Origin of the sequence: Paucihalobacter ruber (assembly GCF_006494535.1) — a bacterium.
Classification (GTDB): Bacteria; Bacteroidota; Bacteroidia; order Flavobacteriales; family Flavobacteriaceae; genus Paucihalobacter; species Paucihalobacter ruber.
Window position 1 is genome coordinate 246,407 of record NZ_VHIQ01000001.1, and the last position, 115,343, is coordinate 361,749.

Genomic DNA, 115,343 nt, shown 5'->3' on the forward strand with positions numbered 1-115,343 from the left:
TCTACTTTTTTACGGCCTAAACCTTCAAAAATGTGAAGTTCCTTTATTTTGGATTTGGTTATTTTTCCATCGCGCTTTACCAAAGAAATATTCATCCCCGATTTTAAAATACCGCGTTGTAGTCTGCCAATGGCAATTCGGCCTGTAAAAGATGAGTAATCTAATGAAGTAATTAACATTTGCGTGCTGCCTTCTTCTATTTTAGGCGAAGGAATATGTGCTACCACCATGTCTAAAAGTGGCTCAATATTAGTGGTTTCGTTTCTCCAGTCGTCGCTCATCCAGTTATTTTTAGCCGAACCATAAACCGTTGGAAAATCTAACTGCCATTCTTCCGCACCCAGTTCAAACATTAAATCAAAAACTGCCTCATGAACTTCTTCAGGTGTACAGTTTTCTTTGTCAACTTTATTGATTACCACGCAAGGTTTTAAACCCAAATCAATGGCTTTTTGCAGTACAAAACGGGTTTGAGGCATAGGACCTTCAAAAGCATCTACCAACAGCAACACCCCATCGGCCATATTAAGAACACGCTCTACTTCACCTCCAAAGTCTGCGTGACCAGGCGTGTCAATAATATTAATTTTTGTATCTTTATAAACAACAGAAACGTTTTTAGAAGTAATGGTAATACCGCGTTCGCGTTCCAGATCGTTGTTATCAAGAATTAAATCGCCTGTGTTTTGATTGTCTCTAAACAACTGGCAATGGTACATGATTTTATCCACCAAAGTAGTTTTACCATGGTCTACGTGTGCAATAATTGCGATGTTTTTTATATTGGTCATAATGCCCGATTTTAAGCGCGCAAAGGTACGCTATTATTTGTCATTTGGTTAATTAAATGTTATAATTTAATACTACGGTAATTTTGGCTTTTTTATTACGTTAATAATTTGATTAATAGTAAATACCATTTAACCAGCCACACTTGGCAGTTTCCAGCTGTTTTTACAAAATAACCTAAGTTTAACTTTTAAATTTTTACAGCTAATGAATACGTTATTTAAGTATGCAAAATTTATTCCATATCTATATTTTATTACCATTGTGGCATTTTGGTTTACTGACGTTAACCAAAACGAAGGCATTGTGGCCTACCCCATTTTACTTCTTGGGATTCCGTTTTTATGGCAACTTATAAAGCCCAATGAAAAGCTCAACCTAACATTAGGGTTGGTTTTTGTTTGTTTATCGTCTTACATGATTATTGCTTATCTTTCGAAGATTTTTGGTTTTATAAATATTAATAATGGCATTTTATCGTTTTTGTTTTACGGCGGAATGTTTGTAATTGGTAACTTTCTTATGGCTTTGTGGATTGTAAAAAACAGTCTGCATCGAAACATTTAATCTGTATCTTTGTGCTTTAAATTTTGAATAGTTTACCATGAATTTTGAAGCACTTCCGAAGATAAAACACACCAATGCCAACAACTTTTTCCTATTAGCAGGACCATGTGCCATTGAAGGCGAAGACATGGCATTGCGTATAGCCGAAAAAGTAGTGAGCATTACCGATAAGCTACAAATTCCATATGTATTTAAAGGAAGCTTTAAGAAAGCTAACCGCAGTCGTGTAGATAGTTTTACAGGTATTGGTGATGAAAAAGCATTGAAAATACTTCAAAAAGTATCGCAAACTTTTGATATCCCAACCGTAACCGATATCCATGAAATTTCTGATGCTGCTATGGCAGCCGAATATGTGGATGTCTTGCAAATTCCGGCCTTTTTGGTTCGCCAAACAGATCTTGTAGTGGCAGCAGCCAAAACCGGTAAGGTGGTGAATCTTAAAAAAGGACAATTTATGAGTCCGGAAGCCATGAAACACGCCGTTACCAAAGTGCACGACTCGGGCAATCCATATGCATGGATCACCGACCGCGGTACCATGTTTGGCTATCAGGACATGATTGTTGATTTTAGAGGCATCCCAACCATGCGTCAATATGCACCAACGGTTTTAGACGTTACACATTCGTTACAACAACCCAACCAAAGTAGTGGTGTTACCGGCGGACGACCCGACATGATTGAAACCATAGCCCGTGCCGGCGTAGTTAATAATGTGGATGGTTTATTTATAGAAACCCACTTCGATCCTAAAAATGCCAAGAGTGATGGCGCCAATATGTTACATCTCGATTATTTAGAAAAATTACTGAGCAATTTGGTGGCTATTAGGAAAACTGTGAATGGGTTTTAAAAATCCCATTCACTACCCGCACTTTGAATGTCCGCAACTTTTACATTTTAAACAACCTTCTTCAAATACCAGGCCTTCAGGATCGGAACAATTGGGGCATTTTTTGTCTTTGACCTGTGTTCCTTCAGGAATAAAGCGTTTGAGTGCTCTTGCTACGCCGTTTTTCCAGGTGTTGATATGCTCATCGTATAAATTGAGATTATGAATCAAATCAACCACGTAAGGTATGGGCATGCCATGGCGTAATACGCCCGAAATAAGCTTGGCATAATTCCAGAATTCCTTATCAAATGAGCGGGACAAACCTTCAATAGTTACTTTATAACCTTCGGCATCAATGTATTGAAAATCGTAACGTGAGGTGCCGTCTTCGTTGCGGTTTTTGATCACCCAACCTTTGGATACCCATTGCGGCAGGTTAAAGGCGTCTTTCATTTTACCGGTGAAAATTTCATAAGGTTTGCCTTCAACCAAACCAATAACAGCCAGCCATTTTTCTGATTCGTTGTGGAAACGCACCACTTCAGCTTCAATTTTATAAGGGCGTTTGGCCACAAATGTTTCGGTGATGTATTTATTTTCAGGCTCTTTTTCCTTTTTATCATCCGATGAAATTAAAATACCACTTCTAGAGCCGTCGCGATACACGGTTATACCTTTAAGTCCTTTTTTCCAGGAATCAATGTAGATATCGCCCACCAAGTCTACGGTTACTTCATTGGATAAATTAATGGTTGAACTAATAGAGTGTGTGGTATATTTTTGAACCAGCGCTTGCATTTCAACGCGTTTTTTCCAGTCAATTTCAGGTGCGGTGGCACCGGCATACGGACTCTTACTAATATCGGACTTTCCTGTAACCTGCATCCAGTTTTCCAGTTTTTTATGGTAAACGGTGAATTCCTGAAACGCATCGCCCATATCATCTACAAAGTCTACTTTAGCGTTCTCATCGGCATTGTTTACTTTTCGGCGTCTCACGTACGACAACATAAACACAGGCTCAATACCCGAAGATACCTGAGCCAGCATGCTCAATGAGCCGGTTGGCGCAACGGTACTAATAGAAATGTTTCTTCGGCCATTTTCCATCATTCGTTCGTAAACATCGGGAAACTCATGGCCGAGCATTTGCACAAATTCTGAAGTATCTTCAATATTTCTATTAAACCCTTGAAACTGTCCGCGCGTAATAGCCATATCAATACTGCTGTTAAACTCGGCTGTCATTTTGGTTTTCATAATATCATCAATCACCTTGAGCGCCGCATCGGTATCAAATTTGATGTTTAAGGCTGCTACGGCGTCGGCTAATGCTGTAAAACCAAGCCCTGTTCTTCTACCCTTTCGGCCGGTGTCGTAAAGTAATTTCCAGGTTTCGAGTTCCACCTGCTTGATGAAATCGGGTTCTGGATCGGCTTCAATTTTGGTAATAATTTTTTCAACGGCTTCCAACTCCAAATCCACTAAATCGTCCATAAGGCGTTGGGTTTCGTATACTACTTCATAAAACTTTTTAAGGTTGAATTTTGCTTTTTTGGTAAACGGTTCCTCTACAAAACTGAACAAGTTAACCGCAATCAATCTACAGCTATCGCCACCTTGCATGGCAATTTCTGAACACGGATTGGTAGAACTGTTTTTAAATTCGGGATACACCGATGAGGTGGAATAATGATGCTGACGGTCCCAAAAAATTAATCCCGGCTCGGCAGTGTTATGGGCGCAAGTAATGACTTTTTGCCATAGATCGCGTGCATCAACTTGTTTAGAATATTTAGGTGTTTTGCTATCAATGGGCCATTGTAAGGTAAATGGTTGATTATTTATCACGGCTTGCATAAATTCATCACTCAGCCTCACCGAAATATTGGCACCGGTTACTTTGGTTAAATCTTGTTTAATGGTAATAAAATCTTCAATATCGGGATGTTTGATGTCCATGGTAAGCATCAAGGCGCCGCGACGCCCGTTTTGCGCCACTTCTCTGGTGGTATTTGAAAAGCGATTCATAAACGAAACCGCTCCTGTTGTAGTGCCGGCGGCGTTAGACACCTGAGCGTTTTTAGGTCTAAGTTCAGACAAATCAACACCAACACCACAGCGTCTTTTAAACAATTGTGCCAGTTGCTGATCTGTATAAAAAATACCTCCGTAAGAATCTAGTACCGATGGTACCACAATACAATTAGACAAGGAAGCGATGACCTCCTTGTTTCCCAAACCAAACATGACACTCCCTTGCGGAATCACATATTTAAAATCTTTAAAATGCTGGTAGATTTTGTCGGTGGTCAGTGGCTTTCTGGTTTGACCGTAGGTTGATAAGTTTTCCGTGATTTTTTCTTTAGCATCGTATTTGGCTTCAATTCGGCCAAATTCCACTGCCATGCGTTGGTGCATCTCATCGGGCGTTAGCTCCAGAAAATTGCCCGATTTATCCTTTAAGCAGTATTTATTAATCCATGTAGTAGCCGCCAATTCGTCGTTGCTAAAGTATTTTAAAGATGCATTTAAAACTTCTTGATAATCATAAATTTGACGAGTAGTTGCTGATGGATTCATTGGTTTGTAATGTTTAAAATTAGGTTTGGAAAAACACAAAATTAGGTAGCAGCCAGCCCTAAAACATGATAAATATCATGTTGTTGATAAGTGTTGGAGAATGTTGATTAATCTAAAAACCTTAGCTAACCATTAGTAGTTGGTAGATTTATTAGAACGAATAAGTTTAAACGGATTCCTATTAATTTCCAACTGTTTTTGAATCCCGTAAACTACCACATCGTCATTAATATCATCAACAGACTTGTATCTTAATGAGCGAACAGATTTCCTGTTGGTATCTACAAAATAGTTGGTGTATTGGTCCATTTTTTCAAAATGCCAAAAGCCCAAATCTACGTAATCTTTAGACTGATTTAAAAAGCACAGAGGAATGTTGTTACAATAATAAAACGGAATGCGCCATTTAAATAAGAGTTGATTGTTTGGAGCTACGGCTTCGATGATGCTTTGCAGTTGCAGCAAGATAGACCGGTATGGTTCCTTTCGATTTAAAATGTAGGCTTCGGCGGGTTTCATATGGAATCAAGTTTTTATACCAATAAAACATTATTTTCCATCCACAAAATCCTGTAAATAGGCAAATCGCGGTGTTAATTGACCATTTTCGGTGATCTTAGCGCGTTGTAACACACCATCTTTGTCATTGTTAAAAAAAGCAGGCAGTACACTTTTTAAGAAGACTTCTCCGAATCCTTCGCTGGCATCTTTGGGTAATTCGCAGGGTAAATTATCAACAGCCATAACGGTGATGGCTCCGTCGGCATTAAAAGCCACTTCTTGCTCGCTTTGCGGATCATAACCATAAAAGGGTTCGGCAATGGTTGAAGGGCGAATGGTACTAGCCACCGGACCATCAATATCGCAAGAAATGTCGGCCACTAAATTAATTTTAAAATCCGGCGACTTTGCGTCTTCGCGAGAGAATAAAAACGGTGCATTATTACCGTAAAAATGTCCGGCAATAAACATATCTGTTTGTTTGGCGAATGGCATAAAATTACTTTCGTAACCACTTGGATCTGCGTAAAACTCATATTTATCACCTACCTTACCATCTTTGCGTTTGTTGTACTCCATCACATCAATCATGGTATAAACAGGTTCAGTAAAGGCCATGGTTAGGTATTGTGCGTGCGATACTTCTTTGATGTTTAAATGATCTAAAATCTCCTTGGCACCAAAAGCCACTTTACCACTACCTGTAAGTAAGATTTTGATATTTGGTATTGAAATTTGATCTAATTGTGCTTTTACAGCCTCTAAATCTGCCAAGGTTTCAACCTTAGGTAAACTGAACAATTGATCACGTAAGCCTAATGCTCTGAATCCGTTATAAGCACCCACGAGTCCGGCGTACCTGCCAAAGCCTATCAAGCGATTGCTGCGCTCATCCACCAAGGTTTCATGGTCGTAAAGTGTGATATTTTTCTCTAAAATGGCGCGAAGCAAATTTCGGTTATAGGGTTGTTTTTTAATGGTATGACTAAAAAAGAAATACGATTTATTTGGGATAAGTGATGAAATGGGCACTTCCTTTACGCCAATCATGACATCGGCGCCAGACACATCGTCTAAAACTTCAAAACCCAGTTTTTGATAAGCTTCATCCGGGAAAATTCTAATGCCGGAACGTTCAACCATAAATTCTGCTTCAGGGAATTGCTGTTTGGCTTTTAATAAGGTTTCGGGTGAAAAGACCACACGGCGGTCGGGTGGATTTTTACGTTCGGTGATGATGGCAAATTTCATGATGACATTAGGTTTAATAACTGACAAAAGTGCTGAGAAATTAATTTGGAATAGTTTTTGAACAAAAGTAAGAGATTTAAAAGGTTGCGCAAGTTTTTTTGTAATTTCGCAACCCGCTTTTCAACCATAGCAGGCTGATGAGTAAAAAAAAGTTCTTTTAAGGGGTCGACCGGTTTTGACAGCGAGATTAATAATCTGGTAAGCACGTCGTGTAATGACTTTGAAACACGTAAAAGGCTAGGTCAACATTTTAAACGGCGAAGATAACTACGCTTTAGCTGCTTAATCCGAATCACAGTAGGATGAGCCTTGTCACGCCAGGCGTGAAAGCTAAATGTCTCTGGAAAGCCTTGGTTGGTGGCGTTCCGCCAAGAGGCATCGTAAAAATTAACTAAGATTGGGTAGTGCTTTGATGCCCTTTCGAGATTAAGAAGCTAAGTTGTAGGTAGAGTGTTTTTAATCAGCTTACAATCAAAAACCAAGAAAAAACTAAGCGTGTAGAAAGCTACTTTGTTACTTGTTTGGACGAGGGTTCGAATCCCTCCGACTCCACATGAAGCGCAGACAGATTGCGGATTAAAATAAGAATACCTGCCAATTGAACTTGAGCAGGTATTTTTGTTTTAATGATTTATAATCACTTTTCTAAATATTTAAAAATTAGGTTAGCTTATTTTAAAACAACTACCTTCTGTAAAGAAAACTGATTGACTATCAAATGCTCTTTAACTCATCGAGTAGATTCTTACTATACCTAGCTAAAATTTTAACGTTGATATGTTATTACTTTATAAACACCCGGTGTAGTAAAAACTTTGTTCGTGGCAGGGGAATAGGCGTCTGGTTCTCCTTCTTTTTTGTTTGCTTCAACAATTTTTTCTTGTGTTTCAAAAGTTCTTCCAAATACCCTCAATCTAGAATTATGAAAGGTTTCATCTCCATTCAACATACGTGTTGTTACCCATTTTTCTTTTTCGAATCGACCCTCAAGTACTTGACCAATGTAGCCGATGGTGTCCCTCTTTTCAGATGTGAAGTAAACCGTTAAGTTCATACCAATTACAATAAACTCGTTATTATCAGTATGGATTATAATCCCAAAGGATGGTTCTTTAGGTTTTTCATACATCACTTTAACTTTATAGTCGCCAAAATACAAATCTTTATATGTTTCATCTCCTTCTTGGAGTACAGCTCTCATTTTACCAGTTCCTTGATATTCTTTAATTAAGGGCTGTACTTCATTCAAGACTTTGTAAGACTGTGTAAATAAAAAATCATTTGCAGCATCTTCTACACCAAATGGCGAGTAACAAATTGCGTCGTGGTCACCAAAGGCATAAAATGCTCTTCCTACTTCAGATGTAGATTCAGGAATCAATAAAGGATTATCTTCTCTATGATACATTGCCACTATTTCTTTAAAATTAGGCAAATAAATATCCGGAGATTGAATATCAATATCTGGTGCAGCTGCTTTCCAGATATCAATCACACGAGAAACAGGACCACCGTTCGGATAAACACCGGGAAGATCATCGGGCTTTTGAACTATCCAGGCATTAACCATCATCGGCAAATTGTATGCATCTCTTCCGGCCTTAGCCACATAATTGATATATTGAGCATAATACCAGGTCGTGAAAAATGTTTTTGCTTCTGGAGTATTTCCAAATACTTCAATCCAAGTACCACTTTTTTTAAAATTGGTTTTACTCCAAGCATTTTTAATATAATCATCTAGCTTATTACGATGGGTTTTTAAGTAGGTCATTAAACTTTCAGGTACTTCTTTTTCGAATAGTTCCAATGATAATTTATTATAATCTATGTCTTGAAACATACCAACCTCGTTTTGAGGTTGCATTAAAATAACTGTTTGGTTTTTATCATACTCCCTGACATGTTTCATCAACGCTTTAAACGCTTTTGCATCTGCCAACTTCGTAGCCTCACAAAATGGCGATAAGGTTTCAATTTCTAAACCGTCTTTAGTTTTAACTCTAAAAAATCGCTTGGTGTCTTTTTTAACCCACAGTGGTGCATAACTCGATTCACCATTTTTCCAACTGGCAAACCATAAAAGGCAAACCTTTAAATTATTTTTCTCAGCATTCTCAATAATTGAATTGACTAATGTAAAATCATAGACACCTTCCTGTGGCTCAAACTGTTCCCAAGCTAAAGTGACAAATACAGCATTTAAATTCATTCTTTTAAGCTTTGGAAACAAAGGTTCCATATATTCAACTGTAGATGCTGACGAGTTGTGGACTTCTCCGGCTATCATTAAAAAAGGCTGGTTGTCGACGATTAATTGCGTTGCCGAACCCTTCTTAGCAAGGTGAGGTATATTTTGTGCTAATGATTGCATCATCACGAAGACAAAAAAGAAAATTACTTGAATTAGCTTCATTTTAATAGTTATAAATAGATGAATAATTTTAAAAGTAAAGCCCATTATAGAACAATGAGCTTTACCCAATTCCAGGATTACAAAAGATTAATAAAAAATTAGCTTTTTACCCATAACGCTGTTATCATTTACAGCTTTTATAATATAGATACCTTTTTGCTTTAAGTTTTTAATGGTGTTTTTACCATTGATAGTTTCGCTTATCAATAATCGACCATTGATATCAAAAACATAAACCTGAGTATTATACTGCTCTTTATCAAATGTAATTCTACCATCACTATCAATATAGACGAATTGGTCTATTATGTCTAGTGAATCTACACTTAAAGCAGATTGGTTAGCGAAGTAAATATTATCTATGTAGACCCCAATGGATGTGCCTTCTGCGGGATAGAGAATTATTTGTGTTAATTCGTTACCAGCAATACCATCCAGATTAATACTATACTCAACCCAACCTGTTAAAGAGGCTGACTCATAAGTTACGTTGCCACCAAAAAAGGCACCAGAATTAAATTGTATTTGTGCACCCGGAGCATTATTAGGATTGTATACAGAAAAAAACAGCTTATCTCCTGTTTCCGGTGTAAAAGCCGGGCTAGGAAAATACTGAATCTCTAACCACGGAAAAGGATTCTCTGTTCCAGAAAATGCACAATTTGCACTGGAATTGACATCATCAACTATAGGATTTGCAACTTCTCCACCATTTGGAGATTCAAAAAACATTCCAGATGACACTTCCTCATTATAAACATAAGTTGGGCCTGATGATGGTGGTGACAAAACCGATTGATCGTTGAAATAAATATTATCTATGTAAACCCCAATGGAAGTGCCTTCTGCGGGAAAAAGAATAATTTGTGTTAATTCGTTACCAGCAATACCATCCAGATTAATACTATACTCAACCCAACCTGTTAAAGAGGCTGACTCATAAGTTACGTTGCCACCAAAGAAGGCACCTGAATTGAATTGAATTTGTGCGCCTGGAGCATTATTAGGATTGTATACAGAAAAAAACAGCTTATCTCCTGTTTCCGCTGTAAAAGCCGGGCTAGGAAAATACTGAATCTCTAACCACGGAAAGGGATTCTCTGTTCCAGAAAATGCACAGTTTGCACTGGAATTGACATCATCAACTATAGGATTTGCAACTTCTCCACCATTTGGAGATTCAAAAAACATTCCAGATGACACTTCCTCATTATAAACATAAGTTGGGCCTGATGATGGTGGTGACAAAACCGATTGATCGTTGAAATAAATATTATCTATGTAAACCCCAATGGAAGTGCCTTCTGCGGGAAAAAGAATAATTTGTGTTAATTCGTTACCAGCAATACCATCCAGATTAATACTATACTCAACCCAACCTGTTAAAGAGGCTGACTCATAAGTTACGTTGCCACCAAAGAAGGCGCCAGAATTAAATTGTATTTGTGCACCTGGAGCATTATTAGGATTGTATACAGAAAAAAACAGCTTGTCTCCTGTTGCCGGTGTAAAAGCCGGGCTGGGAAAATACTGAATCTCTAACCATGGAAAAGGATTTTCTGTTCCCGAGAATGCACAAGTTTCACTCGCATTAACATCATCTTGAAGTGGATTGGTAACAATTTCGCCATTTGGGGATTCAAAAAATATACCTGACGAAACAGATTCGTTAAAGACAAAAGTTTGTGAATTGACAAAACGTGGTATTAACGATACTAAAATAAAGAGATAAAATGTAATTTTTGTTTTCATTTTGATTGGATTTAAAGTGTTAAACAACTATTTAACTAATTTGTAATGCTATAAATGATAAATTATTAATCAATTTCTTTTAATGATATTTCGTCTAAGTATATCGTACCAGTGCCTGGTTGAATAAATTTAAATTGCGTCCATGCATTGTTAGCTGTACCTTCGGAATAGACATTGGTTAAATCACCAGTTTGAAATGTTATTGTTTTAAAGGACCATTCACTTCCAACTTCTGGAATAGGACTGTACCAAGCAAAATTATACCAACTTTGCAAGTCACTTTCATTAGAGATTTCGGCAGCGGTGATTGTGTTAAAATCGTCACTTTTAACCCAAAAGCTGAATTCATAAGTTTTGAAACTTTGAAGAACTGCATTCGGAAACCCCTGAACCCCTTTGGTAAATAGCTGTGACTCTATACCAGCCGCATTGATTTCAATTTTAGCATACCCATTCGTTTCGTTGGCACCTGCACCGGGAATATTTTCAATACTAAAAACCATGGCATCTGTTCCATTTGAGACCCAGTTTTGCCAAATTTCTGATGCATAATCTGTGTCCTCAAAACTAAATACAGACCTAGGATATTTTTCATTTCCAATCTGTATTGCAATTTCTTGTGTGTCAACTATACCATTTAAAAATGTAACCTCTAAAGTACAGGTAATAGGCCCTTCTTGTGAAAAAGTAACATTTACTTCTGCCTCTTGTGATGTAGCTGGCGAACCACCCGGGAAACTCCAAACTCTTGATTGTACACTACTAGAATTGTCTGTAAAGGTTATGGTCTGCCCTGCATCTGCCTGAACTGCGCTCACATCATAGTTTATTAAACCACTACCAACCTGGACAAAAATATTTTTTGTTTCAGTAATGCCGTCTATAAAGGTATTTTCAATGGTACAGTTAATGAGTCCTACTTCGGAAAACTGCACGCTAACTTCTCTTTCTGTTGAGGTGCTCGGGTTTCCACCTGGGAATGTCCAAACCCGAGATTTAACGCCGGTTGAATAATCTGTAAAAACAACGCTTTCTCCTAAATTAGTTGAATTAGTACTTACATCCGGATCAAAGAATATTTCTACCGATGAGTCATCATTTTTATTACAACTGGAAACAGCCAAAACAATTATAAAAATTGAGAAAGTAAATCTTAGTTTCATGATTTTTAATTTTATATGTTTTAAAATGATTCTATTAAATTTTGTAAACTTTCAGTTACATTATCATCACTCATGTAATATTGGGCAATACTATTTTGTTGGTATTGGTCAATAGCCATAGCAATACAACCAATGTTAATGTCGTAAGGATTCCAGTTTGGCGCTGGAACATTGAGACCATTTGGTAAATCTTCCAGTCTAATGTTATCAGGAAACCCCAAAAGAGGATGATAATATCCTAACGAAGCATAATTCCTTAAAGATTGAATGGCTTCTGTGGGGATAAATGGTATAGCTAAAGCTGCCCCATAGGGTGCAGGTGAAATCTGAATGACTTCATTTGAATTAGCCCCTGAAACTGATGAACCCTGGTTGCCAATGTATCTATCCCAGTTTATAAACCCACTACTTTCAATTGTAGAAATCGTACCACAGGCAGTTAGTCCTATATATGATTTTCCAAAACGGCCAGCTGAAGTAGATGCATCGCTTAAATATGCCAGCGTACTATTGGTTCGATATGGCTCTATGGCACCTGTCCATAATTGCAACCAATTATATGTAAAGCCGGAGCCAAACCAACTTGGGTAAAACCCATTTATTTGTGCTCTAAAAATTCGGTTTAAATCCAAATTATCAACCTGCCCTGAGGCTAAAGCTTCTAGGTAAATTAATTCGGTTTCTTCTGAAAAAGCATCACCCCATACTTGTCCATTTTTATTACCACTCGATGAAAACCCCTTTGTAATTCTCCCAAACTTATAGTTATCATTTGGATTATTGTGAATTGCATTGGCCCATTGAGGTCGATTAAGTAATGTATTACAAATATTTACAATTTCGGCATCTGCTGCATATCTCTGTTTTACAGTTCTTATTCCGGCAGCACACATTGCCCAATCAATTGTGCTTACTGCTTCAGGACTATGATTGTATAAACCACTTCCGTTAGCATCAAAATAATGATAAGGAAAACCAAATACACCTTCTGTACCGTCATACCAATTTTGGGCTTCTTGCCACTTTAGCATTGATAAAATTCTTGTTTTCGCATCGAATGGTGTGATAAGATTTTCTTGTTCTGCTAAAATATAATTAGCATATGAGTAGCCTATCCCTGACAAGGATACTTTATTGGTATCATAGGACGATTCCATTACCACTCCTTTACCTCCTCCTAAATCTTTATAATTCCATAGAAAATAATTGATACTTGTGGTTTTAATCCAATTTAAAAATTCATTATCATCCATAGATGGTACAAATGGCGTGGTTGTGGTGTTTGTAATATAGACATCATCAATACCAATGGCGCCATTTTTAAAAGTTGTTAAATCTTGATTTTCTCCATTGATTTTAAAAGCTAAAGAATGTAGTTCTTGACTGGTTAACGGGAATGTATAAGATAGCATGTCTTCTTCATCAATTTCGAAGGTTTTAGCGTCAATTAAAGTGCCCCCAATATTATAAGCCTCTACAGTTAGATTAATAGGTGTATGATAGCTAACTGCTCTAAAACTAATACCGGTGAGACCGTTTAGAAACACTTCTGGAACTGGAGTTCTATTTACCAGTTTGCCGTGAATCGCCATTACAAACTCTACATAATCCGAATTGTTTTCAATCCTATTGAAGGAGATTTTATGCAAGGCATTGTATCCATTTCTCAATATTTCTGAGGAAACACTAACATTTTGACTTTTTCTAATTACCCATTCAGAGTTCACCTCTGTGCTTCTACTTTTAGCCATATCTGCTGTGTAGATGGCAATACCGGGAAAATGTATAGGCTTATCTAAATTTGGTAATACATATACCGCGTTTGCCGGATCATTATTGTTTGATGAGTCATTATTATTGTCTGGTTGCGATTCCTCTACAGAATCCTCACATCCTAGGCAACCAATTAAAAACATAGAACACAAGACAAGTGAACTGACTTGATTTAGAATGCGATATAGTTTTCTGATTGTCATTACGAAATGTATTAGTAGCCAGGATTTTGCTGTAGATTACTTTTTAAAATTTCTTCTATAGGAATTGGCCACAGATAATGGCTTTGCGGGAAGCTTCTATTTCCCGTGCCACCTTCAAAATAAAAATACCTGTAAGATCTTGTACCTGTAGACGGATTGTTTATGGGTTCTACAGCAATAATATCTTTGGCAAAATCAACCTCTGCATCAAGCCAACGACGAGCATCGTACCAACGATTACTTTCAAATGCAAGTTCAATTTTTCTCTCGTGCTTAATTTTTTGTAATAAATCCCCAGAACTATTTATAGGAGGCATATTCACTCCAGGTCTTTGTCTTATTTGGTTAATGTAAGTCACTGCAGTGGAGTAATTACCTAAATGATATTGTGCTTCAGCATAGGTTAGATAGAACTCAGATAGTCTCATATATATCCAAGGTTGGCCACCACTTACACCATCGTTTAAATTCCAACTTTCATCCAATGATTTTCTAATACCATATCCTAACCTATGTCCATTCCACCAAAAGTCTACATTAGGATCTCTACTGTCTTTACCACCAGTCCACATTTCTAAATTTCTGCCTTTAAATTCTGTATTATCGTAAAGCACAGAATATCTTAACCGAGGGTCTCTATTTTGATACGGATTATTAGGGTTATAATCGTTAGCATTAGGATTAATAATTGGTTGTAAATTATTGGGAGCACCTGTATATCCTAAAACCGGAATGTGACCCGATACAGTTTCGTATTGATCAATAAATTCTTGACGTGGGTTCTCGCTTATCCAGCCTCCGTCACCATTAGGAAAACGCCACTCGTTGATATTGTGGCCTCCTCTGTAATGAAAATAGAAATCTGAAGGCTCATCAACTAACTCAAAACCAAATTGGTCTAAGAATTGCTTGAAGAATATAACTTCTGAGTCCATAGGATTCAAAAATAATCCTTGATAGTCCGAAGAAAGTGTATACTGACTTAGATTAAATAACTCTTCGCAAGCATCTGCAACTTGCTGCCATTTTGAAATATCGTTGGCAACATTAAAAAGCGGACTTGCATTAAACATTAAAGCCCTTATTTTAAGCCCAATAGCTGCGCCCTTAGTTATTCTTCCAAAGGAAGCTCCAATGGCATCACCTCGATTTGGTAAATCGACTATTGCTTCATCTAATTCATTTACAATGAATTCTACACAATCATCAAATGAGGCTCGCGGGACATCAAAATTAGAATTTACGTTAAATGTGGTTGTAATTAGTGGTACACCGCCATATCTTGATATGAGCTCTGTATAAAAATAAGCTCTTAGAAACCTAATTTCGGCTGTAAGTTGCCTAACACGATCCTCCTCACCGGTATTGGGTTCATACCGGTCTATATTCTCCAAAAATATATTTTGATTTCGAATGGCTTTATAGGCATCTAACCAAAATCCATTAAAATAGTACATATTAAGTGATCCAGAAGTCAAACCGCCTTGGGTATATTTATCTAAAAATCGAGCTTCGTGCATGTGGTAGCTCTCATCAGTTATACCGGTCATGCGTAAACCACCTGCCCACTGTGGAAAACCATGGGGTAATTCGTTATAACGGTCATTCACATAAAGCTCAATTAAGTTTAGGTCCTCCCAAACATTGGCTTCTGAAATTGAATCTAAAGGTTTAAGATCTAAAAAATCGTCTTCACAGCTACTTACAGGAAGTAAGATTAAAATAAGAATAGCGAAACGTATATTTTTCATAATTTACAATACATATTAAAAGGTTACATTAAAACCTGCCGTTAACAATAATTGTTGAGGATAGAACCATCCTGTTGATGACACACTTTCCGGGTCGTTAATTTTTACATTATCAAATAATATCAATAAGTTGTGACCTGAAACAAAAAACCTAAAACTATCAAGACCTAATGGTTCTAGCCATTTTTTGTTTAGTGAATAGGATATATCAACATTTTTTAACCTTAAAAAGGAATTATTTCTAATCCATACTGTAGACACTTCTCTAAAACTACTGCTCGCCGTGTCGAATGCTCCGGGAAAAGTGGCATTTGGTGTTCTAATTTCTGAGCGCCAGCGTTCTTCATAAAACTGAGATTGCTGATTGATATCGAAGGGTCTATAAATGGTTTGAGCAAGCGCTTGACCTTGGAAAAGAACATTTAGAGACAAATTTTTCCAGTCTAACCCCATTGTAAATCCATAAACAATTTTAGGTGTTGGCGAGTTTTCCAAAATAATTTGATCCTGCTCATTAAGAACACCATCTCCATTTTGGTCTACGATTCTTACGTCACCAGGCTGGGCATCAGGAAAACTAACAGAATTGTCAATTTCTTCTTGATTATTGTAGATTCCATTGGCCTCGTAGATCAAAATAAAGTCCACAGGTCTTCCTGTTCTTCTTTGCCAATCTGGCACATTAGGTGGTTCGTCTATAAAAATAATTCGACTTTCAGCAAAGGTAAATTGACCTCCAAAATTATAACTAAAGTCATTTATTGTATTTTGATGGTTGAGTTGAATCTCAACACCCCTATTTGACACTTTACCAATGTTTTCGTCGGGCAATGTTAATCCGGCATATACAGGAATTGAAGCATTTCTAGGTGCTAAAATATCTGATCTCCTCTCATAAAATACATCAACACTACCCTCAAGTAAACGATTTCTCAATCTGAAATCCACGCCAAAATTTAATTTTTGAGATGTCTCCCATGTGATGTTTGGGTTAGGAGTTGTGCCCGGTGATAGTCCATTATAGCGTTGTGGGTCTTCACCAAAAATATAAGAGTTTCCAATATTGTAAATCTGGAGAAATTGGAAATTGTTAACACGGTCATTTCCTAACAAACCCCATGAAGTTCTTATTTTTAATTCAGTAATCAGTTCACTATTAAAAAAGTCCTCTTCAGAAACTCTCCAACCTAAGGATGCCGCCGGGAAAAATCCAAATCGGTTTCCTTTAGCGAAATTTGATGAACCATCATAACGCATGGTAACATCTACAAGATACTTGTCGTCAAAATTATAATTTATCTTCCCGAAAAAGTTCTGCCTCGCCGATTGATAACCACGCCCCCCATTGTTTTGATTTTCATCTGCACCACTGAATAAAAAAGGTATATCTTCTGAGATTAAATTTTGTCTCGACGCAAATATAAACTCACCTTCTTGTTTAAACTGTTCATAAGCAACAAAGGAACTTATACTATGTTTTCCGTAACTTTTATCATATCCAATCTTAAAATGAAATAATTGATTGAGCTCTTCACTGTATTGTTGAAATAAATTGATAGTACCGGTCTGAAACTTCAGATTAATGTACTCGCCACTTTCTTCATCAAATTCATATTGATCAAATGGTTTTGACAAATCCTTTCTAGTTGTTGTATAAAAATCTACCGTTGCATAGGTGTCTAGGTACAACCCTTGAGTAATAAAAGGCAATTCCCAACGTAGTGCAAACTTAGAATCAAATTTTTTAGTTTGAGTTCGCTTACTTCCGCTGTCGCCATTCACCAAACTAATTGGGTTTCCGGCAGATGTTTTCCTAATAAGGCCATTTTCAAAATAGGGAAACTCAAAAGGAGGCTGAACAAACACCTGTCTTACCAACCCATCAGTATTAAGTGTAGGCCTATTATTATCACCAATTCGCGCGGCTAGATCAAGACCCATTTTTATGTTTTTTCCTAGACGTGTATCGATATTAGATCGAATATTATATTGCTTATATCCGTATGCATCGCCTACGTATATTGCATCTTGGTTTAAATATTGTCCTGATATATAATACTGCGTGTTTTCACTACCTCCACTTACGTTAATAGCATGTTGAACCTGTGGTGTCCAATTATCCGTTACAACATCCCACCAGTCTGTATCACCCCATTTAGTCCTATCTATGCTTCCATCCCTATACTGCCTAATGATATCTTGAAATTCTTGAGGTCGATTATTTCTTTCATTAATTTCGTCAACCCAAGTTAAATATTGATAGGCGTTCATAAGGTGCGGTCGTCTTGTGGGTTGGGCTAACGAGTAATGCATGTTATAATTAAATACGGGTTCACCTGTTTTCCCCCTTTTAGTAGTTACTAGAATAACCCCATTGGCCGCCTGAGCTCCATAAATGGCTGCCGACGCATCTTTTAATACTGAAATGCTTTCTATGTCATCTGGATTTAATCGTTCAAAACTGCCACGGCTAGGAACACCATCAATTACATAAAGTGGCTGTGTGTTACCTGTTGTTCCAATACCACGTATTCTCACATCAATTTGATCACTTCCAGGTTCACCTCCTCTTGCATTAATAACCAAACCAGGAATTCTCCCTGTAAGATTGTTTGCTAGATTTGCTGTTTTACTCTCCTTTATTTCCTCCGTTCTAATATCAGATACAGCTCCTGTTAAGGTTACTTTCTTTTGCCTGCCATAACCTACAACAACGACTTCTTCAAGGCTAGCCCGACTTTCTTCTAAAACAATATTGAAGTTAGTATTTTCATTTACAACAATTTCCTTGGTTAAATAACCAATGTATGAAACTACCAAAGTTGAACTGTTATCTTTAACGGTTAAGTTGAATTGACCATCAATATCCGTTTGAGTTCCATTAGTAGTTCCCTTTTCTAATATATTTGCCCCTGGTAAAGGTTGACCGTTTTGCTCAACAACAACTCCTGAAACCAATAGTTTCTGTGGGGTATTGTTAACTGTTGTCTGCTGCTCACTTTTCTCTATAATTATGGTATTATTTTCTGATAATTTGAATTTTATATCTTTCCCTGAAAAGCACTTTTCTAAGAGACTTGATATTTCAATAGTACCCTTTTTCAAAGCTACTTTTGGACTATTTATAAATAAATCTTGCGGATATAAAAAACGATATACTGTCTGATCTTGAATCAAATTGAACACCTCATCAATTGATATTACCATATCCGCCTCTATCGTTACTTTTTCTTGAGAAAAAGAATCTGTAGGATTCAAGCTGAAAACAGTCGTACACAGTAAAAAAACAATAGCTCTCATAGAAGTATGTAATAGCGAGCTTATTATAAAGCTGCGCGACTTAATTAATTTAATTTTCATAAATTCGTCTTGTGATAATTAGACTTTGTCTTAGTTATTGCCTTTTAGAGGAACGAAGTTGATTCACCGCAAAATGTTTGACTTCGATTCCTCTTTTTTACAATTTATTTCAATATAATATGCTTATCTTCTATGTCATAATCATTGATAACACCAAAATTCTTTATTGTTTTCAAAATCTCTTCAATATTTTGATCTTTCCCTAAAACCCCATTGAAACCTGCCTTTTTGATACTATCATTGGCAAAATATATCTCGACATCATACCAACGAGACAGTACTTTCATTATGTCAGCCAATGGCTTTCTGCGAAAACTTAAAACACCATCTTTCCAAGAAACTTCGTTATATACGTTAACCTCAGAAATCGTCATTGAATTTGCTTCAAGATTAAAATTAGTTTGCTGACTAGGTTTTAATATTTGATTGGAAATGGGCGTGTTCACAGAAACCTTTCCTTCCACAAGTGTGGTGTAAATATTTGTTTCGTCTCGGTAAGCCTTAATGTTAAATTCTGTGCCTAATACTTCTATTTCTTGAGATTGGTTATAGACTATAAATTTAGTCCCATTATGTGCTGAACTAGGAGATACATCAAAATAAGCTTCGCCATATACAAGTTCAACTTTACGCGTTTCATTTTCTTTAAAGTTTATAGGATATTTTAATTTTGACTCTGAATTTAACCAAACTTGAGTACCGTCGGATAATTTTATAAAAAACTGACCACCTCTTGGGATTGTTAAATAATTATATATAACTTCTTTCGTGTTTTTTTCTCCAGTTTGATAAATAATACCCTCTCCATCACTGCTAGCGTTTTGCAATTGAAAAGACACTCCTTTTTCTAATGTCACTTGCGTACCATCTTCCAATGTAAGAGTAGCCTTATCTGTACCAGGTTCGATTGAATTTACAACAGCTGGTTCTACAAGTTGAGTATTAGCCTCTCTTTGAAAAAAGACAGTTAGTGTTATAACTAATAAAATTGAAGCGGCGGCGGCATATTTTATTATACTTCTAAACTTATTGATACGAACAACTTTTTTGTCCTTATCAATTAATGCTAGTAATTGTTTTTTTGAATTCTTCGAATCGAATTTTTGAAGGTTAAAGTTTATAGCATAATTGGTTTTTACATAATAATAAAACTCCTTTTGATGAGCAGACTCTTCAAGCCACAATCCTAATTCATCCAATTCTGAATTAGATGCCTGATTTGATAAATATTTTGATATTATAGTTTTAATTTTATCCGATAACATTACCTTACATTATTTACATTAATAACGACACAAATTTGCATAACCCTAACTTTTATTGTGGTTTTTTTTTATTTTCGCAACAAATCACACCAAATATTACTAAAATCTCATAATGGATTCCAACTATTCAAATGATTTAGAACTTATTGCTGCTTTGAAAAAGGGTGAATCTAAATCTTATAGTTTTTTAGTTGATTTATACCATCATCGACTCTGCGTATATGCTTATGGACTCACTAATGACTTAAGTCAATCAGAAGATATAGTCCAAAACGTTTTTATTAGTATCTGGAAACAGCGTCTTAATCTTAAAGATGATTTTTCGGTAAAAAATTATCTATACAGATCGGTTTACAATGAATTTATAGACCAGTATAGAAAAAAAAGAGCTGTTGTGGCGCTTGAAAAGAAATATATAGATGCTTTAAGTACCATTGTTGAAGAAGATGAAACTTCATTGGATAAGCTTATGGCCCTGGTGAAACTGGAAATAGAGAATCTTCCACCAAAATGTAAACAGACTTTTATACTCAGTAAACAAGAAGGATTGACCAATATTGAAATAGCAGAATATTTAAATATTTCTATCAAATCTGTTGAAGCACATATAACCAAGGCTTTTACTATTTTAAGAAAATCTGTTGGCGACAAGATTAATGGACTTTTGTTTTTATTGTTCGGGACTCAAAAAACAAGCCATGCTTAGTATTCCTTTTTGAAACCTTTTATTGACAACTTGCTTCATAAGATTTTATAATTTTTAAGAGTTCCAATAGACTAACTCTTCATTATTTGAGTGGGTATAACCTATTAATCTTCTCTACGGGAACTAAAATCCCTCCGACTCGACCTTCGCCCTCCGAAGCTTTTTTGCAGAAAAAGCTTCGGAGGGCTTTTTATTTATAAGCCGTATTCTTAATTAAAATTTTAATCCTAATTGCTTCGGAGGGCTTCGGTGGACGCAGTCCACAGCTTTACGAAGTTTGCAACTTCCCACAATCAAAATCAAATAAAAATATAAGATTGAAGATAAATGGAACAAACCTAATACTTAGCAATAAAACCCTAACTACAAAATTTTTGTTAAGATGCTAAGGTCTAAATTCAATCTATCGCAATTAGATTACCGATTCGTGCTATAACACAGCTGAAATCTTATAATAAATACACAGCTTATAATTTTGAAAAATCCCTAAAACACAAATAACCACTCTCATAAAAGGCTATTCCTCGAGACCATTCTCATCAAAATCATTACTAGGTGTCATATTTATCTTAGTGTTCAGTTGGGTTCTTACTGATTTGACCGTACTGTCCTCTATATAGATGAGCATAAGCTCATAATAATTGTAATCTTCAGGAATTGTGATGGCTTTAGAAACACCTTTCCCTAACTCTTTTAATGCTAGTTTATTACCATAAAGGTCTTTTTTTACTAAAACCCATTCAAATGCATCATTATATTTTATGGCATCCGGGTATACCCAATTATTATCTTGTTGCATTACTGCATGATAAATAACAGAATTGTTTGGAAAGAGTAAAATAGAAGGAACAAGAATTCTGATTACTTCTGAATCTTTAATTAAACTATTATCGGTATCTCTGGTTATTAATTTACTGTAAATGGTTTTTTTTCTTCCTTTAAAATCAAGTAGGCCATCAAAACTAACCTTATTATTTTCCCATTGATCTTGCCAATTTCTTAATACAACCCCTGTGTTTTTTAGTTCAGATTTAAATTTGAAAAACGACTCATTATCAATATCACTAATTTGATATGAAATTTTATTACTTCTTGGATCACTTTTAAATTCGTTGAGCACATTAATATCATTTATCAGAAAGCCATAAATGTCGGTTGCAATTCCTATATCCTGCATATAATCAATTCTATCCAATGTTTTGTTATCGAGCTCAATATCCATTATAACAGGACGACTTGAGTCAATTTTCTTGATGTCTAGAATTAATTCTCTTAGCCATTCGAGATATGCCTTTGTCTGATAAGATAAAATAGGTTCGTTATATGTTTTAATTAATTTTGACCTATTGTCATTTCCTAAATTCCATGATAGAATATGCTTTTCTCCTTTTAATTTTTTTACCTTATTGAGAATATTAATTCTTAGTTGCCGTTTTGCCTCGTGGTCTGCGGCAAAATCGAGATCACTTGGTAGCCAAAAGCTGAATATCAAAGACATGCCCATCTCTCGAGAGATATTTATTACATTGTGATCGTAGATAGTTAAACCTTCGTATCTAATAGTATGAAGTCCCACTTTTTTCATGAGTTCAAAATCTGTTACCAGAACATCCCTACTTGGCACGTAGTTATTCGCCTTCCAATTTTGTCCTTTTTTATAGGCTACACCAGTAAATACCTTTTTTGGCAATTGCTGAACGGTCTCTTTTGTCTTTAATTTATTTATTCTAATGGAATCATTAAATAAATATGATGGCAAATCATGGGCATAATTAAATTGAAACGGCGCAAAAGAATTTAAGGTCCAATCTAATTTTTCTGTTTTGACATTTAAATTATTAGGTACATTATTATCCACATTACTATTGAATAATACAATGGCTTTAATTTCTGTGAATTTCTCATCGATGGATTTTAATCCCTCTTCTAACCAAACCGCTTGATTACCGCCTTCTTTCAAGGATCCGAATTCAGCAATCATTACGGGTTTTTCGGTGAATTTTTTAATTTCGTTGTGGAATGGATGATATAATTCCTGAAATGAATACCAATGTTGATCCTCATTATATATTCCATAATTTAAGCCCGTAATTCCAATCCAATCAACATAATCATCACCCGGAAAGTAGTTTTGCATACCCTCTGATTTCCATGGATTCCAGACCCAAACTGCATTATCCGAACCACAATCTTCAAATAGTTTGTAAATATGTGTCCAAGCTTCTATAAAGTCTTCGGGTGAATTTCCACCTGTAGTGGACCAAGGGTAAAAAGGATTATCAAATTCATGACCAAATCGAAGAAAAACCGGTTTGTTAAATGATTTCAAATAGTTAGCAAATTTTAAGACGTAATCATCAAAATGACCATTTTTTATATATTTTAAAATATTCTTTTCATTTTTCAACTCAGGCAAACTATCGCTTCTCGCAAAATCTGAGGCCCAAGGTTCCCAACTTATCATAGGCAGGGCATTCATTTTGTAAATCTCAGAAATGATTTTCGTATTGGAGTTTATACTGTCCCTATCACCCCATGCAACATAAAATGATATGATATCGAATTTTACATTTTGCTTTTTCTCCAAATCTGAGATCTGTTTGTAATCGGATAAGCCATTATCTTCTAACGGATTAAAAATACCTAAATAGCGCCTTGAAACTGTTAGATTTTCTGTGCCATCTACAGCTTCCCATTGACTTTTTCCATATTGAATTTGAGCGAATACAGAAAAGCATAAAACACCAATTAATAAAGGCAAAGCAATTGGCCGTATGTTACGAAAAAGATAGTTTGAAAACTGGCGATAATAGCCTTTAACATTTATAGAGAATTCAAGAGCTTTTTTATGAAAGCGTTTTCTTAAAATAGTATTTTTATTAGTTACTTGGTTAGTTAAGTATAAACTAAATATCATAAAACCTGCATTGAGAAGTGCAAATCCAGCCATTATTATGGAAAAAGGCGTTAGGTCTTTATTAAGTCCATAAACAACTGCACTAATTGATAAACCAGCAACAATTAAATTAGGTAATATTATTTTATAGTTTGAATTTTCTTCGCTTCCCTTTGGGGTTGGAATATATGGAACATTTTTTCTGAAAATTGTATATACAAAACCCAGAAAATAGTACCACCAGGAGGTTATTTGTAAAAGACCTCCTACAAAATGAAACCCTCTTTCTCTTTTCTCAATTAACCATTTCTGAATATAAATTCTTAAAAAAAAGATGCTCATCAGCAAAGGGAGAACGATGATACCAAAATATAGGACATTTCCACTCCAAGGCATTTTGAAAAAAACAAGTGATAGTATAGGAATTAAAAAATTTATAAGATATAAAACACCGGCTAAGTAATGAAGCGGAAGCAACCCATAGTGCAACTTCTGACGCATTGTAAATTTTGTAAAAAGTTTAGGGTAAACAAAGAATAGCAAATCAAAAGACCCTCTAGCCCATTTCAGCTGTTGTTTAAAATAAGACGTGAGACTATTAGGCACAAGTCCTCTCGCTAAAACCTTTGGAACATATACCGAAGTCCATCCCTTTGAATGCAGAAGCATTGCCGTATGCATATCCTCTGTAAGTCCGGGAGCATGGCCGCCGATACTATCTAGAGCAGCCCTTCTAAAAGTGCAATTGGCGCCTATTGCATTCACAGTTCCATATGAATTCATCGTCATCATCATAGGACCGTAAAATTGATAGGTCTGTTCAGCAGCACCTCTGGCTACCAAGGTATCATCGGTGTTATAATATGATTGGACAATTTGAACAAAACCAATTTTTGGATCATTAAAAAATGGTATAATAGGGTCTAAAAAGTCGCTATTTGGAACATGATCCGGATCAAACACCACACAGATATCTCCGGTGGCAATTTTTAAAGCATTATTGATATTACCGGCTTTTGCATCAATCCGGTTATCTCTTGTAACATGAGTTACACCAAGGTCTTTACAAACTTGCTTTAAATAAGCATCGTTGGCCTCATCACACAAATAAGTTCTATGAGGATAACTAATATTTTGTATGGCTTTGAGCGTTTCAACAATCATTTCATAAGGTTCTCCCGGAAAAAAAGTGGTTAAAATATCGACTGTGAATGTCTCTTTTGAAGTGGGTGGTTTTGGTATAGAAATATTCCAATAGCAATACCAGATGTATAGAACTCTTAAAATTCCATAAAATATGGTGAAGCATAATAACCCATATAGCAACGGATGCAATTGAAACTCCGGTAGTAAGAACCAATACAAGAAATTAATTATCGAAAAACAACCAATTAGAATCATAAAACGAATAATGATTAATTCTATTTTGGTTGGCTTCACTATACCGGCTATATCATTCATTTGTTTTACCTATCACATAAAATGGCGTATTGCAGGATGCCACAAAACCATCTTGATTTTCTAAATATGCGTATAATCTGTACGGACCTTCTTCCATTGGTGTTTCAAATGTTACTGTTAAGCCACTTTCAGAAGCTATGGCATCGGTTATTTTTTTTGGTTGTTTTATTTCCTCACTGATACCCTCCAAACGGCAATAGTCAGGATACAGCTCCCAGCTAATTTTAAGACTGTCATTAATCAATTTTTTTAATTTCAGTTCGGCTTTTGTAAAAGTATCAGAAGGTAATACAATGCTACTTGGAGCACCTCGACCATCTAACAGCATATAGTCCAAACCAATGTCCTGATTTTTTTTATTTTGTCCGGTCCAAACATTATTTAACGTATATACCATTTCCGATTTTTCGCCATTTTCTCCAAATAAGCTAAACCATGTTTTAGAACATTCGTGTTTTTGTCCCCAATGAAAAACTAAAGATCCTTGACAATTATCACCTGCATTCTGAATGTCATAATATCTAGTCCTAAGTTGTTCGTTTTTTTTTGTACTTGTCGGCTCAATACTTGCTCCCCATTTTGTGTAAGCCGTCTCCCAATAGCCATCTATACCCCATTCACTGATGTAATAAGGAAATGATCCGGACAAAATAAAATTCATTGATTCTATGTGAGATGGAACTTTGTTTATTGTTCCAAAAATATTATACCCAAGTAAATCTAATTTAGGAGAATGCCTCGCTATTGCAAGGATGTCTGTTCTTCTCTGAACTGTTGTACTTACCAAGTGATTAGGGTCTTCTAAATGAATAATTTCAATTAAGTCATTATAAGTTTTAATAAATTTATTCGGAAACAACTTTACAGGATATCGCACTTCATTTCCCAAATTCCAAAAAAGTAAGGCCGGATGATCCCGAAATTTTTGAACTAAATATTTAACCTGAAGCTTAAGTTCTTCATTCTTTGCATCATCGTTGTATTCTGGAAATTGTTCATCATATTTTGGTAATGGGATATCCACAATAACAGCTAAACCATGCCTATCAGCTTCATCCAATACCGATTGTAGATTTAGGGTATCGTAGACGCGAATTGTATTTGCACCATTGTTAGCTAATTCTTCAAAATGAGAATTGCCTGAAGCTCCCTTAATATAGAAGGGTGCTCCGTTTCTATATAATTGAAAAGAGCCTTCAACTTTTTTTATGTGAACGCTTCCGGCTTGGCGGTTACTAGGATAAAAACCACCCCATGAATATAAGGCTAATATTAGGGCGAAAAACGTTAAAAATATAAAGTCGAAAATAAAGTTTAAAATGTATGAATATTTCATTTAATGTTGTTACATAAATTTTAAACAACTGTCTAAATTTTTTAAAATAGCTGTTATTCTCATAAAAAACAAAAGTGAGCAAAGTTAATGACATTCCGCACTTTACGGTGAAAATATAGAATAATACTTTCAAATTAAACAGGTTTATTTCAGAATATAGACAAAAAGCAAATTGCCTCGTTGATTTGAGTAATTAGAAAGGAATTATTTAACATGAGTTATATTTAAGCCGAAAGTTTATTATTAATGATTTCTAAATTTAATGATATTATGGTTTGTGTTTAAACAAAACTAAAGTTTTAAAAAGTATCATTTTTACGGAATTCCTCATTTTACCAAATTAAACTCCTTTTGCTCGTTCGTTTAAAATTACAGCATTCGTAAAAAAGTTAAGTACCGTTAGATCATTCCATTTGATAACCCATCAAGTTTACTTGAATGGTTTTTATTTAAAGTACCTGACTTGTAAAGACAACCAGTTTTATTTGCAACTATGGAATCAAAGGAACTAAAATCCCTCCGACTCTACATGAAGCGCAGACAGACTGCGAATTATAATAAGGATAAAGAATGTTAAATATACTATGTCAAATTTAAATCATAATGGCTTTTTTACCCAAAGGCAATTGACCCATGAACCTTGTTAAACTGGTGCTTAAGGTCTTAAAGCAATTGCCAAAAAGAGTCTTAATTTAGTTAGATATATAAAAAGTGTTTTTCCATGGTAACTTCAAAAAAAAACCGTCCCAAATTAATTTTTGAGACGGATTTTTTTTATTTAAATAAATTTCAAGAATCCTACTTCACAATTTTTCTATTAATAGTGTTGCCGCTATTAAAGTCTATTTGAACAATATAAACCCCATTAGAAAATGAGAAAGGTGTTGCTAAATCTTGCATTCCCAAACCTGACGAGGTATAACTTAAAATTTGCTTTCCTGTTATATCAAATGCTCTAATTGCATCAAAATCTGTGCTGGTCTTAATATGTAATTGACCATCGTTAACATAAACAATAGTAGAATTATCAAGCATTGTATTGTCATCAATACTTAAAGTATTATTAGTATATCTCAAGTTAAATCGATTATTATAAGTCCCTTTATCTGACGAAAAATTATAGGGAGCGACTTTTAAATCATGGGTAATATTTAAGAATTTATCTTCTAAATATATATCCTTATCCGCTACAAATTCTCCGCTTATTTGGTCAATTACAATACTGTACTGGTCGCTTGAAGGTGCCGTAAAGCCCAAAGGAACCAAATCAGAAATGTCTACCGGTGCAGGACGGCCTTGTATTACTAATTCTTCGTTAGTGTCTAAAAGCGAATAAAACAGTAAACCATTCTCATCTCCCAAAGTGGTGTCATACATACGATCTTTGTTATAAGTAGCGCCAGCAACGTATCCCACGGCTATGTTATAGTGCGAATCATTTGATTCATTAATTATACTTAACCACATCACAGATTTTTGGGCTTCAAGTGATGTTGATAATTCGTTATCTTGTGCAGAATTACGATAAAACTGGCTGTTGTCATAGGCTGGAAGACCATTTTTATAACGTTGCAGATTATTGAAAGTCACACTTCCAACACCTGAAATCCCTTGAACAAAGAAACCTTGACCTGAGGCAATTTTACCATTAAATCCTGGTGGGATTGCAGCTGTTCCATTATAAATAATGTAGTCATTGGGATTGTAATTTTGTGAGAAATTTTGATAAAACGGACTGGAATATGAACCAATTGAAGAACCATGAGTCCAAATTCTAACAGTACCTTCTATGGCAGTATTTGCCAGAAGAAAGTCTTCAGCATTAATTGAAGAAGGATATGGATTCCCTAATAAGTTCCAATAATTTGTGGATGGTGTAGGATTTGCGGTTCCAGAAAGGGATTTTGTATAAACACCATTATGTGGTGCTCCCTCAAATGTAACCGTAAAATCATTAGCGTTATTAACTCTTGAGATATAACCCTCTCCAACATTCATAGTTCCAGATGCTGCCGTCCAATTCCCGAAAGTACCATTGGGATTAGCCACGTTAGGGTTCCATTGAAATTGAGGGGTTGAGTAACTAGATAAACCTGAAACATCAAAATCTTCCACTGGTGAAGACCAATACACATAATCAAACGGTTTTAAATTGGTTGCAGTTCGTTTATAAATTATTTTACCTGAGTTATTAGCTGTTTCATTAATTTGAACCAAACTACCGTTATTTTCAATGATTAATTTTCCAGCTTGTTGTGCAGGAATATCCATTACACCGGTTTGGTTACCATCTTCATCAAAAATTGGAACGTTGAATTCTGCTGGTTTAAAAGGTTCCAAACTTAAAGCGTTTTGCAAAACCATGACATCATTAGAGGCTATAGTAATGGTTACATCATTATTAATCTTACAATCGCAGCCCTGAAGTTTATCACCCAATAGATTGGTTGAACTATCGTAATCTGCAGCAAAAACTAGACTGCTAGTATTATTAGGAGGATTATTCCATGAGTTTCCATTCCATACCGATGTTTGACCACCTAATTTCAAAACAGCCGATGCGGCTACAATAGCGCCAAAGTCGTTAAAAACTTCCACTTTATAAGTTGCGAAATCTGAGTTTTCTACAGGCCCTGGTATGGTGTACGAACTAGAATTGGCTCCTGGGATAACAATATTATTTTTTTTCCATTGATAAAAAATTGGTGTTGCACCACCTCCATCAACACCTGCGATAACAGAAAAGGTAACATCATCGTTATAGGGTAATTTACAAATGTTAACCGGGTTTGGCGCTGAAATAATAACTGGTGCTTTAATTTTGAATGATTCTGTATTGTAAGCAATAAAAGCCAAGTCAGCACCGCCACCGGCAGACATAGTTAAAGAATGCACATTCGAGTAGTTGTTGATATTGATACCAAAATCTGAAAAACGGAGACCTAACATACGTATATCTCGTGTTCTTTGATCAACCCTTCTATTTCCATTTGGTGTTGCAATGTCAATATCTGTATTGTTAGGAAAAGTGAATAAATCTAATCGATACGTTCCAATAGGAGAGAAGCTTGCCAAAGTAAGTCTAATGGGCGTGCCTACAACATTACCATCAATATCTGAGAAATAGTAAATATCTGATCCGTTGGGTTGAGCAATTTGGGTAAAAACAACATCTGGAATGTTATCTGTAAAAAATGTTTCACTTGGACCAGGCTGAATGTTATCGCTAGTAAACTTAATAGATGCTTGTGTATTAAAATTGGTAATACCGGTTCCTAGGTCTAATCCATTAAGTCCGTCAATCAATACGTCATAGCTTGTTAATCCATCAATATTTGGTGAATTAGGATTACCTAATGCATTGTGAGCAGTACCATCAATGAGATCTGCCATAGCAAGGAACAAATTATTGTGAGTTCTCCCAATAACGCCTCTGGTGGAAAAAGCTCTGTAATATTGTGCGTTAAATGAAACATTGTTGGCGCTTAATGAAGCATCATTGACACCAGTAGAATAGGTAACGCCATTAAATTCAAATCCTAACAAATTGTGACTAGTATTTGGTTGATTAGCACTATTGTTGCTAGTGCTAGAAGACTCCCAGAATCCGTCGAAATCTGTATAAATTTTATTGATTCTTATACTATCGTCGTTGTTTCTAATTATTGGCGCTACATATATTAATGATAGGGCACTAGGTGCTGATGCATTACCATTTACCACGACAGTTGGTGCTCCGGAACGGTTGCCAGTAATGTTTAAAACAATTTCGGTAGTTGATCTAGAAGTAATTGTAAATCCTGCTGTACTACCTCCAAAATTTACGGTGGTATTTGCATTGTTTGTGAATCCTGTTCCTGTTATAGTAACAGTAGAACCATTGGTAACTCGTAAGGGAACAACATTCGTAATTGTAGGTTGAGCTTGAATAAAAATGGTTGATATTACTGTTAAAAGAAAAAGAACAAATCGAGTTTGGGACATTTGATTTTTTTTCATGAGTTTTGTATTTTTATTAATACATTTTTTTAAATCATAATTTTTTCGTTTTAATTATTGTGTTATATTTTATTCAATAAAATTCTTTCAATCGGCAAAAATTTAGTCGTTAAAGCTTATCACCTGAAAGCAAAGCACATACAAACATAGTAGTTGAAAACGAAAAATCGATAAATTATCCAATAAAATCGATGAAATACATCATTTTATGTAAAATCAATGTTTTTGTGGCGATATTTTACAATCCTAACTGTTCCAACTCTTTATAATATGTTATACAATTCTTTAATAAAGGCTCTAAGTGTTTAGGAAATGCTTCTATTTTGGGGTGATAAGGTAGAAACCCCCTTGAGCTGTGTACATTAGTATACCAGTATTTTGCCCAGCAACCATCTTGAGGGCTAGCGCCGACTGGCCAAATTAATATCGATTTATCAAATGGAATAACAATAAAGTCGCATAACTTTTGAATTTGTTCTTTGGAGTTGAGCGCTATCTTAGTTAGTGACGATTTTTAAAGTTAGTTGATTTGTTAGCAGTATTTTTGTCTATATTAGCTATGGTTTGAGAGAGATACGATTGGGAGTTAAGAGTTCACAAAAACTAATCTAAAGTAACCAACCGTTCTGATGAAGAGGACACCTTAATTTAGAAAAGTCAGAATAACCGGTCACTTAATAAACATTAAAAAAAATAGACGCTATTGAAATACATTATTCTATTTATTTCGTTATGGAGTTTTAGTGCGCTTTTAAATGCTCAGGTAATTCTGGATTCTATTCCGGAGTACACTAACAAAACCTATTCCCAACGCTGGGAACTGGAAAGCGATCAACGGCGCGGCACCTTCAGGTTGATGTCTTATAAACCTATTTTTGTAACGGCAGCAAGATGGTCAAGCAATCCAAATAACCTACCCCAAAGTGAAAACCCCGACTATTCTGCTACCGAACCTAACGAATACAACCAGCTTGAAGCCAAATTTCAATTGAGCTTTAAAACCAAAGTACTACAAGGAATGTTTTGGGATAAGGGTGACCTTTGGATAGGCTACACCCAAAAGGCACACTGGCAGGTTTACAACGTTAACATCTCAAGAGCTTTTAGAGAACTGAATTATGAACCTGAATTGATTTTTAAATATCCTGTGAATGTAAAGTTTATGGGCGGACGCTTTAAATCGGTTGGAATGATGTTTAACCACCAATCTAACGGTGGTAATTTACCCAATTCAAGAAGCTGGAATAGAATTATTTTTCACCTTGGTTACGAATGGGACCGATGGATTATAACCTTACAACCCTGGATAAGACTTAATGACACTGATGATGAAAATCCGTTAATCACCAACTATATAGGTAATGGCGAAATTAACGTGGCCTATTCATACAAACGACATCAATTTTACAGCATTATCACCCATCCTTTTGACCGATGGCAAGGTGGCAGCATACAGTTAAATTATGTGTTCCCCATTAAAGGTAATCTTCGCGGACACGCGCAATTATTTGAAGGCTACGGCGAGACTTTAATTGATTACAACCACCGACAAACCACCTTTGGACTTGGCGTTTCTTTTGCGAATTGGTAAACATCTGGAATAGCTATATCTATTTTTACAACGCCAACCGCTCCAACTCTCTATAATAAGGCATACATTCCTCCAATAAAGGCTTTAAGTGTTCAGGGAATAATTCTGTTTTTGGTTGGTAGGGTAAAAACCCCGTTGAGTTGTGAACGCTGGCATACCAATATTTTGCCCAGCAACCGTCTTCGGGTCTGGCACCGGCAGGCCAGTACAGCATGGCTTCTTCAAATGGAATGCCTATTAACTCACATAACTTTTGCATCTGTTCTTTAGGGTTGAGTAATACTTTTTTAGCATCTAACACCACCACCGGAATATTATGCGATTGAAGATAACGAAGTAAATCTACATGCAATTTGTAGCCAACGTCGTGTAATTGCGGATTAACAATCACCTTAGCGTAAGAAGGCAGCATTTCCTCAGGATGACGCGTTAGAATAATATTCACCATATTTTTTAAAAATCCGTAATCCAATCCCGGTAAATGGTGGGTCATGTTTTTAAAAAACAACACCGGTTTTGATGCTTCGGTGAGCATCATCTCCACTACTTTTTCACCACTTGTTTCCATAGTGTTTATGATGTCTTCAGCACCGGGATGATAGGCCTTGGCAGCAGGATTATTCTTAAGGTAGTATCCGTAGAGTGGTTCGTCAAAGACCATGGCATCGCTGCGTTGAGCGAAACTGTACATTAAGGTGGTTGAGATATTTCGCGGACCAGACCAGAGTGATATGCGTTTGATTGTATCTATTGCCATTTCCTGTCAATTAAATTGTTGCGATACCAGTTGCGCGTATAAATTGCTTAATTCAGCTGTAATATCTCCGGGGGTTTTGGTGCCAATGGGTTTTCCGTCAATTTTTGTTACCGGTGTGAGTCCGCCAAAAGTGCCGGTAACGAAGGCTTCATCGGCTCCATAAACATCAAATAGCGAAAAGTTTTTTTGATGGCAAACAATTCCTTTACGTTCACACAACTCAATCACCTTACCTCTTGTAATTCCGTTCATGCAGTAGGCACCGGTTGATGTCCAGACCTCATCGCCTTTCACCATAAAAAAATTGGTAGCATTGCAGGTGGACACAAATCCGTGGATGTCTAGCATGAGTGCTTCGTCTGCACCGGCTTCGATGGCCTGAATAAGCGCTTGCACTTCATGTAATTTACTGTGGCAATTTAATCTTGGGTCTAAATAATCGGGTGAGCCGCGACGATAGGTAGAGGTAAATAACGTAACGCCTTTATTTTTGGTTTCAGTAGATGCTTGCTTGTGTTCGGCAATAATCACCACATTTGGCCCTGAAATAGTGAGTCTGGGATCTTGCGAAGGCGTTTTTTTAATTCCTCTTGTGAGCATGACTCGCACATGAATATAATCTTTCATTTGATTGGCATCTAAAGTTTGCTGAATTTGCGCCATCAGCTCTTCTTTTGAAAATGGTATATGGATGCCAATGACCTTGGCCGATTGCCATAATCTGCTAAGATGGTCATCTACAAAAATCATTTTACCGTGATGCACCCTAAAGGCTTCCCATACGCCATCGCCCACCAAATAACCGCTGTCGAAAACAGAAATTTTAGCATCGTTTCTGTGGAACAGCTCACCGTTAATGGAGATGAGTACATTGTTATTTCTTTCGTCTTGAACAGCGTTATGCGTACCGTGAATCATAGATTTACACCTTTTTTAGTTGATGACTAAATGTAAATATAATTTTTAAAGTTCAACCAAAATTATGTTGAAGAAATTGAAATTCTAATCAAAAACCGACAAATCCCAACGGTCTGCCCATTCCAGATAAGGAATGTTATTCTTGAATTTTACCGGTAACCAAATGTAGCGGCCATCAATATGGTTTTCTGGTTTCCATCGGTCGGCTGTAAAAATAAAAGCGTCTTTTTTGCCTTGAACCGGAATGATGTAAGTACTCTGCGACCAAAAGGTGGTATTAACTTGTTCTTCTGTACCAACACAAGGATTACCTAATAAAGCCCACTCTCCCATTATAGCGTCTGCAACCGACAGTCGTGCCGGATTGGGATCCCAACCGGTGAGATCTGAGGTGAACATATAGTATTTTTCATTTTTCTTTAGAATCGCCGGCGCTTCGTTGCGTTCGCCGGGTAAAATTCGGATGTATTCACCTGAAAGCGATAAATAATCGTCTGACAATTTAGAAATCAACATGGTTTGATTTTCTTCGGAAGCTGTAATGTGATAAGCCGTTCCATCATCATCTACATAAACGGTCATATCTCTCGACATTTGTCCGCCATAAAAATCGCGCTTAAAGAGCTCTCCGGATTTGGCTTGATCAATACGAATTTGTTTGGTTAATTTTTGATTCTCGTTAATTTCCGGAATGCTATCAAACTCTTCTTGGCTCATATTTAATGGCAAAACGCCGGCATGGATTCTAAAGCTATCAATGTATTGGTATGGACCGGTGATATGATCTGAAACAGCCACGCCTGTTAAAGCAGCTTTGTACTTTTCGCCCTTTAATTCGTGATGAAACCACATCACAAACTTATTGGTTGTTTCGTTGTAAATAACCTTAGGTCGTTCTATGGTGCAACCTTCCTGCAACTTTGAAAGCGTATCTTTTACCACCTGTAATGCCACGCCTTCATTTTTCCAATTGTATAGATCTTTGGAAGAGTACACCCTAACTCCCACAAAGGCCCTGCTGCCGTCCTTGCCGCTTCCTTTGTGTTCGCCAAACCAGTAATAGGTATCGTTGTGATATAAAAAGCCGCCGCCGTGAGCATTGATATGCTCATTAGTATCATCTAACCATAATTCTCCGGGAGTGAAAGCATTGTATTTTGAATTGTCTGAATTACAGGCAAACAAAGCGATAAATAGAATAGCAACCAACAGGCGATTACAGCCAAATTGTATCATCAAACAAAGATTTCTTTTATTCATTTTTAAGCACATAAATTCTAGCGTAATCAATTTCATATTGACGCGGAAATTCTGTTTGATCCAATTGTTCCAAATCGGGATGCGGATTGCCGCCAACAGCCAGATTGATCCAATAATTACAAGTGTTTCCCATGAAAGGATATGCTCTTACCGAGGTATCTTCATTTTTTGTATTTAAGGCAATTCTCGACATAAATACATCATCGAGATATACACTTAAAAATCTGCCATCACCAATTAATTTCCAAACATGGTATTGTTGCAGCCAGGTTGAATCAGCTTTAAATCCAATAGCTTTTCCTTCGATGATATTTTTTAGATATGAGTTAGGTGCGTTTTCTTCTTTATTGCCTTGCCACTTGGCTCCTTTTTTACCTTTTACGGCAAAGTTTGCCATCATTCGTCCGTTGTAGTATTCCATAATATCGATTTCTCCACCATGTGGCCAGGGACCTTCACCTGTGGTCCAAAATGCCGGCCAAACACCGTAATCTTCTTCACCCCCATTTTTTAGTGGCAATTTAGCTCTCATGATCATCATGACGGAATCGTATTTTTGATGGTATTCCTTTTTTGTAATAAAACTGGCCGAAGTATAATCGGCGTATTCCCGATTGATTTTCCAATTGGAGCTGGTTTCATCATAATCCGGATTTTTAACGCGTTCTTTATTAGCGGTTATCACGAGTCTTCCACCGGAACAATAGCCATTTTTAGTCTGATACCACTGGTGTTCATTATTTCGAACAAAACCGGTTTCGGCGCGCCAATAGGTTTCTTTCATTGGGCCTTCGTGGTTAAATTCGTCATTAAAAACTAACTCATAACCATTAATTTTTTGAGGTGGCGTACTATTGTCAGGTTCGAAAGGATTTATTTGAATGACTTCATTAGTGCTTTCAATTTTCACTGATGATATATTTGAACTGTTTTCACAACTACAAAAAAGCATCATGGTTGCAAACATCAAAACAACTAAAGGTAATTTTTCATTAAAAATCATAGGTAATTTTTGAGCGTTATTTCTTTATTTGATGGGCATTACAAAAAATGAATAGGTTCTGTTTTCTGCTTTAATGCGATATTCTTTGCGTGGCATAGCGCCCCAGCTATTATCGCCACCAACACCCATTTGAATGGCATCGATATTGATATTCACCAAATCTCTTTTCACGATATCGGTGGTATGCCGTTGTTGTTTTGTTTCACCGGCATCAAAATCGGAATTGTACTGATGATGCGCACTAAAGCTTAAATGTTCAGGTCCTGTTATTTTAATCCCCTTACCTTCTGAATTGGTGAATTGCACCCAGCGTGTTTCAGTTTTATAACCGTTTTCTTGCGGACGAATGTACGGGAAGTACAAATCGGCTACTTCTGCTTCATATAAACCCACCAGTGCCGATGTTTTTCGGTCTTGATAATTTTCGTGCGGACCGCGTCCCAGCCATGCTAGGTTATTATATTGATTATCTACAATAACATTGGTACCGAATCTTGGCATAATAGGCAGTGTTTCCTGAACATTTTCAAGAGACGTGTTCAATTTAAAACTACCGTCTGCATAAAATATATAATCCATCACCACCTTAGCATCTTGTGCATCGGGTAGATTATAAATTACTTTTACGGCGTGAAGTTTGTCATTAACAATACTACTTTCAATACTTTCTAATAATTGATTTTCAGAAGCTTTTTTCCAAACCCCTAATTTTTGTGGCATTTTAAATCCGAAGTCGTTATCGGTAGCAGCGCGCCAAAAGTTTGGGCTGAATCCTTGCAGCAATACGTTTCCGTTGCCGTAATCTAAGGTTAACATCTTGCCGGTGTTATTGTCAAATTCAACACTAAAATTGTCATTGGCCAGTGCTAAAATCTTTTCGGTTTTGGTGACTTCAATTCCGTTTAAACCTTCAATTTGATTTGGTATAAATATGCCTTTTTGCAACTCAAGCTGTTCATACGCCATGACATGTCCCCTAGGAATGAGACTGCCGGCCTCAGATTTTTTAGCATAAACATTTAAATGGTAGTCGGCTGAAGCATTGGTTAAAGCAGGCAAATTAATAGTGATGTCTGCAACTTTTTGCGGTTCTACATCGAGTTTTTCTAAATTACCTGAGGCGATCGTTTTTCCATTTTCGAGCAAATCCCAAGACAAATCGAGGGAATTTAAATTTGTAAAATCGAACTTATTGATAACTTTTATTTGACCTGATTTTAAATTCACAGGCTTAAATTGCACATACTGGTAAACCTTTTTCACTTCAAGTGTGGTTGGTTTAATAGAACGATCGGGGTTAACGATTCCGTTCAAGCAAAAATTACCATCGTTTTGCAAGTGAGCACCACCCAAGTCGCCACCATAGGCCCAATAGCTTTCACCGGCCTCGTTTTGGGTTAATAAACCTTGATCTACCCAATCCCAGATAAAACCGCCTTGCATAGTGGGATAGCTTTCAATTACATCCCAATAGTCCTGAAAATTACCCAAACTATTACCCATAGCATGCGCATATTCGCATTGAATGAGTGGTTTTTTACCATCGGTTTCAACATATTTTTTCATTTGCTCGATGGTCCAATACATGGGTGCTTCAATATCAGAGTTTTCCATACCAACAGCACCTTCGTATTGAACCGGTCTGGTCTTGTCATTTTCTTTTAACCAGGCATAAGTATCAAAGAAATTTTCGCCATTTCCAGCTTCGTTGCCCAGAGACCAGATGATGATGCTCGGATAGTTTTTATCCCTCTCAAACATTCTAACCGTTCTGTCCATATGCGCTCCTTTCCATTCCGGAAGATAGGCCGGATGCACCAGTTTCTTTTCAGGTTCTCTATTGACTTCGGCAGTTACACCCATTCCGTGCGTTTCAATATTAGCTTCATTAATTACATAGAATCCATACATATCGGCCAATCTGTAAAAATGTGGATCTTTTGGGTAGTGGCTGCATCTAATGGCGTTAAGGTTATTTTGTTTCATAACTTCCATGTCCTTCTTGGTAAGGTCTTTACCAACCACATGTCCGGTTGTATCATCATGATCGTGGTGATTTACTCCTTTAATCAGAATAGGCATACCGTTAACTAAAAGCTGACTATTTTCGACTTTTACGTTTCTAAAACCTACTTTTACAGCCGTAGATTCGCCACTAAAAGTCATTACCAAATTATAGAGATTTGGGAATTCTGCATTCCATGATTTTACATCGGAAATCGTCGTGTTAAAATTGAAATTGCTTCTTCCAGATTCCAATTTAACAGCTCTATCTTCTGAAAACACTTCGTTATTTTGATCATCTAAGAGTTTCACCGAAACCGTTTCATCGATGATTTCATTTGAATTGTTATGAAGCTGAACATCTAAATTAAAAACACCATCGCGATAGTTGTTTTCTAAATCGGCAATAACTCTAAAATCTTTGATGGTAGCTTTATTTGTAGCATATACATACACATCTCGCTCTATCCCCGAAAGTCTCCAAAAATCTTGATCTTCCATATAACTGGCGTCGCTCCATCGCAACACCTGAACCGAAACAGTGTTGTTACCGGGCTTTACTTTAGAGGTAATATCAAATTCGGCAGCGGTTTTACTGCCTTCGTTATAGCCCACAAAATCTTCGTTAACCCAAATGTACATGGCGCCACTTACACCTGCAAAGTGCAGGAAAATATCTTTGCCATCCCAATCGTTTGGAATGATAAAACTGCGTTTGTAAGTTCCGTTATTGTTAATATCATGAGGAATATATGGCGGATTGGCCGGAAACATGTATTTGATATTGGTGTACACAGGAATACCATAACCTTTCAACTCCCAATTTGAAGGTACTTCAATATCATCCCACCCTGAAGTGTCAAAATCATTTTTATGAACATTTGTAGGTCTTGCCTGAACGCTATCGGCATAATAAAAATGCCAGGTACCGTTAAGCGACACATAAGCCGGTGAATTTTGCCAGCTATCATTTGATAAGGCTTCGTTGGCTGTTGGATAGCGATAAAAAGTAGCTGTTGGCTGCGCTCTGTTTATTTCAAAAATTTCGGGGTTTTCCCATTCGGGATTTTCCCATTTTTCAGCTGTATATGTTGGTTTTTCTATCATTTTGTTCTGGCATGATATAATGCTTATAAAAAGCAGTACCAAAGTTAAGTGATGTATTTTCATAATATTAATATTTTAATATGGTAATATTTCAATTGATAATTTTACTTAGTTGTAACCATTTTAAACAAGCTTCAGTCCAAAATTGACTCGTTCCTTTGTTTCCTAATCCAAAGCCATGTCCGCCACTTTCGTAAATGTGCATTTCGGCAGGTACATTGTGTTTTTTCAAAGCAGCAAGATAAACCATACTATTTTCAAAAGAAACACCGCCATCATCAAGTGCGTGGACTAAAAATGCCGGAGGTGTTTGAGTTGTCACGTGCTTTTCGGGAGAATATTTATCATTCAACTCTGAAGAACTATTTTTCCCTAATAATTTATTTCTTGAGCCTTTGTGCACAATTTCGTCAGTCATTGAAATTACCGGGTAAATTAGCATTGAAAAGTTAGGTTTTGCACTTGTCGTATCTTGAGCTTGATAGGTCTTTTCATCGTATTGCGTTGACAAAGTCACCGCAAGATGTCCACCGGCAGAAAAACCTATGATGCCGATTTTATCGGGGTTTAAATTCCACTTTGAGGCATTTCTTCGAATAAGTCTAACAGATTCTTGAGCATCTTGTAAAGGACCAACGGATTTGTTCTCCATGATATCATCACTTGGCAATCGATATTTCAACACAAAAGCGGTAATGCCTAACGAATTAAACCATTGCGCCGGTTTATAGCCTTCTTTATCAATAGACAAATACGCATAACCTCCTCCCGGACATATGATTACAGATGTTCCATTGGGGTTTTCCGGAATAAAAACAGTAAGTGTGGGATTGGTAACTTTGCTTATTTTGCCTATTTCGTTTTCGTAAATTTCTTGATAATCCCTATTATTAATTGAGTTTGGAATGCCATTTTTCCAGATTTCAAATTCATTTGATTGTGAAAAAGAAGTTGTTGCCATTATAAATATTATAACATAGATTTTGAATTTTACAACCTTTAGTACTTGACCCATAGAATTTTATTTAAATACAGATTCAGTTAGTGTAATTTCCAAAATCGTGGTTGCAGAATTTAATGTATAATCAACATCACTTATTGTGATTGATTTGTCTTTGTTCTTCGACCATTTAAGTTCTTTGCCATCCATAAGATTGGTCACTTTACTTACCTTTTTACTTCCCAATGATTGCGTTGTAAAAGTATTTGTGTTCAAATCTCGATAGCCTTCGTAAATATGACAGTAGATTTTATTCTCTTTAAAAGTAAAACCATATTCGCCAAAAAGTGGTTGCCAAGGCCCACCTCTTGTTCCATAAACGGCGTTACCAACTTTCGATAGCCAATTACCCGTTTTAAGCAACACCTCTTGCTGGTTTTGAGGAATGACACCTTCTCTATCCGGAGCGACATTTAATAATAAATTGATATTTCTAACCACACAATTAGATAAATAAACAGCTACCTCTTCAAAAGAAAAAATCTCTCTATTGGGTCTGTAACCCCAACCACCTTTTTGCAAACTCACACATTTTTCGCCGTAATGTTCAAAACGAATATCGCCTGTAGTAGCACTTACGCCTTCTTCTGCATGCACATCACCCACCCAAGAAAAACGCTCGTTTACAATCAAATCGGGTTGGTATTTTCGAACCAATCCCATAATACCTAAAGCTTTGCCGGTAGCATCGTCTTTGGTGATATATTTTTTATCAATAGGCCATTCGTTGTTTGGATTTTGAAAATATCCGGGATCCCAAAAACGCTTTTCTAATTCAGGGTTGATTGATTGACCCAGCCAACCGCCATCCCAAAACATATAATCTATTTTTCCGTAATTTGTAAAAAGGGTAGTTACTTGCTCATAGACTTCCTCTTTCATATCGCGTGCGTCTTCTTTGTGCCATGCAGCTGTTTTATAGCCCCAAACGTTGGGTTTTACATCTTTTCCCGTGACGTCATAATAGCCGGGATATCGCCAGCTCATAGGCGAATAATACATACCCACATGAAGTCCGGACGCTCTTACTGCATCGGTATATTCCTTGATAAAATCTCTGCCTAAATCTTTTTGACTTGTCCAGCTAAAAGGGTGTTTGCTATCAAAAAGCGCGTATCCGTCGTGATGTCTCGTGGTTAAGGCCATATATTTCATTCCTGCTTTTTTTGCCAAAGCCGCCCATTCATTGGCGTCGAATTTTGAAGCTGTAAAACCCTTTTGGGGGTTTCTAGCTCTTCTTTGATAATACTCATGTCCCCAAGCTTCTTGATGTCTTACCCATTCAGCACCTTCATCCATAGCAGCATAAACTCCCCAATGAATAAACATCCCAAACTTGTCGTCTAGAAACCATTTCATTTTATCATTGGGTAATTGCGCTACGCCATCTTCTTCTTTTAAAATGCGTTCAGGAATCTTCACAAATTCTTGAATCGTTGGTTCGGGCGCTTCTCCTAAATATTGAAGTTCTATTTGATCTGCAAATCCAAATCCATTTCCTGAGGGATGTGTTAAAGAAATGAGTAATTTATCTGTGCTATAAGCCGTTTGAAAATCGAGACTTACCCGGGTGTATTCCGTTTTTGCACTTGATACTGATTTTTCGGGACCGCCAAAATCACTCACCACGAGTTGTACTTCTTCAGCACCTGAAGTTGTTTTTACATAGGCCGAAATACGGTACAAACTGTTTGATTTTACTTTCGTTTCTTGAATACAAAACCCTCTTTCTGGGCCAATTTTTACAGCGTATTTCCCCGAAAATGCATCTTCAGTAATTACAGCACTTCTCGTTTTCCAATGATTCCAACCGCTTAAGTTGCCCGTTTCAAAATCTGCATTGATTATGAAATTGGTGTGGTCTTCATTTTTTGACGATTGCGCTTGCGAATAATCCATCATAAAAATGATGGTAATAAACATTAGAAACAATCTGTTTAAATTTTTCAAAATACAATAAATGGCTATAATTAATATTTAATAAGTTTTACAGTTTTAATCTTTTGTTACCTGACTTCCCCACCAGTCTTCATTAGGCTTAAAATCTTTTGTCAACATATTTTTACGTTGTTGTTCTAATTGTTGTTTGCGTTTGGTGGCTACTGTATTGTCATATATAATGCGCTCTTCTATGTTGAAATCAGAATCGGGTATCGGAAATTTAGCGTTTACGCTTTGTAACCAATTTAGTAATTGTTGCTCTAATTGAAGTGTTAATTCCGGATTGGTTTGTGCTACATCCTGTGATTCAAAGGGATCTGTTTTAAGATTGAACAACAGGTTTTCGCCCGTTTCGTATAAATGAATTAACTTCCAATCACCTAATCTAACCACAGATGAAGGATCGCCACCCTGATTGCCATAATGCGGATAATGCCAATAAAGTGGTCTTTCAGGTAAGTTGGAATTGCCTTCCATCATGAGTTTTAAACTCATGCCGTCCTGATGTTGATTTGGCATTAATTGAATCTTGGCAAAATCTAAAATAGTTGGATATAAATCGGCAGCAGTGACAGGCGTATCTATAGTTTTCGGATTGGAATTTAACCATGGTACATATACGATGAAAGGTTCTCTAATACCACCTTCCCAATGATAACCCTTACCGCCTTTAAAAGGAAGGTTTGAAGTTGAAAAATTATCACCTGAAGACACACCGCCATTGTCTGAAGTAAAAATAACAATGGTGTTTTTGTCTAAACCCGAAGTTTCTAAAGCTTCCAATACAATGCCAACGGCATCGTCCATGGTTTCAACCAGTCCGGCGTAAATGGGATTATCTTGCACTTGCCTGATTGGTAATTTTTTCTCCATGACAAATCCAGAGTCTTGAATACCCATATTCTCTGCTTTTTCGCGGTATTTATTCCATTTGTCTTGGGTGGTTTGAATGGGTCCGTGAACTGCATAAAACGACAAAAATGCGAAAAATGGTTTATCTTTTTCTGTGGTTATAAAATTGACTGTTTCTTGGGCTAACCTTATTGTTAAATTTTCTCCCGGTTCTTTGTCTTCCAACTTTGGATTCTTGAAAGGCGAAAAATAGCCGCCCGGAGGACTCCCTTTATCGATACCGGCAATGTTTATATCAAAACCGTGATCTTCAGGAAAGGATCCTTCATCGCCTAAATGCCATTTTCCTGAATAGAACGTATTGTATCCGTTACTTTTTAAAACCTCAGCTAAGGTCGTATCACCTAAATTTAAAGCCATAACATAATCGGCGGGAAGCATTTTATCGTGACGGTTAAGAGAACGCCAGTCGGTGCCGGTTTTGGCACCAATCCAATCGGTGATGCCATGTCTGGCAGTAAATTTTCCTGTTAAAATACTGGCGCGCGACGGACTGCAAACGCGGCTGTTGGCATATCCTTGTGTAAAGATGGTGCCTTTTGAAGCCAAACGGTCTATATTAGGACTTTCGTAAAATGTGCTGCCGGTGTAGCCAAGATCTGAAATTCCAAGATCGTCAACATAAATGATTAGAATATTTGGCTTTTGAACCTCTTCAGGAGATTGACATGACGTGATCAAAGTTAAAACACAACTTAATAAAAGAATATACTTCATATTGTTATTTTAAAAATTTAAAAATCTCAGATTCTGTTCTGCTATTTATCATTAATTGAGATAGCTCGGTGACAATTTCGGGGAACTGATTGGCTAAATCATTTAATTCGCCCGGATCTTTTTCCAGGTTGTACAACTCGTAAGGCCTTTCATCTTTTATGTTGTATCTCACCAATTTCCAATTGTTCTTTAGCAATGCTTGTCGCCCTCCTAATTCATGAAATTCCCAATACAAATAATCATGTTGTTTTTGGTTTTCACCGCCTTTTAGAGTTGGCAAAAACGAAACACCATTGGTTATAAACATTTGATCATCTGAAATAATTTCTGCAATTGTTGGCATCACGTCCCAAAATGCAGAGATATGATTGGTAGTTGATCCTTCTTGAACCGTACCTTTCCATTTAACAATCATGGGGACTCTTATACCACCTTCGTATAAGTCTCTTTTATACCCTCTAAAACCGGCATTACTATTAAAAAAATCGGGATCGGCACCGCCTTCTTGATGCGGACCATTATCAGAAGAAAAGATAATTATGGTATTTTCTTCCAATCCTAAGTCTTTCACTTTTTTTAGAATGTCACCAACCTGATCGTCTAACAGCGTCATCATGGCAGCGAATGCAGCATGAGGATATGCTTGCGATTCGTATTTTCCATCTCTGTAATCTTCATCACCATCATATCCTTTAAATGGTTTTTCGGGTGAGAATTTATCGATGAACTTATCCATGTATTCCTGTGGCGCAGCCAACTCAGCATGAGGAATAATACTTGGATAAAATAGAAAGAATGGTTTGTCTTTGTTGCTATCGATAAACTTCAATGCCTCTTCATGAATCAAGTTAGGCGCATATTGCTCTTTATTTCTTCCTATGTTGCCTTCTAATAGAATTTTTTGATCATTTTTCCATAAATGATAAGGATAATAATGATGTGCCTTGCGCTGGCAATTATAACCATAAAACTCATCAAACCCCTGATTTAATGGATCCCCATCCGAACCTGGAAAGCCCAATCCCCATTTTCCAAAAACACCCGTTTTATAGCCTTTATTTTTGAGCAATTGGGCAAGTGTAAAGGTGCTATCTGGCATCGGTACTTGTCCTTCTGGTCTTATTTCTTTATTACCTCTTATAGGTGTGTAACCGGTATGCAATCCAGTTAAAAGCGCAGATCTGGATGGTGCACAGACAGGTGACCCGGCGTAGTGTTGGTAAAACAACAGTCCTTCTTTTGCCAATTGGTCAATGTTAGGTGTTGAAAACTTTGTTTGGCCGTATACACTTAAATCGCCGTAACCTAAATCATCTGCCAAAATATAAATAATGTTGGGTTTTGATGTCTCAACACGTAAATTAGATGCCTGTGCTGCTTGTTTGTTTTGATCTTTACATGAAAAAAAACAAACCATCAAAAAAGTGCCTAACCATACATGCATTAATTTCATTACAACTGTTTAATTTATTATTAATTTTTGAGTAAACTCAGTCCCATCATTTGATTTTAAGTTCAGAATAAAAACGCCCTTTTTAAAGCCCGATAAGTCAATTTGAAATTTTTCTGAATTTACATTTTTTTGCTCATGAATTAATTGTCCTTGAACATTATAAACCTTGTAATCAGATATAAAACTATTAGATTTCACATTAAAAACACCATTAGAAGGATTGGGGTAAATATTATTATTTTTAAAGATAACATCACCCGCATTTAAAGTTTGATTTTTGAGTAATACAATATTATCAACAAACCAACCCGGTGTTGATGCCCCTTTTTGAACGTAAAAGGTAATGTTGTTAACACCCTCGGGCACTGTGAAGTCTAATTCAAATGGAGACCATTGTGTTTGTGTGGTGCTTTGGGCAGAGGCTATAACGGCATCGGTAGCGGTGTTTCTGATTTGTATGTTAATTGGTGCGGAAGGTGCGACAAACCATCTGTTATAGAGTGATAAATTATATTCAGCGCCGGGTTCTACTTCAACAGCCTGAAACAAAGATCCGGCATTGGCAAGAATTCTTCCAGAAGTAGTGCCTTCAAAAACATTTTCATTATTAATAATACCGTTATTGGTTCCACTCCAACCTGTTAAATCACCGGTTTCAAAAAATCCATTAAAAATCAAATTATTACCAACCGGATTAACCACGCCGTAAAAAATGTCGAGGTTACTATCTTCGGCCAAAGTAGTTTCTGTAATAGCAGGGGTTGAAACTTCATTAGCGTAAAAATTACCAACATTAGTCAGGTTACCGGAGCCATCGTAATAATCGGCAGTGCCTGAAAACGGCTGGAACCAAACATAGCGCTCAACATAATCTAAAGATTCCAAATATGGTAAAGCTAACTGCATGAATTGATAATTAACAGCATTGGTACGGTTGGGATTGGCATTAAATTCGGTAATCCAAATGGGCAGACCGTAAAGGTTGTAAACATTGGTAAGGTAATTTTTAAAGCGGTTAAAAATTTGATTGGCATCTGCATTGGGGCTGTTTTGCGGATTAGAGCCCCAGTCGTACCAGTGCACTGCAATAACGTCTATTCTAACATCTTGTTCGTTGCATTTGTCGTGAAACTCTTTTAACCAGCCAAAAGGTGCTTCTTCTCTACCTGCCGGTGACACCATTCTCAAACCGGTTTTCATAAGATTTTTGTAAAAACCAACGGCTACATCGGTTTGGCAGAGGTTATTAAATTGACCTGACTGTGCATTACAATCGTCCGGTTCGTTGAAGCCTAAAACATGTGTAGCTTTATATTCATTTTTATAGATTTCAATGTCTTCATCATCGTTTGCAGCACCCGCACCCCAAGCCATAGGCGCATATTCAAGATCTAATGTAGCGTCACCTGTATTATTCCAACGGTAAAACCATGTGTTATTTAAGGCGTTATCGGTAATATTGCCGCTTCTTCCTTTTTTCTCAACCCAATTCCAAGGTAAAACTCTTATAAACGAAATATTATTAATTAAATAAGCGGGAAGCTCATTTATAAACAAATCTTCTTCTAAGGCGACGTAGTTTTTACTTCTGCCTGTTCCATCTTCAATATCGGCAAAGGTTACCATATAACCTTTTTTCAGGAGAAAAGAGGATGCATTGTTGTTCATTCCATTTGGAATATTGGAGCCACTGTGAATGATATCTACTGAAAGGTTTGCCGAGGTACCTTGAAGATTTTCGTCGGCGTATATGTTTAACGGTGTTGTGTTTAAATTATTACTGCGAATAACAGCACCATTAAAGTAATGCTGATCTATTCTCAAATTAGCCCCATAAATGGCAGCTGCATTGTTTACGAAAATTTGATTTAGATGGTTATCATGCACAGCAAGCGCATTTAACTGGGTTGTTTTTACCCAACCTACACCATCATTTAAATTAAGAGTAAAATTGCCCTGTAAAGCATTTGCATTGGTTAACTCAAGATAAGCATCATATTCAATTGTTATTTGTCCGTTAGAAATGGAATGAGCCGAAACTTTTGCCGAGTTCAACGTTAAGCTCCCCGAACCTAAATTTATGGTGCCGTTGGCCGTAATTTCAGAAGTAACATTGGAGATGCTTAAATCTAGGTTTATGGCAAGACCAGGCTCGAGAGTTCCATTGGTCGGTGCGGCATTTGTATCGACATCGTTCCAGTTTAACTCATCAAAAAAATTGTTGTTGCCGGCTGTTCCGGTCCAAACTAATTGCTGAGCAATAGCAACTGATGACAGCAGAAATGTTAGAACTAAAACTAGTTGTTTTTTCATAGCTTTTTTGAGTCCTAGTTCTCAAACTTAATTTGTTCAATCTTTTCATAGCCATCGCCTCTAATGGCTTCAAAGCTTTGTTTCATTTCTTCCAGTTTTTCGGGGTTTGAGTTGGCAAGGTTGTTTTCTTGCGACCAGTCTTCGGCTAGGTTATATAGCTGAAACTGACCTAAAGTTCCGGTTTCTACACCTTTATTTTGAAGAAATTTTGGCCCTTTGTACGGTGGTATCATCACCCAATCGCCTTTAATGTAAGCGGTTCTTGAGGTGGCTTCAATAATTAAATCTTCGCGACCGTTATTGCTTTTTCCTAGAAAAACGTCTATAATATTTTTACTATCCGGCGTGCTTGTTTCTTTTCCTGTTAAAGCAGACAAAGAGGCTGCAAAATCTAGTTGCGACACCAAAGCATCGGATACGCCGGGTTGAATTGTGCCTTTCCAATAGGTTATAAACGGTACGCGCGTTCCAGCATCAAACAAACTGTATTTACCGCCACGTAATCCGGCTGAAGGTTTGTGGTCGCCCAGTAATTCTATAGCCTGATCTATATAACCATCGTCTAAAACGGGTCCGTTGTCACTAGAGAAAATCACCAAAGTATTTTCGAGTAATCCGGCTTCTTCCAGAGTTTTCATAAATTCCCCTACTGCCCAATCGGCTTCAATAATAACGTCACCTCTTGGACCCATTCCTGACGTACCTTCAAATCGTGGATGCGGCGTTCTTGGTACGTGCGGTTGTTGCATAGCGTAGTACAAAAAGAATGGTTTGTCTTTATCTCTTTGCTCATTGATGTATTGCTGCGCTTTTTCAAGAAAATGATCGGCCATATCCACATCGCTCCAGCGGGCAGCGGTACCGCCTTTCATAAAACCAATTCGTGGCACGCCGTTTACAATGGTATTGCTATGTTGAGGATCGCCCGTCATATAAACCAAATCGGGATTGTCGGTGCCGGTTGGTTCGCCTTCAAAATTTTGCTCGTAACTCACTAATATGGGATCGTTAGGATCTAAATTTTCAACCAGACCATTTTTCAAATAAACAGTTGGAACTCTGTCTTGAGTTGCAGCCATAATGTAGCTGTAATCAAAACCTACTTCGTTTGGTCCCGGTTTTACGGGTTGGTTCCAATCTACATCGCCCATTCCTAAGCCTAAATGCCATTTTCCAACAACTGCAGTTTGGTAACCATTAGCTTTTAAAGCTTTTGGCAGTGTTACCATGGTAGTATCGATGATTAAGGGTGCAGTGCCAGGGAGAATTTTGGCGTCTTTATTCTTCCAAGGATAGGTTCCTGTAAGAATAGCGTAACGGCTTGGTGTGCAAGTAGCAGAAGATGCATAACCACGAGTAAACTTCATACCTTCATTAGCTAACTTATCGATGTTGGGCGTTTCAAATGCGGTGGCGCCGTAGGAACTTAAATCACCATAACCCAAATCATCCAGATAAATAAGTACAATATTAGGTTTGGTGTTTTGAGTTTCTGAAACGACTTCTTGTTTTGGTTCGTTTTTGCATGAAAGCATCAATAAAATGATACTGAGGCCAGAAAGTTTAAATAATTTCATCATCGTTGTTTTAATCTTCATTTGGTTTTATAAATCGGTTAGGGTTTAAAGCATTATACTCATCATCGGAACCTAAACCCAAAAAAGTTGGATTCATCAGTTCATTGTTCCAATTATTATAGTGTTTTAAAAGCTCTTTTTGTAATTGGGTATTAACTTCGGCACTAGTGTTGTCTTCACTAATATTGGTGCTTAAATTGAATAGTTTTTGATTACTCTTTGCATTTATTAACTTATAACCGTCGGTATGTCTAACGGCAAACTGATTATGATCAAACTTTCTCCAGAAGAAATAATTGTGAGGAGCAGTTTTAATGTCACCATTTAAGTATGGAATTAAATTAACGCCATCAATAGTATTTAAAGTTTTTATAGGCTGTTTGCTTTGAGCAATGGAAGTGGCGAAAATATCCAAAGCGATTATTGGATTATCATAGACACTGTTAGGCTTAATTTTCTTTGGCCACATCATGGCAAATGGCACTCTGATACCTCCTTCAAATAAGTCGCTTTTTCCACCGCGTAAGATACCGTTATCAGAGGCATTGTGATATTCGGGACCACCGTTGTCGGATAAAAAATAGATAATGGTATTTTCTTTTAGACCCAACTTTTCGAGTTGGTCTAACACCAAACCAATACCATCGTCCATGGCGCTTACCATAGCGGCATAGGTTTTACGTTTGGTATCTTCAATATGATTAAAACGGTCTAAATATTGTTGTGTTGCTTGTAAAGGCGTATGCGGCGCATTGTACGCTAGATATATAAAAAACGGCTCACTCCTGTATTGGTCGATGTAGGCAACAGCTTCTCTTGACAAAGCATCGGTGAGATAGTCGTGTTCTTCAATTCTTTCGTTGTTTCTAAGCAATTTTGTTCTGTAAGGGTCGAATTGCGCTTTAACCTCATATTCATTACTTAGCGTCCATTCTTCTGGGAAATAACTATGGCCACCGCTTAAAAATCCGAAAAATTCATCAAAACCGCGATTGTTGGGTCTTAAAGACTCATGGGCGCCTAAATGCCATTTGCCTAAAGCAATGGTTTTGTAGTCAGATTTTTTAAGGGCATCGGCTAAGGTTTCTTCGGATAGTGGCAATCCCATTTCCACATCGTTGGGAGCGAATAATGGATTTCTACCAAAGCCAAATCTATCCTGATAACGGCCTGTGATTAGTCCGGCGCGACTTGGACCACAAACCGGATAACTAACGTAAGCCTCGGTGAATTTGACACCTTGAGAGGCAATTTTATCAATATTTGGTGTTGGAATATCCCGGCAACCGTTAAAACCAACATCGGCGTAGCCTAAATCATCGGCCAAAATAACAATAATGTTGGGTTGACTTTGCAAGTTAATGCGCCCATCCTGGGCTGTTAAAAACAACAGCCCAAAAACAGACACTAATGAAGAAAACAAACTTACTTTCATTCAGATTTTTCAACTTAAAAAAATCATTAACTTAATCACTTCAAATTTAGAATTCCTTTATAAATACAGTAGGGAGATAATGCTCAATCTTAGGTGGTGTATCGGTCAAGATGAAAATTATGGCATTGATTATAAAGCATCTTTAAATATTTAAACTTTTTACAGTTTATATATATTGACAACTTAGTGAGCCACCGTTTTCATTTTCCTCAATATAACATAGCCTTGAGTCCATTAAAAATCACCTTTTACCATCAACCTTAAATTCTTGTGTCCATTCACTTGCAAAGCCCCATTGTTTGATGACGCGCATTCTAAAATACATCGTCTCTTTTTTTGGGTTTGGAATGTTCAAAACGCCTTTTATCTTGGTGGTTAATTTGTTTGAATATACATTTGGCTCTGAACCATATTCCACTTCGTAAGCATAATCGTAAGGCGAAACGCTATAAGCGATAAATAGATTTTTGTTCGAATATTTATAATTCCAAACAATTGGCGGTAATTCATCTTCATCTTTAACTAATTCAATAGCAGTTGAAGCTTCACTTTCTCCTTTGCTATTGGCGGCAATGACTTGATAGGTCCAAGTTTCACCTTGCTTCACCTTATCATCTTCTATTTCTATAAAAGAATTAATGGTTTTAGGGGAATGATATACCGTATCACCTTGGGTGTATTGAACGTAATATTCGTTGGCATCTTCGTTTTTTTCAAAAAAGATTCGAACTCCAGTGTTAGCTGTATTTACAAATGTTATCTCAGGTTTTTTAGGAACTTTTAAATGAACTACTTGTTCTAGAACCTTGTAACCTTGCGGATCTACAAAGGATACGTTTATCATGCTTAGGGCCTCTTCAGAATTCCATGTTATCGGAACTTGAAACGGAGCATCGCCAGGAGTAATGGTTTTTATAGCTTTTTTCTGTGTTTCAATAACTGTTAAGTCATTATTGTATAAGGTGCATTCTACTTGATAATTTCTCAATACATTAGCCGGAATATCCAGTTTTTCACAAAGAAGTTCCAAATCCTTCAACTCCAATTTTCTTATGCCAAAACGATCGGAAATTGTATTTTTCATATTGAAATATGAATATTTTAAACACTGAAAGCCAAATAATTTCGAGTTTTCGTGAAAATTTAAAATTTAAAACTGGGGTTACTCTTCATTGTTTTATAATCATTCAAAGACAATAGTATCTGGTTTGTAGCGTGATCCTTTGCGGTGTTAAACCTTCCGAAGTAGCTTCAATGGTAACTTCTCCTTCTTCTCCTTTTTTGCTTTTCACTACCAATAAACACATCCCGTTAAATGCTTTTCTATAGTTGGCTTGAAAAGGTTCTGTGGAAGCTGCATTGCCGTTTCCTACCGCGACTATGCTTGCTGGTCCTGAAACTTTAAATTCTACTAAATTATCAGCCAAGGGATGAAAAACCCCATTTTCATCTTCTATTTTTACAGTGATAAATGACAAATCTTCGCCATCTGCATGAATGTCATTTCTGTCTGCTTCCAGTGAAATTTGTGCAGGAACTTGAGCGGTTTTGATAGATTTTCTAGCTACTTCTTTATCATCAATATAAGCCACTACTTCGATTTCTCCAGGTTTATATGGAACATTCCAGCTCAATCGATACGGTGAGTCATAAAATTTTTCTTGGCGATTCCAAGCATAAAAATCCACTGGAATACGTGTTTTATCGACCCCTTTTGTTTTCTTGCCCATGGATTTTCCGTTCACGAATAATTCTACTTCTTCGGCATTGGTATAGCAAAATACCGGAATTTCGGTTATCCCTGAATCCTCCCAATTCCAATGTGGTAAAAGATGCACCATTGGCTTATTTGTCCACTGACTTTGATAGAGATAAAATCTGTCTTTAGGAAAACCGGCCAGATCCACTGCGCCAAAATAGGAACTTCTGGATGGCCAATCGACGTCCCAATTGCCGTGAGTTAAATTGTCTTTTCCGCCATAAGGCGTAGGCTCACCTAAGTAATCGATGCCTGTCCAGATAAATTCACCTATGTTATTGGGCATAGCATCTTGCGCCATAAATTCAATATCGGGTGGATATGCCCAAGGCGGACTATTAAAGTCGTAAGAATTAACCTGTAACGAAGGATGTTTATCATACTTTTCTAAAGGCAAATGATACACCCCTCGAGAAGATACCGTAGATGCGGTTTCTGAACCATAAACAATCATGTTTGGATAATTCTTTATAACTTGTGCATATTGTGTAGGTTTATAATTGGCCCCAACCAAATCTATCGCATTGCCTAAACCATTATTTAAAGCGGTTGTTAAAATATTAAATCCGGCAGTGGTGGGTCTGTTCGGGTCCTCTTCTTTGCATATTTCCACTAGTCGTTCTGCAACAAGGTGCCCATCTTTTTCTTTTTGTTCACGCACTTCATTGCCAATGCTCCACATGATGACAGATGGATGATTGCGATCACGTTTAATCATATCCCGTAAATCGGTTTCATGCCATTCGTCCCAATGATTGCTGTAGTCGTTTTCAGTTTTGGGCATAGCCCACATATCAAACGCCTCAACCTGAACTAAAATTCCCATTCTATCACAGAGTTCTAATTGCTCTTTAGAAGGCGGATTATGCGCGGTGCGAATAGCATTGACACCCATGTCTTTCATGATTTGCAACTGTCTCTCAGTAGCGCGAAGATTTACCGCTGCTCCTAAAGGCCCTAAATCATGATGTAAGCAAACACCTTGTATTTTCTCCTGCCGGCCGTTGATAAAGAACCCTTTCTTTGAAAATTCAATACTTCTTACGCCAAACGAAGTCTCATAACGATCGATTTCTTGATTATCCTTAACTATAGTGGAAACGCTTTTATATAAATAAGCCGCATTGATATCCCATAAATTGGGATTTACTATGGTTAAATTGTGTTTATTAGTTGAATTTTTCTTATTAGCCCACTCTATTTCAGATTTGTTGGAAGCAACTTCCTTTCCATTTTCATCAAAAATTTGGGTGTGTAAAAAGTAATCTCCTTTATTTGAAGCATTTTTGTTATTAATTTTAGTTTCAACTGAAACAGTAGCCTTTTCTGAAGAAATTTCGGGAGTGGAAATATGTGTTCCCCAATGCGCAATATGAATAGGGTTTTTGGTTTCTAACCACACTTTTCGATATATCCCCGCACCGGTGTACCAACGCGCAGACAGCACATCCTGCTCCATGTGCACTGCGACCAAATTTTCTTCGCCAAATTTAACATAGGGTGTAATATCTATTTCATAACCGATGTACCCGTAAGGGCGATGATAGACTTTTTTACCATTGATATAAATGGTGGCATTACTCATGACGCCCTCAAATTCAAGGCTTATGATACTTCCCTGTTTCTCTTTGTCAACGAAAAATTTTTTGCGATAAACTGCCTGCCCATGTATTGGTAAACCTCCTGTACGTGGATTGTATTCAGGTTTAAAAGGCCCTTCGATGGCGTAATCGTGAGGCACATTTACGGGGCGCCATTGGGAATCATCGTAATCAAATTGTGTTGCGGCGGAATCTTCTGTTTTTTGAAATAGCCAATTTTCATTAAAAGACACGCGTTCTCTCGTTTGTAAAGGGGATTCTTTCTTGTGCGTAGAACACGACAATATCATTAGAATAAATAAGCTTTTTAATATTGATTTAATTATTTTTAATTTCATTATTTTACAAATATGCCAATCCTCAAATTTTTAAGTTTTAATCAACTTTAGTTTTACTTTATAATTTTAATGTTCTAAGGAAACATTTAGGTGTTTTATTAATTTTGTATAAAGAAAAGCATTAATCTATGCTATTAGGGGGTGCTAATTGTTCAATCAATGGGTAAAAATGGTCTAGATTTAGGCTAATTCTTTACATTTACAGCAGATGATAATCGGCTAAAGTTCTAAGACGATATTATATTTAATGCCATAAACGTCAATAATGAAATATATCTTACTGTTTTTAATAATTTGTTCTCAATTTGTTTTAAGTCAAGATGAAGAAAATAACTATGTTGTTGAGTTTGTAACCACGAAACAGGGCTTGTCTCATAATTATGTAACCGGGATTGTTAGCGACGACTTAAATATTAAGTGGATTGGCACAGAAAATGGCATTACTAAGTTTAATGGCTTCGATTTTGAATACATCAAACCGGGTGAAAACTTTACCGAACTGTTAAACGAGAATGTAGAAGCGCCATTGTTTATCGACAAAGATTCTAATCTGTGGATTGGCACCAAAAGTGGCGGTATAGCCTGCTTAGATATTAAACATAATACCGTAAAAAATTATAACAATATCTTACGCCAACATATGTCTGGCGATTTAAGAGTAACAGCCATTTCTCAAGATATTAATGGTTATATCTGGGTTGGCACCTGGAGCGATGGTGTGTTTGTAATAGATCATAAAAACGGAAAGCTGATAGATTACCACCCGTTTAATCAGATAGTTTACACTATAGTAAAAGATTTTAATAATAACATCTGGTTTTGCGCAGGTAACCGACTCTATCTCTACGATCATTTTAACAAAAAGCTCAAACAACATTTAATTCAAGGTCAAATAAGTGATATTCTGCCGGATGCCAAACGCAATAAATTGTGGATTACCCTAGCGGGCAAAAACCAACAACTATTCAGTTATAACTATAGCACCACCGAAATAGAGGTCATGGATACGGATGTTGAAAGTAGTTTTTCCAGAAAGCTTATGCTCGATAATTACAATAGACTCTGGATTGGCACATGGGGAAACGGCGTTTACAGAAGCGATAAGAATGTTACGAATTTCAAGAAGGTTGATTTAACCGGAGCTTCACCCGATAAGGTTGCAGGCAACTACAGTACAGTTATCTGTCTGCATCAAGATGAGAATAATGTTATATGGCTGGCCACTACCAACGGTGGCTTGGTTAAACTTGCCGAAGGAAATGGTTTTAAAAACGCCAATGAGCTGATTGAAGACCCATACTTAAAATCACATTTTAACTGCACAAGTCTTTACAAAAACAATACGCAAATTTTTGTAGGAACTAATAACGGGTTATTTTCCGGTGATACTTTTGAAAGTTTAACACCGGTTGAAGGTTTAGAAAACATAAGAATCAATGTTATATACCCGCATAAAAACCAGTTATTTATAGGCACCGGTGGGTCATTTTATATTTATGATTTAAATAAGGAAAAGGTAGTTTTCGAATCAGCCGATATCGGTAAAATTACTACATTTTTCATTGAAGATAATCGCATTTACATAGGTACCCAACAGCGAGGTTTGGCTGTTGGACTACTCGATAATTTAGAAGATATTGATACTTTTGAGTTCTTTTCTGAGCGCCTGCAAAACAACCGAAAAATTCTAAGTAATCGAATTACATCGATTCAAAAAGATAACCAAAATAATTTATGGATTAGCACTTACAACGGACTTCATAAATGGGATGAGACCGGGAATCGTTTTATTCATCAATCTGAACTGCTAGAAAACTCACAATCTATCATTATTATTAATCAGCTTTTAATAAAAGATAATCTGCTATGGCTGGCAACACCAAACGGATTATTCAAATTAGAGCACGGTCAAAACAAATTAAAAACTTTAGAGGTTTTAACTCAAAAAAACGGACTCAACAGCGATTTTATTTGCGCACTCACATTTGACGATCAGGAAAATTTATGGTTCAGTACACATACCGAAATTGTAAAATATAACACTAAAAATAAAGACCTTACAAGTTATGCCTACATTAACGGTGTAAAGACTACCTCGTTTAATAACCGAAGTTTTCACAACTACCAAAATGAAACCCTATATTTTGGCGGCATTGATAATATCACCTATTTCAATCCATCTGGGATTAAATATTTTAATGTAGTCCCAGAAGTGGTGTTTACCAATTTAAGAGTTAACAATGAATTGATTCAGTTTAATCCCGGCAATACCATACTCGACGATAATTTTAACTATGCCAGCAACATCAAACTAACGCATCAACAAAACTTTTTTTCCACAAGCTTTGTTGCCAACGACTTTTTAGGCGAACTCAACACAAAATACAAATATCAACTTGAAGGCTATCAGAAGCAATGGATTGACCTTCAAAACAGAAACGAAATAAATTTTGCGGGATTAGCTCCTGGAAATTACACTTTAAAGGTGAAGGCCACCAGAGACAATCAAAATTGGAGCGAAGCAAAAGCTTTAAATATCACAATATTGAGTTCGCCATGGTTAAGTCCATTAGCCATATTTGTATACTTGCTCATAATTTCAACCATTATTTACTACCTTATAAAAACTAATAATTATCAGCTTAAACTTAAAAACAATCTTGAAATTGCTCGTATAGATAAAGAAAAAGAAGTTGAATTAACCGAAGCCAAACTCACCTTTTTCACCAATATTTCCCACGAGTTCAGAACTCCGTTAACCCTTATCATCACACCCCTTAAAGAACTTTTAGACGACGACAGTCTACCACCTAAGGTTGTTAAAAATCTAAGTTATATTGATAGAAACACCAACAGACTATTAAACTTAATCAACCAGTTATTAGACTTTAGGAAGGCAGACCGCGGATTGTTAAAACTGGATGTTTCTCATGGCAATTTTGTAAGATTTTCAAGAGAAGTACATTTGTATTTTAAAGAAGCGGCAAAAGCTAAAAACATCAAATACAAGTTTAAAGCTAAACAAGATGAAATTCAATTCCCGTTTGATCGTAATAAAATGGAAATTGTATTGTGTAACCTACTTTCTAATGCTTTAAAATACACAAAACCGGGCGACAAAATAAGGATGGAAGTTAGCAGTGATAGCGATTACTGTATCATTTCAATAAAAGACAGCGGTATAGGTATGAAGGAGGAAGATTTAGAAAAAATATTTGATAGATTTTTTCAAATTAAGTCCGGTAGCACGGCACAGCTCATTGGTAGTGGTATTGGCTTGTCTTTTTCAAAAAGAATTGTAGAACTACATCACGGTAGCATAAGCGTTAAAAGCGCACCCAATATAGGTACCGAATTTATCGTAAAACTTTCTATGAATCCTCAGTTATATGAAGGCATCATCAACGAAAATTTTGTGACTACCGATAATATGAAGGCCTACGAAAGTCTTGAAATAGAGAACCCTATTGACAATCTCAATATCAACGCCAAAGAACATTCTGTATTGATCATAGACGATAATGTTGAAATTCTGTCCTACCTCAAGGGCATCTTATCAGATAAATATAATATTATAGAAGCCACTAACGGAGACGAGGGTTTTGAAATAGCGTCAACCGAAATCCCGGATTTAATCCTAAGCGATGTGATGATGCCGGGCAAAGACGGCATCACACTTTGTAAAGAATTGAAATCTCAAATTATTACTTCTCATATACCCATAATTTTATTAACTGCCAGAACATCGACTGTTTTTGAAATTGAAGGGTTAAAAACTGGCGCAGACGATTATGTCACCAAACCATTTAATGCCAAAGTTATTAAAGCCAGAATTGCCAGTTTATTAGAGAACCGCGAAAAGTTAAGGTCTCACCTACTTAACAAAGTTCGTTTTGAACCAACCTCAAACAACACCGATACTGAAGATACTGAAAACGCATTTATAAACAAGGCCATCCTATTGGTAGAAGAAAATATCGATAATGAAGCCTTTGGTATCGAAAGCATGGTTGATGCCTTAAACATGAGTCAATCCACTCTATATAGAAAAATTAAATCGCTCACAGGATTATCGCTCACCGCGTTTATAAGATCGGTTAGATTAAAAAAATCTGCTTATTTAATTTTAACCACAGATTTAAATTTAAATGAAATTGCATACGACGTTGGCTTCAACGACTATAAATATTTTAAATCATCATTCAAAAAACAGTTTAACTGTTTACCTTCCAAATACAAAGAAATTATTCAAGAACAGCGTTAATACAACGTTTTCGTACGAATGAATGATTTGTACCCCATGATTGATTTATATCACCTTCAAACTTTGCATGGTTAATTTCATCTTTGTATGGTAGTTAAACCATTAAGGCTAATTAACCAAATTAAACAATATGAAAATACCAATTCTTAAATTATTGCTACTCATGTTAGCGGGGCCTTTTTTATATGCCCAAACAACAATAACCGGTACTGTGAGAGATAATATAGGGCAACCCTTACCGGGCGCCACTGTAATGATAGAAAACACACAAAGAGGTACCACTACAGATTTTGATGGGTTGTTTACAATTGAAGCTTCTAAAGGAGAAGTATTGGTTGTATCTTTTATTGGTTTTACAACTCAGAAAACACGAATTGATGACAGAACCTCCTATGATTTTCAGTTAGCTGAGGATGCTGCGCAATTAGATGAAGTAGTTGTAGTAGGGTATGGCACACAGAAAAAAGTTAACTTAACAGGGTCTGTACAAACAGTTAGTTTTAAGGAAGAAGTTAACCAACCTGTAACCAACTCAGGCCAATTATTATATGGTAGATTTTCAGGAGTTCAATTAACACAAACCGGTGGTAACCCGGGATCAGACGGCTCGTCTATTGTTATTAGAGGTATTGGTACTTTCGGAAATGCCACACCGCTTGTAGTAATAGACAATATCCAATACGACGATTTGGCTGCATTCAACAACTTGGCGCCTGCCGATATCGAAAGTATCACTGTTTTAAAAGATGCCTCCGCCAGTGCCATTTACGGTGCCCGCGGTGCTAACGGTGTTATTTTAGTAACTACGCGCGGTGGTCAAAGCGACCGTGCAGAATTTAGCTACAACGGTTTTTATGGTTCTCAAGCCGTAACTGTACAGCCAAAATTTTTAAATTCTCTGGATTATGCATTGTTAATTAATGAAAAATTTAGAAATCAGGATGGTCCCGGTTTTATTCCGCGATATACAGCAGAACAGATTGAAGCTATCAGAACAGGCTCTTTACCCGATCAATTTGCCAATACGGACTGGGCAGATGCTGTTTTACAAAATGCGCCTATTCAAAATCACAACTTTTCTTTCTCGGGCGGCAATGAAAAAACAACCTTTAGAATATCTTTGGGATATTTAGGGCAAGAATCTATTATTAGAAGTAAATTCCAGTCGCAACGTTATAACCTGAGTTTAAATTTAAATTCTAAAATAAAAGATTGGATTTCCGTAAACAATGTTTTCAATGGTTTTTGGAGACGTAACGAAGGTCCTGCCGGCGGACAAAACGCTTTTGATGGTGATAATGGTATTATCTTTTCGTTCCAAAGAACAGCCCCTACCATTCCTTTGTTTTACAGCAACGGCGAATATGGTATTGTAGATGGCAACTGGCTGGGAGATAACCCGTCATTTCAAACTCAAAACCCATTAAGAAGAGGTTTCTTTGGCGATTTTAACAGCGATAATATTAACATCTCGAACAGAACCGCTGTTAAACTAAACTTTACCAAAAATTTATCTTTCGAAACCAGCGGCAGTATTAATGCCGTTTACGGACAAAGTTCAAATTTTACACCGAGGTTCAGATTAAACGACTGGGAAGGCAGAGAAGTCAACTCAGGGTTGCTGAATTCTTTAAACAATAGCACCAATTTTGAATATCGTTTGCTTAACGAAAATATATTAACCTACAACAACAGCATCAACGACATTCACAACTTCACAGTTCTACTTGGGCATTCGGTTCAATATTTTAGAACAGATGGATTTAGTGGCAGTATTAGTGGTTTTCCAACTGACAACCTTCAGGAATTTAATGCCGGTGGTATCGTAGAACCGGCCGTAAGCGGTGGCGCAAGTGAAGAGGCTTATCAATCATTTTTCGGAAGAATTAACTACAATTATGACGGCAAGTATTTAGCCGAATTTAACTTAAGACGCGATGGTTCTTCAAAATTTGGACCAAGAAATAGATATGGTAATTTCCCTTCTGCATCACTTGGTTGGAATGTGTCTAGAGAAGATTTTATGGAGCAATTTGATTTTGTTTCAAACTTTAAATTAAGAGCCAGTTGGGGTATTAGTGGTAATGACAGAATTGGCAATTACATATTTGAGCAAGCCTACAATCCCGGTTTAGATTATGTAATTGGAGATAATAACGAAGTATCAGGTGTGGCCGTTACCAGTTTAGCCAATCCAACCATTAGATGGGAAGAAACAGAGCAATACAACATTGGTATGGACTTAAGTCTGTTTAAAAATAAAGTTGAAGTAATAGCCGATTTCTTTAACAGAAACAGTAAAGATATTTTATATACCAATTTCCCTGTACCAAATACGTTAGGAGTAACAAATTTAGGCGCACAAAACGCGGCTTCCATGATTAACCGCGGATTGGAACTAGCAGTGAATTATCGAGGTAATATAGGCGATTTAAAATTTAATGTAGGTACCAACCTTACCAAATTCCTTAAAAATGAAGTTACCGGTTTAGGTGTTGGGGGCGAAGAAACCATTACCAACATTAATATCATCCGTATTGGTGCACCTTTTAGAGCGTATTATGGCTATCAGGCCATTGGCATTTTCCAAAGCCTGGAAGATATAGCCAACTCTCCTACTCAATTTTCCAACGTTAATACCGGCCCGGGTGATATCAAATATGCAGATATTTCAGGGCCAAATGGCGTACCTGATGGTGTAGTAGATGCTTTTGACAGAACCATAATTGGAAATCCAAATCCGGATTTATTAATCAACTTTAACGCCTCTTTTGAATACAAAAACTTCGACCTAAACTTGTTATTTCAAGGTGTTAGTGGCGTAGATAGATTATTACAGGGTAATGGTAACCTACCAATGGTTGATGACAGAAGTAACGTATTAACTTATTGGCTAAACAGATGGACGCCGGAAAACCCCAGTAACAACTTACCAAGACTTGGCGGTCAAAACAACGCAGAGGTATCTACATTCTACATTCAGGATGCCTCTTATTTAAGACTTAAAAACTTTGAATTTGGCTACTCAATTCCTAAGAAGGTGTTAGAAAAAATAAATGTTGACAAAATGCGCATATTTATAGGTGGACAAAACCTCATCACCTTTACCGGATTAGAAAACTTCGATCCTGAAGGTGGTAGCGGCGCGCAAAGCAACAGAAACCCACCACTTTATAAAACTGTAACCTTAGGTTTAAATTTAAAAATGTAAACAAACTATGAAAAAGCTTTTAATTATTCTTTTGTCTGTAACACTGCTTCAATGTAGTGAAGACTTTTTAGACCGCTCTTCTTTAACACAAATTGCCGAAAACAATTTTTGGACCAGCGAAGCTGACGCGTTTTTAGCACTAAACGGCGTATACGACGTGTTACAAAGCAGATCCATGTACGGTGGTAACCTTAACGGATTTCAAGGTATTCCCGGATTCGACGGGTTTGGCGACAACAGTTTCAACGCCTTTAAATGGGAGGGTCCCGGTCTATTCATGGAAGGTACCACAGACCCAACTTTCGGACCAATATTGAATATTTGGAACGACCACTATCGCGGTATTGCTCGGGTAAACGCTGTAATATTTAATTTAGAAAATGTGTCTGATGAGGTCATTCCTCAAGTTACAAAGCAAGAATTATTAGGTCAGGCGTATTTTTTACGGGCTTTATTTTATTTCAATCTTTCGGTTTACTTTGAAGAGGTGCCACTTATTTTAGAACCTCAAACCTTAGAAACAGCCTTCGTAGCTAAAAATACCTACAATGAAATTTATGCTCAGGTAGTCGCAGATTTAACATTAGCCTCAGAATTTCTTCCCACTAGACAACCAGACGAACTATTTGGTTATGCCACAAAAGGCGCCGCTCTAGGACTGTTTGCGAGAGTTCAACTATACAATCAAGTTTACGATGGTGAATTTGGAGTGCTTAATTTAACCAACCAAGCTATAGGATTAGGTTACTCATTATATTCTAACTATGCTGAATTATTTACTGAAGCAGGCGAAACATCTAATGAAATTGTTTTTGCAGCCAGATTTTTTAGAAATGCCGCTACCTCAAACGGAGAAAATTTTTCTGCCACCTTTTTAGCTTCGCCTAAAGGTGATATGCGCCCCATGAGAAATTTAGTATTTGATTACTACTGTACAGATGGTTTGCCAATCACAGAATCACCTTTATACAATCCTAGTAATCAAGGTGCCAACAGAGACCCAAGAGCCAATGCCAGTATTTATTTTGTTGGTGACCAATGGTTAGACGAACCGGTTAGAGCGTTTACAGGCAACAGTCCAACCGGCTACGGACAGCGCAAATACATCAGACGTGGCCCGGGGCCTGACGGTACAGCCGTATTTGGTGACGGTTCACAAGACTTTTATATTATTCGTTACGCCGATATACTGTTAATGCGTGCCGAAGCATTGGTTGAAACAGGCGATCTCAATGGAGCTGCCGCACTAGTTAACGAAGTGAGAGCGCGTGTTAATATGCCGAGCGTACAAGATGTAGAAGGCATCGGTTCTCAATCGCAAATACGTGATATTGTACGTCACGAACGTAGAGTAGAACTGGCGTTTGAAGGCTTACGCTTTATGGATTTAAAGCGTTGGAACGAGGTTGAGCAAGCCGTTGCAAGAGCCGCTGCAGATCCGGTTGGACCCTATAACCCACAATATTTAGGTAAACGTTCAGAAGTGTTTCCAATTCCACAAGCTGAAATTGACGTCAATCCTAATTTAGTACAAAACCCGAATTGGTAATTAATAAAAATTAAGCAACAATGAAAAAGCAATTATTATTTTTAGCAATCATCGCAATATTTTTTAGTTGCGAAAAGAATGAAATTGGAGATTTTGGACCATCAGAATTTTCAGAAATGACCAATAGTGCCGACAACAAGCGCGGCGTTGCATTTACCAATAATTCACAGCGCTGGTCACACAAAACCAGCGAAATGAACGCCCACTGGATGTACAGCTGGGGCAATGTATTAAGAGATGAAATTCCTGAAAATGTAGATTATGTTCCCATGTTTTGGGGTGCCGGCTCAGTAAACGACGCTAATATTGAGCGTTTAATTCAACTAAAAAACGAAGGCAAAATAAAGTACATCATGGGTTTTAATGAGCCCGACGGTGCTTCGCAAGCCAATATGACGGTTGATCAAGCCATTGAACTTTGGCCTCGATTAGAGGAAATAGGTTTACCGCTTATTTCTCCTGCTACTGTGGACCCATTAAATCCATGGATGCGAGAGTTTATGGAACGTGCCGACGCACTTGGTTATCGTATAGACATTATTGCACTACACAGTTATGGAGGCATTAATGTGGGTGCATTCATCAAGAAATTAAAAGACACCTACAACGCCTATGGCAACAGACCAATTTGGATTACAGAGTTTGCGGTAGCCGACTGGAATGCCACTTCTCCTGCCAACAATCGCTATAGCGAAGCACAGGTCATGAACTTTATGTCTGAAGTACTACCTGCTCTCGACGCTATAGAATGGATTCACAGATATGCCTGGTTTAGTGGTGTACAAGCGCCGTTGAGAAGCTCTGCATTATTTGATGAAGACCATATGATTACACCGGTTGGTCAACTATATGCCAGCATTAGTCCAAATCCAATAATTGGTCCCGGCGTTGATACCGAATTTGTGGTTGAAGAAGACGAAAATGAATTAATTGTAAACGGCGGTTTTGAAACCGGGCAAATTGTACCATGGCAAGGATTTAAAAACGACGTACAATCTAGTGCCACTACAGAGCCACATTCAGGAAATTTTTCAGGCAGATTACAAAACAATGACGCCTCTCTATTTCAAGAAACAGTTGTGGAGCCCGGACAAACTTACGTTTTAAGATTTTGGTCTAAATGGATACAAGAGGTTCCTAACACGTTTTCAGCTGCTATTAGAGACAGAACCGGAGGTGTAAACAATTTATTATTCACATTGTCTCCAATGCCGCAAACCGATGTTTGGGAAGAAACGGTCTATGAGTTTACAGTACCTGAAGGTGTTACAGATGTTCGATTTGTCTTTTTTAAAGGTCAAGTTAATCCGCCGTTCCCAGCATTTTTCTTAGATGATGTATCATTAAAAATTAAAGAATAAAACAACAAAAAAGCCTGTCATTATAAAAATGGCAGGCTTTAAATCACTTAAATATTAACCATTAAATTTTATCATTATGAAAAAAATTACTCAATTACTTGCATTTTTATTCGTGGCCACTATTAGCTATGGACAAAATCTACTTCTTGAAGGAGGTTTTGAAGGGATGCCAACTGGAACCCCTACAACACCATGGACCACTGGGCAGGCTAGCGGAACCACTGTCAACAATAACCCAGCCATTGCACGTACCGGTGAGCAATTTCTAAATTTACAAAACGATTTTAGAAACATCAGACAGGCCTTTACTGCAGAGGCAGGCATAACTTACACCTTGAAGTTCTGGAATCAATTTGTTGGAGGACAAGGCCTACCGGAATCCACTGATGGTATTTTTGTTTCAATAAGACAAAATACCGGAGGTGTTAATGGAACACCATTTGAACCAAACATAGGATTCTACATAGACCCTAGTGCAGGAGATTTAAACTGGACTGAGTTCACACTAGAATTCGAAGCACCACAATCAGATTTGCTTCTATACATATTCAAACAAACAAGAGCTTCTGGAGGTCCAAATAACGGAACAAGAATGGACGATTTTAGCATCACAGAAAATGAACTATCAGTTCAGGATCTGGCACAATTTGGATTTACAGTTTATCCAAACCCAGTAAAAGATATGTTGAACTTAAATGCACAAGCACCAATCGAAAAAGTTGAAGTTTTTAATTTGTTAGGACAGCAAGTATTAACTACAAACTTAAATAAAACGAGTGCCCAAATCAACGTTTCAAACTTAACCGATGGTGTTTACTTAATGAAAACTTACATTAACAATGTAACAGGCACCTATAAATTTGTAAAGGAATAAAGATTAAAGATTAATAGCTAAAACCCAAAAGGCAGGTGCGTTCTAACTAACCCTAAAACGAAATAAATATTTATTGCGCCTGCCTTTTAATTAAAACAATGAAGTATCTATAGATGGAAAAAAGTCTTTCCCTTTACCTCTTAGCAGTTTTATGCCTGTTATCATGTAAACAAAACACTTCGAATGAGGCGCTATTGGTGGTGGCAGATAAAACATTAAAACCAACACCAAACGTCATAATTATTTTACTAGATGATGCCGGTTACGCCGATTTCGGTTTTATGGGAAGTGAAGACTTAGACACACCAAATATAGATAGTTTAGCTAAAGACGGTATAGTTTTTTCTGATGCACATGTTAGTGCCACAGTTTGTGCACCTTCAAGAGCAGGTTTAATGACCGGTCAATACCAACAGCGCTTTGGTTTTGAAGCCAATCACACAGGTGACGCCACCACAGGCGATATTGGTTTGGCTAAAAACGTGCTTACCATGGCAGATGTCTTCAAGAAAAATAATTACAAAACCATAGCCATTGGTAAATGGCACTTAGGCGCCAAAGAACACAACCATCCAAACAACAGAGGTTTTGACGAATTTTACGGGTTTTTAGGTGGCGGTAGGTCGTATTTCCCAATGAAAAACCCTTCCAACGAACACCTGCTCCAATTTAATAATGAACGCGTAACTTTTGACGGTTATCTAACCGATGTTTTGGGCGATAAATCGGTTAGCTTTATTGAAGAAAACAAAGACCAACCGTTCTTTATGTACTTATCGTACAACGCCGTGCATACTCCTATGGAAGCCAAAGAAGAAGACCTAAAAAAATATGAAGGGCACGACAGACCAGTTTTGGCAGCCATGACCTGGTCTTTAGATCAAAATATTGGTAAACTCAGAGACAAATTAGAAGAGCTCAATTTATTAGACAACACCCTTATTTTCTTTTTAAGTGATAATGGTGGCGCTCATAATAACGATTCAAAACACGGACCATTAAAAGGATGGAAGGGCAATAAATTTGAAGCAGGTCATCGCGTACCTTTTATAGTAAGCTGGCCTTCGGTTCTTAAAACTAACGGCACTTTTAACGGTTTAACCTCATCACTTGACATTTTTAGTACCGCAATATCTGCAGCCGGCATTAAACCCGAAGAGAATCAAATTTTAGACGGTGTAGATTTATTGCCATTTCTAAAGGGTGAAAAAACAGGTAACCCACATCAGGAGTTATACTGGAGAAAATTGGATGAAGCTGCCGCACGCTTGGGCCAACACAAATTAATTAGATTAGAAAATTACGGAACTACGCTATATAATCTGAGTGAAGATTTAGGTGAAATGGATAATTTAATCGATTCTCAAAAAGAAATCCATCAAACTTTACAGGACAATCTTTTGAAATGGGAAGAACAAATGATGGCTCCCTTATGGCGTGAAGGAGATGCGTGGGAGGACGTTACCTATCACATTCACCAGCGATTGATGGAAAACAAAGAAGTATTGTTTAAAGAGCCAAAAGAAAAGAAAACAGTGGCCCAGGCTAAAAACAATAACCCTTAATTTAAAATTCTTGTAAATGGCGTTTAATCAGTCAAATACCTTAAAATCTTGACAAGCAATTATTCTAAATATTCCAATACTACTTTATTAATTTTATCAAGTTATTTATAATGACTTCAAAACTTCTTTTTGTTTGTTTACTTTTAAGTTTGAACTGCTGTTCTCAACCCAATGAAAGCAATTACTATTTTCATCCTGAGTTAGGTAATGACCAAAATAATGGCACCAATAAATCACAAGCCTTTAAGAGCCTGAAAAAGCTAAACAGTTTAAGCTTAAAGCCCGGCGACACTATTTTTTTAGCATCAGGAACCACATTTAAAGAGACATTACTCCTCGCAAAAATAAGTGGCAAAAAAAATAATCCAATTGTTGTAACTTCTGTTAGTTGGGATAACTCTGAAACGGTTCAACCTGCGGTAATTGATTTTAAAAATTTTGAAGCAGGCATACATATTGAAGATGCTTCTTTCATTAATATTTCAAATATCAAGCTTACAGGCAATGGATACGACGCTAATACACCTCAAGATTTCAATAGACGTTGTGGTATTTTATTGACGAATAAAGCTGCAACTATAGTTGAGCATATTTACTTGGATCATTTAGAAATTTTTGATGTTTTTTATGAAAATAAAGGTTTTGTTCGGGGTTTAGAAGAGGTGAAAACCGCCAATGGCACCCAAAAATACGGTTGGGGAATAAGAATTATCAATCAAAATGAAAATGCGATTATAAAAGACATCACCCTCAAAAATAATATTATTAATAATGTTGCACATACCGGTATTAAACTCACAGGTAATCAAAAGAATATTAGCAATATCATTATAGACAATAATGAGGTTAGTTACACCGGCGGACCGGGAATTCAGATGTCTGAAGTGACAAATGTTCATGTTCTAAACAATGTTGTTACATATTCCGGCAGTGATAACGATACCAGAAAATGGGGTCGCGGCAGCGGATTATGGACCTGGGGCTCCGACCATGTATTGATAGAAAAAAACAAATTTATGTACGCCAACGGTCCCGGAGACTCTGCAGGTGTTCATATAGACTTTAATTGTAACGACATTGTTATTCAATATAATTTAAGCGCACACAATGCCGGTGGATTTTGTGAAATACTGGGCAATAACTACAACTGTGTGTACCGCTATAATGTAAGTGTAAACGACGGCCATAGAATAAAAGGCGAAAACGGCGCCTTTCAAGAAGGAAAACTATTTTGGCTAAGTGGTTACCAAGGCAATAAAAGCCCAAGAAAAGGACCCGTAAACTCTTACTTTTATAACAACACCATGTACGTTGACGAGACAATTATTTCAAAATTTGCGGTTGACAATACTTCAAAAGGCATTTTAATCGCTAATAATATATTTTATCTGTTAGGTGATTCTAAAATGGTAAAAGGCGATCAATATGTACCTGATAACAGCAATAAAACGGCCAGCGAACAAGTCTTCTTTAAGCACAATCTGTTTTTGAGTGAAGAGAACTGGCCCAATGAAATTGGCTTAACCGATGAAACGCCATTTTATGGTAATCCTGAATTTTTAAATGCAGGCGGACTAACGATAGAGGACTATTTACCAAAAGCTAGAGATTTGGTCAAACAAAAAGGACTCCTAATAAACCCTTTACCGGAAGACGATTTTTTTACATCAGAATCGCTTCAACTTAAAACTGATATTTTGGGTAATACTATTGGTAAAACACCAAGTATTGGTGCCATAGAACCAAAATAAAACGATACAACGTTTTAGTCTTATACGATTTGTCTGATCAGAAATCGGTTAAATTGGGTTTTAAATGGGAAAACTCCTGGGGAATAAGAGGATTTTCGAGTAAAATCACGTTGCGGTTTTGGAGGCCTAATTCTTCAACAATATTGGCGTAATAGCTATTAAAGATTGTATCTAACACACCCGATTCTGTTATTTTACTTAAGCCAAATTCAATACGCTTTGCTAAGTCAGGCATTTGCGGATTAACATAAAACACCAAAGGGAATGGATAGAAAAACATCGTATTTTCATCTTGTGTTAATGTTTTATATTTTGACGCACGGCTTTTAAAAACACTTCGAACTTCATTCGCGCCAAAGCAGGTATAATCAAACTTTCCATCGGCCAAACGCTCAAAAACATCATCAAAATCGCCTTCTTCTGCAACATTATATCTGTTATGCCTAAATATCGTGGCATCGCTCCAAGAAACAGGAACACCATTTTTTAACTGCTGCAGTTGAGATAATGAAACAGTCGAATGAAACTTGTTCATATCAGTTGTTTTTATAATAGGAATGCGATAACCCAACAGATTCCTTGCTATTGGTTGTGCAATCATGATAAAATCTCCGGGGTTAAATTTCTGATTACCGGCGACGGTTACAAATAAATGATGTTGTCTTTTGCTAAACACATCAGATTCTTCTAATCCGGGATATTCGGTTACACTTTCTTCAATTTTAAACAAACCAAATTCTAAAACAGTAGCTGTTAAAATAGCATTGAGCACCTCGCACTCGTAATCTTTTCTAATTTCAGACCTATTGCCATTCCAGAAGTCAACAATGGTAGTATCGGTTTGTTTTACTTGAGGTTCTAGCATGGTTTTTTGATTATTTTTTTGATTACAGAACATCAGCATCAGAAAAGCAATACCAATATTAATAATATTAAACATGTTTAAAGATAAAACTATTTGCTAAAAAATACCCTCATATAAAAGGCATAAATGATATATATCATTTTTAATTCTCTCATATAAACGTACATTTAAAAGCAACATTAAATACAAACAGATGAAAACAACAGTAAATACAACTATGGTTGACAAAGCAGTTGATTTTCTAAGAAAAGCTGCTGTAGAACTTGAGGAATTACAAGTTCAGGCGTCACTGGGAAAAGCAGAATTAGAAGATGCGTTTGAAGATGCTAAAAAAGATTTCAATCGGTTTGTTCATGATTCAAAAACCAAAGTGCAAAAGAGTCAGGATAAATATGAAGAAATTAAAACCATGTTTGAAGAATTAATGGTTCAATTAGCACTCGGAAAAGCAGAAACTATAGATGCTTTCAAAGATCAAAAGAAAAACATTCTTTTAAAACTTCACGACATTGAAGTGAAAATTAAAACCAACGACACTTTGAATAAGGCTTACAACCAACTATTAATGGAAATAGACAAATTCAAAGTAAAACTGGATATTTTAGAGAATAATTTAGAAGACACTAAATCTAATTTTAAAACCACTTACGATAAAGGAAAACAAGAGTTTTTAGAATTTGTACAGAAGTTTAAAAGTGACCACGAAGCGCAGAAAGAAGAAACCCAGTGGGACCATTTTCAAGGGGAAATGTCTGAAGCCTTTCATCACTTTAAACAAGCCTTTTCAAAATCTTAAAGTTGTTTGATTTTAAGCAGATGTAAACCTCAAAACGCTTCAATTTAAAGATAGTGTTTTGAGGTTTGGTTTATTACCACTTATGGTAATCTTTTTTTCTGATATCCTGCAGCATTCCAAATCCTATAATAAAGGTCAACACAAAACCAAGGATACCAACAACCGAAATTTCTTTCCATAAAGGCGGAATATTGGAAATAATGAACAACGAAGACCCAATAATTAGCGCCACCATAATAAAAGCAGATACCAACTGAGTGGTTAAACGTCTCAACGTATGAATAATGGGATCTACACCTTTGTGAGTTAAATCGACCTCTACTTTGCCCCTGTTTATTTTTCGGATGGCATTCTTAAGATCTCTGGGGAAGTCTTCCATGTAATCGGCCAACTCGTAAATTGAATTGAAAACCTTTTTGCCCATCAATAACGGACTATAATTACGGGTAATACTTTTAGAAAGGAAAGGTCTTACCATTTCAAACTGATCTAATTCCGGATCTAATTTTTCGAGAACACCTTCTAACGTAACCAATGCTCTTGCAAACAGATAGAAATGGGTTGGCACCTTTAAACCGTGAGCTACTATGATGTCTTTTAGCTCCAGCAATAAGGTGCTCATTTCGTTTTTATGGAGGTCTTTCGCGTAATATTTTTCAACAAACTCATTGATATCAAACTCCAAAGAGCGCATATCGTTAATAACCGTAGCATCGGATAATTGCTGAATAGATTGAATTATTTGTTTAACATTTTTGTTAGAAATAGCAGTAAATAGTTTACCAAAAACCTTGATATCTCTGGGTAAAATAGTTCCCATCATACCAAAATCCAAAAAGCAAATATGCCTGTTTGGTAGTACTAATAAATTTCCGGGATGCGGATCGGCATGGAAGAAACCGTACTCGAACACTTGTTTAAAAAAACTATTGCTTAAACGACGCGCAATCAATTTGGTGTCGATATTTTTTTCGGCTAATTTTTGAAGTCTATCAATTTTTATTCCTGCAATAAACTCCATTGCAAGTACTCTTTCGGTAGTAAAATCTTTGTAAACCAACGGGGCGTGTGCAAATTGATCCAAGCTGGTATCATTACTAATATGGTTATAAAAGCGTTGTATATTAACAGATTCATTAATAAAATCTAATTCTTTTAAAATGGCACTTTCAAAATTTTTCACCAATCCGATAGGGTCAAAACTTTTCAAAGACGGTATTCTATTCTCAAGAATTTCGGCGATGGAATACATCACCTTAATATCTTCTAAAATCACATCTTTAATTCCGGGTCGTTGCACCTTTAAGGCTACGCGTTTTCCTGAATGCAAAATTACCTTATGAACCTGTGCCATTGATGCCGAAGCAAAAGGGTGCGGCTCAAACCAGGCGAACAAATCGTCAATATCTTTTTTGAGTTCAGACACCACTACTTGTTTTACAGTATCATCGCGCATAGGCGGCACATTGTCTTGTAGTTTTTCAAACTCCAGCACCAATTCAAAAGGAATCAAATCTGGCCTATTGCTCAACACCTGGCCAAACTTGATAAAAGTGGGTCCGAGCTCTTCGCAAACCAATCGCATTTTTTCCCATTTGGTATATCTTAAAGCCTGCGTTTTGGTTTTTTGCGGAATTAATTTTTGAAGAAAGGCGTATTTCTTTTTCTCTTCAAGATGCTGCACCAAATCCTCAAAACCATACTTGAGTAACACCTTCAGGATTTCGTTATATCTTGAAACGGATTTGTACTTGCGTTTTATGTTGGCAATAAAGCTCATGTTATTGTTTGGCTTCCAGATGATTTAATCGGGCTTCTAACAAAGCAATTTTATTTTCAGACTTTTCTAACTTGATATTGAGTGCTGCTATTTCGTCTGTATGGGCTATGTTTATTTTCTTATAGAATTTAACAATAAGTTCTTCAATTTTTTCTTCAAGTTCTTCCTTGGCCTGATTGGCCTTTAGAATAAACTTATCAATAAATTCAACCTCATTGCCTTCAGAATCAATGATATCTTCCTTCGCAAGTTTATTAAAGTGCTCCTTACCCTTTTCAGACATTTCGCCAATTTTCTCAAATAAATTGTGCTCTCTGGCTAAAACGTATAAACTGGACGACAGCGTTAATAATTCAATAATTGTTTTAGTTCTCATGGCGTAAATACTTGGTTTATTCTACCAATAAAAGTATAACATCTAACACACATTAAATATGATGATGGTCATTTCAGCTCTCGATTTAAGTTGTTAAATTTAAAGATGTAAAAGTCTAAGACATGAAAGCAAATACTATTTCAGAAATAATGACCAAAGAGGTTATTTCTGTTACTCCTGAACAAAAACTGTTAGATGTAAAACACATTTACGAAAAAGAAAATTTCCACCATCACATTCCGGTTGTTAACAACAACCAGTTGGTAGGAATGATTAGTCTGGCCGATTTTATGTATAGTATTAACGGTGCCGGACTTGATGACGATGATATGATTTACACCGAAAAACAAGTCCAGGATATCATGATGCCCAACGTTAAATGTGTTGATATCAATGCAACCATCGATGATGTTGCCGAAACTCTAACAAAAGTTAGATTTAGAGCGCTACCGGTTGTTGAAAACAAACAATTAGTAGGCATTGTTACAACCGCCGATATTATTAGACACTATTTGACCAAGCAAAAACAGCCACTTCATTGACATCTTTGTTGAATTGAGTTGTTGGTGATTCATACCAGTCAAATTTGATCTATTAGCCGGAAATTTAAAATAACTAAATGAAGCAGATATGATGGGTACCGGAAACATAGAGCGTTTTTTTATTGAGATTGGTGATTTTTCATATTTCACAAAACGTTTCTTTAAGGAAGTTTTTACCAGACCATTCGAGTTTAAAGAGCTGTTAAAACAGTGCTACAATATTGGTAATAAATCGCTTTTACTGGTAAGTGTTACCGCTTTTATCATAGGATTGGTGATTACCTTACAAACCAGGCCAACCCTACAGGAATTTGGTGCAGAAGCCTGGATGCCATCTATGGTAAGTATTTCAATCATTAGAGAAATTGGTCCGGTGATTATCGCCTTAACCTTTGCCGGCCGAATTGCCTCAGGCATTGGTGCAGAATTAGGCTCTATGCGCGTCACCGAACAGATAGACGCTATGGAAGTTTCAGGTACCAACCCGTTTAAATATTTGGTGGTTACACGTGTAGTAGCGACAACGCTAATGCTACCTATTTTAGTAATTATTGGTGATGCCATAGCGTTATATGGTTCTTTTATAGTTGAAAATTTAAAAGGTGATGTGTCACTCACGCTTTATTTTACCAAAGCCATCAATGCACTTTCATACACCGATATCATCCCAGCAACCATCAAAACCTTTTTCTTTGGTTTTGCTATTGGCATGGTAGGATGTTACAAGGGTTTTAATTGCGAAAAAGGTACCGTAGGTGTAGGTTTGGCAGCCAACTCAGCCGTTGTTTTTGCCTCTATGCTGTTGTTTATATTAGATTTTATAGCCGTATTCATAACCGATATATTCTTTGAAATTTAAATGATAAGTCAAACTCCATATAGTCAACTTAAGCGCGACATCGCCTCTAAAAAGCATCCCATTTTAAAAATTGAAAATTTAAAAAAGGCTTTTGGAGACAATGTGGTACTTGACGGATTTAACCTTGAGCTCTTTGAAGGTGAAAATTTGGTGATTATGGGAAAATCAGGCAGCGGAAAATCTGTTATGATTAAATGCCTGATCGGACTTACAGAACCAGATTCGGGCTACGTAGAAATAATGGGGAAAGACCTGCTATCTCTCAATCAAACCGAACTAAACGAACTGAGAACCGAAGTGGGCTTTTTATTTCAAGGCAGCGCTTTATACGATTCAATGACCGTAAGAGAGAATTTAGAATTTCCGTTGCGCCGTCATAAACAAAAATTTGGTGTTGTAAACGATACCACACCATTGGTTGAAGAAGCGCTCAACAACGTTGGGCTACTAAGCGCCATCAACCTGATGCCTGCTGAACTTTCGGGTGGTATGAAACGCCGCATTGCCTTGGCAAGGACCTTAATTTTAAAACCTAAAATAATTTTATACGACGAGCCAACCAGCGGCTTAGACCCCATTACCTCAAAGGAAATTATAGAACTCATGCGCAACATTCAACGGCAATACAACACCTCATCGCTCATTATCACGCACGATGTTGATTGTGCGCGTGTGGTGGCAGAACGCATCATATTGCTAATTGACGGTATTAATTATGCCGAAGGTAGCTTTAACGAACTATCTAATTCTAAAGACGAAAAAATTAGAGCATTTTTTAAAAACTAAAACACATGAAACACCCATGTAAAAATATTGATACAAAGAAGTATGTTAATAGTAGGGCGTTCCATGTACCATTGAAAATCAATAAATATTAACACATGAAAAAATCCACCGGCGAAAAACTAAAACTAGGCCTATTTGTAAGTATAGGTTTGCTCATCTTTATCGTTGCCGTGTATTTTATTGGACAACGCCAGAATTTATTTGTGAAAACCTTTACCATCAGTTCAAACTTTACCAATGTTAATGGTTTAATACCGGGTAACAACGTGCGATATTCAGGTATTAACGTAGGAACCGTCAAACAAATACAAATGCTCAACGATACGGTGATTAATGTTCAAATGGTTTTAGAAGAAAAGATGATTAATCATATCAAAAAAGACGCTATTGCCACCATTGGCACCGACGGATTGGTAGGTAATATGATTGTAAATATCATTCCCGGAGAACAAGGTACCAGTCCGATAGAAGAAGGCGACGTTATTAAATCGTTTACCAAGATTGGAACCAACGAGATGCTCAACACCCTTAACACTACCAACGAAAATGCCGCATTGCTTACTTCTAAACTTTTAAATATAGCCAACGAAATTACAGACGGAAAAGGCACTTTGGGTATGCTCATTACAGACACGATTATGTCTAAGAACCTCATTGAAACCGTTAATTATCTTAAGCTAACCAGCATGGAAGCCAACAAAACCATCAAAGAGCTCAATGGTCTCATCAAACAGGTTGATTTAGAAAACAGCCTTGCCGGCGTAGTGCTCAACGATACCGTAAGTGCCCGACAATTAAGACATACCGTTACCAATCTTGAGAACTCCAGTAAAGACATACAAACTGTTTTAAGTAATTTAAACACCACTATTGAACAAATTAAAGATGGTGAAGGTGCCTTAAATTACTTGTCAACCAACGAAGAACTGGTAGAACAACTAAAAGACATTATTAACAACATCAACGAAGGCACCGATAAGTTTAACGAAAACATGGAAGCCCTGAAGCATAATTTTTTAACCCGCAGTTACTTTAGAAAACTGGAACGAGAAGAGAAAAAAAAGGAGCAATAATAAAGATTTGACATAATCAACTTTAGTAGATTCCTTAAGAAATTATTTGAGAAACTACAACATTTTTGTTATGAATGAGATATTGTTATTTCTTATAATTTAATTCAATTTATGCCTTTTAAATTCTCCTGAAACTTTTAAAAAAATATGATAGTTAAACTAAATACTAAATCTCAGATTGCTCAAATTTCATTTAGCCTTTTCTATCTGAAAAATTGTATATTTAGCCGCTAAATATTGATGACGTTTTTATTTTAGTAAAATCAATTATTAGCAATAATCATGTATAATTTCTATGTGATAAAAGTTCAAATTAAAGCGTTATATATAGGTTTGTTTTTATTATTGTAATTCTATTTCTTGATGTTAATTAAAAAGTCGATAGTATTGAAATTACCTAATATATAGCCACTGATTATTAAGTTTTAGTAAGAATAATTTAATAAAGAAACAGATTTACCATGTGGTATCGCATATAATCCTAAAAAATACGGATGCTCCCAGATAAGGAACTACCAATACCTTAAGTGTAAAATTATTTACTTATGACCTTAGTTATTCACTATAAAAAAATCCACTAATTACAAATTAGAATTTATCTTGACTTTTTTAAAATATATTTAAATGTTTAGCAAATATTTAGCCTTTGTTTTAATCGTAATTCTTTATTGTAACTGTAGTTATGCCCAAGAGCATGAAAATGTTAAAAATAAAGATAAAATTCATAAAGTAGCTTTAGTTTTTGGCTATACGCATATACCGTCGGCTTTTGAGGAGGGTGATGAAAACGGGTCTGTATTTGTGCCAACAATTGGTGTTGATTATTTTGTGCAATTTCCAAAAGGATGGAAACTTGGAGCGGTAGTAGATTTGGAATTGGGTAATTATTTAGTGAATTTTAATAGAGATGATTTAGAAAGAGAACGGGCACTAATTACAGGTATTTTAATTGGTTATGAGTTTGAGACCCGATGGAGTTTTTCACTGGGGCCCGCAATAGAATTTGAAAAAAATAAAAATTTATTCATTCTTAGATCTAGTCTTGAATATGAATTTGAACTAGATGAAGACTGGGGACTGTTCCCGGCCATCAATTATGATTTCAAAGAAGAATATAGTACCTGGTCAATCAACTTGGGGATAAGTAAACGTTTTTAACCTTTATAATTAATCCTTTGAATTACGCCAATATTCTGTTCGAAGTCTTCTTCCCCGTGGCACTAGCTGTAATTATGCTAGGAATGGGAATGAACTTGGTTCCTAATGATTTTATAAGAATAGTAAAATACCCCAAAGCCATTCTAATTGGTCTAACTAATCAATTTGTATTTTTACCCTGTATTAGTTTTTTTCTGGCCATAGCTTGTAATTTAAGCCCATTAATGGCCATAGGGTTAATGATTTTAGCTTCTTGTCCCGGTGGTCCAACCAGTAATTTAATCACGCAAATTTGCAAAGGAAACGTTGCTCTCTCCGTAACACTTACTTCTGTCGCAAGTGTAATAAGTGTATTAACCATACCTTACGTACTTTCTTTTTCTCTTGAGTATTTTGGAAGTAAATCAGATAGTACCATTAAATTACCCATATTAGATACAATTATTCAAATTTTTGGAATCACAGTATTACCTATTTCTATAGGGATGGTTGTTAGAAGATTCAAAACAAAATTTGCCATAAAAATGGAGAAAACAATGCGCTTGGCATCTACCTTGATTTTTATTGCTGTCTTTATGACAGCCGTAGCGGTAAATTTTAATTTAATAGGTCAAGCCATGAGGGAAGTAGGATTGGTTACTTTGTTATTAAATATTTTAACTCTTGGGTTGGGTTTCTTAACTGCCAAACTATTTAAATTAAACTTCAAAATGGCGATATCAATTTCAATAGAAAGTGGTATACAGAACGGAACTTTAGCATTTGTTATCGCCACAACAATATTAAGAAATACTGAAATGAGCATACCAACAGTAGCTTATGTGATTTGGATGTACATAATCAGTGGAATTTTAATGTGGAAACTTTCAAAAAGTTCTTATTAAGAACAAAATCGGACTAAACATTTAAAACATTAAATAAGTGTTTTTAAGAAATATTTATTAATTGTTAGGATAATTTGCAGGGATTTGTTAGCGAAGAGATCAATTTTTTGTACCCAGATTCAATTAAAGATAATTATTTTGTTCAAAAAGAAACTTAAACCATCCATATAAAGCCTTGTTATACAGATTTATAATGTTTTAGACAAAATTCATAAAAAATCATATAGTGCTTACCTCTTAAAATATATGACAAGGAAAGTTTACTGACTTAAAAAACTTTTATTAGGTTTTATTTGATTAGTTACTAAACACATAACATAAATCAATTTAATCTATTATAATGAATTCTTGATAGAGCAAATTAACTATATTAGTACAAGTAATATTTAGTTATGGAACTAACGCAGGTTAAAATAAAAGAACTCGTATCCTTATACTTTCCAAATCTCGGAGATGCAGAAATTGACATTTTTTTATCTATCTGTAAATATGGTGAAGCAAAAAATAAAGAGATAATTTTAAAAAGAGGACGGGCTGATAAATATTTGTTATTAATCTTAAAAGGCTCTGCAAGAGCATATCAAACAACCAAGGAAGGAATCGAAATAACAAACCATTTAAGATCAGAAGGGTATATTTTTGGAGAAGCCTTGGTTTTTAGTGAAAAATTACAAATGTTGGATATTGAAGCTATTGGAGAATTGCATTATCTAAAATTTGATATTTCCGAATTAGAAAGATTAGGATTTAAAAATGAAAAAATTATGTATTTCTACCTTAATAATATTCTTAAAGAAGCTATATTAACATTATCACATCGAATTAATACCTTCGTAGCACTGACGCCTGCAGAACGCTATAAAGACTTAATCGAATGGAATCCAAAGTACTTAAAAACTACCTTCGATAAGCATATTGCAAGTTTCTTAGGCGTAACTCCACTCACTATTCACCGAATTAAAAAATCTTGGCAAAAACATATCAAATGATATTTTTATTGAGATTTATTGACCATTATTTTGTCATAAGTTACTATTACTGTTAATTACTTGTATTTTAATTAAAATTAATGATTGCTCATTTAGCTTTAACTGGGTCTATTTAATTATTTACAAGTATAAAGAAGGGTTTGTAGTAAACACTTAAATCATAAATAATTAATTGATTCAAATATAAAAACTATGACAAAAACACTTTTTACACTACTTTTAGTAACCTTTTTTGGGGTCTCTAGTGCTCAGAAAGCAAAAAAACCAAATATTTTGGTGATTTGGGGAGACGATATTGGTTATTCCAATATTAGTATTAATAGTCAAGGCATGATGGGCTATAAAACACCTAATATCGACCGTATTGGTCATGAAGGTGCTGTTTTTACCGATTGGTATGCACAGCAATCTTGCACGGCTGGTCGTGCGGCTTTTATTTTAGGGCAACATCCTTTTAGAACGGGTTTATTAACCATTGGAATGCCTGGTGCAGATCAAGGGATACAACCAAATCAACCTACCATTGCAGAATTATTAAAACCTCAAGGGTATACGTCTGGTCAATTCGGAAAGAATCATTTGGGAGACCGTGATGAAATGTTACCAACAAATCATGGTTTTGATGAGTTTTTTGGAAATTTGTATCACTTAAATGCTGAAGAAGAACCAGAAACCTATTATTACCCAAAAGACCCAGAATTTCATAAAAAATATGGACCACGTGGTGTTATTCATTCTTATTCTAATGGTAGAATAGAAGATACAGGGCCAATGACTAGAAAACGTATGGAAACTGCTGACGAAGAATTTACAGCAGCAGCCATTGCATTTATTGAGAAAGCGCATAATGATGGAAAACCATTTTTTGTGTGGTTAAGTGCAACTCGTATGCATGTATGGACGCACTTAAAAGAAGAGAGTGTTGGCGTAACAGGGATAGGGTTGTATCCAGATGGTATGGTAGAGCATGACAAGGCTATAGGAACTGTTTTGGCCAAATTAGAAGAATTGGGTATAATAGATAATACTATTATTATGTATTCTACTGATAATGGTGCTGAAAAATTCACTTGGCCAGATGGTGGCACGACTCCTTTTGCCGGTGAAAAAGGATCTACCTGGGAAGGTGGCTTTAGAGTACCTTGTGTCATTCGTTGGCCGGGAGTAATTAATCCAGGTACCATAGATAATAATATATATTCACATGAAGATATGATGCCTACTTTATTGGCAGCAGCAGGTGTGCCAGATATAAAAGAAAAATTATTAAAAGGTCACAGTGCAGCAGGTAAAACTTTTAAAGTTCATTTAGATGGTTATAATTTATTGCCTTTCTGGAAAGGTGAAACAAAAGAAGCGCCTAGAAAAGAGATTTTCTATTTTGATGCTGGAGGAAATTTAAATGCCATTAGATATAATGATTGGAAATTACATTTTACCTATATGGAAGGCTCAATTAATGAAGGTTTTAGAAAAACACCATCGTGGCCTTTAGTTATTAACTTAAGAGCAGATCCTTATGAGGTCTCTTGGAAATCTGCTTTATATACTAGATGGTATGGTGATAATATGTGGATGTTTGTGCCTGCACAGGCTATAGCCGGTGAATTTTTATCGTCGTTCAAAGAGTTTCCACCTGTTCAAGGGGGTAGCTTAAGTATTGACAATGTAGTAAAAAAGATGGGTTCTAGACCTGGAAATTAAACTATAGCTTTACAAAATATTAGTATTAAGATTGGTGGTTTTTATACAATTGTATAAAGGCTGCCAATCTTTTTTAAACTAAAAAATCATGAAAAAAATATTAAACATTCTATTCATTTCATTGGTTTTTATTTCCTGTAAAGAGAAAATAAATTCTACAGAAGAAATAACGACAATTATAGATGAGATTATAGATCCTCTACCATCATGGAATGATGGAGATACTAAAAAGGCTATAGTTGATTATGTTAATGCTGTAACAGATGAAGGTAGTGAGAATTATATACCTGTAAGTGAGCGAATAGCAACGTTTGATAATGATGGTAACTTATGGTCAGAACAACCTGTATACTTTCAGTTGTTTTTTGCAATTGATAGAATAAAAGCTTTAGCACCCAAAAATCCTGAATGGAAAAAAATACAGCCCTATCAGTCTGTACTCGAAAATGACATGAAAACCTTAATGTCTTATGGGGAACACGGGCTTATGGAAATAGTAATGGCATCACATGCTGGAAATACTGTAGATGAGTTTGAACAAATAGTAAAAGATTGGTTGGTTACCGCGAAACACCCGCGTTTTGACAGACCTTATACCGATTTGGTATTTCAACCAATGCTAGAATTACTCAATTATTTAAGAGATAATGATTTTAAAACATTTATCGTTTCAGGAGGTGGTATCGAGTTTATCAGACCTTGGGTTGAAGAGGTTTATGGTATACCTAAAGATCAAGTTGTTGGGAGTAGTATAAAAACCGAATTTATTATAGAAGAAGGGGTAGCACAAATAAAAAGATTACCAGCCATAGATTTTATTGATGATAAGGCCGGAAAACCACTTGGTATTCATAAATTTATTGGTAGAAAGCCTGTATTTGCATCGGGAAATTCAGATGGCGATTTACAAATGTTACAGTGGACAGATTCAAACCCTTACCGATCATTTCAATTGTATCTTCACCATACAGACTCGATAAGAGAATGGGCTTATGACAGAACATCTTCTGTTGGCAAATTAGATAAAGGTTTAGATGAAGCCAGCGAAAAAGGATGGACAGTTATTGATATGAAGAATGACTGGAAGGTGATCTATCCATTCGAATTAAAAAACTAAGATTCATACATAACACAAAATTAAAACTAAGTAGATTATAAGAAATCTACAAGATTGATTTTGTCTTTGAATATTCTAAAATATCAAAAAATATGTCAACTCCAAACGAGAAAAAATCATTTATCGACAAGCTAAAATCTATTTATAATTTAAAATACTTTGCTATCATTATTTCATTCTTAATTACCTTAACGGGATTAATAGCAATCGGAATTGGATCTTTACGATTATCTAATGGTTTACTATCAGTTTTTGGGTTATTTAGAGGACAAGAAGCGCATCCGGGTGTGCATATTATTGAGGCTGTAGACACTTTATTATTTTCAGTAGTTATTTTAATACTAGGTGGTGGTATATTTAAACTCTTCGTAGGTGATGAAGACACGTTTAAAGAATCTATAGTGTTTTCAAAAATCAAAACCTTTAAAGATTTGAAAATACTTCTTTGGGAAACTTTATTATTAACACTAACCGTTTGGTGCTCTCTAAGTTTTTTCGCTCATCCGGATGACTTAAGGTACACACAACTTATATTACCATTAACTATAGTATTGTTAGCTATAGCTTTAAAATTAATGAGAGACACTAAAGAATGAAATAACTAAATTTAATCATATTGTATTAAATTGAAAACTTGAGCTGATTCTATGAAGCGAATATTTTTTACTTTTATTGCTTTCACGACTATTAACTACACCATTTCAGCTCAAGACAGCATTGTAAATCAAAATATTAATATAAATCAGCAGTATTGGTTGGATTACAATTTTACTAGTATTATAAACGAAAATCAAAGCTTAAGTACCGAAATAGGTTTCCGAAAAATTATCCCTGAAGTATTCAATCGCGTACAAGGAATTTCAGTTTTAAATATCAAGAACAACAATAAGTTATTTGATTTTAAAAAAGAAAGCCCATTAATTAAGTCCTATCATTTGGGGGCAGGATTAATCTATACCCAAAATTATAACGCTAACGATAATTTAGAACTTCGATTAATTCAAGGAGTTAAATTTGAAATTCCTACAATCAAACCAATAACATTATATAATTATGTTCGCTTGGAAGAGCGATTTCAAAATAAATTTAATAATTCGGGTTGGAATAGTGCTTTTAGACTACGCTACAGACTATCAACAATTATTAATTGGAAAAAACATTTGTTACAATTTACCGAAGGGTTATATATCCCATTACAAACTGAATTTTTTTTTAACTTAAAAAAGGCAGACCGATTTAATGATTTAGTGAGAATATCGCCAGGTATAGGATATAAGTCGAAAAATGACTGGAGATACGAAACATATATCATATTTAATAGAACCAAAAATATTACTGAAACAAATAACACATCCAATGATTTTATTTTAAGGTTAAGAGTTTATCAGGGTAAACCAACAAAACAAATCTTAGATATCAACGAAGATGATACATTTTAAGACTTTCAAAAAAACATATTTAAACTTTAAATTTTACCTTAGGTCAAAAAAGGTTCAATAATGATAAATAAAAGATTGCTACAATTTTTAATTTCTTTTTTATCATTGTTTTCTTGTGCACAACAAGGAAACTATAAATTTAATAATTATGGCAACCGATCTATTCTATTGGGAGGTAACGTAACCGGAAGCGTTTCTGATATAGGATTAACCTATTATAACCCAGCACGATTAACAGAAATTGAAAATACAGGATTTGAATTCAATGCAAAAGCATATCAGTTAAGTTCACTTAAGGTTTCAAACTTATTTGTTGAAGAATCTAATATTAGTTCTACAAATTTTGATGGTGTACCATCCATGGCCGGTGGTACTTTTAATCTCTTTGGAACACGTTTTGCATATTCATTTATTTCTAAAAGTAGAGCCGACAATAATTTAAGTTACAACAGTGACATTATCAGAGATCAAATTTTAGATATATACCCCAACACGCAAGCCTACAGAGTAACAACTAACGTAAGAACAAGAGTTAAAGATGATTGGTTTGGATTAACTTGGGCAAAAAAAATGAATCAAAATTTTAGTTTAGGCATCTCTCTATTTGGTTCAAGATATGAGTATAATGGTGGCAGCAATGTAAACCACACCATTCAATCTAATGAAAACGTTGCATTTTATCAAAATACTGTAGGGTTTTCTCAAAAATCTTACGGTTTGTTTATGAAAGTTGGGGCAAATTACCATGTTGCTAAAATTGATTTTGGAGTAAATATTAACTTACCATATATAGAACTTCATAGTAATGGAGATTTTGATTATAACAAAGTAATTTCTGGAGCTACAAATGAAATTAATCAATTTTACAATTATAACTACGAAAATTTATTAGCACAACGCCAAGAACCATTAGGTATATCAATAGGCACAGGCATTCCTGTTGGAAAAGGGAAATTACACTTAAACTTGGATTATGTTAATGGGCTATTAATTTATGATCGACTTATTATTCCAAATATAGAAATTGGCAACAGTACTTCAACTGAAGTATTATTTAAAGAAGAACGAAGGGATGTTGTAAATTTTGGAGCTGGCATAGAAATATATATTAATGAAAGATTTAAATCCTTTGCAAGCTTTACAACAGATTATAATGCATTTATAAGTAACGCCAATATATTTGATTTATCAACTGAAGATTCGAGAGAAATCAATATTGGTGAAAATTTTATTCATTATAGTTTGGGTATTGATTTAAAATTAAACTTTGCAAGTGTAATTTTGGGCACAACATACACCAACAGTACTGCCAAATTTGTAAACCCCGTTGATTTGAACCAAAGTGAAACAAATAATTCTAATCAATTGGCCAAAATCAATTATAAACGCTGGCAATTTGTTGTAGGTTTAGAAATTCCGCTTTTTGAAAAAAATGATGCTATAAATAAAGAAAAATAACTCTGGTTTAGCGTTTATTCTAAACTCTTCATAATTTCATCAACGTATTTCTTGGCAGTTTTAGCGGCATTATTAGGATCATCTAAGTTTGTTGTTACAATTGCCACAATTTGATCATCGGCTGATTGATCAAGATTATAGGCTACAGTTTCAAGCACATACTTTGTATAAGTTTTTGTTGATGTTCCTCCAATAGGAACGTAACCACCAAATGAATCGTAATAAGACCCGTAAGCATAAGGAACTGAATAATAATTATAAAAACTACCGTAATGCGCCGGATAAAAATTTGAATAAGAGGCTCCAAAATAAACACCATTTTGTGTTGTGGATGTCGTTTGTTGTTTATCTTTTATTACAGTAATTACTACAGCGTCAAAACCCTCATAACCCATAATCTCTTTTATAAAAGCAACACGCTCTTCTGTAATTTCCCTGTTGGGATATATTTTTGGGGCTTTTGTAAAACTCTCTGTGGCTTTGATCCCCTTGGCTCTTAGTTGTTCGGCTATTTCCCTTTCGAAGGCCATGCGCGCATTATCATCGGCAGTTCGAGCAATAACCAATACATTTTTTTTCTTAAACTCATTTATACGATCACTTTCTGCCTTCCATGCATTTACAACTTTTACAGAAGAACATGATTGAAACAATAACAAAAAGAATATAACAATTACTGAAACTTTATTAGACATATGATTAGGAATATTTGTGCTTAGTATTAATAGTAAAATCTACTGTTATTTATCAAAACTTTTTGCAATAGCTTTAACATATTGCTTTGCTGTGGTTGCGGCATTATCTGGCTCTTCTAATTTAGATGTTATGACAGCAACCAATTGTTTGTCTTCAGGTTCATCTAAATTGTAAACTACTGTCTCTAAAACATAATTTTTGGCTGTGTATGTCGTACTAGATTGCTCAACATAGTTTCCAAGTGTAGAATAAGACATTGGATGTCTATAATAACCATAAAAACCATTATAATATCGTGGATAATAGCCATAATAAGTGCTACCTGCATAGTAACCACCATCCGTCACTGTTTTTGTGAGCTCTTGTTCTTCTTTAATAACCGTTAAAACCACACCAAGAAAGCCATTATCCATAATGATCGATTTAATTTCTTTCTCGGTTTCTTCCGTGATTTCTTGGTCAGGTTTTAACTTTGGAAATTTTTCAAAACTGGCTGTGGCGTTGATTCCTCTAGAGGTGAGTTCTTTTACAATTTCATTCTCAAAGGCAATTCGGGCCGACATATTATCAGTTCTGGCAATCACCAACAAGTTATTTTCTTTTACAGCTTCAATATTGTCTCCTTTCCATGAGTTAAGAACTTTAACACTTGAGCAGGAGCCGAAAAGAGTGATGCTCATAATAATAAAAAAAAGATAAATAGGTTTTTTCATAATAATATTAAAAATTAAGTCACAAAAATTGAATTTCAACAAAGGCAAGTTTACCGGAGTTAGCAAAATTTATATCAATGTAAATAGAGTAGTTTTGACATCGATTTATATTAGTTTTTTATCTAATTGATTAAGTAATATTCTTAAACCATTTTAAAACCACCATTTTTGCAATTAAGTTTTTTGATGTGATCTTAATAATGATCGCTATACCAGTTATAAATGATAAAATATATTTTTCTGAAAAATTAGTATCACAATATTAGCAAAAAACTTAGTTGTTATATATTTACTTTAAACTTTACTATACATTTTCATTCACTTTTAAATTTGTTTCAGTTATTATGTGTTTGAAATAAACTTTTTATTTAGCAAAAAGAAATACAAAACCTGCCCTAATACCAAAATCAGCTTTAGCACCATTAGCTGCGGCTAAATTAATTCGAGGCCCAAAAAGAAATTGCGTTTTTAGGTTCCCCAAACTGGATAATCCTGATATCACTGGATTTAACCAAACACTAGTATTGCTCGTTTCCCAGTTCTGAGTTACCTCTAGGTTAGCCCCCAATCCTGCTCCAGATTTCCAATTGTAAGTGAAAAAAGGTTGAAAGAACAATTGGTTAACGTCAATTCGATTATCATCACCTGCTACACTCCAAATCTGGTTTACTAATGCACCTATAGTAATTCCATTTGACTGATACAATGCAATTGCAGTAGGTCCAATTCCAAACTTTTCTGCTGTTAGAAAACTATTTGTACCGGTTGGAACTAGAAAAACAGGACCCGCACCCCAAGTAAGGCCTCCTTTTGAATTGGAAGGACTTAAAAATGCACTTATCACAGCATCACCCAATCCAAATTCATGGTTACCTTCTCCTGTAATATTATATTGCGAAATCACAGGTTGCACCCAGCGGGTTATTAGATTTAAATTATCTGTCACACTAATTGGAACAACAGGTTGAATATTGAGCGTATTTCTAGAACCATTTAGTTCTCCAATTCCTAAATCTGTGTTGTTTTGAAAAGGAACACTAATCAGACTGGCAATTGGATTAGCCAATTTCTTTGCTAATTCGGCGGCTTCCAATTTTTCAACTTCCTGAGCAGTAGCCAAGGTTGTTATAACGCAAAAGATGGTAATAATTATTTTTTTCACTGATTAACTTTTATAGACTATTGAAATTTTCACCATCATGTAGGTGATTATAAATGATATGATTTAACCCAAAAAATAAGTGAGTGTAATTTTATTATAAACTCTAGTGGTCTTAAAAATTAAGACTTGCCCATACTTTTTCTGGCTTTATCAGCATCATTCTTATAATTTTCTATCTTTTTGATCCATTTCTCTTCATCCTTGGGCGATAATTTACCTTTTCGTTTTAATTTATCGTATTTCTCTTGAGTCTCCTCCATTTTTTTACTTGCCTTTTCAAAATTATCTTGAGCTTGTTGTTTTTGTTTTAAAGTCTTTTCACTTTTTTTGCGCTCTTTATCTGCTTTTTTTAAATCCTTTTCATTTTTCTTCAATTTTTTCTCAAACGCCTCTTGATCTTTGGCCAGCTTTTTTGTGGCCTTTTGTGATTTCTCAAAATTACTTCTAATTGCCTTTTGATTCTCGGCTGATAAGGTTTGAGTCACATCTTTCCCGTCTTTAAAAATTGATTTTCCTTTTAATTCATAACTGACACCTTCGTGAACAATTATTTGGGCGTTAGATAAATAGCCTATGCAAAACAATAATAAGGTAATCCAGATTTTCATATTATTTATTAATTAATTGGTTAAATAAATCATTAAGTTCATAAAAGCGAGGATTCAGACCCTAGCGTCATATCATCAAATCATGTTAGCTGAACCTCTTATTAAAAAACTAATTGCGTCTAGTCTAAATATAGGAAACAAAAATATCGCTGCCAAAAAAAAATTGAGCACAAATGTATTAGCAATAATTTAAACACCACATATCATTTGATATTTGCAGGCAAAAGAGGTTAATCTAATTTTACGACGCGATTTTTAAGTTAAACTTTAAGACAACAGTTTTAAATTAATTTCCAATTTATGACATTAACGAATAAGTTATTATATAAAATAAAAGTATATAACTAAATACTTTGCAATTGTTTGATTGAACGAACGGATTTAATGAAAGGCTTCTTACAATTATAATTTAAACTGTCCATTATATTCTAAAATAAACACCGTTAAAAATTAATAAATACTTTAAAATGAAAAAACTTTTAGCCGTTTTCTTAATGTTTGCTTCCTTCTTTAATGCTACTAGCCAAGTCATAGAACTTACGCCATCGTATGGTTACCAATTTGGCGCTAAACTAGGCTATGGCCCAAATTATTTAAAAATAGAAGATAGTGGTCAATTTGGAATTACGCTTGGTATAGAAACGTATTCAGGTTTGATGGCAGAGTTTACATACATTAATATGAGTTCAGAACTTAGACTTAGAGATGTTGTCTTCGCGCCTCTTGAAACTAGACTTGCTGATCTTAATATCGATTGGTTTCTGGTAGGAGCAACACGCTATTTCAAACAAGGAAAAGTAAAACCTTTTGCGGGAGCAGGTTTAGGACTAGTTGTTGTTTCACCAAAAAACGAAAATTTAGAAATTATAGAAAATCGCTTAAACAGTTCTACCAAATTTGCGTTTAACTTTAAAGCCGGGGTAAATATAATGTTCTCAGAGGTTGTTGGCTTAAAATTACAAGGCGACTTATTTTTCCCTGTCAACTGGGCTGGTGTATATGTCGGGCCTGGTGGTGCAGGTATAAGTACAGGTTCTACAGTTATCCTTGGCGGTTTTAGTGGTGGTTTAGTTTTCAGAATTGATAAAAATTAATCTTCATTGTACTAGTAAATAATAGCATTAAGAAAACATGTCCTTAATTGGTTAAAAATTGACTCCAATATTAATGAAAAAACTAACTCTTCTTATATCACTTTTTGTTCATTCTTGGCTTTCATTTGGTCAAGATGAAACCCCTTCCAAGGTAGAAAAAAATCAAATCAATTTTTATGCTACTGATGCTATTAATGGGCTTTATACACTCAGTTATGAGCGTGCTCTGGGAAAACATATTTCGGTAAATTTAGGATTTGGCTATAAAACAGAGGAAGGATTAATTGTACTTTCAGGGATAGATACAGACCAATTAAAAACCAATAATCTCACCTATTCAGGTTACAAAATTGTACCAGAATTTAGATATTATTTGAATGAGTCATTAAATGGAGCTATGCTTAGTGGTTTCTATTTTGGGGCGTATTTGAAATACTCAGACTTTAAGTCAGATCTGATTGGCACGTTTATTAATAGTGAGGGTGAGTCTTTCGATATTGCCTATAAGGGAGACATAGCCATTACATCGGTAGGGTTAATGGTTGGATATAAACTACCAATAGGTAAGCATTTTTTTGTAGACTTTTTAATCGCAGGCCCAGGTTCTGGTTCTTATAAGTTTAAACTAGATAATACCATTCCACCACCCGACGAATTTTACGAAGTTCTAAACCAAGCACTTGAAAATTACAGTATATTCGATTTAATTAATGCTGACTTTGAATTTAACGATCGTAATCTCAGATCAAATTTTTCAGTTCTCTCTTTTAGATATGGTATTTCTATTGGTTACTCCTTTTAAGGCAAGACTTGATTTTTAAAAAAAATTAAATAATTCTTTAAAACCGTTTTTAAGTATATACACAGATTTTAATTTATAATTAAACAATATATTCCAATGAAAAAAGTATTCTTATCGTATATGGTTCTTATAATTCCATTCTTTGGATTTACACAAAAATTGAAGGAAATTGACTCCACTGCAGTATATATTCTTGACCAAATGAGTGAACTTATAGGCGATTTAAATTCGGTGAAATTCAGTACAACCACATCGTTTGATAAATTAAATGACGAAGGAAATATTGTAACACAATATAGCACAAGCGAAGTTAGCATGGTTGGGCCTAATAAACTTTTGGCCAAAACTAAAAGTGACAAAGGAGGTCATGGATATTGGTATAATGGTGAATATTTGTCATATTACTCTTATGCAGAAAATAACTATTTAATTCTTGAGACACCAGACAACATAATTAGCATGGTTGACGACATGCATACGCGCTTTGATTTCAAGTTTCCGGCCATCGATTTCTTTTACCCTTCATTTACAGATGATATTATAGAATCATTTGACTCAATTCAATATTTAGGAAAACGAACTGTTGAAGAAGAAGAATGCTATCAAATTATGGCTATAAATAATGAAATGCATGTTCAACTTTGGGTGTCTGAAGACAGAAATTTTCTGCCTAAAAAAATGAAAATTATCTATAAGAATCAAAACAATATACAATACACAACTACATTTACAAGTTGGGAACTTAATCCTCAAATTCCTGAGGCCATTTTTGAGTTTCTGCCACCACCTAATGCAAAACTTATAAGCATTCTTGAAAAATAATTAAAAAGTAAAATATAATGAGTACAAATAGAATATTATATAGTAGTAAGGGATTGTTATTAATTATAATACTCGCTTTTTTTGCGTCAACAGAATACGCCATTGCACAGAGAATGAATCACGGAGCGTCAAGAGCCGGTGGTGGGTCAATATCTCGACCAAGTGCTTCACGACAGGTAGCAAGCAAACCAACAACTCAACGAGGATCAATTAATGGTGGTCATGTAAAAACAAATAACAGGAGTATTTCTAAAGCACCTAGTTCAAATAATAATACAATAAGAAACCAAAATAGTAAATCAACAACAACTAAATTGGCCGACAGAAGCAGTGGTAATCAAAATAATTTGGTTGGTAATAAAAAAACATCAAATATTAAAAATAAAAGTGGCAATAACATCGGTAATAACAATAGGGTAGGAAATAATAATGTCAATATTAATGTAGATAGAAGTAGAAATGTTAATCTGAGAAACACAAATGTAAGAGCAAGTTCTATACGTTACACAAGACCGCCTTATCGCTATGGAGGTTTCGGATATTATTGTCATAGACCATATTTTTACCATCCATACACCCCTTTCTATTGGGGCTCATATTATCGTCCGTGGGGCTACTTTGTTACTTCTTTAGCTACTACAGCCATTATTGTTGCCATCATTAACGATAATAATGATGACAAAGAAGAATATCACTACGATAATGGTACTTACTATTTAAAAACACCTGAAGGTTTTGTCGCTTGCCAGGCGCCAGTTGGTGCTCAAGTACCTTCTATCCCGAAAGAAGCCGAAACAGTAACGGTAAATGAAATAACGAACAATTATTATTACGGAGGTGCATTTTACGAAAAAAATGCTGACGGTTACATTGTAGTTCCAGCAACTGCCGGTACTATTGTTCCTAATTTACCCGAAGGAGGTGAAGAAGTAAAAATAGGTGATGTCACTTACGTTCAGTTTGGAGAAACCTATTACCAGCCCATTCAAGTTGATGGTAAAAATATGTACGAAATTGTTGACGTTAAAGAAGAAGCGTAATACCCTTTCATCCTTGGTAATGAAACCAAGCATATAAGTAACAAAAATTTATTTTAAAAAAATATTTTAAACTTATAATACTGTACTTTAATAGTTAACAATACGATTAAAGATGAAAGATAGTACTGAAACTATCAATTCATTATGATTTTAAATACTTGATATTTTTACGCTAAAACCCTTATCCAAACATAGTCTATGAAATGGTATGCTAAAACTTTTGCTTTAATTATAAAAGGTATCCTGTTTTTTTTATTGCCAATAATAATACTATTTATTGTTATTGAAAAAGCATTAATCATTATTCGAAAATTAATAGCCCCCATAAAATCTCATATCCCCGAAGATGGTATTTTTGGTATTGGAATGGTTTCTCTTCTCTCTATTTTATTGCTTTTGAGTATTAGTTTTATTGCCGGTATTTGGGCAGAGAATAAAAAAAATAAAACCATTATGCCAAAATTAGAAGAAATATTATCCTCCTTTATTCCCGGTTATGCGTTAATAAAAACACAAACCAATGAAGTTTTTGGCGATACAAATAAAAACTGGAAATCTGTAATTGTTGGAGATAATGGCGAATACAAGCTTGGAATAGAGATTGAAAGGAATGATAATGGCTACAGTACGGTTTTCTTCCCAGACCCTGCAGATACTAAATCAGGCGAATTAAAAATAATCCAATCAAGTAAAATAAAAATACTTGATTTAAGCATTAATAAACTCTCAGCCTTAATTAGAAAATATGGCCTTGGTTCAGCCTCATTTATAAAATAACAAAACCTTTCGAATTAGAGTCAATAGCATTTCAGTTTTTGTTTAAAAAGTCTTTTTGGTATTTCTCTTCTAAAATGTATTCAGATTTTGACATTTAATATACTTTAAATCTTTTCTAACCTCCTCTTAATTGGTTTACTGTTTTTACTTCAGAAACATCCGTTAATACCAAATTTCAGACTCTTCAAAGATAATAAATACAGGATTTTGATTCTATTTAATTTTCTAGGTCTGTTAGTTTCGAGGCCACGATATGATAGATTTGGCGAATTTGAAATCGTTTTTAGTTTGCCACTGCAAGGTTATTTGATCAAAAGTAGTAGACATAAATAGGTTGAGATTGCTTTAAGCTCTTTATTTATTATGTAATTAATGAAGTAACTGGAAGTAGCTTAAAATTTCAGGTAAACCATAGTTAATAACTAAACTGCTATAAACTAAAAGAAGAGAACCAAAAATGGCTCTCTTTTTCTTAGTATTCCGCCTTCGGCGGAGACTCGCCTGTTCGCAATGGCGAAAACAAGTGTCCGCCTCTGGCGGATATGAGCCCTTATAGTTTCATATTGAGATAGTTCATCTTTAATATTTTAATTTCAGAACGACCAATACCGCTTTTATAGTATTTCTCTCTATTCATGGCTTCATATTTGGTTTTATAAAAATCCAAATGCATAACTTCCCATGGTCGGTATCGAATGGTATATCCTTTTGTAGCTAGTTTATTGTGTGAATAAAATCGGTCTATTAAATCTTGAGTATAACCTACGTAAGTTTTATCGAAGGTTTTTGAGTATAATATGTAAACTACGAAGTAATCATCAGTCATAACAAACTATTATAAACTAAAAAAGAGAACCATAAAATTAGTTCTCTTTTTTCTAGTAGCGGGAACTGGACTCGAACCAGTGACCTTCGGGTTATGAGCCCGACGAGCTACCTACTGCTCTATCCCGCGATATATTTTCAATATTTTAATTCCTCTTTACTCGAACCTGTGTCCGCCTTCGGGTTATGAGCCCGACGAGCTACCTACTGCTCTATCCCGCGATATATTTTCAATATTTTAATTCCTCTTTACTCGAACCTGTGTCCGCCTTCGGCGGATATGAGCCCGACGAGCTACCTACTGCTCTATCCCGCGATATATTTTCAATATTTTAATTCCTCTTTACTCGAACCTGTGTCCGCCTTTGGCGGATATGAGCCCGACGAGCTACCTACTGCTCTATCCCGCGATATATTTTCAATATTTTAATTCCTCTTTACTCGAACCTGTGTCCGCCTTTGGCGGATATGAGCCCGACGAGCTACCTACTGCTCTATCCCGCGATATTGGTTGGCAAAGATACTACGTTTTTTGCGAAATACAAAACCATTGTAAAAAATAACTCCCAATTAAAAATTAATTCAAATGGGAGTTATTCTCTAACTTAAATAAACAATTGCATTTTAGTCTTCTGTATCTAAAGTTGCGATGGTGCCTTTACTGGTTGAGTTATCATATTCAAATGTAGTCATATGTGGAAATCTCTGGTATAAACTAGCGTATTCACGTGAAAAAGCATTGTTACCTATCATTAAGGTTTTAAGTTGGGTACATTGGGCCAACTCATTAGGTATTTCACCGTAAAAAGCATTATTACCTATCACTAGTTCTTCCAGTTGAGCTAAATTGCCTACTGATGAAGGAAGAACTCCAAATAAATTATTATCAAATACACTTAACACCTTTAATTGAGTTAAATTACCAATAGATTTAGGTAATTTACCAGATAGTTCATTACTGCTTAATATTAAAACTTTAAGTTTATTTAAATCTCCTAAAGTTTCAGGCATAACACCCGATAAATTATTATTAAAAAGCTCTAAATACTCCAAATTAACTAGTTTACTAATTTTAGGAGATAAAGAACCTGATAATTTATTTGAAAAAAGTTTTAAAGAAGTCAAATTATTAAGGTTAAATAAACCTTGAGGCAACTGCCCTTCTAATGAATTAAATGATAAGTCTAATACTTTTAATTGCGACAGAGTCCCGATACTTTGAGGAATTCGACCTGATAAATTGTTAAAACTTAATTTCAGCTCTGTAACATTTTCGTTTTCTACGGTTACTCCAAACCATGAAGCAACATCGGCTTTTAAATCCCATTTGGTATTCCAATTTTCACCATTGGTTGATTTGTATAAATCTATTAAGGCTTGTTTTTGAGTAGGTGCAACATCAGCCAAAATTGGAAGGCTAAACACGCATAAAAACACATTTAAAATAAGTTGTTTCATAATAGCAGATTTGTGTGGGGACACGATTATGAAACGAATGTAATATCAAATCGCTAAAGTGACAATTATTTTCGATGAAATACACTTTTTGTTAACAGTTTTTGACTGTTTTTCGACCAACTACAACTATTGCTCAATATTTTCGGCTTCTAATCGGGTAATTTCACCTTCAAAAACCGATACGGTAAGTTGAATTGGATTGCAGCAAACCTCGCAATCTTCGATGTATTGTTGTTCTTCAACAGAGATGTCAATCAACATTGAAATGGTTTCCCAACAATACGGACAACTAAAAAACTGTTCTTCCATCTTTAAGTACCGCTAAAAAGAAGTGTTTAGTAGCTCGCCACTAAGTTGAAGCACCACTATTTCGGCGAGCTTGGCATCGTACTTAGCCTCATTTCTTCTTAATTCGGCTGCGAGTAAATTTAATTGTGCTGTTCTAAATTCAATAGACGTTACCTGTCCAAGCTTAAATTTCTCTTCGGTTCGCTCAAAATTATTAGTAGCTGTAATGATATTATTCTGCTGAATATCAAAGACCTTCAACTTATTTTGATAGTCATCCCAAGCATTTTCAAAATCTCTTACAATACTCAAAACCAATTGTTCTTTTTGTAACTTTTGATTTTCGAGTGCTATCTGGGCATTTTTTACCCGCGTAATGGTATTACCACCATCAAATAAATTCCAGGTTAAATTAACCCCTGCCGAAATACCGGTATTGGTTAAAACTGCGACGAAGGCCGCGGGATTGTTGTTATTTTCATTCCATCCATAAGTACCGGTTAAGCCTATGCTTGGTAAGTATCCCGATTTGTTTGCTTTAATGGTAAACTCGTTAATTTTGATATTCTTTTCAACCTGAATCAATGCCGCATTATTGGTTTTAAGCTTTTCAAGCAGTTCTTCTTTGTTTAAACTCAATAAAAAATCCAATTTGGTGTCTACTTCAAATATGCCTGAAATAGTATTACCTGTTACAAAGTTTAAATCGCGTTTGGCATTAATCAATGCCTGCCTGGAGTTGATAAGATTAATACTATCGTTATTAATATCTACTTCGGCGTTTAACACATCTAACTTGGTATTTTGACCATAATCAAACTGATAAGATGCCCTTTCTAATCTGTCTTTTGATATATCGAGTGTTGTTTTTAAAGAGGAAACATTTTCTGATTGCTTGGCTACATCATAGTAAATAGTTAATAATTGCACTATGGTGTTTTCTATGGTTTCACGTGCCTGAACCTCGGTTAAATTATAGGTTTCCTTTAAGCTCTTGTAATTGTACAACCTACCTAAGCCATCAAACAACGTATAGTTTAAATTTAAGGCCGCATTATATCTTGAACTTTCTGCGCCATCTAGAGCCGTTGAACCACCATTGGAAAACTCAGCAGCAATATTATCTCTGTTGTAAACTGCACCGGCTACACCATCTAATGTTGGTAAAAAACCCGAGTTTAATACACTTTGATTATTTTTAGCCTCTTCTACTGTATTATTAGCGATTTTAATACCGTAATTATTATCTAGGGCTAACTCAATGGCCTGTTCTGTTGTTACCAAATTTTGGGCCTTGACAAAACTGAAGGCCAGTAACATTACATATAAGAAGTAATGGTTAATATTCTGCTTCTTCATGTTGCTCAATTATTGCGCGTTCTACTTCTTCTTTTGAGACCTTATTACCTGTAATTAGCCATTTCATAAATGTTTTGATATCGTTACTAACCGACAGCAATAATGGTAATGCCAGTAATGTTAAAATGGTGGCGTAGGCAATACCAAACGAAATTGAAATAGCCATAGGCTTTAAAAATTGCGCCTGTCTGCTCTTCTCTAAAAGTAATGGTGCTAAACCTGCAACAGTTGTAAGCGATGTTAAAAATATCGCTCTAAATCTAGATTTACCGGCATTTTTTAAGGCATCATCAAAAGTGAGTCCGGCCTTAAGGTTAAGATTAAATTTACTAATTAGCACCAGTCCGTCGTTCACCATAATGCCTATTAATGCGATAATTCCCAATAAAGACAACACATTTAAAGGGAACCCAAAGATATAATGCCCTAAAGCAACAGCAGTTAAACTAAACGGAATAAGTACTAACAGTAAAAATGGCTGACTATAACTGCGGAAGGTGAAAGCAATAGTTGCATAAATTAGAATTAAAATGATACTACCGGCACTTTTTAAAGAGCGATTTAATTTGGTTGCTTCACGGTTTTGACCTTCAAACGAGGCAGTAATTGTGGGATATCGGGTTTGCATATCAGGAATGATATTATTTCTGATATCATCTAAAATATCGGTATTACTGGCATTGGGATCTTTTAAATCGGCCAGAATTTGAATTTCTCGTTGACCCGACAAATGGTTAATCAATAAATCACCGCGTTCTATGGAATATTCGGCAATGTCTCTTAAGGCTATTCTGTTACCATCTGGCGTAACAATACGCATATCGTCTAGGTCTGTGATAGAACCGCGATTGGGCCTGTCATATCGCACCCAAACTCTTATTTCGTCTTGTCCACGCTGAAAGCGCTGCGATTGCAATCCAAAGAAACCAGCTCTTACCTGATTCATGACGGTTCTTAAATCGAGTCCTAACAAGTAGGCATTTTCTTTAAGCTTGATTCGTATTTCTTTAATTCCTGCCGGATCGTTATCCTGAACGTCTTTGAGCAAGGGATTACTTTCCATGATTTGTTTTAACTCAACTTTGGCTGCTTTTAATTCGTCTATGTTATTACTAAGTAATGATACAGAAACAGGACTACCACCGAAATTTCCACCCGAATCAAAAGCCAGACGTTCTACACCGGTTACGGGCCCAACAACTTCTCTTAACCTATTAGCAACCATTAACGCATTAATTTCATCAGGGCGTTCTTCGCCAGGTAACATATTAATTTGGAGTCTTGCACTAGATGAGCTGCTAAGAGACCTGATTGAGTTTTCAAATAACAACTTCCCGGTTCCATTTAAGTATTTTTCTGTGAATTCTTTATTGACAATTTCAGATTTCTCTTCAATCATACTGATAATAGAATCGGTCGTGCGCTCGTTGGTGCCGTTGGGCATATCTAAGGTCACAGATACCTGGTCACTGGCAATTCGTGGAAAAATGGTAACACCTATAACACCACCACCAATAAATCCGAATGATAAAATAAGAAGCATCACAAAAATACCTATAGCCAGTATTTTGTATTTTAATATTTTGTCTAAAATTGGCGCATACAATTTATCTCTTAAATAAGACATAAACGCATCTCCATAACTGTTAATGCTACGCATACCGGAGAAAAATTTCTGCAACTTGCCTTTATCTTTCTTCTGAGCTTTTACCCTTAAAGCTTTGGAGTGGGCCAAATGCGCGGGTAAAATAATAAGCGCTTCAACTAAAGAAACCACCAAGGTTAAAATTACGATGACAGATACTTCACCAAAAAATTCACCAATTCTACTTTCTAAAAATAAGAAGGTTGAAAAGGCTAATACTGTTGTTAATATAGCCGAGACTACAGGCGGAATAACCTCCATTACCCCATCAATTGCAGCATCAACCGGTTTCTTTCCGTTTTCGTAATGCTGGTAGATATTTTCGGCTATGACTATACCATCATCTACCAAAATACCAATAACAATGATCATCCCAAAAAGCGATAATACATTGATGGTAACATTAAACATGCCTGCGAAGATAAACATCCCCAAAAACGCTATGGGTAAGCCAAAAGCTACCCAAAAAGCCAAGCGAACATTTAAAAATACTGATAGAAATAACAGTACCAAAATCATACCTGCAATGGCATTTTCAGTAAGTAATTTAGTGCGTTGGTTAAGTGTTATAGATAAGTCTCTAACAACATCTAAGCGTACATTACTGTATTTTTGGTTAAACTCATCGATATAGGCTTTTACCTTATCTGCCGATGAAATTAAATCCTCATTATTAGTACTGGTTACGGTAATATTTATAGAAAGATTACCGTTAAAATAAGTTACATTAGGCGTTTCAGAAAAGCGATCTCTAATGACCGCTACATCTTTAAGTCTAACCGTTTTACCATCGGGTGAAGCTTTTACCACCACATTCGAGAGTTCGTCAGCATAATAACTTCGATTATTGGCTCTAATTAAATATTCTTCGGCGTTGGTTTTTACGTTTCCACCGGTGACTAAAATATTAGATTCGGCTACGGCATTAGAAACATCGGTAAATGTAAGATTATAAGCCAAAAGGGTTGTTTCGTTGACTGCAATTTCAATTTCTTCCTCAGGATAACCGGTAATTTCAATTTGAGAAATACCTTCAATAGCTCTTAAATCGTTTTCAATTTGTCTGCCTATTTGTTTTAAAGTTGCCAGCGGAATGTTTTCGCCACTTACTGCAAAACTAATTGTTTGTCGTACTTCTTCTTGTTTGGCCACAATCAAAGGCTCCATTCCTAAAGGAAAACTGGGAACACGGTCTACGGCATTTTTTACTTCAAGAAGAAGAAAATCGAGGTTTTCACCCTTTTGAATTTCAACAGTAATAGTACCGGCATTTTCTCTGGAAACCGAAGTAACACGATCAATTCCGCGTAGTCCTTTTAAATTATCTTCAATTTGAAGTACAATACCTTCCTCAATTTCCTGAGGTGAGGCACCGGGATAAGTAATGCTAATGGTGATTATTTTTGAATCAGCCAGAGGGAAAAACGAAGACTTGAGGGATAATAAACCAATAATACCAAACACCACGAAAGCACCAATAACCACATTAACCGCTACGTGATATCTTATGAAGTAAGAAATAATTTTGCGCATACCTATTCAGATTCTGATTGAGATGCCGGTTTTACCAACATGCCTGCATAAGCACCCGGAACTTGCCTGGATAAAATAATTGTACCATCAGGGACATCTTTTAAAACCACTGTTTTTTCGGAAAAGAAAACAGGCTTTACAGGAATAAGATCTAAAACCGAATCTCTTACTACAAATATTTCGTTAGATTCTAGTAACAAAGATCTTCTAATCTCAATGGCATTACTCTCGGTTTTAGCATCTAAATTAGCTTCTAAATACATGCCTTCTTTTAATTCAGGATGCTTAACCTCGATAAAGGCCGTGATGGTTTGGGTGGCAGCATCAATACTTCCGTTAACTCTGGAAACCACTCCTTCGTAAGTTTTAGATTTATCTAAAGTATTTAGCTGAACCTTTTTACCAACCTCTAATAAGTTCGAAAATGTTTTGGTGATGGCCACTTGCATTTCATACACCGAAGGATCTATAAATTCGCCTAATTTTTGACCGCTTCTAATAAGTGTACCTTCTGTTACCAATGCCTCGGTTAAAATACCGGTATATGGCGCTACGATGCGATATTTCACGAGGCGTTGTTCCATATTTTTTACGTTGTAATAGCCTGTAACAATACCTCTTCCTGTTATAAAATAATTCTCCTTTTCAGAAGTCATTTCAGGTAGCTTTGGAGTAGTTTTTTGAATATCAAAACCAGACAAATAATTGAGCCATTTCTGGTAAACTTCCGGAAAATCTAACCTCAAATCGGGCATAATCGCAGCAATATCGTTGTAAAGATTGCTTTTAGCCGCTTGTACCGAAGCGTAGTATTCATCGGCATCGATATTAATTAATGTTTCGCCCTGACGGTAAACAGTGCCGGGTTTAAATTCTTTGTTACCTATTTTAAATAAACCTTGAACTTCGGCATACAGCTCAAGCCTTCTTTTGGCTACTAAATTACCGTTTGCAGGAATAACAATTGGTATATCACCATTGGTAACTTCTTCAGCAAAAACATTTTTTACAACTTTTTCAAACTGTGGCTTTGGCTTGTTTTTATTAGCTATTAGGTGCTTAGCGTACATAACGCTGCCTATAATAAAGGCGATACCTAAAACAGATAACAATATTTTTCTAAGTAACATATAGTTGGTAGTATAATGCTTACAAAAGTATACTAATGTCTAACTTTTGAAGTTAAAAAAAACATAAAGATTAAGACAAAAATTGGTCTATTTCAAGTTGAAGTATTTCCCATTCTCCCATTAAATCAGCAAGTTGCCTTTTCTTATTGTGATAATTATCAAAATATTGCGGATTTGCAGCCACCTCTTCATACCTCAACAAAAGTTCTTGGTCCATTAGTTTTACTTCTTTTTCCAGGCTACTTATTTTAGCTTCAACGTTACTGAGTTTATTGTTAAGTGACTTTATTTTTTTCTGATCCCGATAGTCTTGTTTGTTATTTTCTTTTGGTTGTTGTGCATTAACTGTGCGCTTTTCGGCTTCTCTTAAATTTTGAAGATTGCGCTGCTCGAGATAAAAATCTATATTACCTAAAAACTCTTTGATTTTATGGTCTTTAAACTCAAATACATTATCGGCCAATCCTTGTAAAAAATCACGGTCGTGCGAGACTAAGATTAAAGTACCTTCAAATTTATTTAAGGCAGCCTTCAGGACATTTTTAGATTTGATATCAAGATGGTTTGTAGGCTCATCCATGATTAACACATTAAACGGCTGTAGCATTAATTTTGCTAAAGCTAGTCTATTTCGCTCACCACCCGACAGTACTTTAACATACTTCTCTGCCTCATCGCCTCTAAACAAAAAAGAACCCAATATGTCTCTAACCTTACTTCGGTTGGTTTCGTTGGCGGCGTCTATCATCGTATCTAATACCGTTTTGTTACCGTCGAGATACTCAGCTTGGTTTTGCGCAAAGTATCCTATTTGAACGTTGTGACCTAATTTAAGCTCACCGTCGTGTTTAATTTCACCAACAATGATTTTGGCAAGTGTTGATTTTCCTTGTCCATTTTGTCCAACAAACGCTGTTTTGCTTCCTCTTTCGATTAATAAATTAACATTTTTAAGTACTTGTAAATCGCCATAACTTTTTGAAATGTTTTTTGCTTCAATCACCACTTTTCCCGGTGTTATTGATACCGGGAAATTTAGAGTCATAACACTGTTATCATCCTCATCAACCTCTATACGCTCAATTTTGTCCAGTTTTTTAATGAGTGATTGTGCCATTGAAGCCTTGCTGGCCTTGGCTCTAAACTTATCTATTAGTTTTTCGGTTTGTTGAATTTGCTTCTCCTGATTTTTTTGAGCGGCTAATTGCTGAGTTTTTAATTCGTTTCTAAGTTCCAAAAACTTGGAGTAAGGTTTGTTGTAATCGTAAATTCTGCCTAATGAAATTTCAATGGTTCTGTTGGTTACATTGTCTAAAAACATCTTGTCGTGAGATACAATCACTACAGCTCCGGTATAATTTTTTAAAAAGCCTTCTAACCATATGATCGATTCAATATCCAAATGGTTTGTGGGCTCATCTAGCAGTAACAAATCGTTGTTTTGAAGTAAGAGCTTGGCCAATTCGATACGCATGCGCCATCCACCGGAAAAGGTATCGGTAATTTTGTTAAAATCTTCGCGTTTAAAACCTAAACCCATCAGCACTTTTTCGGTTTCGCCTTGATAGTTATAACCGCCTAAAATTTCGTACTGATGTTGAAAATCGTTAACGTCTATCATTAATTGATGGTAGGCATCGCTTTCGTAATCGGTACGTTCGGCCAGTTGGTGGTTTATCTCATCGAGTTTTGATTCAATAATTTTAATTTCGGTAAACGCCTGATAAGCTTCTTCTAAAACTGTGCGGCCCAAATCAAAATCAATGTCTTGTTTTAAAAAGCCAATTTTTAAGTCTTTATCGGCTGCTATTTGACCTGTATCGGGCTGTTGTTCTTTTGAGAGTATGCGAAGCATGGTAGATTTGCCTGCACCATTTTTCCCTATAAGACCCACGCAATCACCGGCCGATAATTTAAAAGTAATTTCTTCAAAGAGATATTCACCTTGAAATGATATGGACAAATTGTGGATGTTAAGCATAGTGTTACAAATGTTACCTAGAAATTCTTTTTTTAAAATTAACTTTGCCTCTCAAAAAAGAATTGCAAAACTACTGTTTTTAAAATGATAAAAAAAGGAAGTAAACTCTACAGCATACTTTTTGGCGCTTGCCCTAAATGCCATCAAGAATCTATGTACATTAATCCGAATGCCTATAATTTGGTCGACACACTTAAAATACACGAACGCTGTTCTCATTGCAACACACGATATAGGTTAGAACCTTCATTTTTTTACGGTTCTATGTACGTAAGTTATGGTGTTGGCGTGGCTTTTGCCGTTGCCGCATTTATTATTAGTTACGTATTTATCGGCACCAGTTTAACAACTGCCTTTTGGGCCATTGTTGGTACCTTGGTGGTTTTTATGCCTGTCATTATGAGATTGTCCAGAAATATATGGATAAACTTATTTATGAGTTACGACCCTAATTTAGCCGACTCAAAAAATGATTCTAAACCTAAAAACGATTAATATTTATTTCATCCGGTAAAGGTTTACCGTTTTCAATAAATTCAAAAAGTGCTTTGGCTATATAAGGCGCTATCATAACGCCACGTGTACCCAAACCATTTAAAACAAATATATTTTTGTAGTCTGAGTGTGCACCAACCAGCGGTCGTCTATCTACTGTAGTTGGCCTGACGCCTGCCCGATGGTTAACAACTTCAAATGGCAGCTTCACAAACTGCTTGAGTTTTTTTATGAGTTCCTCCTTACCGTCATCAGTAGGCAAGTTTGTCTTATCGTGCCAGTTATAGGTGGCACCTACATAATATCTTTGGTTACCTAACGGAAGTAAAAATACCGAAGACTTAACCGCGACTTCTATGTCTAAATCTGGAATTTCAACTTCTAACACTTCACCTTTGGTTCCGTTTAAAGGAATGTTTTTAAAAAACGGATTTTGTTTAACACCAAAGCCTTCAGCGAAGACAATATATTTGGATTGAAGATTATTGTAATTTAAGTTCTTCTGATGAACAACCAAGTTATGATAGTTGAAACGTTCATCTATTAAAAGATTGTTTTTTTTAAGAAATCTTAAGTATTTATCAATCAACACATCAGTATCTACACGACCACCATATAGAACCTCACCAAATCCGAACGGAGCATCAATACCCGGGATATTTTCTTTTATAATAATTTCTGAAAGAAATGGTTTTAAAGCAGGATTATCGCTGGCGTTAAACCAGTTGTTTTGTTCTTCAATTGAAGTAAAACGTCTTAAAATTGGTAGTTTATAATCGATTTTAACCTTTAAAAGTTGTTCCAATTCTGCGTAGTGAGGTATGGCCAAATCCAGTTGTACCTGTGCTTCCCAAACTTCAGTAAATCGTTTTAGTGTAACAGGATTATATAACCCGGCCGCCACAATAGACGATTGTTGTGACTGATCATTAAACACGGCAAAGCTTTTGTTTTGTTTTCTCAGCAACTCACAAAATGCAATTCCTGCAAGGCCGCAACCGACAACAAGATAGTCTAATTTCATTAAGCAAAAATAAGTGATAGCTATAACATAATACAAAAAAACGTCTGCCGGATGGCAGACGTTTGATCAAAATTTATTTATTATGAAAAATAGTAGTCTTAATAAGACCACATGTCTTGTTCAAAGTTTCTTATTTTTTCTTTGATACGCTCAGACTCCAACAACTGCATTAGTGCATTATCTGTTACATATTCGCTCACTTCTCTATCGCCTTGCACGTTTTCTTCCTTATACATGTAGGCATTAAAACGTCTTGAATTTAACAAATGGTCGAAAGAAATAGGCATTGCGCTATTTTTATTGTTAAATGCTTTAGCAGTATGTAATACGTCTCTTGCCTCAGGATAAAATACCCAAAATAACGGAATTGGTTTTCTGTTTTCAGGATTATCTGAATTTTTAAATTGGGCTTCAGGAGCTGTCGGTGCAACAGCTAATAAGCGATATTTCATCTCGGCCTGACGCTTGTCGAAGTACCATAATCCTTTTATTAGATATTCTGTGATATCAGCAGGGGTTATACGCTCAACAATCATGTATTCTTCAGGCAATAACGACGGATCTTCTTCCAATTGGAAATCAGAAATGCTGTTTGAGTTGAGATAATTTATACCCTCATCAGTAATTGCTGAATAACTCATTGCCGTTTCAATTTCTTTCAGACTTCGCGTTTCTCTAAAGTAAGAATCGGCGTAAACCTGAGGAATGTCTCCAGTTTGAATGGCATTATAAAGCACTTCGAATAAAGGCTTTCGATCATCGCCTAAATTGGTTTCAATTGGATACAGCAACGGAAAATTAACTCTTTCGTCTAATACAATTTTCTCCCAAACCATCTTAGAAAATAAAATGTCTCGGTCGTCAACATATCCATATTCTAGAGGCTCATCATTATCCAGAAGTAACTGTGCTTCAGTTTTTAAACCAATTTCCTCTGGAATTTTAGCATTTAGCAAGTTGGCTTGGCTGTAAGAAATTGCAGCAGCACAACAAAAAATTCCGGTTAAGATTTTATTTAAGTTCATGACTTGGTGTTTTATTATATTAGTTTAGAACAATTAGTCTGTTAATTCAATAATAATTGGTGCAACTTCCTTTAACCTGTAACTATCATTACCAATTATTTTGGCTTGGATATTTAAGATTTGAACGGCGTCACCTCTTCTGGCGCGACCTAAGGCAGACTTAGCAGCATCATTAAGTTTAGTACCATTCACGTTAACGGTTGGCTGTCCGGGAACTTTAACACTAAATGAAGTAACCTGAATTGGTAAATCAAAATCAAAGTCTTCTAATTTAGCATCAATAGTACCAATTTCAACATTACGTCTTGGTAATTTCATAACGCCAGACTTTCCAATTAAAGATCCTGTTGGTTTTGGAATATCTTTAATTCTGTAGGTTTTTCTGTCGTTCACCGGTGAACCATCATCAAGAGTAGCGGTTACATTTATTGTAACATCACCACCTGCGCCTGGCATCATTTCGTATTTACCGTCACCCACTTTTCTTAAACCTGGAGCTGTAGCGTTTACTTTATTATCAGGCACACCTGCAAAAGAGATGGTCATTGGGTTAACAACACCACGATAAACTACATTCATCTTATCAGCTGAAATAGTAGCAGAGTTAGGTCTTGGTACCACCACATAATTACCTTTGATTGAAATTGGTAATTCTTTACCATCTTCAAGGAATGTAAATTCACCTTCAATTTCGTGTTCACCTACGTTACCAACAGTAAAATCTAATCTGGCTGCACCGTTTTCATCAATAGCATTCGTTAAATTTATTTCTCTGTTGTTTACTACAAGTTTGGTTGGAGTAACGTTAGCATATTTACCTAATACTACTTTGCCTTGAAATTTTTCACCGGCAAAGAAGGCCGATTTATCAGCAATAACAATAGCTTCATAGTTTTTAAGTGAGACCGCTTCATCTAAAGTGTTCCCTAAAAACACGTTATACATATTAGTTTCTGTGGCCTTCACATCATTTTGCATAGCTGTAAGCTTGGTATATGATGCTATAGCAGGAAAACCTTTGAAATGATAATCTAACCACATTTTTTTGGTGCCTTCGTTATCTACAACGTCCTCTGTATTAAAACGTTTTTCAAGAGTTTCAAGAGCGCGAATATACTTTACGTCATCACCAATAATATTTTTGATGTCTTGCTTGTATTTGTTTACAGCGGCCATAAAAGCTTCACCACTTAACTCTCCTTGTTTGGTTAATCTATCACCGGTAAACCAAAGTTCATCAAGAATATCAGTTTTATCCATTGATTCAAAAGGATACATCCCTGTTTTTGGATCAATTTCATATTTACCTTCTGCTATAATACCTTGTTTTTTTACTTTTTCAATGTATTTAAAAAAGTCTTCTGAAACTTTACTTATTTGCTCTGCCTTCTCAAAAGCAGATTTAAACTCGTTGGGCTTTTCATCGGCCTTCTGTTTCAGTCCGTCTAATAAATTGGTATTGGTAACCTCAGCCATTTCATTGGCATCTTTGAATTTAGCATCCATTAAACCGAATGCAGACAATACCTCTTTACTCATGTTCATAGCCATCATTGCGATGAAGACCAGATACATTAAGTTAATCATTTTCTGCCTTGCAGATAATTTTCCTCCTGCCATGTCTAAATAGTTTTAGTTAATTGTTAATTATTAATTAGCATTAACTAATTAGTTTTTAGTACTCATTGCAGATAGCATGCCACCGTATACACCGTTAAGTGAAGACAAGTTAGATGCTAACGATTTCATTTGTTCTTTTAGCTTTGCAGCATTTTCAATAGCTTCTTCGTTAACAGTTGCTTGGCGATTAACACTTTCTAATTGCACTTTATACAAGCTGTTTAATGATTCCATTTGAGCTGCGGCTAAAGATAACTCCTCGCCGTATTTTTTGGTAGCTGCCATTGAATCGGCTGTGGGGCTTAAACTGCGGGCAGCATCTTCGAAATTTTTGATACCTTCACCAAGGCTAGATAGCAATTCGCTGTCTATTTTAGCCTCTTTTAATAGATTATCTAATTTTTTAGATAATAAACCCTCTGCATCCTGAGGTTCTTCTTTTTTCTTTCTAGCAGAAGTCTCTCCTCCTGCTAATTCGGGGTAAACCAAGGACCAATCTAAATCTGATTGTTGTTTTTCGAAAGCAGAGTATGTAAATACCAATGCTTCTACGATCATACCAATGGTTAGAATCTCTGAACCAAAAGGCCAGTGTTGAATTTTAAACAAAGCACCAACAATTACAATTGCTGCTCCTAAGCCGTAGACCATGTTAGTTAAAGTCATTTTACCTTTTTGTGCCATAATTTTAGTTTTTAATGTTAAGTTATAAAACTTAAGTAGGTTAATAATTAGTTGTTTAGTTAAATTTATTTTTGTTTATAAATCTCTTAATTGGTTGCTGCATTTTTGGTTATTTCAGTTCCCATATAGTCTTGAACCGTTCTAAAACCAATGTAGCTTCTTGCTGAATCTGCATATTCATAATCTCTGGTGCTCACCTGTAAAAAGTAAGCTACATCCTTCCAAGAGCCACCACGAACCACCTTGCGGTTATTTTCCTTGTCGTTAACACTCGGATTAATGGTAGAGAAGTACTCGTAAGAATTGGGATCGTAAGAGGCATTTACCCATTCAGAAACATTACCGGCCATGTTGTATAGATTGAAATCATTGGGGTCGTAAGATTTCGCCTCAACCGTATACAGCGCCTGATCTGCAGCGTAGTCTCCACGCAGAGGTTTAAAGTTAGCCATAAAACAACCACGGTCATTTTTAGCATATGGACCACCCCATGGGAAAGTTGCCCCCTGGAGTCCACCACGTGCTGCGTATTCCCATTCAGCTTCCGAAGGTAATCTATACTTATTTACAGGGTGCTTACCTTTACTTTTTCTATAGCCACTGTGATACAATGTTCTCCACTGACAGAAAGCGTTGGCTTGTTTCCAACTTACACCAACTACCGGGTAATCGCCATAAGCTTCATGCCAGAAATAGTCGTTATGCATTGGTTCGTTGTAAGAATAAGCAAAATCGCGAATCCAAACTGTTGTATCAGGATAAATCTCTACATCTTCCTGAGTAATAAAATCAGAACGTTTTAAGTTTTTATTCTTCGCAGCAGCTTCTATATCCATATTGGTATATCTAAACTTGAACTGCTTAACGTTCCAAGTGCGCACGCCATTATATGATTCTTCAATAGGTAAATACATAGAATCCATAACCTCTGCGTAATACTCATCAGGGTAATCGTCTGTTTTGAAAATTAATTTAGCATTTTTATTGATTTTTCTGCCTTCATAATCCACTGAGAAAGAATAGTAATTATCATACATATACTTTTCATAGACATTCATATTGTCTGGATCGGCATCTAAAAATGCATATTCCCCGGTATCACCATTTCCTGGTGTTAAACCGTAATCGTCAGCTATAATTGCTAACTTTCTTCTAATAGTGGAATCTCTAACCCATTCAACGAATTGCCTGTATTCGCTGTTGGTTATTTCTGTTTCGTCCATGTAAAAGGCTCTAACAGTTACCGTCTTTGTTGGTGCATCGTTAACACCGGCTAAATCATCGTCTGATTTACCCATGATAAAAGCGCCACCAGGTACAAGGGTCATCCCATATGGTTTTTCAGGATGCCATCTTTTTCCTTTAACGCCTACTAATTGGCCGCGGTCTCCGGAGTTACATCCGGTTATAAAGGCGGCTACCGTAATAAGTAAGACAAGCTTTTTCATATTCATAATAAACTCGAGGTTAAATTAGTTGTATCTCATTAAGAGGGTGTAAACATATCTATATATTTTCAATTACACAACTTTTTTTCTATTTTTTTTGCATTTCATCTTAAAAATAGTGCATTTTATCGATGAAATTCATGCTGAGAAAAGTTAAATTGCATGTTTAGAGACTGTTCTTTTTATATGCTTTATACCATCTTTCAGGGATGTTTCCGTGGGTTGCATTCACATAATCCTGATGCATGCAAGGTAATAACGTGTGCTTTTTCAATTTATTATTAATATCAGGAAGAAATGGGATTTCAATCCACCACCTGCCGGTCTTTATACTCTTATAAAATATAAGTTCATCATCCTCGACCAAAACATTATACTTTTGAAAGTAATTGTTATTTGAAAAATCGTCGTCTTTCACACGGCAGTTAACACCTTCAATGAAGTACCAAACGGCTTGCGCCATGAACATACCGGTTAAGAGATTTTCAGATTTATATTCGAATATTCCAAAAGCTCTTACTTTATTACTAATTCCGGCATACCTTGAAATGGCACAAATTTGCTGACCGTCAAAACCATTTGGTGAATGGTGTTGCTTAATTCCAATTTCTGAAGCTTTTATGGATTTGAGATCTATTCCTACAATACTGGCGTCTCTCATTACGGGTTCAACTAACTGAAGGTTGGATGTTATTTCTCCTAAACGATAAGCATCGAAATAGAGTTTTTCCATTAAATCTATTTCTTCCTGCGAATTGAAATAAGTTTGATAACCAAGAACACTATAATTAAATAAATTGTAAGGTTGATCGAGAATTATTTTACCTAGATAACTACTATTATTAATTGGCAAATTAGAGTCGCCCAAATCAAAATGGGTATCAACATTAACCAAATTGACCATAGGAACTACGTTATCAAACGCTCTATAAATAGGATATAACAAATCCTGACTCCCACCTATAACAATTGGGATAATAGTTTTTTCTATTAGGATATTAATAACGGTTTTTAGTGCGAAATAAGTGTCTTCAACTGTTTCACCTTGTTTGATGTCTCCCAAATCGGCAGTTTGTAAATGCCAGTTTCCCGGATAAAGCTGATATAAAGATGCTCTAAAAGCATCGAATTTGATGGTTTCGTTTAAATAATTAACGTCATTTCTGTTTTCGCAAACACCAATAATCGCAAGTTTAACACCTTCTAAATCTGGAATACCTTCTCGTTTGGTGTGAAGTCTGCATTTTTTTCCAAAAGATTGCTTAGAGTTGAGTTCGTTTTGTGCTAAAACAAATTCGGATACAGGAGATAAAAAATCAAAATTCATATAATTATGAAGGAAACTTTTAATGTAGTTTCCAAAGTTATACAAAATTTTGTGTTTTTATTTCTTTTTAGCAGTTGATTTAGAGGTAGCAGCTTTTTTCTTTGGTGCTTTACTTTCTATAAGAGCTTTGGCTTTTTCAAGAGTTAGCTTTGAAACGTCTACAGATTTATCCAGCTCTACTTTTGTTTTGCCCTTAATAACATTGTGTCTTCCCCAACGCGCCTTTTCAATAGTAATGCCTTCGGCTTCCCAGTGTTGGACAATTTTATCTTTTTCTTTTTGAAGCTTATCTTCTATTAAATTTTGAACATCCTCAAAACTCAAGTAGTCCCAATTGTATTTTTTACTGACGTTTATAAACACATTATTCCATTTTATAAACGGACCAAACCTGCCTTTTCCTTTGGTAACGGGTTTACCTTTATAAGTATAAATTGGTGCATCGGCTTCCTCTTTTTCTTTGATAAGATTTATCGCGTCGTCCATTTCAACACTTAAGGCATCTACTCCGGGTGGCAGGGAGACAAATTTTTTGCCGTATCTCACATACGGACCAAACCTCCCGTTATTCACCTCAACTTCTTCTCCTTTATAATTACCCAATTGCTTTGGCAGCTTGAAAAGATCCATAGCTTCTTCAAATGTAATGGAGTTGAGTTGCTGGTCGGGCGATAAACTAGCGAATAATGGTTTTTCATCTTCTTCGGCTGTGCCAATTTGTACCATGGGACCAAATTTACCCAATCTAACACTCACCTGACGACCGGTTTTTGGATCGGTTCCTAAAATGCGTTCACCCGATTCGCGTTCGGCATTTTTCTCTACATCAACCACGTTGGGATGAAACTTGTCGTAAAACGTACGCATCATCTTAGTCCAATCTTCTTTTCCTTCAGCTATATCGTCAAAATCTTCTTCTACTTTGGCGGTGAAGTTGTAGTCTAAAATACTTTCAAAATGGTTGACCAAGAAATCGGTTACTATCATACCAATGTCTGTAGGCACCAGTTTTCCTTTATCTGAACCTACTTTTTCAGTCAACACTTTTTCTGAAACCTTACCTGCGGTCAAAATACATTGCGTGTACTTTCGGTCTTCACCATCAACATTTCCTTTTTCAACATAGTTACGGTTGATAATGGTTGAAATAGTTGGCGCGTAGGTTGACGGACGCCCAATACCAAGTTCTTCAAGCTTTTTAACCAAAGAAGCTTCTGTATAACGATATGGTGGTCTCGTGTAACGTTGCGTGGCCGTAATATAATTATTGGCTAAATTTTCATTCACTTTTAAGGCCGGAAGCATGCCTTCTTGTTCTAAATCTTCATCGTCTGTACCTTCAAAATACACTTTTAAAAATCCGTCAAAAGTAATCACCTCACCATTTGCCGTAAAAAAGTCGTTGTGCGTAGAGGCTTTTATCTTAACATTGGTGCGCTCCAATTCGGCCTCGGCCATTTGAGATGCTATAGCGCGTTTCCAAATCAATTCATACAATTTAGACTGATCGCGTTCTAAATTAATGCTGTGTTGTGCAAAATTTGTCGGTCTAATAGCCTCGTGTGCCTCTTGCGCTCCTTTTGTTTTACTTTGGAAATTGCGTGTTTTGGAGTATTTGGCACCGTAACTTTTATCAATTTCGGTAGCTGCAGCTTTGCGCGCCTCATCTGAAAGGTTTACGCTATCAGTTCTCATATAAGTAATTAAACCGGCTTCGTACAAACGCTGGGCGGTAACCATGGTTCTACTTACCGAAAACCCTAATTTTCTAGCAGCTTCCTGCTGTAAGGTAGAGGTGGTGAATGGTGGTGCCGGCGCTTTCTTGGCAGGTTTTTTATCTAAACTCTCAACCTTAAATGCCGCATTGGCATTTTGTTGCAAAAATTTATTGGCTGCATCTTTGGTATCGAAAGTTGAATTGAGTTTTGCTTTAAATACCTGATTGGCTTCGTTAGTGAATTCGGCATCTATTTTAAATGTAGCCGTTGGTGTAAATTCTTGTATTTCTCTTTCGCGTTCTACAATGAGCCTCACTGCTACCGATTGCACCCGACCGGCCGATAAACCACCTTTAACTTTTCGCCATAGAACAGGCGACAACTCATAACCAACAATTCGGTCTAAAACTCTTCGGGCTTGTTGGGCATCAACCAAATGATAATCTATATCTCTTGGGTTGGCTATGGCTTTCTCTATGGCCGATTTTGTGATTTCATGGAAAACAATTCGCTTCGTCTTGTTTTTATCTAAATTTAAGTTCTCAGCCAAATGCCAGGCAATAGCTTCTCCTTCGCGGTCTTCATCACTTGCCAGCCATACCATATCTGCTTTTGCCGCCAATTCTTTCAATTTTTTAACGACGTCTCTCTTGTCTTTTGATACCAAATATTTGGGCTTAAAATCTTTGTCTACATTTACGCCCAGTTCTTTTGAAGGCAAATCTGCTATGTGACCAAAACTGGAAGCAACTGTGTAGTCTTTTCCTAAAAATTTTTCAATGGTTTTGGCTTTTGCAGGCGACTCAACTATAACTAGATTTTTTGGCATGTGCTCTATTTTAAGGTTACAAAGGTATATGAAAAATAAAATACAAACCTAATTTGGGGCGAACATAACAGTTTAAAACATTGTTATTGAGACAAAAACAACATCTACACTATCTTCACTATACTTCTGATTGGGCTAAATTTCACCTTCAATTAATATAAATGCTGTCATAAGACTGACTGAATTAACCTTAATTCAGTTCGTGGAGTGACGCAATTAATAGTTTCTTTAAAAAATTTGCTAGCTAAATCATACAAGCATCACAAAAATATTCTGCCAATTTGTCACAATACATCCTAAAAATGTATCTTTGCACTTCATTTACAAGATTAACTATAACTATAAATTTGAGACTCTTGCCTTCGTGGGAGATATGTATGGAAAAGATTATAGACGAACAAAAACAAGGTGAACAACTTATTCTAGAAGGAAAAAAGGAAAACACCCGAAAACTTTATATAGAAAGCTACGGTTGCCAGATGAATTTTAGCGATAGCGAAATTGTGGCTTCCATACTTTCAGAACAGGGTTATAACACCACCAACCTGTTAGAAGAAGCCGATTTGGTATTGGTAAACACCTGTTCAATTAGAGATAAGGCCGAACAAACCGTTAGAAAACGCCTTGAAAAATACAACGCCGTTAAAAAAATAAATCCCAACATGAAAATTGGCGTGTTGGGTTGCATGGCCGAAAGGTTAAAAAGTAAATTTCTCGAAGAAGAAAAAATGATTGACCTTGTTGTTGGTCCCGATGCTTATAAAGATCTTCCAAATCTCTTAGAAGAGGTTGATGAAGGCAGAAATGCGGTTAATGTAATTCTATCAAAAGACGAAACTTACGGCGATATTTCACCGGTAAGACTCAACTCTAACGGCGTAACCGCTTTTGTTTCAATTACACGTGGTTGCGATAATATGTGTACCTTTTGTGTGGTGCCATTTACAAGAGGCCGTGAACGCAGTCGCGACCCAAAAAGCATTGTTGACGAAATTGCTCAGCTTTGGGACAACGGATTTAAAGAAGTTACCTTACTGGGGCAAAACGTAGACAGTTACCTGTGGTATGGTGGCGGACTTAAAAAAGATTTCGAAAAAGCTTCTGAAATCCAAAAAGCTACAGCGGTCGATTTTGCACAATTACTAGATTTATGCGCTACTAAATTTCCAAATATGAGATTTAGATTTTCAACCTCTAACCCTCAGGACATGACCATGGATGTTATTGAAACCATGGCGCAACACCATAATATTTGTAACTACATTCACTTGCCGGTTCAAAGCGGAAGCAATCGTATTTTACAGGAAATGAACCGTCAGCATACACGAGAAGAATATTTTGAATTGATTGACAATATTAAAAAACTCATCCCCGATTGTGGCATCAGCCAGGACATGATAGCCGGTTTCCCAACCGAAACCGATGAAGATCACCAGGATACTTTGAGTTTAATGGAATATGTAAAATACGATTTCGGTTTTATGTTTGCTTATTCTGAACGACCTGGAACGCTTGCCGGTAGAAAAATGATAGATGATGTTTCTGAAGAAGTTAAAAAACGACGACTTAACGAAATCATTCAGCTTCAGCAAAAACACAGCTTATATAGAACACAGCAGCACGTTGGTAAAATTGAAGAAGTACTCATTGAAAAATCTTCTAAAAAATCTGAGGCCCATTGGTCCGGCCGTAACAGTCAAAATACTGTTGTGGTTTTTCCGAAGGAACAATACAAACCGGGCGATTTTGTTAATGTAAAAATAACCAATTGCACCAGCGCAACCCTTATTGGCGAAGCCGTTGGCCATTCTAAAATGCATATATAAATTATGGAATCAACGCAAGCCGTAAAGCAACGTTTTGGCATTATTGGCAACGATCCCAAATTAAATCGAGCCATTGAAAAAGCCATACAGGTGGCACCTACAGATATTTCGGTATTGGTTACCGGTGAAAGTGGTGTTGGTAAAGAAAGTATTCCTAAAATTATTCACCAATTATCTCACCGCAAGCACAACAAATACATAGCCGTTAACTGCGGCGCCATACCCGAAGGCACCATAGACAGCGAATTGTTTGGCCATGAAAAAGGAGCCTTTACCGGAGCTACGCAAACCCGCAGCGGTTATTTTGAAGAAGCCGACGGTGGTACTATTTTTCTTGATGAAGTAGGAGAATTACCACTTACCACACAAGTAAGATTATTACGTGTATTAGAAAATGGTGAGTTTTTAAAAGTTGGCTCCAGTCAGGTTCAAAAAACCAATGTGCGCATTGTAGCCGCCACCAACCTTAACATGTTTGAGGCCATCAAAAAAGAAAAGTTTAGAGAAGATTTGTATTACCGCTTAAGCACTGTAGAAATTTCTCTGCCTCCGCTAAGAGAGCGGAAAGAAGATATTCACTTACTCTTTAGAAAATTTGCAAGCGATTTTGCCATTAAATATAAAATGCCTTCCATCAAACTTGAAGATGAAGCAACCCTAATATTACAAAAATACAGATGGAACGGTAATATCAGACAATTGCGTAATATAGCGGAA

Annotated in this window: 82 protein-coding genes, 1 tRNA gene and 1 other RNA gene (2 of these 84 running past the window's edge); 33 read left to right on the forward strand and 51 right to left on the reverse strand. The window is 35.9% G+C overall.

Translation table 11 applies throughout. The features are described from left to right. A protein-coding gene (gene typA / locus FJ651_RS01180; RefSeq protein ID WP_140988565.1) for a translational GTPase TypA crosses the window boundary here: on the reverse strand, window positions 1-791 show its 5' portion. Its footprint begins 1,009 nt before the window's first position; 791 of the gene's 1,800 nt are visible here — the first part of the coding sequence; its start codon is at window positions 789-791; its stop codon lies beyond the left edge, outside the window. Window positions 792-996: 205 nt separating this feature from the next. On the opposite strand from typA, the gene FJ651_RS01185 reads away from it, so the two are divergent. After that, window positions 997-1,356 carry a hypothetical protein gene (locus FJ651_RS01185; RefSeq protein ID WP_140988566.1) on the forward strand — a complete coding sequence of 120 codons (360 nt, stop codon included), beginning with the start codon at window positions 997-999 and terminating at the stop codon, window positions 1,354-1,356. Window positions 1,357-1,393: 37 nt separating this feature from the next. Next, complete coding sequence (gene kdsA / locus FJ651_RS01190) at window positions 1,394-2,212, forward strand: 3-deoxy-8-phosphooctulonate synthase (protein ID WP_140988567.1); 819 nt, start codon at window positions 1,394-1,396, stop codon at window positions 2,210-2,212. A gap of 12 nt (window positions 2,213-2,224) precedes the next feature. Here the strand turns inward: kdsA and FJ651_RS01195 are convergent, their stop codons facing one another. From FJ651_RS01195 to FJ651_RS01205, 3 genes are all read right to left on the reverse strand, one after another. Then, window positions 2,225-4,777: an adenosylcobalamin-dependent ribonucleoside-diphosphate reductase gene (locus tag FJ651_RS01195; protein WP_140988568.1), complete on the reverse strand. Its 2,553-nt coding sequence runs from the start codon at window positions 4,775-4,777 to the stop codon at window positions 2,225-2,227. A 132-nt stretch (window positions 4,778-4,909) separates the two neighbouring features. After that, window positions 4,910-5,296 (reverse strand): DUF1801 domain-containing protein, encoded by a 387-nt coding sequence (locus tag FJ651_RS01200; protein ID WP_140988569.1) that lies wholly within the window; start codon window positions 5,294-5,296, stop codon window positions 4,910-4,912. A 30-nt stretch (window positions 5,297-5,326) separates the two neighbouring features. Continuing rightward, window positions 5,327-6,529 (reverse strand): NAD(P)-dependent oxidoreductase, encoded by a 1,203-nt coding sequence (locus FJ651_RS01205; protein ID WP_140988570.1) that lies wholly within the window; start codon window positions 6,527-6,529, stop codon window positions 5,327-5,329. 161 nt (window positions 6,530-6,690) lie between these two features. On the opposite strand from FJ651_RS01205, the gene ssrA reads away from it, so the two are divergent. Then, window positions 6,691-7,084: a transfer-messenger RNA gene (gene ssrA / locus FJ651_RS01210) on the forward strand. A gap of 211 nt (window positions 7,085-7,295) precedes the next feature. Here ssrA and FJ651_RS01215 read toward each other — a convergent pair. From FJ651_RS01215 to FJ651_RS01245, 7 genes are all read right to left on the reverse strand, one after another. After that, on the reverse strand, window positions 7,296-8,945 hold the full coding sequence (locus tag FJ651_RS01215) for a GH35 family beta-galactosidase (protein WP_140988571.1): 1,650 nt from the start codon (window positions 8,943-8,945) through the stop codon (window positions 7,296-7,298). A gap of 87 nt (window positions 8,946-9,032) precedes the next feature. Continuing rightward, a complete protein-coding gene (locus tag FJ651_RS01220) occupies window positions 9,033-10,697 on the reverse strand; it encodes a T9SS type A sorting domain-containing protein (RefSeq protein ID WP_140988572.1) in 1,665 nt (554 codons plus the stop codon). Window positions 10,698-10,762: 65 nt separating this feature from the next. Further along, entirely contained in the window at window positions 10,763-11,860 is a 1,098-nt protein-coding gene (locus FJ651_RS01225) for a PKD domain-containing protein (protein WP_140988573.1), read from the reverse strand. A 20-nt stretch (window positions 11,861-11,880) separates the two neighbouring features. Beyond that, entirely contained in the window at window positions 11,881-13,836 is a 1,956-nt protein-coding gene (locus tag FJ651_RS01230; RefSeq protein WP_140988574.1) for a hypothetical protein, read from the reverse strand. 11 nt (window positions 13,837-13,847) lie between these two features. After that, the gene (locus tag FJ651_RS01235; RefSeq protein WP_140988575.1) at window positions 13,848-15,587 is read right to left on the reverse strand and encodes a RagB/SusD family nutrient uptake outer membrane protein; all 1,740 of its coding nucleotides are present in this window, start codon (window positions 15,585-15,587) and stop codon (window positions 13,848-13,850) included. Between the two features lie 15 nt (window positions 15,588-15,602). After that, a complete protein-coding gene (locus FJ651_RS01240; protein ID WP_140988576.1) occupies window positions 15,603-18,947 on the reverse strand; it encodes a SusC/RagA family TonB-linked outer membrane protein in 3,345 nt (1,114 codons plus the stop codon). Between the two features lie 104 nt (window positions 18,948-19,051). Then, window positions 19,052-20,212: a FecR family protein gene (locus FJ651_RS01245; RefSeq protein WP_140988577.1), complete on the reverse strand. Its 1,161-nt coding sequence runs from the start codon at window positions 20,210-20,212 to the stop codon at window positions 19,052-19,054. A 112-nt stretch (window positions 20,213-20,324) separates the two neighbouring features. Between FJ651_RS01245 and FJ651_RS01250 the strand changes: the two genes are divergently transcribed. Further along, on the forward strand, window positions 20,325-20,918 hold the full coding sequence (locus FJ651_RS01250; protein WP_140988578.1) for an RNA polymerase sigma factor: 594 nt from the start codon (window positions 20,325-20,327) through the stop codon (window positions 20,916-20,918). A gap of 517 nt (window positions 20,919-21,435) precedes the next feature. On the opposite strand, the gene FJ651_RS01255 is transcribed toward FJ651_RS01250, so the two are convergent. The 4 genes from FJ651_RS01255 to FJ651_RS15855 all read right to left on the reverse strand — a co-directional run bounded on the left by FJ651_RS01255 (window position 21,436) and on the right by FJ651_RS15855 (window position 31,106). Next, window positions 21,436-25,275: a glycosyltransferase gene (locus FJ651_RS01255; protein ID WP_140988579.1), complete on the reverse strand. Its 3,840-nt coding sequence runs from the start codon at window positions 25,273-25,275 to the stop codon at window positions 21,436-21,438. Then, entirely contained in the window at window positions 25,268-26,611 is a 1,344-nt protein-coding gene (locus FJ651_RS01260; protein WP_140988580.1) for a glycoside hydrolase family 2 TIM barrel-domain containing protein, read from the reverse strand. Before FJ651_RS01260 ends, FJ651_RS01255 begins: the two co-directional genes overlap by 8 nt. A 798-nt stretch (window positions 26,612-27,409) precedes the next feature. Then, entirely contained in the window at window positions 27,410-30,610 is a 3,201-nt protein-coding gene (locus FJ651_RS01265; protein WP_140988581.1) for an IPT/TIG domain-containing protein, read from the reverse strand. 238 nt (window positions 30,611-30,848) lie between these two features. Further along, window positions 30,849-31,106, reverse strand: a complete 258-nt coding sequence (locus tag FJ651_RS15855; protein WP_394348075.1) for a sulfotransferase-like domain-containing protein — start codon at window positions 31,104-31,106, stop codon at window positions 30,849-30,851. A 207-nt stretch (window positions 31,107-31,313) separates the two neighbouring features. Between FJ651_RS15855 and FJ651_RS01270 the strand changes: the two genes are divergently transcribed. Beyond that, on the forward strand, window positions 31,314-32,201 hold the full coding sequence (locus FJ651_RS01270; protein WP_246085283.1) for a phospholipase A: 888 nt from the start codon (window positions 31,314-31,316) through the stop codon (window positions 32,199-32,201). A 25-nt stretch (window positions 32,202-32,226) separates the two neighbouring features. On the opposite strand, the gene FJ651_RS01275 is transcribed toward FJ651_RS01270, so the two are convergent. The 14 genes from FJ651_RS01275 to galB all read right to left on the reverse strand — a co-directional run bounded on the left by FJ651_RS01275 (window position 32,227) and on the right by galB (window position 54,296). Then, on the reverse strand, window positions 32,227-32,958 hold the full coding sequence (locus tag FJ651_RS01275; protein WP_246085284.1) for a sulfotransferase-like domain-containing protein: 732 nt from the start codon (window positions 32,956-32,958) through the stop codon (window positions 32,227-32,229). 6 nt (window positions 32,959-32,964) lie between these two features. Further along, the gene (locus tag FJ651_RS01280; protein WP_140988582.1) at window positions 32,965-33,876 is read right to left on the reverse strand and encodes an aminotransferase class IV; all 912 of its coding nucleotides are present in this window, start codon (window positions 33,874-33,876) and stop codon (window positions 32,965-32,967) included. Between the two features lie 84 nt (window positions 33,877-33,960). Beyond that, window positions 33,961-35,136: a glycoside hydrolase family 43 protein gene (locus FJ651_RS01285; protein WP_246085285.1), complete on the reverse strand. Its 1,176-nt coding sequence runs from the start codon at window positions 35,134-35,136 to the stop codon at window positions 33,961-33,963. Next, complete coding sequence (locus FJ651_RS01290) at window positions 35,129-36,139, reverse strand: glycoside hydrolase family 16 protein (RefSeq protein ID WP_140988583.1); 1,011 nt, start codon at window positions 36,137-36,139, stop codon at window positions 35,129-35,131. The genes FJ651_RS01285 and FJ651_RS01290 overlap by 8 nt, the downstream gene beginning before the upstream one ends. A gap of 24 nt (window positions 36,140-36,163) precedes the next feature. Further along, window positions 36,164-39,313, reverse strand: a complete 3,150-nt coding sequence (locus FJ651_RS01295; RefSeq protein WP_140988584.1) for a glycoside hydrolase family 2 TIM barrel-domain containing protein — start codon at window positions 39,311-39,313, stop codon at window positions 36,164-36,166. A 28-nt stretch (window positions 39,314-39,341) separates the two neighbouring features. Continuing rightward, window positions 39,342-40,211, reverse strand: a complete 870-nt coding sequence (locus tag FJ651_RS01300; protein ID WP_246085286.1) for an alpha/beta hydrolase — start codon at window positions 40,209-40,211, stop codon at window positions 39,342-39,344. 60 nt (window positions 40,212-40,271) lie between these two features. Continuing rightward, window positions 40,272-42,173, reverse strand: a complete 1,902-nt coding sequence (locus tag FJ651_RS01305) for an alpha-L-fucosidase (protein WP_140988586.1) — start codon at window positions 42,171-42,173, stop codon at window positions 40,272-40,274. Window positions 42,174-42,245: 72 nt separating this feature from the next. Next, window positions 42,246-43,820, reverse strand: coding sequence for a sulfatase (locus FJ651_RS01310; RefSeq protein ID WP_140988587.1), 1,575 nt, complete (start codon window positions 43,818-43,820; stop codon window positions 42,246-42,248). Window positions 43,821-43,824: 4 nt separating this feature from the next. Beyond that, the gene (locus FJ651_RS01315) at window positions 43,825-45,273 is read right to left on the reverse strand and encodes an arylsulfatase (RefSeq protein ID WP_140988588.1); all 1,449 of its coding nucleotides are present in this window, start codon (window positions 45,271-45,273) and stop codon (window positions 43,825-43,827) included. Window positions 45,274-45,282: 9 nt separating this feature from the next. Beyond that, entirely contained in the window at window positions 45,283-47,586 is a 2,304-nt protein-coding gene (locus FJ651_RS01320; RefSeq protein ID WP_140988589.1) for a glycosyl hydrolase, read from the reverse strand. 14 nt (window positions 47,587-47,600) lie between these two features. Beyond that, window positions 47,601-49,184: a sulfatase family protein gene (locus FJ651_RS01325; protein ID WP_246085287.1), complete on the reverse strand. Its 1,584-nt coding sequence runs from the start codon at window positions 49,182-49,184 to the stop codon at window positions 47,601-47,603. After that, entirely contained in the window at window positions 49,174-50,598 is a 1,425-nt protein-coding gene (locus FJ651_RS01330; protein ID WP_140988590.1) for a sulfatase-like hydrolase/transferase, read from the reverse strand. Before FJ651_RS01330 ends, FJ651_RS01325 begins: the two co-directional genes overlap by 11 nt. A gap of 241 nt (window positions 50,599-50,839) precedes the next feature. Further along, window positions 50,840-51,682 carry a hypothetical protein gene (locus FJ651_RS01335; protein WP_140988591.1) on the reverse strand — a complete coding sequence of 281 codons (843 nt, stop codon included), beginning with the start codon at window positions 51,680-51,682 and terminating at the stop codon, window positions 50,840-50,842. A 103-nt stretch (window positions 51,683-51,785) separates the two neighbouring features. Continuing rightward, window positions 51,786-54,296 carry a beta-galactosidase GalB gene (gene galB / locus FJ651_RS01340; protein ID WP_140988592.1) on the reverse strand — a complete coding sequence of 837 codons (2,511 nt, stop codon included), beginning with the start codon at window positions 54,294-54,296 and terminating at the stop codon, window positions 51,786-51,788. Window positions 54,297-54,561: 265 nt separating this feature from the next. On the opposite strand from galB, the gene FJ651_RS01345 reads away from it, so the two are divergent. The 7 genes from FJ651_RS01345 (at window position 54,562) to FJ651_RS01375 (ending at window position 68,871) form a co-directional block, all read left to right on the forward strand. Next, complete coding sequence (locus FJ651_RS01345) at window positions 54,562-58,560, forward strand: hybrid sensor histidine kinase/response regulator transcription factor (protein WP_140988593.1); 3,999 nt, start codon at window positions 54,562-54,564, stop codon at window positions 58,558-58,560. Window positions 58,561-58,690: 130 nt separating this feature from the next. Further along, window positions 58,691-61,771, forward strand: a complete 3,081-nt coding sequence (locus FJ651_RS01350; protein WP_140988594.1) for a SusC/RagA family TonB-linked outer membrane protein — start codon at window positions 58,691-58,693, stop codon at window positions 61,769-61,771. A 7-nt stretch (window positions 61,772-61,778) separates the two neighbouring features. Continuing rightward, window positions 61,779-63,320, forward strand: a complete 1,542-nt coding sequence (locus FJ651_RS01355; RefSeq protein ID WP_140988595.1) for a RagB/SusD family nutrient uptake outer membrane protein — start codon at window positions 61,779-61,781, stop codon at window positions 63,318-63,320. A 20-nt stretch (window positions 63,321-63,340) separates the two neighbouring features. Continuing rightward, window positions 63,341-64,681 carry a glycosyl hydrolase gene (locus FJ651_RS01360; RefSeq protein WP_140988596.1) on the forward strand — a complete coding sequence of 447 codons (1,341 nt, stop codon included), beginning with the start codon at window positions 63,341-63,343 and terminating at the stop codon, window positions 64,679-64,681. Window positions 64,682-64,757: 76 nt separating this feature from the next. Next, window positions 64,758-65,555, forward strand: a complete 798-nt coding sequence (locus FJ651_RS01365; protein ID WP_140988597.1) for a T9SS type A sorting domain-containing protein — start codon at window positions 64,758-64,760, stop codon at window positions 65,553-65,555. A gap of 113 nt (window positions 65,556-65,668) precedes the next feature. Continuing rightward, window positions 65,669-67,120, forward strand: coding sequence for a sulfatase (locus tag FJ651_RS01370; protein WP_140988598.1), 1,452 nt, complete (start codon window positions 65,669-65,671; stop codon window positions 67,118-67,120). A 110-nt stretch (window positions 67,121-67,230) separates the two neighbouring features. After that, entirely contained in the window at window positions 67,231-68,871 is a 1,641-nt protein-coding gene (locus FJ651_RS01375; protein ID WP_140988599.1) for a right-handed parallel beta-helix repeat-containing protein, read from the forward strand. 37 nt (window positions 68,872-68,908) lie between these two features. Here FJ651_RS01375 and FJ651_RS15805 read toward each other — a convergent pair whose 3' ends face one another. Further along, entirely contained in the window at window positions 68,909-69,811 is a 903-nt protein-coding gene (locus tag FJ651_RS15805) for a transporter substrate-binding domain-containing protein (protein ID WP_246085288.1), read from the reverse strand. 118 nt (window positions 69,812-69,929) lie between these two features. Here FJ651_RS15805 and FJ651_RS01385 point away from each other — a divergent pair, with 118 nt between their 5' ends. After that, window positions 69,930-70,532, forward strand: a complete 603-nt coding sequence (locus FJ651_RS01385; protein WP_140988600.1) for a hypothetical protein — start codon at window positions 69,930-69,932, stop codon at window positions 70,530-70,532. A gap of 73 nt (window positions 70,533-70,605) precedes the next feature. Here FJ651_RS01385 and FJ651_RS01390 read toward each other — a convergent pair whose 3' ends face one another. Beyond that, complete coding sequence (locus FJ651_RS01390) at window positions 70,606-72,312, reverse strand: ABC1 kinase family protein (RefSeq protein ID WP_140988601.1); 1,707 nt, start codon at window positions 72,310-72,312, stop codon at window positions 70,606-70,608. 1 nt (window position 72,313) lies between these two features. After that, a complete protein-coding gene (locus tag FJ651_RS01395; RefSeq protein ID WP_140988602.1) occupies window positions 72,314-72,688 on the reverse strand; it encodes a hypothetical protein in 375 nt (124 codons plus the stop codon). Between the two features lie 122 nt (window positions 72,689-72,810). Between FJ651_RS01395 and FJ651_RS01400 the strand changes: the two genes are divergently transcribed. The 12 genes from FJ651_RS01400 (at window position 72,811) to FJ651_RS01455 (ending at window position 84,697) form a co-directional block, all read left to right on the forward strand. Further along, entirely contained in the window at window positions 72,811-73,230 is a 420-nt protein-coding gene (locus tag FJ651_RS01400) for a CBS domain-containing protein (RefSeq protein WP_140988603.1), read from the forward strand. An 88-nt stretch (window positions 73,231-73,318) separates the two neighbouring features. Then, on the forward strand, window positions 73,319-74,089 hold the full coding sequence (locus tag FJ651_RS01405) for an MlaE family ABC transporter permease (RefSeq protein ID WP_140988604.1): 771 nt from the start codon (window positions 73,319-73,321) through the stop codon (window positions 74,087-74,089). After that, window positions 74,090-74,875 carry an ABC transporter ATP-binding protein gene (locus tag FJ651_RS01410; RefSeq protein WP_140988605.1) on the forward strand — a complete coding sequence of 262 codons (786 nt, stop codon included), beginning with the start codon at window positions 74,090-74,092 and terminating at the stop codon, window positions 74,873-74,875. Window positions 74,876-74,970: 95 nt separating this feature from the next. Continuing rightward, window positions 74,971-75,948 carry an MlaD family protein gene (locus FJ651_RS01415; protein WP_140988606.1) on the forward strand — a complete coding sequence of 326 codons (978 nt, stop codon included), beginning with the start codon at window positions 74,971-74,973 and terminating at the stop codon, window positions 75,946-75,948. A 624-nt stretch (window positions 75,949-76,572) separates the two neighbouring features. After that, window positions 76,573-77,106, forward strand: coding sequence for a hypothetical protein (locus FJ651_RS01420; RefSeq protein ID WP_140988607.1), 534 nt, complete (start codon window positions 76,573-76,575; stop codon window positions 77,104-77,106). A 17-nt stretch (window positions 77,107-77,123) separates the two neighbouring features. Beyond that, window positions 77,124-77,990, forward strand: a complete 867-nt coding sequence (locus FJ651_RS01425) for a bile acid:sodium symporter family protein (RefSeq protein ID WP_140988608.1) — start codon at window positions 77,124-77,126, stop codon at window positions 77,988-77,990. Window positions 77,991-78,382: 392 nt separating this feature from the next. Continuing rightward, window positions 78,383-78,979, forward strand: a complete 597-nt coding sequence (locus FJ651_RS01430) for a Crp/Fnr family transcriptional regulator (protein WP_140988609.1) — start codon at window positions 78,383-78,385, stop codon at window positions 78,977-78,979. A 276-nt stretch (window positions 78,980-79,255) separates the two neighbouring features. After that, window positions 79,256-80,683: an arylsulfatase gene (locus FJ651_RS01435; RefSeq protein WP_246085298.1), complete on the forward strand. Its 1,428-nt coding sequence runs from the start codon at window positions 79,256-79,258 to the stop codon at window positions 80,681-80,683. Window positions 80,684-80,771: 88 nt separating this feature from the next. Further along, window positions 80,772-81,800 carry an HAD family hydrolase gene (locus FJ651_RS01440; protein ID WP_140988611.1) on the forward strand — a complete coding sequence of 343 codons (1,029 nt, stop codon included), beginning with the start codon at window positions 80,772-80,774 and terminating at the stop codon, window positions 81,798-81,800. A gap of 92 nt (window positions 81,801-81,892) precedes the next feature. Next, entirely contained in the window at window positions 81,893-82,396 is a 504-nt protein-coding gene (locus tag FJ651_RS01445) for a YqhA family protein (protein WP_140988612.1), read from the forward strand. Between the two features lie 51 nt (window positions 82,397-82,447). Further along, on the forward strand, window positions 82,448-83,239 hold the full coding sequence (locus FJ651_RS01450) for a DUF2490 domain-containing protein (protein ID WP_140988613.1): 792 nt from the start codon (window positions 82,448-82,450) through the stop codon (window positions 83,237-83,239). A gap of 60 nt (window positions 83,240-83,299) precedes the next feature. After that, entirely contained in the window at window positions 83,300-84,697 is a 1,398-nt protein-coding gene (locus tag FJ651_RS01455) for a hypothetical protein (protein ID WP_140988614.1), read from the forward strand. Between the two features lie 14 nt (window positions 84,698-84,711). Here the strand turns inward: FJ651_RS01455 and FJ651_RS01460 are convergent, their stop codons facing one another. The 4 genes from FJ651_RS01460 to FJ651_RS01475 all read right to left on the reverse strand — a co-directional run bounded on the left by FJ651_RS01460 (window position 84,712) and on the right by FJ651_RS01475 (window position 87,876). Continuing rightward, window positions 84,712-85,392 carry a periplasmic substrate-binding domain-containing protein gene (locus FJ651_RS01460; protein ID WP_140988615.1) on the reverse strand — a complete coding sequence of 227 codons (681 nt, stop codon included), beginning with the start codon at window positions 85,390-85,392 and terminating at the stop codon, window positions 84,712-84,714. A gap of 45 nt (window positions 85,393-85,437) precedes the next feature. Next, a complete protein-coding gene (locus FJ651_RS01465) occupies window positions 85,438-86,073 on the reverse strand; it encodes a hypothetical protein (protein ID WP_140988616.1) in 636 nt (211 codons plus the stop codon). A gap of 397 nt (window positions 86,074-86,470) precedes the next feature. After that, complete coding sequence (locus tag FJ651_RS01470; RefSeq protein ID WP_140988617.1) at window positions 86,471-87,268, reverse strand: type 2 periplasmic-binding domain-containing protein; 798 nt, start codon at window positions 87,266-87,268, stop codon at window positions 86,471-86,473. Between the two features lie 119 nt (window positions 87,269-87,387). After that, window positions 87,388-87,876 carry a hypothetical protein gene (locus FJ651_RS01475; RefSeq protein WP_140988618.1) on the reverse strand — a complete coding sequence of 163 codons (489 nt, stop codon included), beginning with the start codon at window positions 87,874-87,876 and terminating at the stop codon, window positions 87,388-87,390. A 467-nt stretch (window positions 87,877-88,343) separates the two neighbouring features. Between FJ651_RS01475 and FJ651_RS01480 the strand changes: the two genes are divergently transcribed. The 5 genes from FJ651_RS01480 (at window position 88,344) to FJ651_RS01500 (ending at window position 92,411) form a co-directional block, all read left to right on the forward strand. Then, window positions 88,344-88,970 carry a hypothetical protein gene (locus tag FJ651_RS01480; protein WP_140988619.1) on the forward strand — a complete coding sequence of 209 codons (627 nt, stop codon included), beginning with the start codon at window positions 88,344-88,346 and terminating at the stop codon, window positions 88,968-88,970. Between the two features lie 73 nt (window positions 88,971-89,043). Further along, a complete protein-coding gene (locus FJ651_RS01485; RefSeq protein WP_140988620.1) occupies window positions 89,044-89,772 on the forward strand; it encodes a DUF3575 domain-containing protein in 729 nt (242 codons plus the stop codon). Window positions 89,773-89,868: 96 nt separating this feature from the next. Next, window positions 89,869-90,594, forward strand: coding sequence for a DUF2092 domain-containing protein (locus FJ651_RS01490; protein ID WP_140988621.1), 726 nt, complete (start codon window positions 89,869-89,871; stop codon window positions 90,592-90,594). Between the two features lie 17 nt (window positions 90,595-90,611). Then, the gene (locus FJ651_RS01495) at window positions 90,612-91,634 is read left to right on the forward strand and encodes a DUF6515 family protein (protein WP_140988622.1); all 1,023 of its coding nucleotides are present in this window, start codon (window positions 90,612-90,614) and stop codon (window positions 91,632-91,634) included. 198 nt (window positions 91,635-91,832) lie between these two features. Then, window positions 91,833-92,411 (forward strand): hypothetical protein, encoded by a 579-nt coding sequence (locus tag FJ651_RS01500; RefSeq protein ID WP_140988623.1) that lies wholly within the window; start codon window positions 91,833-91,835, stop codon window positions 92,409-92,411. Between the two features lie 550 nt (window positions 92,412-92,961). Here the strand turns inward: FJ651_RS01500 and FJ651_RS01505 are convergent. The 8 genes from FJ651_RS01505 to FJ651_RS01540 all read right to left on the reverse strand — a co-directional run bounded on the left by FJ651_RS01505 (window position 92,962) and on the right by FJ651_RS01540 (window position 102,630). Beyond that, complete coding sequence (locus FJ651_RS01505; protein WP_140988624.1) at window positions 92,962-93,237, reverse strand: GIY-YIG nuclease family protein; 276 nt, start codon at window positions 93,235-93,237, stop codon at window positions 92,962-92,964. Between the two features lie 56 nt (window positions 93,238-93,293). Next, window positions 93,294-93,366: transfer RNA gene (locus tag FJ651_RS01510), tRNA-Met, on the reverse strand. A gap of 494 nt (window positions 93,367-93,860) precedes the next feature. Continuing rightward, window positions 93,861-94,694: a leucine-rich repeat domain-containing protein gene (locus FJ651_RS01515; protein ID WP_140988625.1), complete on the reverse strand. Its 834-nt coding sequence runs from the start codon at window positions 94,692-94,694 to the stop codon at window positions 93,861-93,863. 126 nt (window positions 94,695-94,820) lie between these two features. Continuing rightward, complete coding sequence (locus FJ651_RS01520; protein WP_140988626.1) at window positions 94,821-95,003, reverse strand: CPXCG motif-containing cysteine-rich protein; 183 nt, start codon at window positions 95,001-95,003, stop codon at window positions 94,821-94,823. Between the two features lie 12 nt (window positions 95,004-95,015). Then, complete coding sequence (locus tag FJ651_RS01525; RefSeq protein ID WP_140988627.1) at window positions 95,016-96,341, reverse strand: TolC family protein; 1,326 nt, start codon at window positions 96,339-96,341, stop codon at window positions 95,016-95,018. Further along, on the reverse strand, window positions 96,322-99,519 hold the full coding sequence (locus FJ651_RS01530) for an efflux RND transporter permease subunit (protein WP_140988628.1): 3,198 nt from the start codon (window positions 99,517-99,519) through the stop codon (window positions 96,322-96,324). Before FJ651_RS01530 ends, FJ651_RS01525 begins: the two co-directional genes overlap by 20 nt. A gap of 2 nt (window positions 99,520-99,521) precedes the next feature. Further along, complete coding sequence (locus FJ651_RS01535; protein ID WP_140988629.1) at window positions 99,522-100,649, reverse strand: efflux RND transporter periplasmic adaptor subunit; 1,128 nt, start codon at window positions 100,647-100,649, stop codon at window positions 99,522-99,524. 70 nt (window positions 100,650-100,719) lie between these two features. Beyond that, window positions 100,720-102,630: an ABC-F family ATP-binding cassette domain-containing protein gene (locus FJ651_RS01540; RefSeq protein ID WP_140988630.1), complete on the reverse strand. Its 1,911-nt coding sequence runs from the start codon at window positions 102,628-102,630 to the stop codon at window positions 100,720-100,722. Between the two features lie 84 nt (window positions 102,631-102,714). Here FJ651_RS01540 and FJ651_RS01545 point away from each other — a divergent pair, with 84 nt between their 5' ends. Continuing rightward, a complete protein-coding gene (locus FJ651_RS01545; protein ID WP_140988631.1) occupies window positions 102,715-103,125 on the forward strand; it encodes a DUF983 domain-containing protein in 411 nt (136 codons plus the stop codon). Here the strand turns inward: FJ651_RS01545 and FJ651_RS01550 are convergent. The 7 genes from FJ651_RS01550 to topA form a co-directional block, all read right to left on the reverse strand. Further along, window positions 103,112-104,149, reverse strand: a complete 1,038-nt coding sequence (locus tag FJ651_RS01550) for an NAD(P)/FAD-dependent oxidoreductase (RefSeq protein ID WP_140988632.1) — start codon at window positions 104,147-104,149, stop codon at window positions 103,112-103,114. The two genes, FJ651_RS01545 and FJ651_RS01550, sit on opposite strands and share 14 nt — an antisense overlap. Window positions 104,150-104,247: 98 nt before the next feature. Beyond that, complete coding sequence (gene porN, locus FJ651_RS01555; RefSeq protein WP_140988633.1) at window positions 104,248-105,174, reverse strand: type IX secretion system ring subunit PorN/GldN; 927 nt, start codon at window positions 105,172-105,174, stop codon at window positions 104,248-104,250. Window positions 105,175-105,207: 33 nt separating this feature from the next. After that, window positions 105,208-106,794, reverse strand: coding sequence for a type IX secretion system motor protein PorM/GldM (porM, locus tag FJ651_RS01560; RefSeq protein WP_140988634.1), 1,587 nt, complete (start codon window positions 106,792-106,794; stop codon window positions 105,208-105,210). A gap of 48 nt (window positions 106,795-106,842) precedes the next feature. Continuing rightward, window positions 106,843-107,478, reverse strand: coding sequence for a type IX secretion system motor protein PorL/GldL (porL, locus tag FJ651_RS01565; protein ID WP_140988635.1), 636 nt, complete (start codon window positions 107,476-107,478; stop codon window positions 106,843-106,845). Window positions 107,479-107,564: 86 nt separating this feature from the next. Beyond that, a complete protein-coding gene (gene porK / locus FJ651_RS01570) occupies window positions 107,565-108,926 on the reverse strand; it encodes a T9SS ring complex lipoprotein PorK/GldK (protein WP_216746072.1) in 1,362 nt (453 codons plus the stop codon). Between the two features lie 166 nt (window positions 108,927-109,092). Further along, window positions 109,093-110,253 carry a formimidoylglutamase gene (locus FJ651_RS01575; RefSeq protein WP_140988637.1) on the reverse strand — a complete coding sequence of 387 codons (1,161 nt, stop codon included), beginning with the start codon at window positions 110,251-110,253 and terminating at the stop codon, window positions 109,093-109,095. A gap of 57 nt (window positions 110,254-110,310) precedes the next feature. Next, on the reverse strand, window positions 110,311-112,800 hold the full coding sequence (gene topA / locus FJ651_RS01580) for a type I DNA topoisomerase (RefSeq protein WP_140988638.1): 2,490 nt from the start codon (window positions 112,798-112,800) through the stop codon (window positions 110,311-110,313). A 377-nt stretch (window positions 112,801-113,177) separates the two neighbouring features. Here topA and miaB point away from each other — a divergent pair, with 377 nt between their 5' ends. Next, window positions 113,178-114,626, forward strand: a complete 1,449-nt coding sequence (gene miaB / locus FJ651_RS01585) for a tRNA (N6-isopentenyl adenosine(37)-C2)-methylthiotransferase MiaB (protein WP_140988639.1) — start codon at window positions 113,178-113,180, stop codon at window positions 114,624-114,626. 3 nt (window positions 114,627-114,629) lie between these two features. Continuing rightward, a protein-coding gene (locus FJ651_RS01590; RefSeq protein ID WP_140988640.1) for a sigma 54-interacting transcriptional regulator crosses the window boundary here: on the forward strand, window positions 114,630-115,343 show its 5' portion. 564 nt of this gene lie beyond the right edge of the window; 714 of the gene's 1,278 nt are visible here — the first part of the coding sequence; it begins with the start codon at window positions 114,630-114,632; the stop codon falls past the right edge of the window.

What these genes read in the sequence shown, in the direction of transcription:
- FJ651_RS01335 (WP_140988591.1), bottom strand. Translation starts at nt 51,682, where the DNA reads ATGAAAAATACAATTTCCGATCGTTTTGGCATAAGAAAATTGGAGTTG.
- porK (WP_216746072.1), bottom strand. Translation starts at nt 108,926, where the DNA reads ATGAAAAAGCTTGTCTTACTTATTACGGTAGCCGCCTTTATAACCGGA.
- FJ651_RS01490 (WP_140988621.1), top strand. Translation starts at nt 89,869, where the DNA reads ATGAAAAAAGTATTCTTATCGTATATGGTTCTTATAATTCCATTCTTT.
- FJ651_RS01205 (WP_140988570.1), bottom strand. Translation starts at nt 6,529, where the DNA reads ATGAAATTTGCCATCATCACCGAACGTAAAAATCCACCCGACCGCCGT.
- FJ651_RS01530 (WP_140988628.1), bottom strand. Translation starts at nt 99,519, where the DNA reads ATGCGCAAAATTATTTCTTACTTCATAAGATATCACGTAGCGGTTAAT.
- FJ651_RS01250 (WP_140988578.1), top strand. Translation starts at nt 20,325, where the DNA reads ATGGATTCCAACTATTCAAATGATTTAGAACTTATTGCTGCTTTGAAA.
- FJ651_RS01535 (WP_140988629.1), bottom strand. Translation starts at nt 100,649, where the DNA reads ATGTTACTTAGAAAAATATTGTTATCTGTTTTAGGTATCGCCTTTATT.
- FJ651_RS01200 (WP_140988569.1), bottom strand. Translation starts at nt 5,296, where the DNA reads ATGAAACCCGCCGAAGCCTACATTTTAAATCGAAAGGAACCATACCGG.
- FJ651_RS01575 (WP_140988637.1), bottom strand. Translation starts at nt 110,253, where the DNA reads ATGAATTTTGATTTTTTATCTCCTGTATCCGAATTTGTTTTAGCACAA.
- kdsA (WP_140988567.1), top strand. Translation starts at nt 1,394, where the DNA reads ATGAATTTTGAAGCACTTCCGAAGATAAAACACACCAATGCCAACAAC.
- FJ651_RS01445 (WP_140988612.1), top strand. Translation starts at nt 81,893, where the DNA reads ATGTCAACTCCAAACGAGAAAAAATCATTTATCGACAAGCTAAAATCT.
- FJ651_RS01230 (WP_140988574.1), bottom strand. Translation starts at nt 13,836, where the DNA reads ATGACAATCAGAAAACTATATCGCATTCTAAATCAAGTCAGTTCACTT.
- FJ651_RS01275 (WP_246085284.1), bottom strand. Translation starts at nt 32,958, where the DNA reads ATGGCAATAGATACAATCAAACGCATATCACTCTGGTCTGGTCCGCGA.
- FJ651_RS01540 (WP_140988630.1), bottom strand. Translation starts at nt 102,630, where the DNA reads ATGCTTAACATCCACAATTTGTCCATATCATTTCAAGGTGAATATCTC.
- FJ651_RS01520 (WP_140988626.1), bottom strand. Translation starts at nt 95,003, where the DNA reads ATGGAAGAACAGTTTTTTAGTTGTCCGTATTGTTGGGAAACCATTTCA.
- FJ651_RS01255 (WP_140988579.1), bottom strand. Translation starts at nt 25,275, where the DNA reads ATGAATGATATAGCCGGTATAGTGAAGCCAACCAAAATAGAATTAATC.
- miaB (WP_140988639.1), top strand. Translation starts at nt 113,178, where the DNA reads ATGGAAAAGATTATAGACGAACAAAAACAAGGTGAACAACTTATTCTA.
- FJ651_RS01350 (WP_140988594.1), top strand. Translation starts at nt 58,691, where the DNA reads ATGAAAATACCAATTCTTAAATTATTGCTACTCATGTTAGCGGGGCCT.
- FJ651_RS01455 (WP_140988614.1), top strand. Translation starts at nt 83,300, where the DNA reads ATGATAAATAAAAGATTGCTACAATTTTTAATTTCTTTTTTATCATTG.
- FJ651_RS01475 (WP_140988618.1), bottom strand. Translation starts at nt 87,876, where the DNA reads ATGAAAATCTGGATTACCTTATTATTGTTTTGCATAGGCTATTTATCT.
- FJ651_RS01345 (WP_140988593.1), top strand. Translation starts at nt 54,562, where the DNA reads ATGAAATATATCTTACTGTTTTTAATAATTTGTTCTCAATTTGTTTTA.
- topA (WP_140988638.1), bottom strand. Translation starts at nt 112,800, where the DNA reads ATGCCAAAAAATCTAGTTATAGTTGAGTCGCCTGCAAAAGCCAAAACC.
- porN (WP_140988633.1), bottom strand. Translation starts at nt 105,174, where the DNA reads ATGAACTTAAATAAAATCTTAACCGGAATTTTTTGTTGTGCTGCTGCA.
- porL (WP_140988635.1), bottom strand. Translation starts at nt 107,478, where the DNA reads ATGGCACAAAAAGGTAAAATGACTTTAACTAACATGGTCTACGGCTTA.
- FJ651_RS01305 (WP_140988586.1), bottom strand. Translation starts at nt 42,173, where the DNA reads ATGTTTATTACCATCATTTTTATGATGGATTATTCGCAAGCGCAATCG.
- FJ651_RS01410 (WP_140988605.1), top strand. Translation starts at nt 74,090, where the DNA reads ATGATAAGTCAAACTCCATATAGTCAACTTAAGCGCGACATCGCCTCT.
- FJ651_RS01240 (WP_140988576.1), bottom strand. Translation starts at nt 18,947, where the DNA reads ATGAAAATTAAATTAATTAAGTCGCGCAGCTTTATAATAAGCTCGCTA.
- FJ651_RS01420 (WP_140988607.1), top strand. Translation starts at nt 76,573, where the DNA reads ATGTTTAGCAAATATTTAGCCTTTGTTTTAATCGTAATTCTTTATTGT.
- FJ651_RS01265 (WP_140988581.1), bottom strand. Translation starts at nt 30,610, where the DNA reads ATGAAAAAAAATCAAATGTCCCAAACTCGATTTGTTCTTTTTCTTTTA.
- FJ651_RS01385 (WP_140988600.1), top strand. Translation starts at nt 69,930, where the DNA reads ATGAAAACAACAGTAAATACAACTATGGTTGACAAAGCAGTTGATTTT.
- FJ651_RS01185 (WP_140988566.1), top strand. Translation starts at nt 997, where the DNA reads ATGAATACGTTATTTAAGTATGCAAAATTTATTCCATATCTATATTTT.
- FJ651_RS01370 (WP_140988598.1), top strand. Translation starts at nt 65,669, where the DNA reads ATGGAAAAAAGTCTTTCCCTTTACCTCTTAGCAGTTTTATGCCTGTTA.
- porM (WP_140988634.1), bottom strand. Translation starts at nt 106,794, where the DNA reads ATGGCAGGAGGAAAATTATCTGCAAGGCAGAAAATGATTAACTTAATG.
- FJ651_RS01465 (WP_140988616.1), bottom strand. Translation starts at nt 86,073, where the DNA reads ATGAGCATCACTCTTTTCGGCTCCTGCTCAAGTGTTAAAGTTCTTAAC.
- FJ651_RS01480 (WP_140988619.1), top strand. Translation starts at nt 88,344, where the DNA reads ATGAAAAAACTTTTAGCCGTTTTCTTAATGTTTGCTTCCTTCTTTAAT.
- FJ651_RS01330 (WP_140988590.1), bottom strand. Translation starts at nt 50,598, where the DNA reads ATGAAAGTAAGTTTGTTTTCTTCATTAGTGTCTGTTTTTGGGCTGTTG.
- FJ651_RS01295 (WP_140988584.1), bottom strand. Translation starts at nt 39,313, where the DNA reads ATGAAAATACATCACTTAACTTTGGTACTGCTTTTTATAAGCATTATA.
- FJ651_RS01365 (WP_140988597.1), top strand. Translation starts at nt 64,758, where the DNA reads ATGAAAAAAATTACTCAATTACTTGCATTTTTATTCGTGGCCACTATT.
- FJ651_RS01525 (WP_140988627.1), bottom strand. Translation starts at nt 96,341, where the DNA reads ATGAAGAAGCAGAATATTAACCATTACTTCTTATATGTAATGTTACTG.
- FJ651_RS01450 (WP_140988613.1), top strand. Translation starts at nt 82,448, where the DNA reads ATGAAGCGAATATTTTTTACTTTTATTGCTTTCACGACTATTAACTAC.
- FJ651_RS01225 (WP_140988573.1), bottom strand. Translation starts at nt 11,860, where the DNA reads ATGAAACTAAGATTTACTTTCTCAATTTTTATAATTGTTTTGGCTGTT.
- FJ651_RS01545 (WP_140988631.1), top strand. Translation starts at nt 102,715, where the DNA reads ATGATAAAAAAAGGAAGTAAACTCTACAGCATACTTTTTGGCGCTTGC.
- FJ651_RS01325 (WP_246085287.1), bottom strand. Translation starts at nt 49,184, where the DNA reads ATGAAGATTAAAACAACGATGATGAAATTATTTAAACTTTCTGGCCTC.
- FJ651_RS01360 (WP_140988596.1), top strand. Translation starts at nt 63,341, where the DNA reads ATGAAAAAGCAATTATTATTTTTAGCAATCATCGCAATATTTTTTAGT.
- FJ651_RS01290 (WP_140988583.1), bottom strand. Translation starts at nt 36,139, where the DNA reads ATGATTTTTAATGAAAAATTACCTTTAGTTGTTTTGATGTTTGCAACC.
- FJ651_RS01500 (WP_140988623.1), top strand. Translation starts at nt 91,833, where the DNA reads ATGAAATGGTATGCTAAAACTTTTGCTTTAATTATAAAAGGTATCCTG.
- FJ651_RS01285 (WP_246085285.1), bottom strand. Translation starts at nt 35,136, where the DNA reads ATGAATAAAAGAAATCTTTGTTTGATGATACAATTTGGCTGTAATCGC.
- FJ651_RS01390 (WP_140988601.1), bottom strand. Translation starts at nt 72,312, where the DNA reads ATGAGCTTTATTGCCAACATAAAACGCAAGTACAAATCCGTTTCAAGA.
- FJ651_RS01260 (WP_140988580.1), bottom strand. Translation starts at nt 26,611, where the DNA reads ATGAAATATTCATACATTTTAAACTTTATTTTCGACTTTATATTTTTA.
- FJ651_RS01405 (WP_140988604.1), top strand. Translation starts at nt 73,319, where the DNA reads ATGATGGGTACCGGAAACATAGAGCGTTTTTTTATTGAGATTGGTGAT.
- FJ651_RS01375 (WP_140988599.1), top strand. Translation starts at nt 67,231, where the DNA reads ATGACTTCAAAACTTCTTTTTGTTTGTTTACTTTTAAGTTTGAACTGC.
- FJ651_RS01495 (WP_140988622.1), top strand. Translation starts at nt 90,612, where the DNA reads ATGAGTACAAATAGAATATTATATAGTAGTAAGGGATTGTTATTAATT.
- FJ651_RS01310 (WP_140988587.1), bottom strand. Translation starts at nt 43,820, where the DNA reads ATGAAGTATATTCTTTTATTAAGTTGTGTTTTAACTTTGATCACGTCA.
- FJ651_RS01245 (WP_140988577.1), bottom strand. Translation starts at nt 20,212, where the DNA reads ATGTTATCGGATAAAATTAAAACTATAATATCAAAATATTTATCAAAT.
- FJ651_RS01430 (WP_140988609.1), top strand. Translation starts at nt 78,383, where the DNA reads ATGGAACTAACGCAGGTTAAAATAAAAGAACTCGTATCCTTATACTTT.
- FJ651_RS01355 (WP_140988595.1), top strand. Translation starts at nt 61,779, where the DNA reads ATGAAAAAGCTTTTAATTATTCTTTTGTCTGTAACACTGCTTCAATGT.
- FJ651_RS01195 (WP_140988568.1), bottom strand. Translation starts at nt 4,777, where the DNA reads ATGAATCCATCAGCAACTACTCGTCAAATTTATGATTATCAAGAAGTT.
- FJ651_RS01395 (WP_140988602.1), bottom strand. Translation starts at nt 72,688, where the DNA reads ATGAGAACTAAAACAATTATTGAATTATTAACGCTGTCGTCCAGTTTA.
- FJ651_RS01315 (WP_140988588.1), bottom strand. Translation starts at nt 45,273, where the DNA reads ATGAAATTAATGCATGTATGGTTAGGCACTTTTTTGATGGTTTGTTTT.
- galB (WP_140988592.1), bottom strand. Translation starts at nt 54,296, where the DNA reads ATGAAATTAAAAATAATTAAATCAATATTAAAAAGCTTATTTATTCTA.
- FJ651_RS01300 (WP_246085286.1), bottom strand. Translation starts at nt 40,211, where the DNA reads ATGGCAACAACTTCTTTTTCACAATCAAATGAATTTGAAATCTGGAAA.
- FJ651_RS01220 (WP_140988572.1), bottom strand. Translation starts at nt 10,697, where the DNA reads ATGAAAACAAAAATTACATTTTATCTCTTTATTTTAGTATCGTTAATA.
- FJ651_RS01280 (WP_140988582.1), bottom strand. Translation starts at nt 33,876, where the DNA reads ATGATTCACGGTACGCATAACGCTGTTCAAGACGAAAGAAATAACAAT.
- FJ651_RS01440 (WP_140988611.1), top strand. Translation starts at nt 80,772, where the DNA reads ATGAAAAAAATATTAAACATTCTATTCATTTCATTGGTTTTTATTTCC.
- FJ651_RS01400 (WP_140988603.1), top strand. Translation starts at nt 72,811, where the DNA reads ATGAAAGCAAATACTATTTCAGAAATAATGACCAAAGAGGTTATTTCT.
- FJ651_RS15805 (WP_246085288.1), bottom strand. Translation starts at nt 69,811, where the DNA reads ATGTTTAATATTATTAATATTGGTATTGCTTTTCTGATGCTGATGTTC.
- FJ651_RS01215 (WP_140988571.1), bottom strand. Translation starts at nt 8,945, where the DNA reads ATGAAGCTAATTCAAGTAATTTTCTTTTTTGTCTTCGTGATGATGCAA.
- FJ651_RS01415 (WP_140988606.1), top strand. Translation starts at nt 74,971, where the DNA reads ATGAAAAAATCCACCGGCGAAAAACTAAAACTAGGCCTATTTGTAAGT.
- FJ651_RS01235 (WP_140988575.1), bottom strand. Translation starts at nt 15,587, where the DNA reads ATGAAAAATATACGTTTCGCTATTCTTATTTTAATCTTACTTCCTGTA.
- FJ651_RS01320 (WP_140988589.1), bottom strand. Translation starts at nt 47,586, where the DNA reads ATGAAAAAACAACTAGTTTTAGTTCTAACATTTCTGCTGTCATCAGTT.
- FJ651_RS01485 (WP_140988620.1), top strand. Translation starts at nt 89,044, where the DNA reads ATGAAAAAACTAACTCTTCTTATATCACTTTTTGTTCATTCTTGGCTT.
- FJ651_RS01550 (WP_140988632.1), bottom strand. Translation starts at nt 104,149, where the DNA reads ATGAAATTAGACTATCTTGTTGTCGGTTGCGGCCTTGCAGGAATTGCA.
- FJ651_RS01505 (WP_140988624.1), bottom strand. Translation starts at nt 93,237, where the DNA reads ATGACTGATGATTACTTCGTAGTTTACATATTATACTCAAAAACCTTC.
- FJ651_RS01515 (WP_140988625.1), bottom strand. Translation starts at nt 94,694, where the DNA reads ATGAAACAACTTATTTTAAATGTGTTTTTATGCGTGTTTAGCCTTCCA.
- FJ651_RS01460 (WP_140988615.1), bottom strand. Translation starts at nt 85,392, where the DNA reads ATGTCTAATAAAGTTTCAGTAATTGTTATATTCTTTTTGTTATTGTTT.